The sequence below is a fragment of the Halobellus sp. Atlit-38R genome (assembly GCF_003665925.1).
Lineage (GTDB): Archaea > Halobacteriota > Halobacteria > Halobacteriales > Haloferacaceae > Haloquadratum > Haloquadratum inordinatus.
Window position 1 is genome coordinate 1 of record NZ_QXIJ01000001.1, and the last position, 111,836, is coordinate 111,836.

The following is a 111,836-nucleotide window of genomic DNA, read 5'->3' on the forward strand; positions in this document are numbered from 1 at the left end:
CGACAACTCGATCAAGAACTAGGGAACTGTCTGTTCGACACACTCGACGACCTTCGTGATGCTGCGCTCTCTGCACTCAACCGAATTAAAGTTCCAGATGTCTTTACGTACTTATGTCCGTGAGTATGACCCGCGGCGCGCAGACCGGTCTGCCGCCCTCAGTCCTCGCCGCTGCTGTCTGACCCGAACGGGCTGTAGGGGTTGGTGTACTCGTTGCGGATGATCTCCTCTTCGACGATCTCGAAGCCGAGCGAGCTGAGCTCTCGGCCGATCCGGCTCAAGTCGTCGCTGTCACGGCCGACGGCAGTGATGTGAACGTTCTCCTCGCCGGTCATAATCTCTCTGACGGAGATCACGCCCTCGACGTCGAGCGCTTGCTCGGCCAACCGCTCGCGTTCGGGGATCGGGGCCGTACAGAAGATGATCGTGTAGAGCTGATAGCCCATCTGCTCGTAGTCGACGTCGACGTGCGTCCCCCGGATGATCCCCTCCGATTCGAGCTTTCCGATCCGGTTTCTGACCGTGCTCGCGGAGACGCCCTTCGCCTCGGCGATGTCGCTGCTGGATGTGTGTCTGGCGTCTTTCTGGAGCGCATAGACGATGTAGCGGTCGAGATCGTCAAGATCGACTGCGGCCATACTCTGTGTGCAAATCGAATCATAGATAGGTGTTGTGCTTGTGGCGACAGCGTCAGTGGGGGAGCTATAGGGATTATCGTAACTGTTCGGAGGTTCTCGCTGTCCCGTCCGGCGAGAAATCTATGGAGACCCCCGAGAATTCCTATCAGAACACCCAGCGTTCGAGCATCTGAGCGATCCGCCCGCGGCGCTGTGCGTCCTCCGGGTGGACGACGAGCACGGGACGGTTCGCCGTCGCGAGATACGACGCGATCCCGTCGTTACCGCGTTCCGCGGCGCTCACGACGAGGAGGTCCGGAGCGGTCGGCTCCGACTCCGGGTGCGTCGCCGTCCCGCCGTCGGTGAACGGGGCGTGGCTCGAAACCGGGGCCGAACACAGCTCGGCTACGTCGCCGTGATAGTCTCGGAGCGTTCGCTTCGCGACGACGGACTCGTCCTCGCGATTCACGTACCTGAACGCGATCGATCCAGCGGCCGACGTGGCGATCGCGTCCGCGATGGCGACTTTCGCCGGATCGTACGGGCCTTCGTCGGAGAGGACGCCGACGACGTCCACGTCGTCGAGCCCTCCGGGCTCGGCGTGCAAGAGCGCGACGTCACAGGGTGCGTGCCGCCGAACCCAGTCGACGTCGGAGCCGAACAGTCGTCCGCGGAGCCCTGCGGGCGTCGCCGTCTCCTCGGTGAGGAGGAGGTCGACCGACTCGTGGGCGGCGTAGTTGACGGCGGCGTGACGCACGTCGTGACAGACGATCGTCCCGCTTTTCACGGGGACGTCGAACTCGCAGTCGAGTTCGCTCGTCTGCTCGTCGAAGCGCACGTCTGCGGGGGTCTCCGTCTCGGAGGCGTACGTCAGCGGGACCTGATCCGGGACCTGTTCGAATCGCACGACAGCGACCTCTCCATCGTGGGTTCGAGCGATGTCGGACGCGATGCGAACGAACGAACGTTCTTCGTCCTTCGAGACCGCGTGATCGAGGGCGACGAGCACCCGGTAGCCGCTGTCCCACCCGTCGAGCGCCTGCTGCGTCCGATCGACGGCGCTGCGGCCGACCTGCCGGCGAACGGCGTCGACGGCGACGCCTTCGCGATCGACGCGGCGGCGACCGTAGAGGAGGAACCAGGCGACGCCGACGGCGATCAGCGCGACCGCGCCGACGAACGGGACCAGTCCCATCTGCGTCAACAACACGAGACCGCTGAGGACGCCGACGACCTGGAGCCACGGATACAGCGGTGCGGTGAACGCCGGGTCGTACTCGGCGTTGCCCTCTCGGAACGCGACGAGCGCGACGTTGATCAGGACGAAGATGAGGATCTGGAAGGCGCTCGCGAGCTTTGCGATCTCTAAGAGGGGGACGAACGCGATCAGCACCAGCAGTACGACGCCGGTGAGCGTGATCGAGTTCGAGGGCGTCCCGAAGCGCCCGCTCACGGACGCCATCGAGTCGGGGACGAGATCGTCACGCGCCATCGCGAAGGGGTACCGCGACGAGGAGAGGATCCCGGCGTTCGCCGTGCTCACGAGAGCGAGGATCGCGGCGAGAACCACAGCGACGACACCGGGGGTTCCAAGCGTCGCCCCGGCGGCGACGGCCATCGGGGTCGCGCTCTCGGCGATCCGCGTCGGCTCCGTGACGCCGACCATCACCGCGACGATCAGCACGTAGAGGACCGTCGTGAACGCGAGCGACCCGAGGATTCCGAGCGGGATGTTGCGGTCGGGATCGGCGACCTCCTCGGCGACGCTCGCGACCTTCGTGACGCCTGCGTAGGATACGAACACCAGCCCGGTGGCCGCCAGTAGACCGCCCGCGCCGCCGCCGAAGAACGGCGCGTAGTTTGGCTGTCGGACCGACGGGGTGCCCCCGACGACGAACCACACGAGTGCGGCGAGCATCACGACCACGATGGCGACCTGCAGTCGGCCGGTCTGTTTCGCCCCGAAGACGTTCACCACGACGAGAAGCGCCGCCAGTGCGAGCGCGACCTGTGTCGTGACGCCCGGCGACACGTCGAACAGCAACAGGAGGTAGGGAACGCCGCCGACGAGCGCGAGCGCACCTTTGAACGACAGCGCGAACCACGTCCCGATGCCCGCGACAGTGCCCAAAAGTGGCCCCATCCCGCGTTCGATGAACAGGTAGGTACCGCCCGCCTCCGGCATCGCCGTCGCCATCTCGGCTTTCGCGAGGGCAGCCGGGACCACGAGCACGCCCGCGACGAGGTACGCGAGGATGACGGCCGGGCCCGCAATCTCGACCGCGAGGGCCGGGAGGATGAAGATGCCGCTGCCGACCATCGCGCCGATGCTGATGGCGAGCACCGCCGGGAGCCCGAGGTCGCGTTCGAGCGTCTTCGGCACGTCACCTCACCATCCGGTCGGTCGATCGATCGGAACTCTCGGAGACGGCGCCCCGCGTCGGACTGTCCTCGATCGGATCGGCGTTTTCCTCTGGGGTCGTGAGCGCCGAAATCCGGACGTCGAGCGCGGCCGCAGTGGTCTCGGCGACGCAGACGGTATCGACGTCCAGTTCGTCGAACGCCTCGCGGTTTCGCGGGTCGTTGACGAGAACGACGAGATCGATATCGGCGTCGCGCAGTCGGACCCGCTGAGCCAACAGGAGGTTCATCCCGTCGTTGTCGCCTGTGAGGACCACGACATCCGCGTTGCGAGCCGTTTCGACGGCCGTCGAGTCGGTGTCCGTCACTGGTGCGTGGGTCGCGGTCACTCCGTTCGACCCCGCGGACTCGACGGCTGTTTCGCTTCCGTCGACGAACCCGACGTCGCCCGTTGCTGGATGGTCTGTGAGGTCCTCTGCGAGACGACGACCGATCTGGCCGCCACCGAGGACGAGTATGTGTGTATCTGTCATCGTGAAGTGTCACGGGACGGCTTCGTGGCAGTCACGCGAGTGAATCTAGAGGACAGAACGTGATAAATTCTTCCTTAGATTGCTGAATTGTCCTAGAAGTATGGCATTATTAAACAAACAGTCCGGGCATCGGTGTGAGTGGGAGTTCTACCGCTCTCTGTTCTTGGAATCACGAGACGCAGTCTGCGCCCGCGGCAACTCGGCGCTGGCACAGACGAGGCGAAAGACGAGTGAGGTGTAGAGAGTTTCCAGAGACCTGACGAGTGTCGGTCTACAGCAATCCGACGAGCGTCGCCGCCAGCACGACGACGACGAGGAGCACGCTCGTGGCGATGCTCGCTCTGAGGCTTCCCTCCTTCAACGAACTCCCCTCCCGGCCGACGACCGCGGTCGCCGGTCCGCGAATCGCACCGTAGGGGTCGGACGCGGCGTCGAGCGCCGCGTTGGCAGTCGAGACGACAGCGCGGTCGACGGTAGCGAACAGGTCGGTGACGCCGCGGACGAGGCCGCGCATCCCGTAGAACGTGGCCGGTTCGATGACGGCGTCGACGTCGATGCCGCTTCCGATCTTCGAGAGTGGTTTCTTGAGCACGGCGAAGCCGACGACACCGAGGAACGCCAGCAGGAAGCCCTCACCGAGGTGGCTCAGCGTGAAGGGGTGAGCGTCGGCGGTGCTGCCGGGCAGCAGCGCGAACAGCGCGTCCGGGTAGAGCCCGAGCACCACACAGAGCGCCGCGACGCCGAGCATCGCGATCCGCTGGCCGGTGACCGAGCGACGGACGTTCCACGTCCCGCTGTGCTCTTTCAGGAACGCGTAGTAGCCGAACTTGATGAACGACATAAACGTCCCGACGCCGGCGAGAAGCAGGATGTAGAAGATGCCGTCGAGGTGCTCTTTGTGCGCGGCCGCGGTGATCATCCCCTTGCTGACGAACCCGTTGAAGCCGGGGAAGCCGCTGATCGAGAGCGCCGCGGCCGTGAACGCGATCGCGGTCACCGGCAGCGCTCGACCGAGCCCGCCGAGGTACTTCAGGCTCTGCTCGTCGGTCCGCGCGATCACGACGCCCGCGGTCATGAAGAGCAGTGCCTTGTAGAGGATGTGGTTGAACACGTGTGCGAACGCGCCGGCCGTCGCCAGCGCCGTACCGACGCCGACGCCGGCGACCATATAGCCGACCTGCGACTGGATGTGGTACGACAGGAGGCGGCGCATATCGTTCTGCAGGAGCGCGTAGACGACGCCGACAAGCGCCATCGCCGCGCCCATATACGCGATCGCGAGGTTTCCGTCCGGGAAGGCGCGCGCGAGGCCGTAGACGCCCGTCTTGGTCGTATACACCGAGAGGAAGACGCTCGCGGCGACGTGCGGCCGCGGGTAGGTGTCGGGCAGCCACGTGTGCAGGCCGACGAACCCGACGTTGACGCCGATCCCGATGGCGGCGAGCACGGCTGGGATCCCCGCAGTGATGCCATCGGAGGCGCTGAAGAGGAACGATCCGACGTTCGTGTAGTGCCAGATGACCGCGGCCATCAGCAGACTCCCGCCGAGGCCGTGATAGACGGCGTAGCGGAAGCCCGCGCGGACGGCCGCGCCGCCGTAGTCCCACACGAGGAGGGTGCTCGTGACGGCCATCAGTTCCCAGAAGAACACCATCGTCAGCCAGTCGCCGGCGAAGACGGCCCCGACGCTCGTCCCGACGTAGCCGAGGGCGAACGCGGTCTGTCGGTTTTCCGCTTCCGAGGAGTACGAGTACAGCACGGCGGCCGCGCCGATCAGCCCGAAGATGACGCCCATCAGTCGGGAGAAGGCGTCGACGTTGATGAGGACCGCATCGAAGCCGAGGAAGGTGGTCTGCAGGTAGACGCCCGCCGGGACCAGGAGCGACCAGACGGCGACCCCGCCGGTCGCGATCACGCCCAGCGCGTGGCCGAGGCGGCGCGAGAGGAACGGCGCGACGACCGCGACCGCCAGGATGGCGAACGCCGGTGGCACCACGGTCGGCACGTCGGCCGTCGGCAGCGTCGGCACCTCGGACGCCAGCACCGTCGCCGAGAGGTCGGCGGCGAGCGGCGACACAGTCGCGCTCATCAGAACACCACCCCCGTAGCCTCGGCGACGACACGCTGAACGAGCGCGAGGAAGATCATCCCGCGGGGCACGAGGCCGAGCGCGACGGCCCCGGCCGCGGCGACGGTGATCGGTCCGAGCATAAACCACGTGCTCTCGTCGCCGAACCCACGGCGCTCCCAGCCGGCAGCCGGCGGGCCACCGTGGTGCTCGTGGTGGTCGTCGGCATCCGCTTCAGCCAGCGACGTCTCCTCGTGAGAGTCGGCATCGTGGGAGTCGGGTCCGTCGTCTGTCGCCTCGCCGCCGAGGTGGTCGCTGGGGTGGCGGTCGACGGCATACTCGCCGTCCTCTTCGACGCGGGCGTCGACCTCGATTCGGCCCTCCGACTCGGAGGGCTCGACGTCGGGGTCGACCTCGGAGTCGACCGGTTCGGCGGCGTTGATCGGGACTTCCTCCGAGCCGGCGGTCTCGGGTTCGGAACCGCTCACGTCGCGCTCGGCGCCCTCGCTCCGATCACCGCTCTCACTCCGCTCGCCGCCGTCCGTGCGGACGCGAGCCCCGCCGATCGGGAACTCGACGAGCGGTTTCGAGTCGGCGTCTTCGGGTGTCTGGAAGAACGCCTGGTAGACGATCGGCCAGAAGTAGCCGACGTTCAGGAGCCCCGAGACGAGGAGGACGCCCGCGAAGACCGCGTTGCCGGCGTCGAGACTTCCGATCAGGAGGTACCACTTGCTCACGAAGCCGGCGACGAGCGGGAGGCCGGCCATCCCGACGCTCGCGACGGCGAAGGCGGCCATCGTGACGGGCATCCGCTTACCGATCCCCGCCATCTCGCTGATGTCGTCGGTGTGCGTCTCGACGTGGATCGAACCCGCACAGAAGAACAGGGTGAGCTTCATAAACGCGTGCGCCGGGATGTGCAGCAGCCCGCCGACGAGCGCCGCCGGCGAGAGCAGTCCCAATCCGAGCACGATGTACGAGAGCTGACTGATCGTCGAGTACGCCAGCCGGCGCTTCAGGTTGTCCTGTCTGAGCGCGATGATACTCGCGACGACGATGGTGACCGCAGCGACGGCCGCCAGCGGCAGTCCGACGCCGAGATTCCCGGCGGTTTCGGGCCCGAACACGTCGAGCACGACGCGCGCGATCCCGAAGACGCCGCTCTTGACGACCGCAACCGCGTGTAGGAGGCCGGAGACGGGCGTCGGCGCGACCATCGCGTCCGGGAGCCACGAGTGAACCGGAATCAGTGCAGCTTTCACGCCGAACCCACCCGCGAGCAGCGCGAACGCCGCGCGTGCGACGACCGGATCGGTGCTCGCCAGGTCGGCGATGCCGCCGGGCGTGAACGCGACGGTGCCGGTCGTCCAGAAGACCAGTACCGTCCCGGCCAGGACCGCGACGCCGCCGCCGAAGGTGTACGTGAGGTACTTCCGGCCGGCCTTCCGGGCCGTGTCGCTCTCGTCGTGGGCGACGAGCGGGTACGTCGCGACGGTCAGCAGTTCGTAGAAGACGTACAGCGCGACGAGGTTCGACGCGAACGCGACCCCCAGCGCCGCCCCGACGCTGCCCGCGAACGCCGCGAAGTACCGCGTCTGGGAGTGCTCGTCGAGGCCGCGCATATACCCGATGCTGTAGAAACTGGTGACGAGCCACAGCGCGCTCGCGAGCAGCGCGAAGATCATCCCGAGCGGGTCCGCGCTGAGCGTGAGGTCGATGCCGGGCACGAACGTCCCCAGCCGGGAGACGTGCGTCGTGCCGGCCAGCGTCGCGGGCACGAGGCTCGCGACGAGTCCGAACGTCCCGAGCGCCGTGAGGATGGTAAAGCCCTCGCGGACGTTCGGTCGGCGGTGCGATGCGACGATCGTGAGAATGCCGATGGCGGGCAGCAGTACCGCTGCCAACGGCCTGAGAGAGTCGATCTCGGTCATTGGAAGTACACCTCCAGCACGGGCTCGAAGACGGCAATCAGATCAGACGCGAACAGTCCGAGGACGACCGCGCCGACCGCGGCGGCGACGACCACGGTGCGGGCTTCGATGGTGATGCCCGAAGCCCCAGTCGCCTTCGCGTCGTCAGTGGACTCCGAACTCGACTCGCCGCCGTCGGGCGTCAGCGCGGCGTCGGTATCGGCCGTTGCGGCGGCGTCGGGGCCACTCACGGTGTCGGCCGTCGCCGCCGGTGCGTCCTGGAAGTACATCCGTTCGACGACGCGGGCGAAGTACGCGAGCGTCAGGAGCGTGCTCACGACCGCGACGGCGGCGACGCCCCAGCGGCCCCCCTCGACCGCTCCGAGGACGATGTGCCACTTGCCGGCGAAGCCGACTGCCGGCGGGACGCCGACGAGCGCGAACGCGAGGATTGCGAAGGCGGCGCTCACGACCGGCGCGCGGTCGGCGACACCGGCGAGGTCGTCGACGGTGCGGCCGCCCGCGACGCCCGCGAGCGCGCCGACGCCGACGAAGAGGCCCGCCTTCATAATCGCGTGGCCGACCAGGTGGACGAGACCGCCGGTCACGGCCGTCGCGTTCGCGACCGAGAAGCCGGCGATTACCAGGCCGAACTGCGCCACAGAGGAGTACGCGAGCATCCGCTTGAGGTCCGACTGCAACACGGCGAGCACCGAGCCGACGACGACGCTGACGGACGCGAGGAGCACCAGCGCGTCGAGTGCGAACGGCACCGCCGCGTCGAACGCGGGCGTGAACACCGCATAGACGAGGCGGAACAGCGCGTACGCCGCCGCCGTCGAGACGAGCGCGGAGATGTACGCAGTGACGCCGTCGGGCGATTCGGCGTAGGCTCCCGGCTGCCACGTGTGCAGCGGATAGAGCGCGGACTTCACTGCGAGGCCGACGACGAGGAGCGCGAAGCCGGTCAAGACCAGCGGCGAGTCGTAGCCGACTGCCTGCAGTTGCGTCGACAGGTCGGCCATATTCAGCGTCCCCGTCGCGATGTAGAGGTAGCCGACGCCGAGGAGATACAGCGAGGCGCCGATGGTCCCGACGAGGAGATACTTCAGGCTCGCGAGCGCCGCGGCGGGCGAGCGGCCGGTCGCGACCAGCGCGTAGGTCGCCAGCCCGGTGATCTCGATGAAGACGTACAGATTGAACACGTCGCCCGTGACGAACACGCCGGAGACGCCCGCGGTGAGCAACAGCAGCTCGCTGTAGAAGCTGTTCGAGTCCGGGCCGGCCCGCCGCGCGTAGAGGACGACGGCGACGGTCACGACGGACACCAGGACGACGAGCGTTGCCGAGATGCCGTCGGCGACGAGTTCGATGCCGAACGGCGGCGTGTAGCCGCCGACGGCGTAGGTGAATCGGCCCGTAGCGAACACCTTCGCCGCGACGGTCACGGAGAGTCCGAGGTGGGCGAGCGCGGCGAGCGCGGCCGCGACCCAGCCCGCGCCGTCCCACAGCCGCCCGAGCGCGACCGGCACGAGCGCGAGTACGATCGGGACCACTACGAGAAGCGCGATAGCGTCAGTCATTCAGTCTGCACCTCCCGGATGGCTTCCTCGTCGAGCGTCCCGTACGCGTCGTAGATGCGCACGATGAGCGCGAGCGCCACCGCGGTCAGGCTGACCCCGACGACGATGGCGGTGAGGATGAGCACGTGCGGCAGCGGGCTGGCGTACGTCCCTACTGCGTCTCCGTGGACTACCGGCGGCGCAGCGCCGTCGACGTATCCGCTCGTGACGAAGAACAGGAAGATGCCGACCTGGAAGATGTTCAGGCCGATGACTTTCTTCACCAGGTTCGGACTCGCGGTGACGCCGTACAGTCCGATGGCGACGAGCGCGACGAACACGAGGTAGTTGTAGTGGGTCGCGAGCAGGTCGATCACGCTCGCTCACCTCCTGCGGCGTCGCCGTCTCCATTGCTATTGCCGTTCCCTCCACCGCTTCCGACAGACTGGAAGTCCCCCTGTGAGAGGCTGAAGAAGAGGCTCACGAGGACGCCGGAGACGACTGCTCCGATCCCGAGTTCGACGAGTTCGATGCCGTATTTCACGCCGTCGGTCCCGAAGCCGTAGGCGGGGTATTCGAGGAACGCACCGCCCGAGAACAGCGCGCCTAGTCCGATGAGCGCGAACGTGCCGCCGCCGGAGGCGATCGCGATCTGTGCGAGCGGCCCTTCCAGCCACGCCCGCGTCGGTTCGATGCCGAAGGCGAACGCAAGTAGCAGGACCGCCGAGGCGACGATGACGCCGCCCTGGAAGCCGCCGCCTGCGGACTCCGCCCCGTGGAACATTACGAACACCCCGAACGTGAAGACGAACGGGACGACCACGCGGACGGTCGTCATAATGATGGTACTCTCGACGTAGGTTCGGTTCGGATCTGATTGGCTCATACGTACGCCTCCTGTCGAAGGACGAGAAGCACCGCGAGGCCGGCGGCGATGACCACTGTCGCCTCGCCGAGGGTGTCGAACCCACGGTAGGCGGCCAGCACGGCGGTCACGACGTTCTCGACGCCGGTCTCGGGGTAGGCGTTCTGCAGGTAGTACTCCGTGATCCGCGACGTCGCGACCGGCGCCTCGCTGGATCCGACCGCCGGAAGCGATCGGATCGTCGTCAGCAGCGCACCGACCAGGACCGCGACGATCGCGACGGACCGCCAGGCGATCCGCTCGAAGAGTCGCTCTCCGCCCGGGCGGACGGTCTTCGCGATCGTCACGAGGAACAATACCGTGGTGATGCCGGCACCGACGGCCGCTTCGGTCAGCGCGACGTCCGGGGCGGCCAGCAGGATCCACGAGACGGCGATGCCAAAGCTGAACGCCGTGAACGCGATGATCGCGTTGAGGACGTCCCGCAGAAGGATCGCGGCGATCGCAGCCAGCACGGCGAACGTGAGGATGACCGCGAGCGAGGTCGAAACGGGCGTCACTCCTCACCCTCCGTTGTCCACGGGGCGATGCCCTGATCGTAGGCTGCCCGCGTGATCGCGTGGGCGGCCGTGGGGTTGGTCACGAACAGGAACAGCCCGAGCAAGGCCGTCTTTGCGACGGCCAGGTCCGCGCCGAAGACCAGCGCGGCGCCGCTCAGCGTCAGGATGATCCCGAGCGTGTCACTCTTCGAGGTCGCGTGCGCGCGAGTGTAGAGATCCGGGAGGCGGACGATGCCGACCACCGCGACGAATCCGAAGAACGTCCCCGCAGCGACCAGCAGGATGATCAGGATCTCAGTGATGGACATTCAGATCACCCCGCCGCGTTCGACGGTGAACTTCGAGATGGCGATGCTCATCAGGAAGTTCAACATCCCGTAGACGAGGGCGATGTCGAGGAATCCCGGCCGATCGAGCGCCGCCGCCAGCAGCGCGAGCACGACGACCGCGTTCGTTCCGATCCCGTTGACCGCGATGACGCGGTCCTGCATCGTCGGTCCCGCGACGATCCGGTAGACCAACACGATAGCGAACAGGACGAACGCGCCCGCCGCGGTCAGAAGCACCGTATCGACGAGTCCGGAGACCGCCATTATTCGGCCCCCTCCGTCGATTCCGCGATCGGTTCGCCGTCGGGGCCGAGAAGCGAGATGCTCTCGCGCTCCGTCGGGGTCGGGATCCGCGCGCCCGAGCGACCGTAGTAGACGAATCGGACCGCCCGCTCTAAGCTCCCGGCGGCGAGGTCGTCGCGGGCGTCACCGGTCAGCGTGTGGATGTCGAGCCCGTCGCGGCCGACGTCGACCGTCAGCGTCCCCGGTGTGAGCGTGATGCTGTTCGCGAGCGTCGTCACCGGAAGACCGCCCCAGACTGCGGCGCGGAACCGCCGCATCTCGGGGTCGATCGGGAGGTCCGGGTGGAGGATGATGTACGCGATCGCGATGTTGGCTTTCGTGATCTCCCAGACGAGATACGGAACGAAGAGCCCCAACCGCAGGATGCGAAGCGTGGTTCGGCGCGGCGAGGGCGACGTGACGAACATAACGTTCGAGAACGCGATCGTCGCGAGCAACGCCGTGAGCCCGCCCGTCACCAGATTGAACGTGGTGAGGTGGCCGCCGATGACGAGATAGAAGGCGTACGTCGCACCGAACGTTGCGAGACCCTTCGAGACGGTCGCTCGTGAGACGAGGCGCGTTCGAGTCGTCTGCCGCTCGACCGGGGCTTCTTCGACGGAGAGGTCCGACCGCGAGAGTTCCACCTCGAACGGCCGAAGCATCGGCGCGCTCCCTCCGGGCTGGAACTCCGGATCGACGACGACCCGGTCGAGCCCGGTTCGGTGTGCATACTCGACGAGGATCGCCGCGAAGTCGCCGGGGCTGAAGAGATAGCGATCCGCCCCGACGATGGCCGTCTCGATCTCCACCGGCGGTTCGTCCTCTTCGTCGTAGTCGAGATCCTCTTCGGCCCAGACCGCTACCCGTTCGAGGAGGTCAGCGGCCGCCTCCGTGTCGTCGAGCGAGTCGCCGTCGACGGTGCGCCACCGTGCAGGATACACGAAGTGAACGGTGGCTTGCTCGTCGCCCTCCGTGGCACCCGAGCGCGCCTCTCGGAGGGCGTAGGCGACCGTGTTCCGGAACGTGGAGGATTCTCCGACTGGAACGAGGATGCGGGAGCTGCCGGCACTCATCAGCCACCACCCGCCTCGATCGACGCCGGCCGTTTCCCGTCGGTCACTCGGCTCATACGTTACTCTACCGTTTACTAAGGGGGTCAAATACGTCTTCCGCTCTGGCACGACTCCGTTCACGATCCGACAATTAGTATTTAAAATAGGTTGCCTAACCGTCCAGATCGAACTGCATACCCGACCGCACCACGCGACTGGCAACCGTGCTACTACCAGGCAGATTATTGTTATATACTTAGAAATACTCTCTCTTGATATGAATATACGTACACTATTCGAGGACGACGCGGCAGTCTCTCCAGTTATCGGCGTCATCCTGATGGTCGCGATTACGGTGATCCTCGCAGCCGTCATCGGCTCGTTCGTGTTGAACCTCGGCCAGGGAATCCAACAGACGGCCCCGCAGGCCAGTTTCGGGTTCGACTACGCGAACGACTCCGTCGACGTCACCCACGAGAGCGGTGACACGGTCGTCGCCGCCCAAGTGAACGTGACGTCCGCAGCAGCGATCGACTACAGTGGGTCGACACTCTTTGCGGGCACAGTCAGCGCGGGTGACACGGCCACGTACAACCTCTCCGGTACCGAGTGGAACGGCGAAACCGTCCGCGTCGTCTGGGCGTCCGAAGACGGATCGACGTCCGCGACGTTGAGCCAATCCACTGCTCCCGCGATCTGACGGGGCGAACGTCTGTTCTCAGCTCGGAGTGGTGCTCGCTGACGCACCCCGTGTGTCGCTCTGCGCTAGAGCGACCGAACCGCCAGTTTTTATTTTCGACCCGGAGTACCCACGACATGGACCAACTGCGGCAGTCGCTCCTCGAAGCGCCGATTATCGAGAAAGGCGAGTACGAGTACTTCGTCCATCCCATCAGCGACGGCGTTCCGATGCTCCGTCCGGAACTGCTCCGCGAGATCGTCATCAAGATCATCCGGAAGGCCGAGATCGACGACGTCGACAAGATCGTCACGCCGGCCGCAATGGGTATTCACATCTCCACTGCGGTGTCGTTGATGACGGACATCCCGCTCGTCGTCATCCGTAAGCGACAGTACGGTCTCGACGGCGAGGAACCGCTGAGCCAACAGACCGGCTACTCCGAGAACGAGATGTACATCAACGACGTCGATCCGGGCGACCGCGTTCTGGTCCTCGACGACGTGCTCTCGACCGGCGGGACGATGCGCGCGGTGCTCGACGCGCTCGAACACATCGGCGCGGACGTCGTCGACACCGTCGCCGTGATCAAGAAGGCCGGCCCGAACGAACTCGACGACAGCGGCCACCACGTCAAGACGCTGATAAACGTTCGCGTCGAGGACGGCGAAGTCGTCATCGTCGACGAGCACGGCGACGACTGACGTTCCCGTCGAACCGGGACGACCCCGACCGCACAAACGGGTCATACAAGCGACAGAACGAACGTTTTCGGCCGATCTATCGATGGGTATTTGACCGGATGGGCGCACGTAGCTTCTATGCCATCCGGTAGCGGTTCAGACGGCCGCGGACCGGCCCCGATCGCCGGTCGGTCCCGCCGTTCCTTTCTCCAACTTCTCGGTCTCGGTGGGGCGACGGCGGTTGCAGGCTGTAGTGCGCCGGATCGAAACGGGACGCCGACGGGGGACGCAGAGGCTGTCGAGTACGTCGAGGGAACGCCTACGGGGACGCAGACGCTGAACTTCCTGAGCGTCGACGACACGCCGTCCGCGAACCGGATCCAACTGGCGCTCGACGGCGCGTACGCCATCACGCCCGAACAAGATATCTTCCCGCTCTGGGCAGACATCACCTCCGACGAGGGGCGGGTCTACACGGTCGAACTTCGCGACAATCTCCGGTGGGGGGCTGGCTACGGCCGGATGACGGCCGAAGACTGGGTGTATATGATCACGGAGGTCTACCAGGCCGACTCGAACTGGGCCGGATACCCGAACCCCGGCGACTGGCGACAACAGGGCGAGCCGATCCCCGTCGAGAAGACCGGTCCCCGCTCCTTCGAGATCAGGCTTCAGTCCGTCGACCCCGCGTTCCCGCTCCGGCCGATTATGTGGGGCGCGTTCTGTATGCCGAAAGAGATCATCGCCCGGTACCGCCCCGACGAGGACCAGGACGGGCTCACACAGGACGAGGAGGTCCAGACGCTCGCGTACGCCGGAAACCTCGGCCCCTACAGCTTCGAGCGGTGGAACCGCGAATCGGAGTTCGTCGCCACCCGCAACGAGGAGTACTACCTCCGCGAGGTCGACGACGTCCCCGACGAGTGGCAGCACGCGCCGTACTTCGACGCTTACACCTACGAGGTCGTCCCCGAGGAGAGCACGCGCCTCTCCGCGCTCCGGTCGGGCGAACTCACCGCCACCGACATCCCCGAGACGCGCGTCGAACAGTTCGAGGGGCGAGACGACGTCGACGTCAAGGTCTTCCCGCAGGCGTATATGACGTCGCTCATCTACAATCAGCGCGCCAACGGGTCGTTCTACGAGGCGCTGCGGAAACCGGGCGTCAGACGCGCGCTCGCGCACGCCGTCGACAAGCGGACACTCGTCGACGACGTTCTCCGCGGCTACGCGACGGTCGCCCACACGTTCCAACCGACGTTCTCGCGGTGGTACTCCGACGAGCAGGTGACCGAATACGGCGTCGGTGACACATACAGCCACGACCGAGCGCGGGAACTCCTCCGGGAGCACCTCGGAACCACCCCGTATCGCTACGACGGCGACCGCGTCGTCGACGCCGCGGGCGAGCAACTCACGCTCGATCTCGTCTTCGCGCAGGGGTCCCAGACGGTCGAGACGACGGCGCAGTACGTCGCCCAGGAGTACGACGCCATCGGTATCGACGTCGACGTCACCGGCAAGCAGTACGGAACGCTGGTCGAACACCACCTCTACAACGGTTGGCAGGGCGACGGCGACCCGCCGTGGGACGCCGGCCCGTACAACGGCGGTCCGCGTGACCAATCGCTGAGCCAGGAGCCGTGGGACCTCATCCTCGGAATCACGTTCAACACCTATCCGCGGACGCCCTCCTCGATTCAGGGGTTCACGCTCGAACGGGGCGGCATCAACTTCTACGGCTACTACCCCGAGACGGACTTCGCCTCGCTGTTCGAGACCGCGACGAGCACCGTCGACGAGGCAGCGCGGCGTGGCACCCTCGCCGAGATCTTCGGCGCGCTCTCGGCCGAACAACCGTTCAACTTCCTCAATATGGGCGTGGAGGTCGTCGGCTACGACAGCGCCGTGCGCGGTCCCGAGGAGGTATTCGGCTACAGTTGGGACCAGAGCACCTGGCGACCCGGAACGCAGTGAACCGACGCCCGACCGCCGCACCGACCCGTGGTGGCCCTCGTTCGGACGACAATATTAACTGCGGTCGACAGAACTGACCGGCAACGGCGGCCGGCGGAATCGGAGCACGGCCTGGGAGCGACACACCACGATGGGACTGAAATGGTACACGGCGCGTCGGGTCGCGTGGGCGGGCGTCGTCGCCGTCGTCATGCTGACGGTCACGTTCGTCCTACTCGAGTACGCGCCCGACGCACAGTTAGCACGCGTCCAGTTCCAGGCGGCTGCCAGCGGCCGGAGCGCCGAGGCCGCCGCGGAGGCGTACGCCCGTCGCCGCGGGCTGCAGGGACCGCTCTGGGAGCGCTATCTCGAATACCTCGGGAACCTCGCCTCGGGCGATTGGGGCTGGTCTGAATCGCGGTCCCAGCCCGTCGTGACGGCGATTCTGACGGCGCTCCCCTACTCGTTGCTGTATACGATCCCCGCCGTGCTCCTCTCGACGGTGCTCGGCATCGGGATCGGGCTCTATTCGGCGTTCAATCAGTACACCAAGACCGACTACGCGGCGACGTTCGTGGCGTTCTTCGGCGTCAGCATCCCCAACTTCTGGTTCGGCATCGTGCTGCTGTTGGTCTTCGCCGTCCACCTCGGCTGGGTCCCGGTCCTCTTCGATTCCGAACTGGCCCGGACGCGACCTCTCTCGCTCGCGAACGCGCGCCAACTCGTCCTGCCGGTGTTCGTGCTCGCGACGAGCGCGATCGCGAGTACGATGCGGTACGCGCGCGCTGAGGCGCTCGAGTACGTCCGCGCGGCGTTCGTGAAAACGGCCCGGGCGAAAGGCGCGTCCGACTGGCGGATCATCACGCGACACGTCCTTCGCCCGGCGCTCGTGCCGCTGTCGACGATTCTCGTCGGCGACTTGCTCGGCGTGATCCTGTCGGCCTCCTACCTCGTCGAGGTCGTCTTCGGCATCCCCGGCCTGGGCCGACTCAGCCTCGACGCGATCCGCCGGCAGGACACGGCGCTGGTCCTGGGAACGACGCTCGTTCCGGTGTTCGTTGCAGTCGTCGGGAATCTACTGCAGGATCTCGCATACGGCTGGCTGGACCCGCGTATCGACTACGGTGATCGCTGATGCCGGGAGACGAACGGACTGGACCGGACGTCGGCGACGCGACGGACCCGGGACCGGATCGACCTCGCGAGCGCTTCGAGGACGTCGACTGGGACGCGATCGACGCAGACGGACGCCGCTCCTCGCCGACACAACTTCTCGCTCTCGTTGCCGGCGGCCTCTACGCCCTCGCGCTGGCGTACGACGTCCTGTTCGCTGTCGGCGACCCGACGGTCGAGGTGGTCGTCGCCGACTCGACGTTCCTCTGGGACGCGACCGGCGTGGACTGGCTGTTCGTCGCGACGCTTCTCGTCTTGGGCCTCGCTGCCGTGCCGCTCGCACGGAACCGACGTCTGACCGCGTACTACTGGCAGCGCTTCCGGCGCCACCGTCTCGCGGCGCTCAGTCTGGTGTACCTCGTCGTGATCTTTCTGCTCGGAACGGCCGGCACGCTGTTCATCGACCCCCCGACGCTGCACGTCGCGGCCGGCTACCAGCCGCCGGTCTTCCTGAGCGTCGACGCGTCGATCCCGACCCAGTGTCTCGGCCCCGTCGTCGACGGCCGGTGTCGAGGGACGTGGCGCTATCCGCTGGGAACGACTGGCAGCGGGAAGGGGCTCTTGGCGCTCGCGATCTTCGGGATGCGCGTCAGTCTCCAGGTCGGACTGATCGCGACGCTCATCTCGGTCACCGTCGCGACCGCCGTCGGGGCGACGGCCGCCTACGCCGGCGGCTGGGTCGACGAAGTGCTGATGCGCTACGTCGACGTCCAGCAGACGTTTCCGACGTTCTTCCTCTTTCTGTTCTTGGCGTACCTCTACGGCGGCAGCCTGTTCGTGCTGATCGTCATCTTCGGGCTGACCGGCTGGGGCGGCATCGCCCGCATCGTCCGCAGCGAGGCGCTCCAGCGCCGCGAGGAGACGTACGTCCAAGCGGCCCAAAGCGCCGGTGCGTCCGGTATATCCGTCGTCTGGCGCCACATCGTCCCGAACGTCTCGAACTCGATCGTCACCGCCGCGACGCTGAACGTTCCGGTGCTCATCCTCTCGGAGGCGGCGCTCTCGTTCATCGGCCTCGGCGACGTGATGCTGCCCTCGTGGGGGCAGACGATCGCGGCGGGCCGCGGTGATCTCGCGACCGCGTGGTGGATCTCGACGGTCCCCGGGCTGTTCCTCTTCGCGACGATCCTCGCGTTCAACTTCCTCGGCGACGCGCTCAGGGACGCGCTCGATCCGCGGCAGGAGGTCGGCCGATGAGCGACGAGTCCCTCCTCCGCGTCGACGACCTGACGGTCGAGTTCCGCACTGACCAGGGTTCCGTCCGGGCGGTCGACGGCGTCTCCTTCGACGTCGCGCGCGGCGAGACCGTCTGTCTCGTCGGCGAGTCCGGCAGCGGCAAGACCGTCGTCGGCGAGTCGATCACGCGGTTGCTCCGCGAACCGCCGGGCGAGATCCGCGGGGGTGCCGTCCACCTCGACGGGCAGGACCTCCTCTCGCTCTCGGAGGCACAACTCGGCGCGGTCCGCGGCGACCGGATCGCGCACGTGTTCCAGAATCCCCAGGACTCGCTCAACCCCGTCTACACGGTCGGCTGGCAGCTGATCGAGGCGGTGCAGTTGCACGCGGACGTCTCGAAGCGTGAGGCCCGAGCACGTGCGATCGACCTCCTCGACCGCGTCGGGATCCCGGACCCCGCCAGTCGCGTCGACGACTACCCACACGAACTGTCTGGCGGGATGAAACAGCGGGTCGCGATCGCGATGGCGCTCGCGGGCGATCCGGACCTGTTGATCGCCGACGAGCCGACGACGGCGCTCGACGTCACGATCCAATCGCGGGTCCTCGGGCTCCTCGAGGAGATTCAATCGGAGTTCGAGACGGGAATCCTGCTCGTGACTCACGATCTCGGCGTCGTCGCCGACGTCGCAGATCGGGTCGTGGTGCTGTACCGGGGGCGAGTGATGGAACGCGGCGACGTCTACGCAATCTTCGATCGCCCCGCCCATCCGTACACGCGCTCGCTGTTGGATTCGATCCCCGGACGCGGCGCCTCCCGAGCATCAGCCGCGACGGCGACCGATTCGGCCCTGGAGCCAGCCAACGCAGGCGCAAACGGCTCGACCCTGACCGACTCGAACTCGGCCGAACGATCCGCTGGCTGCTGTTTCCGCGACCGCTGCCCCTACGCCGTGGAGGCCTGCCGGCGAGGGGACCATCCACCGCTGTACGGCGTCTCCGGAAGCGAGGACGCCGCCACACCGGCGGAGACAGCAACGGCGGGCGACGACGCCGATCGCGAACACGCCGTCTCGTGCGTCCACTTCGCACCCGAGGGCGATCCGACGGTCGTTTACGGAACGGCTGTCGACTCCGACGCGACGGCGGATGGGCGCTCTTCTCGCGACGGGAGTGAACCACAGTGACCGTCGACCCCCCACTGCTGGACGTTTCCGGACTGAAGAAACACTACCCGATCACCGACGGGCTCTGGAACCGTGAGGTCGGGCGCGTGCGGGCGGTCGACGGGATCGATCTCACCGTCGAGCGCGGCGAGACGCTCGGCCTCGTCGGTGAGTCCGGGTGCGGCAAGTCGACGGCGGCGCGCGCACTGCTTCGGATCGAGGACCCGACCGGCGGGACGGTGCGCTTCGACGGCGACGACGTCACGGCGTACGACCGCGAGCGACTCCGGCGGTTCCGCCGCCGCGCGCAACTGATCTTCCAGGACCCGACGTCGAGTTTCGACCCGCGGCTGTCGATCGGTCAGTCGGTCGGCGAACCACTCGCCGTGCACGGGATGGCCGACCGCGAGCGCCGGCGGCGACTGGTCGAAGACACGTTGGAACGCGTCGGCCTCGACGCGGGCGACGCCGACCGCTACCCGCACGAACTGTCGGGTGGCGAAAAACAGCGGGCCGCACTGGCGCGCGCGCTGATCGTCGATCCGGACCTCCTCGTCGCCGACGAACCCGTCTCGGCGCTCGATATGCCCGTCCAGGCGGCCGTCCTCTCGCTTCTGGCGACGCTCCAATCGGAACTCGACCTCGGCGTCTTGCTCATCAGTCACGACCTCGCCGTCGTGCGCGAGTTCTGCGACCGCGTCGCGGTGATGTATCTGGGCGAAATCGTCGAATCCGGCCCCGTCGACGTCGTGTTCGGCGACCCACAGCACCCTTACACGCGGGCGCTTCTCGCGTCGGTTCCTGTCCCCGATCCGACCGTCGAGCGTCCCGACGTCGAACTGACCGGGGCGGTCCCGAGCGCGGCGGACCCCCCCGCGGGCTGTCGGTTCCACACGCGCTGCCCGGCGGTCATTCAACCGGACGCGTACGACCTCGACCAGGATGCGTGGCGGGGAGTCCTGCGCCTCCGGACGCGACTGGGCGAGGACGAGCCCGGTGTGGACGTCCAGGCGATCCGCGAACTCGTGGCGGTCGAACGCGGCGGCTCCCTCGCCCCCAGCGACGTCGACGACGAGAGCGTCTGTACGGCGCTGCGACGCGAGTTCGAGATTCCAGAGCGGCTGTCCGATCCGGCGGCCGAGGCGGTTCTCGACCGTGCGCTCTCCCGAGTCGTCGCCGGCGAGCACGCAGCGGCGGCGACGCTGCTGTCGGACGCCTTCGAGACGCCCTGTGAGGCCGACCCGCCGTCGTTGCGGTCTGTCTCCGCCGAGCACACGGCGGCCTGTCACCTCCTCGATCGGGACGACGCGGCGGCTGACGTTGTCAGGACTGACGACCGGACCGACCGCTGAGAGGGGGTCGTGCTTCGCCGTGCTCGACGACTGCGCCCGACGAGCGCGCCTAGTCGATCACGAACTGCGGTTCGGCGATGCGTTCGGAGCGGCACTCCGGGCACCGCGAGGGATCGTTCAGCGGGTCGTCGAAGCTGTCGAAGCCACACGCACGGCACTCGGGCGGCGCGACGAGGAACTGCTCGTCGACGTCGGATCCCTCGATCGAGCGCGCGACGTGGTCGAGGTGGTGATACACCGTCGAGCGAGGGACGCCGACCGCCGTCGAGAGGTCTGCCGCGCCGTGGGGTTCCGCTCGCAGCGCGTCTGCGATCCGCTGTCGGGCCGTGGCCTCGTCGTCCGACTCGGACATACCCCCTCTAGGTTCCCGCTCCCGTATATACTGTCGCCTGCGCTGTGCGATCCCGTGATATCGGACGTTACACTGGGCGTATGTGTACATTTATCAGGGAAAATCCGGAGACACGACGGGGCTCGACCGGATCCCTCGGGGAAACAAACTTGAGACTCCGGGCGGAGAGTCAACGTATGAAGGCAGTTGTCCTCGCCGGCGGGTACGCGACGCGTATGTGGCCGATCACCAAAGACCGCCCCAAGATGTTTCTCCCGGTCGGTGACGGGACCGTCATCGACGTCATCTTCGAGGACCTCGAAGCCGACGAGCGGATCGACGAGGTGTTCGTGAGCACCAACGAGCGATTCGCCGACTCCTTCGAGTCCTTCCTCGCAGACGCGCCCTACGAGAAACCCACCCTCTCGATCGAAGAGACGGTCGAGGAAGACGAGAAGTTCGGCGTCGTCGGCGCGCTCGCACAACTCATCGATCGCGAGGGCGTCGACGACGACCTCGTGGTCATCGCCGGCGACAATCTGCTCTCGTTCGACGTGGGCGAGTTCGTCGACTTCTTCGAGTCGAAGGCGACTCCGTGTCTCGCCGCCTACGACGTCGGCTCGAAAGAGCGCGCGCGGTCCTACGGACTCGTCCAGTTGGACGGCGACCGCGTCGTCGACTTCCAGGAGAAACCGGACGACCCCCAGAGCACGCTCGTCTCGATCGCCTGCTATGCGTTCCCCGCCGAGACGCTCCCCGACTTCGACACGTACCTCTCGAACGGCAACAACCCCGACGAGCCCGGCTGGTTCATCGAGTGGCTCCAGCGGCGCGGGACCGTCCACGCGTTCACGTTCGACGGCGCGTGGTTCGACATCGGCACGCCCGAGAGCTACCTCGACGCCGTCTCGTGGTATCTCGGCGGCGACACGTTCGTCCACGAGTCGGCGACGGTCGAAAACTCCGTGCTCGACGAGGACGTGCACGTGATGGCCGGCGCGTCGGTGTCGGACTCACATCTGGAACGAACTGTCGTCTTCAGCGACGCGACGATTCACAACGCGGACATCCGCGACACTATCGTCGACGAGCACACCTACATCGAGAATCTCGATCTCTCGAACGCCCTGATCGGGGCGCACTCCCACCTCGAATAGCGCGCCGCGATCCTCCCGCTACTCCGTCGCCTCGCCGAGCCGCGCGTCCGTCACGCGAATGTGTCCACGAGTCCCCTCCCAGACGGTCTCGTACTCCAGTTCGATCGGGCGGTCCATATGCGGTCCGTCGGTCACGAACGTCTCGAACTCCCCGCCTTCGCCGAGGACGTGGACGCCGTACTCGTCGTTGAGTTCGACTAGTTCTGTGAGCGCGTCGGCGTCGAGTGTCCGCCCCAGCCACGACTCGTCGAGGCCGCGGGCGGCGACCTGAATGATCCGGATCTCGAACCCGGCGGCGAGCATCTCTCTCCCGAGTTCCAGCGGGTCACGCTGCCAGAGGGGCGCGAAGAGATCGATCTCCAGACGGTCGCACATCTCTTGGATCCGGGAGGTCTGGAACTCACTCTCGACGGCGCCGGCGATGACGCCGGCCAGGCCGCCGTCGAGGTCCGACTGCAACTCGACGAGCGCGGCTTCGAGTGGCTCGATCTCGCGGTCGCCTTGCGCACCCACGTCGTCGACGTCGCCGGCGTCGAGGTCGTCCGGTTCGACGTCGACCAGCGGGATGCCGATGCTCTCGGCGGCGAGCCCGGCCAGCCGCGTCTCGGGGACGTGATACATATACGAGTCCTCGCCGGGGTGGACCGTCAGGAGATGTGAGACGTTCAGTCCCTCCTCCAGCGCGCGGTAGAGCGCCCACGAGGAGTCTTTGCCGCCGGAGAAGAGGCTGACCCAACTGCCGGAGTCCGTCATCGCCGGCTGTAGGCGAGCGGTGTACAAACGACCACCGGTTCGATCGTCTCCGCGCGTCTCTCGGCCATCGTCTCCGCGCGTCTCTCAGCGATCACCCCTTTCGGTCACGTCGCGGATTTGGTGGCCGTCGTCGTTGCTGCCGTCGTTGCTGTCGCCAGTGCTGTTGCCGTGTTCGGCTTCCAGCGCACTCGCGATTCGCTCGGTCGCGTCGACCAGCCGAAGGACGGCGACGACGAGGAGCCAGGCGACGTAGATTCCGGCGGCGATCCCCGCGAGGACGAACCACAGAAGGATCTGTCCGGCGACGACGATACTGTACGCGAACGTCACGACGGCGACGACCGCGAGCGCGACCTTCACCCGTCTCGACGGCCGTGGAGGGTACTCGGAGGGCACGCTTTCGACGTGCGGGCCGTGACTACTAAGCGTACTGCTCTCGGAGGCGTGGTCTGTCGACAGTGACACCGCCTGCTCTGTCCACACCGGACGGAACGGAGGGTGACTCCGGCCGCTGGCTACTCAGCGCTCTGTCCCCTCGAGGCTGTGGTCCATCTCCGGGACTTCGGATTCGAGCCACTCGCGGAACCACTTGACGCGCTTGAGTCGCTTGTGCGCGATGCTCTCGGCGGCGTCGGAGTTGACCCGGTCCGTGGCGTCGCGGCCGCGTTCGAGGACCCGCTCGACCATCTCGGCGGCGTCCATGTGCGTCCGCGCCTCGTAGCCCATCCGGAGCAGCATCAGCGCCGTGCCGTTCGCGCCGACTTTGTCGAGGATGTCGGCCTCGATGAGGCTCTGCGTTTCGAGTGAGACGTCCGCGAGCGGTCCCTGATAGGAGTGGTCGGCGACGACCTGACACACCTGCTCGACGAACGACTGCGGGAAGTCGCCGTGGGTGTTCAGGTACTCGCGAGCGACGCGTGCCCCCTCCTCGGCGTGGACTTCCTGGTCGGCTTCGAGCTTCGAGATGTCGTGAAAGAGTGCGGCGACTCGGACGACGTCCGTGTCTGCGCCCTCGCGCTCGGCGATCTGCGTCGCCAGATCGACGACGTTCAGAATGTGGTTGAAGCGATACTCGGCGCTGTGCCAGGGGTACCACCGCATTCGGCCGCCGTCGTCTTCGCCTTCGACGCTCGCAGCGAGATAGTCGCGGACGAACCGCTTCATCTCCTCGAACTCCTCGTCTGCGACCGTCGACTCCTTGATTTCAACGCCCACGGAACCACCTCTCCTTTGAATCGGTGGGCGGTCCCACGGTGTCTGTATTCGCGTTTGGGTTCATTACCCGATAAAATGGTTCTTCGGTTCTTAGGCGTTACGACGGCTTGACCCCGTCCCGTCGCCGATATGCCCGCCGACCGTCTGCGACGGCGGCGATACGGACCGTTCGGTCATTCGAGCCGTGTCACGAACACCAGGACGGTCGTCAGGGCAGCCAGCGCGACCAGCACGTCGAAATCCAGCAACCGTTCCCGGAGTGGTCTCTCGCCCGGGTCGTCGACGAGGGTGTCGATCACGGTCTCGAAGAACGCTCCCGTCGAATCGGTGATCGAGCGCCCGTCTCCCTCGGACTGCGGTTCGGGAGTCGCTGTCGACTCGGTGGTTGGTGCTGCCGCATTGCTCCGGGAGGACCCCCCGGATTCGTCGCTTCCGACGCCCCCGCCTCCGCCTGCGCCGCCCGCCTGACCGACGGTCGTCGCGGCCGTGGTCGCCACCGCCGTCGTCGGCACGAACGCGCGGATCTCGCCGCTGACGCCGAGTTCGTTCGAATCGCTGATGACGCCGGCCGCTGAGGTCGCCTCGAAGGTGTCGCCGACGCCCTGCGCGTCGAAGTCGAACGTGGCGGTCCACGCGCCGCTCGATTCGACGACCGCCTGGGCCGTCTTGTGGAACGACGGCCGCGTCCCGTTCGTCGACCGGAGTCGGAGTTCGATCTCGGTTCCCGGCGCGACGGTCGTGGTCCCGCCGATCGATTGGTTCGTCGCGGCTGCGACGACGAGGGGATCGTCGTCCGTCGCGATGGTCGCCTCGACGAGCGAGTAGTTGCTATTGACTGTCCGACTGCCGTCGTCGACGTCACTGAACGTGCCGTTCTCGTGAACCGCGAACGACGCCGTGAGCGCGTCCCCTGCTGCGGGTACACTGGCCTCCGCTCCGTCCGAGCGCGTGCCGACAACCTCACCGTCGCTCGCTGTCGCCGCCGGTGCATCGATTTCGTACAGCATTGTGTAGGTATCGTTGCTCGGGTCGGCGACGACGTGCGCGTTGCTCGCGTTCAGTTCGAGTCGGTAGGCCTCGCGATTTGGCGGTGGGTTCTGTTGTGTGACGTTCAGCGCGTACAGCGCCGCCTCTTTCGTGCCATCGAGCGCGAAGAACGTCTCGGTCGCTGTTCCGTCGTGCTGTGCAAACTGGCCGGCGAGCCCCGGTGCCTCGATTCGGTGCACGACGAGGTCGCCCACGGCGACGTCCGCCCGCTGCGTGAGCTGCCCTGTCTCGACGGCCGCCGAGAGGTCTTCGTGCGTCGAAAGCGCTGCATCCGCAGGCGCGACCCAGGTGGTGAGTCGCTCTGGAGCGGGGGCGTCGAGTACGAGCGTCGCGGCGTGTTCCGCGGGAGCGCCCGCGTCTGTGCCCGTTCGGACCGTGATCCCGTATTCGCCGGGAGCCAGCGGCTCGCTCAACGTGGTCCGGTCGTCGACGTCGGCCGCGATCACCTCGTCTGCCGTCCTGCTGGTGTTTCCGCTGGACGCGGCGACGCCGAACACGTCGCCGCCGTCGTCCGGCAGACTCGTCGCACCGGCGACAGCGGCTGTATTGAACCGCAGCCGGACGGTGCCGTTGCCGTCGCCATCGGACACGGTTACGTTCGCCCGAAAGCCCGAGTCGACGCTTCCGAGCGTCACCGTCGCGGTCTCGGCGTAGGTCAGATTCACTCCCACTTCGACGACGTCGCCGGCGTGCTCGTCGACGACGGCCGACCGGAACCTCGCGGTGCTCAGGCTGTCGTCGACGACAGCTATGCGGTCGGAGCGGACTGTCGCGTCGGTGCCGATGTCGGTCACGTTGACGGTATAATTGCCCGGCCCGGCCGCGTCGAACACCGACGCCGGGAAGTCGAACGCCGTCTCGCCGTTCCCGCCGAGGGTGATATTCGTACGTTCGACGATCGCACCGTCCGCCTCGCGGAGGTCGACCTGAACGGTGCGCCCGCCCGCGTTCGCGAAGATGGTCCCTTCGACTGCCGCGGCGGTCGTGAGGGTCCGATCGTCGACCGCGACTGCGAGACCCAGATCCCGGATCGTGACTCCCGTCGTTCGATCGGTGCTGCCGTCGTCGAGCGTCGTTTCGATGGTGTACGCCTCGGTCCAGTTTCGCGCGTCGGTGCCGATCACGAACGCCTGGCTTCCCGACCCGGTGCGACCCGCGAAGACGAACTCCCCGTCGTCGTCGACGACCTCGAACGCCTGATCGAGGTCGGCCGAGCCATCGGTCGCGACGAACGCCATCGTCGATCCGGCGTAGACGTTTGCCTCGCCGCCGCCCTCTGGAACGGTCGCGGACGCTACCGTCACGTCGACTGTCCCGGGTGTGATGGTCTCGCTGTCGATCGAGTCGTTCACCGCGTCGATTCTGAGGCCCACTTCCGAACGCGGATCGAGCGTCGTCGCGGAACTGATGAGCAGTTGCCCGTCCGTAGATCCGTCGGCGTCTAGGGTGTAGCGATCTGTTACGTCCGCTCCGTCGACGAGGACGGTGACGTTGTCTGCGAGCGTCAACGCGCCCGCTTCACCACCCGCTTTCGAGACGTCTTCGCTGAACGGGACTTCGATGACGCTCTCTGTGTGCGTTAGCGACGCTCCCGAGAGGCTGTCGATGGAGAATGCGGTGACTGACCCAAGAGTGAGGGGCTCTGGATCGTTGTCGATTCTCGCGGTGTTCTGCCGAATTCCACCACTACTTTCATCGACATATGTCGACTTTATCTCATCACCTTCGGATACGTGAAGCGTCCCGATACTGTCTACAGTGCTCAGTTCAGTACTTCCGCTAAACTTTGCATCTGTTTGGTGCACTAGCTGGACAGTTTCGCCTCTAGTGTACTCGATACCGTCGCGGGACTCCGGAGAGTTGTCAAAGGTGATCGTAACCGTCCCATTACTATTTCGACTAACAGACGAGATCTCGTTCCCTCCACGACTGCTGTCTTGATAGGTGATATCCTGTTTGGATATCATATTGTCGTCATTTTGGTCTGAAACACTCCATTTTGTGGTATATTTTTTCTCTGTACTAGGATGCTCACCAAACACGGATGATTGCGACTCAGTATCCGACTCGATATTGACGACGTAGTCCGTAGTCGTCGACAAATCGCTATCTTCGACGGTGACGGTGACGACGTCGCCGTCGGTGTACGTGGACGAATCAAACGAGATGTTCCCTTGATCCGCGGCAACGACGCCGGAGAACGCCCCCATCCCGCTGAGAAGACTGAGTACAAGAATCGTTACGAGAGAAACGGCTCGAAAGCGGCTCGTGTAGCCTGTCATACGTGAAGTAGTGGGCCGTCGACGACGCGCGAGCGACTGACGCAGACGCTGACGCGAGTGCAGATGAAACGACGCACAAACTGAACCACCAGAAACGGAAGTCGGTGTCCGCCTCGTTCTGCCGGATGCCTCGAACTCCGTCGTCAGTCACGACTCGGAAGCGAGTCGGGCGGCGACGCGAGAGTCCGTGACCGTGCATCCGTCTGTCGATTAGACGCCCGAGTAGGAGGACTAGCATATATTATAAGTAACCTTCCTTTCTCGTCCGGTCTCCCTTAATTCAACATCGCGGAAATATTCGATCAGAGAACGCGTCCCGGACAAGCAAGCCGAGAATCCGCGTGATACTACCGGAACAGTTTCTGCAGGTAGCGATAGACGGGGAAGACGTATTCGGAGAGGCGGCCGACGACGCCGGTCGAACTGGCGTAGACGACTACCGGGAGGTCGGCTTCGGGGGCGCGCTCGATGACGCGGTCCGGGGTGCTCCCGAAGACCCACCGGCGGAGTTCGCGCGTGCGAGTCGCGCCGATGAACAGGACGCCGCCGCTCGCCGCCGCCGACTCGACGAGGCCGTCGGCAATGAGATCAGCTTCGATCTCGTGAACCTCGACGTCGATCCCTTCCGAGAGGTGATCGAGTGTGTCCTCGATCGCTTCGTGTGTCCCGTGTTCGCCCGTCGGTGCGACGCGAATGACGTGGACCGCCGCGCCCTGCGTTCCGAGGTCGTCGATCAGGGGGAGAAGGGCGTGGTGGTGCGGTCCGCCGCCGGCACCGACGTTGACCACGTCCAGACTCGGGTGTTCGGGGAGTTTGTGGACGTAGAGGATGTCACACGGCGATTTGAACTGCACCGACGACGCGATGTCCGGGTGGTCCTCGGGGTACCCCATCAGGATCAGATCCGCGCCGTCGTCCCGAGCAGTCTGGAGGATGTCGAAGGCGACCTCCCGGCAGATGTGTCCCTCGACGGTGTAGTCGACCCCGGTCTCGACGCCTTCGAGCTGGGCTTCGAGAGCGTCGGCGCGGTCGCCGGCGGTGTCTTCGAGCGCCTCGAAGGGAGTCTGTTCGGGTAGCTGGGTGATCGTCACGACCTGGACGAGCGGATCGCCGTTGCCCGTCCGCGCTTCGGCTATTTGGCTCGCAAACCGCACGTAGGCGGGTGCGCGACTCGGCCGAGCGACCGGGACCAGGATACGGAACCGTTCTTCGGTCTCCGCTTCGGCCTCCTCTCCGCCGGCCGCTGCGGCCGACTCACCCGCTACGGTCGGGGGGCGTTCGCCCGCGCGGGCGGCGTGCCCGCCCGGTTCGACGGATGCAACGTGCGGGCGGGCTTCGGTCACGCGCGCGAAGAGTTCCTCGCGTTCGGGCGCGCCGCCCCAGAAGTAGTACGACGCTACGAGCGCGATCACGACGACGATGCCGCTGAGGATCCCCGAGAAAGGCAGATTTCCGATGAGTGCGACGTTGGCCAGGACGCCGAGGATGGGAACGAGCGGCACGAGCGGGACGCTGAAGGGACGGTCGAGGTCCGGATAGCGGCGCCGTGAGTAGACGAGCGCGACGTTCACGACTGAGAGCGGTACGAGCAGATTGAACGTCGCAAAGCCGGTGAGCGCCGAGAGGTGGAAGTGGAGTTCGCGGCCGACGAACTCGACCGACGGCAGGATGCCGCTGAAGGCCAGAATCAACGCGACGATCGTCGCTGTCGCCGTCGCGACGCTCCAGAACGGCGTCCCGTACTCGGGATGGATGCGCTGGAACGGCCGCGGGGCCTGTCCACGCTCGCCCATCAGCGATCCGATCCCCGAGGCGGCCAGTATCGAGGCGTTCGACGCCGACACCATCGAGAAGATCGCGCCCGCGACGATGAGTACCCGACCGATCGGACCGAGGAACGCGGCCGCGACCCGACCCATCGCGGTCTCGCCGAGTTCGGCGACCACTTCCGCGGGGATCGGCGAGTTCACCATCGCGACGATGACGAAGGTGTAGAGCACGACGACGGTCAGGATCGACGTCGCGATAGCCTTGGGGACCGTCTTCCGTGGCTCGATGATCTCGCCCGCGCTCGCGGCGATGGCTGAGAACCCGAAGAACGTAATGAACGCCAGGGCCGCCACGGAGACGATGCCGACGGGTTCGGCCTGGAAGTTCCCGGCGAACCGCCCGGTAGCTTCGACCGGCCCGGCGAAAGCGAACGCGCCGCCGATGAACGCGAAGAGCACGGCGACTTTCGCGGAGGTGACGATGACCTGGAACGTCCCGCTCTCTTCAGTCCCGCGAGCGTTGAGTGCGCCGAGGAGAATCGTCGTGACGAGCGGCATCGTCCCGTGCGGAATCGGCCAGGCTTCGGGGAAGACGAACCGCTGCCACCACTCGCCCATCGTCGCGAGGTAGAACGCGGTCGTCCCCGTGTAGCCGAGAAACAGCGAGACGCCGACGAAGTACGTGAGGAAGTCGCTGTCGAACGTCTGTGAACTGAACAGGTAGCCGCCGCCGTTCTCGGAGTAGATCGAGGCGAACTCGGAGTACGAGGCCGCGGTGATCCCGGCGACGACTGCAGCGATGATGAACGCGATGACCGCGCTACTGCCGATTCGGGCGACGGCGACGCCGGACAGCGAGAAGATCCCCGCCGCGATCATCGTCCCGAGGCCCATCGCGTACGCGACGGTGAAGCCGAGTGACCGAGTGTGCTCTACCATCCTCTGCTCCCGGAGTGCTCGTCTACTGACCCGTGCGTGTGCAAACGAGCCATCTCCTCAGTCTCTCCGTTTTGTCCAAGTGAATCGTAATCGACGGATACGCGCTCCGTCGAGAGCGCTGCGCACGCCACGGCTGCAGTACGGCGGAGGTCGGACGGTGACACTCCCGGTATCTGCGCCCGCTCACACAGCTGCGACCGCTCGTGAGACCCGTCGTTCCGACCGTTGTGAGCGGACGGGGGGCACGTTCTATCGGGGTCGTCGTAACCGTTCATAGACCCTCGCCGGAGGATGCGGCGAGAGATCTGCGCGGACTTACGAGAACCCCGACAACGTCCGCCGCGCTACTCGTCTCGTACGGATCCATACCGAACGATTGCGGCCGCATCACGTATTAAAGTCACCGAAAATCACCGTTTTTGTAAAATATCGTCCCCAGACCAAGACATTTTGTCACTTTCCGAGGCGACCCCGGCGTCAGTTATCGAGCCGACAGGCGAATATAAATACAGTCTACGAAACCGACGAAGTCGACGCGGCGACGACCTGTCGACACTACAGGACAGGTCGCCGAGGGGAGCAGCCGCGCCTTCGGTCACCCCAACACCCGTTTGAGCTAAACCGAGTTTTATCTGCGACTGTCGTCGATACAGACGTATCAGAGATGGTCCCCACACCCGACGTACACCCGATCAGAAGGCGTCCCTCCACTCTCGTCGGCTGGCACGAGAGACACTTACGAATCCGTCGCAGTGACGGGGGTGTCACCGATGCCTAGTTTCCCGACTCGACTCTCCGCGGGGATGGAGCGGGCGCGGGAGTATCCGCGACTGGCGCTCGTCCCGGTACTGCTCGCCCTCCTGAACACGGACAAGATCGTCGCTATCGCCACGTTCGACGGCGGACACATCGGACTCAAATTCGGGCTCCCGCTGTCGGTCGTCACCGTCTGGCAGTTCGTGAGCGTCCCGAACTCGGGCGTCACCGCGAACACCGGGCTTCCGATCGAGATGCTCCCGCTGGCGGTCGTGACGGTCCCGGTATTGCTCGTCGTGCAGGCCGCAGCGACGGCGGGGTACTTCGGGAGCATCCGAAACGCACTCGATCGCGACGCCTACGACTTCAGCCGAAACGTTCGTGCATACTTTGTCCCCTTTCTCGTGCTGACTGCCGTGCCGTTCCTCGCGGTGCTCCCACTCGCAGTCGGCGTCTTCGGCGTCGGCGCGTTGACTGGGAGCCTCAGTGGTGCGGTGCTGCTGATCGTCATCCCGGTGTTGCTCGTCTTTCTGATCGCTGCGTACCTCTTTTATGCGACGCCGTATCTCCTCGTTCTACGCGACGTCGGCGTCGTCGATGCCGCCCGCGCGTCGTACGCGCTCGCCGTCGACGGCGGCCCCTACGTTTCCTATGCGGTCGGCTTCGCGCTCTTCGTCCTCGTGGTCTCGCCCTTCGCGACCGCGTTCGTGGTGAACGTGCCGCTCCTCGGAGTCCTGATCGGTATCCCGGCCGGCGCAGTGATCGGACTCGGCGCGAACTTCGCGACGATGCGTTTCGTCGCGGACCTCGATCCGGAGTCGGCGGTCAATCGGTCGTGGGATCCGGACTCGTCCGAGTCGCCTGGGTGACGCTGTCAAACCACGCCCATCGATCATTACGGATAGACAGACAATAATAGGAGCATCTCGCTACCACGGAATACGATGGACGAGTGGCGAGGGCGAGAAGAACGCGCGACGAACGTTCTGTACCAGCAGGCGGTTCGAGTCCCACTGCCGGACCTCGACGCCGAACGCGTCCTCCATAAGAATATGACGCGCATCGCCGATGCGGGCATCCACAAGAGCGACCTGCTCGCGGACCCGGACGTCCCGCTCACCGAAGCCTACGAGTACGAACTCGACGAGATGCGACAGAGCTTCCAGCACCGCCTCCAGCAGGTCGCCGGCGCGGGCTATCACGACGTCGCGGACGCGTACATCCGCGGCGAGCGCGACGACTGGATCGGGGCGCTCGCGACCTACTACCGGGAGTGCTACTACCGGCTGCAGGAGCGCTACACCCACGGCGACCAGTTCTTCTTTCTCCTCGTACTCCGCTATCCCGACTGCTTCACGGTCAATCTCGGCTTCGCCGACGGCGACGTCTCCGACGACGCCGTCCGTTACGAATCAGTTACGCACACGGATATCGACGAGGAGTATCGCGAACGATACTACGCGGAGTGCCAGTACGCGCAGCGTGAAGCCGCAGAATACATCCGCGAGCGGGTCCCCTGCATTCGGGAGTCGTTCCCGGACCCGGACACCACGCCGTTCGAGGAGCGCAACTACGGCGGCTTCGTGCACATTACGGGACGGAGCGGCGTCGTGTTCTCGGAATTACTCGACGGTGTCTGTCCGGACCCCGGCCGCTTCGACAGTCCGGTAACCACACCCGGTCTCGTTCCAGAGGGTCCAGAAGCAAAACGAACCAAACGCGAGTATCTCGCCGACGCTGACTTCGTCGCCTGAGCGGTTCTTGCGTTCGCCTGTTTGGATCCGTTTTAGACCCGCGTCCGGGCAATCGCATACTGTCGGCGCACTCGTGGGTGGTTCTTCCCGGGCAGGTCGTCGTCCGATACGTGGTGGGAGTATTATTTTAAGCGAACCCTACAATGGGCGTTAGTGTGCAGCTAAAACAGCTTCTTGAAGATGACGGCGCAGTGTCCCCAGTCATCGGGGTGATTCTGATGGTCGCGATCACGGTGATTCTCGCGGCCGTCATCGGCTCGTTCGTGCTCAACCTCGGCCAGGGCGTTCAGCAGACAGCGCCCCAGGCCAGTTTCGAGTTCGACTACAACACGACTGCCGGCACCAGTAACGTCACAATCACGCACCAGTCGGGTGATTCGATCACGGCGACGCAACTCGACACGGCGGGAGCAACGTGGCACAACGAATCGTTGGGGTGGAACAGTTCCTACACTACCGTTAACGCCGGTGACTCGCTAACGAAGAACGCTTCCGACGGGTTCAGTGGGCAGACGATCCGCGTCGTTTGGTCCTCACAGAACGGCGAGACCTCCGCGACGCTGAGTCAGTCCAAGGCACCTGGCGGCGCATAACGCCACGCGACTCGCTGCGGACTGCGTGAACGCCTCCCGTTTCCGTGAGGGCGTCCGTGCACGCTGTCCGGGAAACGAACACGCATCCTCTTTCTGGTGTGACGGGTGCCGAGACAGTGAGATCGATCGGTGACTGGACTGTCCCGCCCACAACCGCCGAGCGCGGTATCTCACTCGTCCCGGATGAGCAACTCGCTGTCTTTTCACTTCCGCATCCGAACCCGCAGCGTCCGGCGGACGAGCGGTAGTGCCGCTGTGTTCGCGTCCGCCTGCCCGCCAACTGTCCCATCGCGCTCCCAGCGTTCGATGCACCTGACCGATCCAGCGGATATGCTGTGCCCAGCCAGCGCGAACGTCCCGTGAGAAAGACTTGTCACTCGACGCGAAAAATGACCGTTGATGGACGACGTCAACACCTACCAGTCTCGTCTCGGGGTTTCGGAACTGTCGGTAGCGGGCTTCGGTCTCACCCTGTCTGGATTCATCGGCATTATGGGAATCATCACCGCCGAAGTCCTCTATCCGAACTATTCGACGAGACAGGACATCAGCGATTTGGGCTCGACCCGCCCGCCGAATCCGATAATCCACGAACCGTCGGCGACGATTTTCAACACGACGATGCTCGTGACAGGCGTGTTGGTCGTTCTGTCGGCGTACCTCCTCTACCGTGTTCTGGACCGCCGCGGGTTCCCGCTCGCGCTCGCCGTGTTCGGATTCGGCGCGTTCGGCGTGGGTGTCTTCCCGGGAAACGTGACGCCGTGGCACGGTCTCTTCGCTCTTCTCACGTTCTTCGCGGGAGGTATCGCAGTCGTCCTCTCCACTCGGGTCGTCTCCAGACCGTTCTCTCTGCTCTGTGGCCTCTTCGGTGGAATCTCTCTTCTCGTCCTCGGAAGCGTCTTCTTCTACGGATTGGTCGTCCGCGGCCCGAGTCCGCTCGCGTTTCTCGGCGCCGGCGGAATCGAACGGTGGGTCGTCTACCCGCTCATCATCTGGTTGCCCGCGTTCGGCGGCTACCTGCTGGCCGTTGCTAACGATTCGACGAGTGAGGCGGCTATCTATAGTCGCAGTTCCAACTGATTGGGACCCGATCGCCCGACGGCGTCTGATCGGGTGCGTGACGACGTGCAAATGCTACTATCGCGGGCGTCTGGTGACGCCTCGAATGCGATCGGTCTATCGTCGCGTTTGCAGCTGATACTGTCGGACCGAAGTTCATAAATTGTGTTAGCACCCACGGGGTGCCGATCATTTTCACATCGTTCTGTCCGACAGTCTGAGCCCACGCGACACCTGAGGCCACGGATATTCACGAGCGTGCGACCGCGTGCGTGATACGTTCCGACGATCGGTTCACTGGAACCAAGACGAGCTTTCCTCTAGTAGCGTTTGCACGTCGTCACCCACTCGGTCGCACGCCGTCGTGCGATCGGCTGCGTAATCTGCTGCAAACGCTACTCTCGTCGGTCCTCGCCACGGCCGGTCACGGTGTTACCTCACCTCACCCGCACTCTCTCGCCGTCTTCGATACCGGCACGCCACCGCGTCGTGTCGCCTCCTGACGAATCAGCGGTCGCGATATACTATCGGTACCTATCATCAATATGTTCAAGTGATGTTGGTCTCCATACAGGTGTACGCAGATAGCTGTGGGATGCTCGATGTCCCGGGGGGTGCGGCGACGCGGACGCTGTTGGCTGCGGAAGCCACCGACACTCTCTGAATCCTATTCTTCCGTTTCCGGCGTTTTAGCGGCCATATAAACACTATATACTGATAGTGTATGCTAGCGGTACTTTCAAGTAGTGTTGTCCAATACACACGAAACGAGTGGTGCACACCTGTGTGGAGGCCACTCGACCGGACCTGAATGTAGTAGAACGGAACATGGGAACGATGACAACATCGGATAACGGCGCCCGCGAGGACACCACGCACACGTCTATCGAAATTAGCCGCGACGTGTGGCGGCAAGTCCGCAGCGACGCCGTTGCAGACGGGAAGAACGTCTCTGAAAAACTTGAGGAGGTGCTCGAGGATTATTACGACCTCGATTGACGCGCCGGGCGCGAGCCCGCCGGAGCACGCGATGATTCAGCAGTCGTATCGCTCGACAACTAACCGCGACTATACTTACGACACCAATTAATGACACGCGACTTACGCAACAAAGCGCGCGCGGTGTTCCTGGCGACGCTGATGGTCGTCTCCGTCTTCGGCGGGACGATGGCGTTCGCAGGGAGTGCTGCCGCGACGGCTTCTGGCGTTGACTTCGACGGCCAGGATACAGCCGTTGTGACGAATAGCGATGATATCACCATCTCTGGTGATGTCACTGCTAATGACCAAGATGTAACGATTTACTACGATGCAAATGACGACGGAAATAAAAACGCTGGAGAAACCCTGACGACGGTTTCAGCCGCGAGCATTGATGGTGGCACGTTCACCACAACCGTCGCTGCCCCTGATGAAGGGGACTTAACGAACCCTAGCGCGACTAACGTCTGGGTTGTTCAGGGCTCCACTATCAGCAACACGAATTCGTATTCGTCTAATGCTGATGAGAAGGTGGGAGTTCTCACCGTCGACGACACTCCCGTGTCGTTCAACGAGAACAACCTCCCTGCAGGAAACCCGCCGATTTACACCACTTCCACTCCCGAGATCCGTCAGAATGTCACTGACGCCATCTCCGGTGTGGACGATGAGACTGTTCAGGTGACGCTCCGACAGAACGGAGACAAGTACTACTCCTACGAGATCGGTGCGCAGACCACCAACGACGGTGTGCGCTATGAGGACAACAACATCACGATCCGTCCGGGTGTCGGTGACGTCCCCGAACTCGAAGACGGCGACTACACGGCATCCCTCTCGGTGACGGACAAGGCCGGCAACACTCGACAGTCGACCAAGCTCACGTTCTCTGTCGACACCGGTCCGGCGACGTTCAACCTCAATAGTCCGGACTCAGTCGTTGACGTCAACGACCCGATCGTTGAGGTCGAGGTTTCGGACAGCAACGTCGATCTCGCCAACCTCACGATCACGAACGAGTCGGGCTACTCCGAGACGTTCGATCAAGGGGACAACGTGTACGGCGTTGACCACACAGACACATTCACCGTTGACACTGGCTCTGACACGTCCGCTGTGCTCCCGAACGGGACCATCACGGTTGAAGTGAACGCGACGGACACAGCCGGCAACTACGCTGAAGACTCCTACACGTTCGAGGTTGAGAACATCAAGCCGAACGTCACGAATGTCCAGCTCTCGTCGAGCGACATCAACACGCAAAATGATGCTGGCTCCGAGACGGTGACTGCGACGTTCGATGAACCTGTTCAGCCCGAAACGGTCGAGGCAGAAGTCAGCATCGACGGGACCACGAACCGCCTGACCAACGTCGTTGACTCCAACGATGCAAACACAGAGGTCAGCCTCGAGTTCGATGTCAGCACATACACGACGACGAACGAGTCTGCTGTCGTCACGGTTGACAGCGCCAACGACGTCGCTGGCAACCCGCTGAACAACACGGCCAACGCGTCGTTCGAGATCGACACTGACACGCCGGGTGTCAACTTCAACACGATGGGCGATGGCGACGTTATCAGCGGCTACGCGAACATCACTGGTAACGTCACTGCGGTCTCCAACGATGACGTTGACGACGTCCAGTCGGTCAACTACTACCTGCTCCCCGGAGACAGTACCTACGACGAGGCTGACGACCGGAGCGATCTGGTCTCTGTCTCAGATCCGAAGAACATCAACACGAGTGCATACCCTGACGGTGTGCACACACTCGTTGTCTACGTGACCGACAACGCGAGCAACGAGGGGTACAACAGCAAGGCACTCACGATCGACAACAACGAACCGTCGCTCTCCTACGATCAGGATGCGACCCTGACTGGAGAGGTTGACATCTCGACGTTCCTCACTGTGAATAACGTGGGTACCGAGGATGTCAACTACCTCTACAAGTACTCCGGATCTGACGGCGACTTTAACGATGGAGAAACGTTCCAGGATGCGACCACGTTCGACGTCAACACCCTGGGCGAGGGCAAGTACATCCTCCGTGCCGTCGCTAATGATCCTGGCTTCGAAGGCGCTGACGCTTCGGACGACCTGGATACGGTCGAACTCGAAGGCAAGAAGCTCAGCCTCGCAGACCCGAACCCGGGCGTTGTCAACGGTGAAGACGATGGGTTCGACATCAGCGCTGATGGCGATACCCTGACGATCAACGTCACGACTGACATCGCACTCGACCGCCTGAACGTCAGCGTCGCGACGAGCGACAACTTCCGAACGCAGAGTTCGGACGTTCTCGAACTCGACGACGGCGACTTCACGCAGGTCGACTCCGAGAACGGCTACAAGTACGTCGCAACGAGCGACGACGTGGACGACCTGAGCGCGATCGTGCGCGACGGTGCATTCACGGCAACGTTCAAGAACGCGAGCGCTGGCGACCAGCGACTCGACGAAACCGACGTTGGCGGTGCAGGAACGGCTATGACGGCCGTCGACACGGCGAACGCAACTGTCACGGACGCTGACGTCGTGAGCGCTGACAAAGATCAGCTCAACGTCCGCGTTCGCTTCAGCGAACCGGTTAGCTCGATTGGCTCTGTCAGCGACTTCAACGGCTACACCGTCAGCAAAATGAACGCTGGCGATGACGCCACCGACGGCGTCGTCAACTACACGGTCGAGGGAATGGCCCAGACCGGCGGCGACGCTGAACTGACGTTCTCCGACGTCACCGAACAGCAGGGCGCGCCGCACACGACCGACTCCACGAGCGCGGACGTGACGTTCTCGCTCGAACTCTCGGAAGGCGTGAACGTCGTCTCCGTCCCGGCTGAGACGGGCGAGGTTCCGATCGATTCGCTCGACCTTGCCGGTGTCAACTCCATCTGGGAGTACAACGACGGCGAGTGGACGAAGCACGTCGTCGAACCGGACAACGGTGACCTCACCTCCCTCAAGGGCGGTCTGGGGTACATCGTTAACGCGAGCGAAGACACCGAGATCGACTACGAAGTCGAGAACACGCCTGTTACTGGCGTCGAACGCAACAACGAACCGATCGAGGCTGGCTGGAACCTCGTCGGTCACTACCAGGAAGGTAGTCAGAACGTCGACCAGGCCTTCATCGGTCTGACAGGCGTCTGGGGCGTCGAAGACTACGCAGGCAACCAGCCGACGAGCCTCTCCCTCGAACAGGGTTACTGGCTCCACACGAACACTGCGGGCTCGCACGTCCCGATCGCGTACGACGGTCCGCAGAGCGAACAGCCGAACGTCTACAACGTTGTCATCGACGACAACGATGAAAACGACGACGTCGTCCAAGCCGGTGAAAAGATCTCGGTGACGGCCGAAGTCGAAGACAGCTCGAACATCCAGTCCGTTACTGTGACTGGCGGTGCGGAGTTCGGTGCAAAGGACAGTGTTGAGCTGCAGAACACGGGTGGAACTACGTACTCGGCGACGCTGGATCCGACTGAGTACGCATTCACTGGCCAATCTGCCAGCCTGCTCATTACAGCCGTTGACACTGATGGTAACGCAGGCTACGGGTCTGATACTGTTACCGTTAACAACGACAACCAGATTGACAACACGAATATCGTCAGTCCGACATCCAAGACGCCTATGACGGTTGGGACGTCTGAGACGCTGACGGTTACCTACGACGCCGAGGACACGAACTTCAAGGACGCGACGGTCCGCCTCCTTGCTGATAACGGTGACCGTCTTGCTTCGACGACAGTCGAGGCTGGCGGTACTGACCTGACCGCTGACTTCGACCTGAGCAGCAGTGCTCTTGACATCGGCGCTGGCACGTACGACGTCCAGCTCGTCGTCAACGACACGAACACGAACAGTAACTCTGTCACTGAAGCCGACTCGGTGGATGTTGACGCCGGAATTGACAACACGAATATCGTCAGTCCGACGTCCAAAACGCCTATGACGGTTGGGGCGTCTGAGACGCTGACGGTTACCTACGACGCCGAGGACACGAACTTCAAGGACGCGACGGTCCGCCTCCTTGCTGATAACGGTGACCGTCTTGCTTCGACGACAGTCGAGGCTGGCGGTACTGACCTGACCGCTGACTTCGACCTGAGCAGCAGTGCTCTTGACATCGGCGCTGGCACGTACGACGTCCAGCTCGTCGTCAACGACACCAAATCGAACAGTAACACTGTCACTGAAGCCGACTCGGTGGATGTTGATGGTTCAGTTGACGTCACTGACGTCCAACTGTCGAATACCGAAAACGACCTGACGGTCACTGTGAAGTCTGATGAAGATCTCTCCGCAATCTCTGCGGATGTTGCTGGCCAGACTCTCACACTCAGTAGTGACTTCTCAGAAGACGCCACGAACCCGTACACGTACACGGCAACTGTTGCTGGGGTCGCTGACGGAGACTACTCGGTCGACGTAACCCAAGCAACTGACCAGTACAGCAACTCTGTCGACGTTGATGAGTCTGCAGACGCTGGTGACGACGAGTCCGTGACTGTGAACCAGATTGACACTGCAGCTATCGACAGCCCGACGTCGGCATCGACGTCCTCTGGGACTCCTGGTGACTCTGTGTCTGTCACGTATGACGCACAAGACAGTCAGGCCATTACGGTCAACGTCAAACTCGTCAATGACCAAGGCACCGCAGTCGTCACTAACTCTGGTGTTACCGCAGGAACTGACCAGACTACTAGCTTAGACACAACTGACATCGAAACGGGGACCTACGATGTGGTCCTTGAAATCACCGAAGATAGTAGCGACAACTCTGAAACGGTCACGCAGAGTGACGCGGTCACTCTCAGCTAAGAACAGCTAGCCAACTAACCAACTTCCAACCGCTTTTTATAACAAAACAAGACACTCACAAGACACACTAAATGACACAGAACACTCAGATTACGCGGCTGGTGGTCGCCCTCATCGCCCTTTCGGCGGTCTTGGGAGCAGCGGCCCCGGCCGCGGTTGCACAATCGGCACCCCCCTCAGCGCCCCATAACTACTATGGGACCGTGACGGGAGCCGATGGGAACGCCATCTCCGGCGCGACCGTGACGATCACGCAGGCAGCCACCGACTACGAGGTCACTACGACGACCGACTCCAACGGGGAGTACTCCGTCGACGTCAACACCTCTCAGGTCGACACCTCCGGCCAGGTCACCATCTCCGTCCAGGACACATCCAAGTCCCGCGACGTGAACACGGCCCAAGCCACGGAAGTCAACTTCCAGCTTGACCAGCAGGCCGAGACACCCACCGAGACGCCCACCGAAGCCCCTAGTGGTGGGGGCGGCAGTGGTGGCGGCGGTGGTGGCGGTGGTGGCGGCGGTGGCGGCGGTGGTGCCGTCGCTCCGCCGGAAGACACCGCCGAACCGGGTGACGGAACGCCCGAACCGGTTTCGGAGACGGCCGATCTCGATCAGGACGGCGCCGCGCAGGTCCAGCTTTCGGGCGGCACGGGCGCAACGAGCGTCTCCGTGTCCGTGCCGGGCGCGACCGGCCAGGCGACCGTCGAAGAACTGCCCGACCCGCCGGCTGACGTACCTGCCCCCGAAGGCGACTACGTGAGCGGGGTCGACATCTCCGCGCCGGATCCGGCTGAAGGCGAGTCCGCGACGGTCTCGATCAGCATCTCGCAATCGCGCCTGGACGAGTTGGGCGTGAGCACCGAGGAGCTGGTCATCCAGCACTACCGCGACGGTGCCTGGGAGACGCTCGAAACGAGCGCCGAGACCCAAGACGGCGAAGTCGTCCTGAGCGCAGAGACGACGGGCTTCTCGCCGTTCGCGGTCACGACGCAGGAGCAAGCGCAGGTGACGACGACGGCTGACGTGACCACGCAGCCGGACGAGACGACGGAACCAGCGACCCAGGCGACGACGACGTCGCCGCCGGGTGACGACGGCGGGCCTGGCCCGCTGCTCATCGCTGGCGTCGTGATCGTCATCCTGGCGATCGTCGCCGGCGCGTACTTCGCGTTCCAGAACGAATAGCGCGCCTCCCACACCTCGCACCACCCCACGGTTTCATTTTCTTTGCCGCTCCGAGGACACGACCCGCTGAGTCACATCTCCGATCGTCACTCACCACCCACGGAGCATCTCGTCGAGGACGTACAATCCAAAGGGCACAGTCCCACAGACGACCGCAAAGAGCGCGAGTTCGAACTGCGCCTCACCGAATTTGTCGATGTAGAGGTGCAGATGCCCACCAAACACGAACGCCTGCAGGACAACCATTCCGAGCAACAGCGTGGCGAACCCACCCAAGAGGACGGTATACCACGCGATAAAGCGTCGAAAGCGAGTGTGTCGATCCATCAAAAAAAGCTCCGTGTGTTGTGAGGGCATTGTTCAGATTAGCTGATTGAAGCAGACGGCGAATGCTTGGAGCCACGCTTCTGCAGTGTTCGGATCAGCGTGTCTGAAGTGATTTACAAACGCCTCAGTTCGGCGTTTCAGCTCTTTAAACACGCGTTCGATGGCATTCCGATTCCCGTGGGTGACGTGTTGGAATCGGAGCGAGTGACGATGGCAGGCCGCCTGCAGCCAGGGCGCGCCATCGACCAGGAAGATCGCGTCGGAAACGAGATGTTTCTCGCGGAGTTCCGTGAGGAACATCTCGGTCAGCGCTTGGGTCCTGGTCGGGAATAGTCGCACGTGTAGCAGGCGGTTCGTGTCAGGATCGACTGCCGCAAACAGCCAGTAGCGCTGGTCATTCACTCGAATTACGGTCTCATCAACCGCGACGTAATTCGGACTGTGACCCCCTGTTGGCTGTAGATCGGCCTTCTGAATCCAGTTATGAACGGTAGAGCGACACCGATCGACACCCAGGCCAGCGAGAACAAAGACGGTATCCGACAGCGAGAATCCCGCCAAGTGCAGTTGGATACCCAGCTTCATCGCGGGCTCGGGTGTCGCCTCTCGCTCCACAAACTCTAACTCCGGTAAGTCGCTACAACCGATGAGGCGGTCCAGTTCTTGCATAGGCACCAACGAACTACGACCGCCTCACTCTTCGATCTTATCTGAACAGTGCCTGTCGCCCCGAAGGAATTTGGTGTTTCGGATCTTGAAGTCCTCCGCATCAAGCGCTGACAAGTCCGTGATCCGGGGATGGTCACCCTCGTATGCCACACGTACAGACGCGCCGTGAGTTCGTATAGTGGTTTGGGTGAGTTGCGGCTCGCAAAGGTCGGCAGCGCGTCACTGTTGTCTCTAGTCGATAGCGGCCGTGATTGCTCCACCCATAATTCCTTGGACGCTGTCGCACTTAGGCCGCAGGATCCTCGTTCTCGTCGGGGTCGAGTCGAATGCGATTCACACTACTAAGCCCGTCGTATGCTTGGTCACTAGAGATAATCGCGCCACCAGAGAGTGCCGCGTGGAATGCATCGAACGTATTCAGGCCGTCCTCGATGTTCTCTGAAGCTTGATACACAACATTCGGATCGCCGTCGTACGCGGCCAGTTCGAGTATCGCCGTCACAGCCCGTTCCCGATCGAACGAGAACCGCTCCTCGACGAGGAACAGTTCGATGAACGTCGTCAGCGTGACCTCAAGCTCGCCCTCGTATTCGTCTAGAAGTAACTCGGCACGATCAGCCAACCAGTCGTCTTCTTTCAGTAACGCCAACCAGAAGTCGAGATCAGCGTACATTCTCTCCAGCCTGTTCGCGTGCCTCCTCACGTGCTGCCTCTTCGAGCTCCTCAAGTGTCGCCTCGCGGAGCTCGTCCGAAGCCGCCGCTTGCAGTTCCTCGAGTGGATCGTCGGGAATTGGAACCAGTTTGATACCGCTATCCAACTCGACGAGGCGGAACTTCTCGCCGTAGCGGTCGCGTACCTCCTTCGGAATCGTCACACGACCACGTTGGTCTGTTCGCACTTCGCTACTCATATTCGAACCAATGCCGTGGGAACGTTTAACCGTTGTTCCCATTTTTGTCTCCAAGGTGGGTCCGCTGATAGACCGGACACATCGAGCACTACAGACGGACGGGGAACCGACACAGAGGTTCGGACACGTCAGTGGCAGTGACTTTACGAGACACGGGCCCCGAGTGGGCGGTATGAGTACCCCAGCCCCTGCTGATGAGACAATGCGCGGCGCGATCGCGAGGAATCCGGTCGTGCAGACGCTCGCGCTGATGGTACTCGTGTCGGCTATGGCGTGGATCGGGATGGTCGTGGGCTATACTCGACTGTTCGTTCTTGCCACCCCTCTCAGCGAACGTCCGTGGGGGCTCGTGACCAGCGTGTATGCGCACCTCGGCCCGGGGCACCTCCTCGCGAACGCCGTGATCATCGCGATCGCCGGCGGGATCGCTGCACTTTCGACGTCGACACTCCGCTTTCATCTGTTCTTTCTCACGACTGGCGTGCTCGCCGGCGTGGTGCAAGTACTGGTGTTTCACCTGCAGGGTACCGCAATCGCTGTGTTGGGTGCCAGTGGTGCCGCGTTCGCGTTGGTCGGCTACGTGCTGACGTCGAATGTCGTGTCACAGCTCGTCGCTGGGTGGCTCGGTGTCTCGTTCCGGATTGCGGTCGTCGTCTTCGCAATCGCGGCTGCGTGGCTCACTATCGAGTGGAGTGCGCCCGGCAGCGCACTCTTGGCGCATTTCACGGGCGCAGCGCTCGGCCTCATCGCGGGCCACTTCCGGGTGCTACACACGTCGTGATCAGGCGCTCTGTTTGTTCGAGCGGCGAATCCGGTCGAGCTCCCGTTCGACCTCGTCGAGCCGGCTGTCCAACTCAGCAAGATTGTCGCGTTGTGCCTCCTCGATCGCCCGCCGGATCTCATCGCGATCGAGGCCGTCGACACGGACTTCGTAGCGCGGGCGATTCGTGATCGAGATCTCATTTGTTATTGAGGTGCGTGGTTGTCGTTGCTGTTGCCCGGCAGTTAGCTCTGAAGCGGCGTAGTCGACGGCACCGAGGCCACCGCCAACAGCACCACCAACCGCAGTGCCTGCGATGGCACCGCCAGGGACTGAGACGGGGGCAAGAGGCCCGCCCAGGAACCCTGCAGCAGTGCCCGTCACGGCCCCTGCCGCTGCCCCTCTGGTCACGCCCTTCCCGATGTTCCCCAAGAGTGTCTTCTCTGACTCGGTCGAGTTGGGGGGTGTCGTCGGAGGCTGTCGCTGCCGTGGCGTGTCGACTGTCACCGGAATTGACTCTGGTGCGTCAACGGGGATCGGCTCGACGCTCTCCACCTCGAGCGGTGCCCAGTCCGGCTGGGCGACACGAAGCGGCACCCACTGTGGTTTCGTGAGCGACACCGAGCCGCTGACGTCTCCCGACGTGGCGTTCGAGAGCGCATCGCCGATGACGGTCCCGATCGCGGGCCCCAGCGCACCGCCGATCGTGTCGGCGACCGCACCGGCGGCCTCACCGGCGAAGTCGCCCGTGTCTGCGCGGCCGGCGAGATCTTCCTCGACGAAGACGTCCACGGTCGCCCCCTCGCCGCCGGCGACGCTCGGCGGTTCCTGGACGCGGAGCGACTGGGCGTCGACGAAGACTGACCGATCGAAGTCGATGTGGAATGGCCCCTGGCGCTCGCAGCCCTGGCACTCGTGGGGTTCCTGGTAGCCGTCGTCCTGTGGGATGTAGGTCATCGTCCCGCAGCGCTGGCACTCGAAGGCCGCGTCGACGATCTTCGGGTACGTGTCGGTCGCCATCGCGATCTCGCCGCGGATCGCGACGTACTCGCCCGGAGCATCTGAGGGTGAGTAGCCGCCGGGGTAGTACTCGCGGTCCTCTGGGAGGTTCGTGAGCCGGACCTCCGCGGGCGGGGCGTCATCGCGCGTGAGCGAGACGTCCGCCGGGAGGTCGACGTTGTGCAGCGCCGCGTCCGCGTACTCGTGCATCTGCTCCGGGGTGTCGAGCCATCCCTCGGCGAGTTCGGCCTCGAACTGGACGAGGTTGCTGTAGTCGATGCGGAGTGCGCGCTGCTCGCTTGGGTACCGCTGGGCGAGTCGCCCCAGCTCGTCGCGATAGTACTTCCGGTAGAACCGGATGAACTGTTCTGTCATCTCGTCCATCGCCTGTGCGCCGTGTGCGTCGTGAGTGTCGTGCATCGGATCGGGTGCTCGATCACAGCGACGGCTGGGTCCGTGCAACTGAGACAGCCGCGGTACTTCGTGGCTTCGAGCCCGATGTCCCCGTGATCGTCACCACGGAGCGGCCGCTCGGGGTTCATCAGGCGCGCACCCCCTGGGTTCGGGTTGGAGATACCAGGATCCGAACCGGCAGACAGCGACGGCTCTGTTTCGGAGATTATGCCAGAAGTTTGAGTAGTCCCGGGCGGATTCGAACCGCCGTCATGGGCTCCAAAGGCCCATATGATTGGCCACTACACCACGGGACTGCATCTCCTACTCACGTCGCAGTCTTTGAAAAGGCATCGGGTTCCGACGGCGCTCGCCGACCCTCGATCCCGCCCGGTGGTCGGCTGCCTTATCGACGTTCGCGTCTGCTCCCCGGGTCGCCATCCGGATCGAGACCGGTCTGTCGCAGTTCCACGGAGTAGCCCCCGCACTCCGGACAGACGTGATACTGTACGTCGTACGTCGCCCCACAGCCCAAACACGCGTACGGTGCTGTTCGGTCGGTTGCCTCCGACGTCTCGCGGGGCCCCAATCCCGCGAGTTTCAGGAGGCGATCGAGCGCCGTTGTCCCATCCATATCCAACGCCTCAGTCGGGAACATCTTGAAGCTACGGGCTTCGTCCTGCTTAATAAGCCGGAAGGAAAACGGCGTCAGTCCGCGCGTTGCTCTTCGGCTTCGACGTTGGCCTCGGAGGCCACTTCGAGGTGACAACAGGCGTCCGTTTCGGGGTCGAAGCAGTCGGGGCACTCGGCGTTTCGATCGATGATCGTGTCGAGGCGCTCGGCGACGAGGTCGTCGATGACCGGTTCGAGTTCGCGTGCCTCGGCGCGGAACTCCTCGACGGAGAGGACGTTCGCGAGGAACCGCTCGATGATGCAGTACGTCTGGAGTGCATCGCGGGCGCGGACGATCCCGTCGTCGGTGAGCGTGACGCCCTTGTACTTCTCGTGTTCGGCGAGCCCTCGGGATTCGAGTTTCCCGATCATCTCGTTCGCGCTGGCGGGGCTGACGTCGAGGCGATCCGCGAGCGCGCCGGTCGACGCCGGGCCGTTCTCCATCTGCTGGAGGAGGTAGATCGCCTTGACGTACTGGTCGGCCGTGTTCATACCGTCCCTCCGTGACGCATCGTATCTCGTCTCATTGCCGTTTGTTCATAATTTTCGTGACTTCTTCGACGCCGTCTGCTTCCTCCTCGCGGATCTCGATGAGCACGTCTATGAGCCGGTCCCGGTCGATCCCGAAGGTCGCCTCCGAAGCCCGGAGCGCGCCGACGAGGTCGTCGTAGAACTTGTACGCCGTCTCCTCGTTGCACAGTTGATCGTAGAGGATGTCGTCGAAGTCCTCGGGCTCGGTCTTGCCGTACTGGGCTTCGACGAGCGCTTCGATCTCGTCGAACGGGATGCTCTCGGCGTCGAGTTCCTCGACGAGCGCTTCCAGTCGCTCGCGATGCTCGGCGGATTCCGCGGCGGCGTGTTCCAAGAGCGATTCGATCTCGGCGTCGAGCTCTGATCCCTCGTCGAGCGACTGATAGTGGTGATACGACCGGGCCTCGACGACCTCTTCGAGGACGATCCCGATCTGGAGCAACCGCGCGAGCTGGTGATCGGAGCTGACGCGATGGCCGACGCTCACGGCTGCACCTCCCGATTTGCGGGCGATACGTGGCTCATACTCGTTGGGTGGGTAGTGACGAACTTAAGCAGTTCCCCTTCGCGGGGTGCGACCCCGACGCCCCCGAGACGCCGCCACGCCCCGTTCGGAAACCGTTTTGCCGCCGCGGTGGCGAGTAGCGGTATGCTCTACGACGCGGCCGAGGAGCCGGCGACGCTGACGCCCGAGGCGTTGCGCGAAGCCTACGAAGCACAGCTCAGAGCCGTCGTGACAGACGTCGGCGTCGAAACTGCCGCCGCCGACTCGGGTGTCGACGCCGACACCGTCGAGGCGCTCGCCGACGGTACCGTGCCCGATCTGAGCGTCGCAGACGCCGCCGCAATCCTCGCACTCGACGAGGCCCGCCCCGACGCCGAGGCGATCGTCCTCGAACTCCGCGATCACCTCCTGATGGCGATGACGACCGGCGTCGTCGACGTCGACACGATCGCCGCAAACGTCGATCTCGGGCTCTCGGGCCAGGAGGTCCAACAGGCGCTCGAAGGCCGGACGACGATGACGCTCGAACAGCTCGCGGCGATCCAGCAGTTCCTCGCCGAACGGAACGAGCGCTGATGGCCCGGACCGTCATCGTCGGCTGTGGGTACGTCGGCCTCGAACTCGGCCGGCAACTCGACGCGGCCGGCCACGAGGTGACCGGCGTCCGCCGCTCCGACGCCGGACTCGACGCGGTCGCCGAAGCGGGTCTCGACGCCGTCCGCGCCGACGCGACCGACGCCGACTCGCTCGCTGACCTCCCCGACGCCGACTGGGTCGTCTTCGCGGCCAGTTCCGGCGGTCGCGGTGCGGATGCCGCCCGGGACGTCTACGTGGAGGGATTACGGAACGTCATCGCGGCGTACGCCGATCGCTCCTCGCCGCCGGATCGGCTCGTCTACACCTCGTCGACGGGCGTCTACGGCGACCACGGCGGCGACTTCGTCGACGAGGAGACGCCGATCGAGCCGACGAACGAGAAGACGCGCGTCCTCGCGGCGGCCGAGCGCGTCGCCCGTGAGGAGACGGCTGCGGCCGGCATCGACGGCACCGTCGCGCGCTTTGCGGGGCTGTACGGTCCCGACCGGTACCGACTCGATCGCTATCTAGAGGGCCCCGTGACGGAGGGCTATCTGAATATGGTGCACCGCGACGACGCCGCGGGCTCGGTCGCGTTCCTCCTCGAATCCGACCTGGCACGCGGCGACGTCGTCCTCGTCGTGGACGACGAACCGGTCGACAAGTGGGCGTTCGCCGATTGGCTGGCTACCGAGTGCGACGAACCTGCCCCACCGAAGCGGACGATCGAGGAGCGACTGGACGACCCGGACCTCTCGGCGGCCGCGCGCCGGCGGATCCAGACCAGCAAGCGCTGCTCGAACGCGCGCCTGCGCGAACTCGGCTACGACTTCGCGTATCCGACCTATCGGGAGGGTTACAGCGCAGCGATCGAGGCGTATCTGTCCGGAACGGACGCTTCGGAGGTCTGAACTGCACGTTCGGGGGCGGATCACCCAACCACTCTAGCGCTCGTTTCGTGACACGCCGTGGAGCTGTTCGATTGTGATTCCCCTCAGACTCCAGTCTGTGAGCGCGTCACCCGGCTGAACGAAGGAATCTTCTTAGGGATGCACTCTGACGCAAAGAGTATGTGGTCCCCGCTCGCGGGCGTCGCCTCGAACGCCGGTTCGGAGTTCGTCGGTCGCGCGAGGGAGCTCTTCGTGGCCTACCCTGCTGTCGTCCTCGCTGTCGTCGTCGGTCTCCTCGCGCTTCTCGTCGGCTTCTACGCGATCAAGCGGTTCGAACGGCCGATGGGGACGCGCTTTCTCGAACAGGTCTCCGGACTCGACGAGGTCGCGGTGCTGCTGCATCCGAATCCCGACCCCGACGCGATGGCGACGGGCATCGGCGTCGCGAGCCTCGCCGAACAGGTCGGCACGGACGCGACGGTTCAGTACGCCGGGCAGGTCCGCCACCAGGAGAACCGCGCCTTCCAGACGGTACTGGAGATCGACATCGACCGGATCACCCACGTCAGCGACGTCGCGGCCGAACACGTGGTCCTCGTCGATCACAACCGCCCGCGAGGCTTCGCCGGGGCCGATAGCGTCCTCCCATTCGCCGTCGTCGACCACCACCCCGGCGAGGGGACCGGCGGCGAGTTCACCGACGTGCGGACGGACTACGGGGCCGCCTCCAGCATCGTCGCCGAGTACTTCGAGGACGTCGGCGCCAAGCCGGTCCCGCCGGCCAAGCACGCGAGCGAAGTCGACGCGGCCTACACCGTCCCGTCGACCGTCGCGACCGGCCTCCTCTATGGGATCTTGACCGATACCAAGCGGCTGACTGCCGGCTGTTCGGCCGCGGACTTCGCCGCTGCGGGGTTCCTGTACGCTGGGGTCGACGAGGACCAACTCGACCGGATCGCAAACCCCGAAGTCTCGACGGAAGTCCTGGAACTGAAAGCCCGCGCGATCGCCGGCCGCGACGTCCGCGGGCCGTTCGCCATCAGCGACGTCGGTCGCATCTCTAATCCCGACGCCATTCCCCAGGCGGCCGACGAACTGGTCCAACTCGAAGGCGTCACCGCCGTCGTCGTCCTCGGCGAACGGGACGGGACGATCCACATCTCCGGGCGCTCACGCGACGATCGCGTCCATATGGGTCAGACGCTCGACTCGGCGGTATCGGGTCTAAAGAGCGCCTCGGCGGGCGGGCACGCGCGGATGGGCGGCGGACAACTCGTCTTACACAGCGGCCAGATCCAGACCGAGACCGGCGAGACGATGCCCCGCGACGCGCTCTGCGATCGCCTGTTCGAGTCGATGTCCGGCGACATCTGACGCCGTGGGGACAGCGGCTGGCGATTGGCGGCTGGAAGGTGGTGGCTGGCGATTGGCGGCCGGCAGGCGGTGGCTGGCGACTTCCGACGCCCGCCTCTCGACTCCCGACTTCCGACGCCCGTTTACCCGCGCGTCCCTTTGCCCGGACTATGGCGACGAGTCAGGGGACCTGGGGATACCGCGATCGGTTCGGCGACGCCTTCGCCCGAACGTACTTCCGTCGGTTCGGGCCGGGTGTCGCATCGAGCATCGGCCTCGGGACGTATCTCGGGGCTCCGACCGACGAGTACGACGAGCGCTACCGCGAATCGATCACCGACGCGCTCTCGGCCGGCATCAACCACGTCGACACCGCGATCAACTACCGCCACCAGCGGAGCGAGCGCGTCGTCGGCGAGGCGCTCGACGCCGCCGACGCCGGCCGCGAGGAAGTCGTCGTCGCGACCAAGGGCGGCTTCGTCCCGTTCGATGGCTCCCGTCCCGACGATCCGGGCGCGTACGTCCGCGAGGAGTTCGTCCGCCCCGGCCACGTCGCTGTCGACGATCTCGCACGCGGCAGCCACGCGATCGCCCCCGACTTCCTGGAGGAACTACTGGACCGCTCGCTCGCGAATCTCGGCGTCGACACGGTCGATTGCTACTACGTCCACAGCCCCGAAACGCAACTGGCGGTCAGGAACCGCGAGGCGGTCTACGACCAACTCGAAGCGGCTTTCGAGCGCCTCGAACGTCGCCGCGAGGCGGGCGACATCGGCGCCTACGGCGTCGCGACCTGGGAGGCGTTCCGCGTCCCGCGCGACCACGACGCGTATCTCTCGTTGCCCGAGGTCGTTGCCCGCGCCGCGAGAGCGGCCGAGACGGTGGGCGCCGCAGAGCCCGGACTGAAAGCGATTCAGCTCCCGTTCAGCGTCACGATGGCCGACGCGTTCACCGTCGCGGCGCACCGACACCCCGAAGAAGAACGGGACGTCAGCGCGCTCGAATACGCCCAGGCAGCCGGCCTCGACGTCGTCGCGAGCGCGACTCTCGCACAGGGTGATCTCGCGTCGTCGATCCCGGCAGCCGTCGACGCGGAGTTACACGGAGAGACCGCCGCGCAGCGGGCGATCAACTTCGCCCGAAGCGCCCCCGGCGTCACCACCGCGCTCGTCGGCACGAGCTCGCCGGCGCACGTCCCCGAAAACGTCGCTGCCGGCACGTTCGAGCCGCTCGGCGCGCGAGCGTTCGACGCCGTCTTCGAGTGACGGCGTACCCCTCACCTGTCTGCGGCCGTTCCCTCCGATTCACCTCCCGCCCGCTGTCTACCGGAGTTCCTTCCACTCCGTTTCGCAGTCGGGACACCGCCGCACGGTGTAGACCTCGTCGGGATCGTTTTCGGTCTTCAGCGTCTCGCCGCACTCCGCGCAGTTCAGACGCCCGTAGGTGTCTTTCTCCAACTCCCCGTCTCGAAGCCCCTTCCGCGTCGTCTTCATAGTCACCTCGAACGTGGAGGGCGCGCGGTAAAAAGATCAGTATAGCGCCCTCCGCTCGTCTCCGGCGCCGGACCGCAACAGTTGACACCCCTTACGGGCAAGAGTCGGTCGTGTCTCGGAGCCGACTGTTCGGTACGCTCTGTTCGATGTTCTTCCTGGTGAACCTCGCGAGGGTCGTCTTCGCACCGCTGCTGCAGGAGTTCATCGCGGTGTTTCAGATCGGCGAGGGCACGGCCGGGCTCATCGCGACGCTCGCGTGGCTCGGCAGCGCGCTCCCGCGGATCCCGACCGGCTGGGTGCTCACGCGCGTCCCCCGTCACCGCGTGATCCTCGTGACCGGCGCGGTGCTCACGACGGCCGCGGCGTTCACCGCGAGCGCGAACTCGGTGCTTTTCGTCGGCATCGGCGCGCTCCTGATGGGCCTCTCCTCGGGCGTCTATCTGGTCGCCGCGAACCCGCTCGTCAGCGAACTCTACCCCGAACGCGTCGGCTGGGCGCTCGGCGTCCACGGGATGATGAGCCAACTCGCCGCCGTCGCGGCCGCGCCGCTCGTAACGCTGATTCTGACGTTCTTCTTCGACTGGCAGCTCGTGTTCGTCTGCGTCGCGGCCGCGGCGGCGCTCGTCACGATTGCGCTGTATTTCGCCGCGCGGTCGACAGAGCTCCCCGACGCGGGCACCGACGACAGAGACCTCCTCGGCGCGATCCGCTCGGAGTGGCGCGTCGTGCTCTTGGGCGTCGTGGTCGTCGGCGCGACCGGCTTCGTCTGGCAGGGACTGTTCAACTTCTACGAGCTGTATATGGAGACGAAAGGGCTCGCCGACGCGACCGCGAAGAACCTCCTCACGGTGATCTTCGCCGCTGGCGTCCCCGCCTTCTTTATCTCCGGGCGGCTCACTGACCGGCTCCCGCGCGTCCCGTACATTCTCGTGATCATCGGGTCGTTCACCGTCTCCGTGCTCGTGCTGACAGTCACGACGGGACTCGTTCCGATCCTCGTCCTCACGGCGGTGATCGGCTACGTGATCCACAGCCTCTTTCCGGCGATCGACACCTATCTGCTGGACACGCTACCGGACGAGACGCGAGCGAGCGCGTACGCGTGGTACTCCGGTGGGATGATGGTCGTCCAAGCGACGGGGTCGTCGGCCGTCGGGACGCTCCGTGAAGTGGGACTCGCCTACGACGCCATCTTCACGCAACTCGCGCTCGGACTCGCCGTCGTCGTCGTCGGGCTGGTCGCCTTCCAGCAGGCGGGGCGGCTCCCGCAGTGACGCCCACGGCGCGCGGGCGAGAGGCATCCGGAACCCCCGCGCTTTTGCTCGTTCCGCCCTGAGAATGCTTCGATGGAGTACGTGCAAGCGCGGGTGACGACGCTCCACGGTCTCGCCGATCCGCTCCCGACCGCGCCGACAGGGCGCGCGGCGGTCGTCGTGCCGATGACGGAGCGCGACTGTCAGGGCGCGGCCGCAGACCGGGTGCTACAGACGCTCGAACGGCTGGATCCCGCTCGGGTCGTCGTTCCGCTCCGCGCCGCCCCCGAGCGCGTCGCGTCGGTCCACGAGTGGCTCTCGACGTACGACCTATGGCTGGAACTGCTGTGGTGCGACGGCCCACGCCTCGCGGAGCTGCTCGCCGATGCCGGTCTCGCCGGCGGTCGCGGAAAGGGCCGCGACGTGTGGCTGGCGCTCGGCCGCGCAGCCGAATCGGAGTTCGTCGTCGTCCACGACGCCGACACGACGACCTACGACGAGTCGTTCGTCCGTCGACTGCTGTTCCCGCTGGCGAACGGCCACGACTTCTCGAAGGGCTACTACGCGCGCGTCGAAGACCGGCGCCTCTACGGCCGGCTCTTTCGGCTCTTCTACGTCCCGCTCGTCCGCGCGCTCGTCGATGCCCACCCCGACCCCTATCTCCAGTATCTCGATTCCTTCCGCTACGCACTCGCGGGCGAGTTCGCTGCGACGGCCGAGACGGCCCGCCGGATCCGGACGCCCCGGAAGTGGGGGCTCGAAGTCGGAACCCTCGGCGACGCGTTCGACGTCGCCGGGTTCGAGGGGACAGCACAGGTCGACCTCGGCACGTACGAGCACGACCACCGCGCGGTCGACGGCTCGGCCGGGCTCTCGGAGATGAGCCGATCGGTCGGCGAGACGCTCCTGCGGGGCGTCCTCGAACACGGCATCGACGTCGACTTCGAGACGCTCTCAGAGCGCTATCGGACGACGGCAGAGACGCTCGTCGAGCAGTACGCGATGGATGCGGCGTTCAACGACTTCCACTTCGACCGGGACCACGAGCGGCGGCAGGTGACACGCTACGCGGCGGCGGTCACCGAACCGACGGGAAGCGACGATCGCCTCCCGGCGTGGGAGGACGCGCCGATCACTGCGGATGCGGTGTTCGACGCGGCCACGTCCGACCTCGAAGACGCGATTGGACCGGGAACGACGAGCGCGCCACCGATCGACGCGGGAGGCGGCGAGTGACGGACGATTTCCGGGCGAGTGACTTACAGCGAGACGAACTCGCCGGCGTCGTCGACCTCTTCGGTGCGCTCGCTCCCGGCGAACTCGAGGAAGCCCTCGCAGAACTGGCGTTCAAACGGCAGGCGAGCGTCGACGCCGACGTCGTTGCCGAGGCCGTCGACGACGCGATCGCGGCGTTCGCGCTCGTCCGCTACGAGAACGACGGGGAGACGCTGCTCGCGCCCGGCCCGGCCGCCTTTCCGTCGCTCCCCGAGCACGCCGAAGACCTGCCGCACATCCTCGAGGTGCCCACGCGCGAGGTGGACCGCGAGACCGCCGACGCGGCCGTCGCCGAACGCCTCAGAACGGCGGCCGCGCGAGCCGTCGCGGAGGAGGATGACGCCGAAATGCGTCGGCTCCTCGACGTTACGTACGACGTCGACGTGTGGTCCGATACTGTCGCAGTCGACGACATCCGCGCGCGACTCGACGACGCGCTCGACGGCGACTCCTAATTCTCTCACATAAAGAGCCGGCCGACAGTATAAGCCCCCTCGGCTCGTACCCCACTCCGAGTATGGATCTCTCGCGGGTGTCGGCGTATACACCGGAGCCGGTCGGCGGCGCGGGCCAACAGGCGGCGGTCCTCGCCCCGGTGCTGGTACGAGACGGGGAAACGCACGTCCTGTTCACGAAGCGCGCGGACCACCTCGGGGAGCACCCCGGACAGATGAGTTTCCCCGGCGGCTCACGCGAACCCGAAGACGGCACGCTCCAGACGACAGCGCTCCGCGAGGCCGACGAGGAGATCGGACTGCGGTCCAAGGAGACGGCCGTCTTCGGCCGTCTCGACGACATCCTGACCGTGACTGACTACTCCGTACGGCCGTTCGTCGCCGCAGTCCCCAACCGCGCGTACGATCCTGACGAACGCGAAGTCGCCGAAGTCGTCCCGCTCGCCGTCTCTGACCTCGTCGACCTCGACAATTACGAGTCTGAACGGCGCGAGTTCTCCGGCTACGGTTGCCGCCGCATTCACTACTTCCACGTCGGCGACTACACGGTCTGGGGGGCGACCGGGCTGATGCTCGCGCAGTTGCTCGAACTGACGACCGACTGGACCGTCCCCGAGGAACCGGACCGCGTCGTCGACTCAGACGCGGAGCTTCCGGTGTAGGACGCGAGACGCGAGAGAAAGGGCCGCTCGGCGCTCAGGCGTCGTCGCCGCGCTTCGGGAGTCTGATTCGGAGCGTGCCCGCGTCGGTGACGGTCGCCGAAGCGTTTTCGGCGTCGACAGCGGCCCCGTCGGGAAGCCGTGCCGCCCCGTCTAAGGCGAGCCCACGTCCGGGGAAGCGCATCTCGAAGCCCTCGTAGAAGTCACGGAAGCGGTCGATGCGGACCTGCACCTCGCCGTTCTCGAAGCGCACCTGCACGTCTTTCTCGCGGACGCCCGGCGCGTCGAAGACGACGAGGTAGGCGTCGTCGCTCTCTAAGAGGTCGTACGGCAGCGGCTTTCGTTCCTGCACGCGCGCGACGCTGCGGCCGACGCGTTCCAGTGCGTTCTCGGCGACCGATTCGCCGATCTCGCGCAACCGCTCGGGATCGCCGAGGTCGCTGAGCTTTCTGAAGCCGCTCATAGCTCGATCGCCTCCAGGGGCTCGCTCCCGCGGCAGTACGGACAGACGAAGTCGGCGACGCCGACGTCGTCGGGCATATCGTACGTGTAATGAAGCTCGAACATATCCATCTCGCACTCGTCGTCGGTGCACCGTACTTCGAGCGTAGTTGGCATATCCACGGCTTGGCTCGCCACGATGATAAACGCGCGGGCTCGCCCCGCTCTGCCGGACGGGAGCGGGACGCTGCGGGACGGCGACCCGAGACGTTCGCCGTCGCTGCAGGGCGCGAGGAGAGGAGAATACGAACCGCTCGTCGGGCAGTGATCGGCGTCGGTTACGCTTCGAGACCGAGGCCGCCGGCCTCGACGGCCTCGTCGACGTCGGCGTCGTCGTGGATGATCGCGCTGACGGTCCGGGTGATCGCTTCGGGGTCGTCGTGCTGGAAGATCGAACGCCCCATCGAGACCCCCGACGCACCGGCGTCCATCGCGCCGCGGACCATCTCTGCGGTCTCGCGGTCGGTGCCGCGGCTGCCGCCGGCGATGACGACGGGGAGCCGCGTCGCCTCACAGACGCGCTCGAAGGAGTCAGCGTCGCCGGAGTAGGCGGTCTTCACGACGTCGGCACCGAGTTCCTCGGCGATGCGGACGGCGTGTGCGAGGCTCTCGGCGTCGTGTTCGTCCACGCCCGGCCCGCGCGCGTAGCTCATCGCGAGGACCGGAATGCCGAGCCTGTGGGCGGTTTCGGTCAGATCGCCGAGTTCGGTCAGCTGATCGGGCTCGTGATCGCTGCCGATGTTGATGTGGAAGGAGACCGCGTCCGCACCCGCGCGGAGCGCTTCTTCGACCGAGCCCGTCCGCCGTTTGTCCTCTTCGTCGGGACCGATGACCGTCGAGCCGTTGAGGTGAACGATGTAGCCTTTCCCGTTCTTGTTTCCGTGGACGCGCGGTGCGACGCCTTTCTGCGTGAGGACGGCGTCTGCGCCGCCGCGCGTGATCGAGTCGACTGTCGATTCGAGACCTACGAGGCCCTTTACAGGGCCGAGTGTGATGCCGTGGTCCATCGGGACGACGAGGTATCGCCCCCCTGTCGAGATGCGATCGAGTCGGGCTGTGAGTCCTGCGTTCATCGTGTGAGAAACTGTGGCAACCGTCGGTTATTTGCCTTCCGCTTGGGGCACGCGTTGTTCGTATCCGCGCAGGGCGCCGTCCTTCAGTTCGCGGGCCTTCTCTTCCAGCCGCGCGGCGACGGCGTCCGCAGATTCCCCGGTCTCGTGACCCTCGGCGACGATGTCGACGAGCGCGCTCCCGACGATGATTCCGTCCGCCCCGGCGGCGACGATCCGCTCGGCGTGATCGCCGGTTTTGATCCCGAACCCGACGGCCTTCGGCACGTCGTAGTCGGCGAGGCGTTCGAGACTCTCCTCGGTCTGTCCGGAGACGTCGTCCTGCGCGCCGGTGACGCCCAAGCGCGCCTGCACGTAGACGTAGCCGGAGACCTGCGACATAATCCGGTCCAGGCGCTCGCCGCGCGTCGTGGGAGCGACGATGAAGACGAGGTCGAGTCCGAACTCGTCGCACGCGTCTCGCAGGGGGTCGGCCTCCTCCGCAGGGAGGTCGGGGACGACGAACCCCGAGAGTCCGAGTTCCGCGGCGCGCTCGACGAACGGCCGCGGTCCGGGCTCGTCGCCGTACTGGTAGATGAGGTTGTAGTAGGTCATACAGACCAACGGAACGTCCACGTCGAGGTCGTCGACGAACTGGAAGAACCGATCCGGGGTCATCCCCCCTTCGAGCGCCCGCACGACGGCGTTCTGGATCGTCGATCCCTCGGCGACCGGTTCCGAAAAGGGGAGGCCGAGTTCGATGACGTCCGCGCCGCCGCGTTCGAGCGCCTCGACGTATTTCAGCGAGGACTCGTAGTCGGGGTCGCCAGCGGCGAGATACGGGACGAACGCTGGACCGTCGGCGAACGCGGCGTCGAGGTCGTCGGCCATCTCAGATCCCCCCCGAGAACTCCGCCAGCGACGGCGCGGCCTCGATGTCTCGCTTTTCGGTCTCCTCGATGACGGTTTCGAGGTCCTTGTCGCCGCGGCCGGAGACGTTCACCAGCACCGTCTCCCCGAGGTCCTCGTGATTTTCCTCCAGGTAGCCGAACGCGTGGGCCGTCTCCAGCGCGGGGATCACGCCTTCGAGCTGTGAGAGCCGGTGGAACGCTTCCAGCGCGCAGTCGTCGTCGACGTTGACCGCGTTCACGCGCTCCTCGTCGACGAGCTGTGCGAGTTCGGGGCCGACGCCAGCGTAGTCGAGGCCGGAGGAGACGCTGTGGCTCTCCATAATCTGGCCGTCGCTGTCCTGGAGGAGCTTGGTCCGCGCCCCGTGAAGGACGCCCTCCTCGCCCGTCGACAGCGACGCGGAGTTCGGCGCGACTCCCGCTTCCTCGTCGACTTCGAGCGTCGAGCCGCCGGCCTCGACGGCGTACAGCCCGACGTCTTCGTCGTCGACGAAGTGCGCGAACGTCCCCATCGTGTTCGACCCGCCGCCGGCGCACGCGAGCACCGAGTCCGGGAGTCCGCCCGTCTGTTCGCGAAGCTGGCGGCGCGCCTCCTCGGAGATGACCGCCTGGAAGTCCCGAACCATCGCCGGGAAGGGGTGCGGGCCGACGACCGACCCGATGACGTAGTGGGTGTCCTCGACGTTCGTCGCCCAGTCGCGCATCGTCTCGGAGATGGCCTCCTTCAGCGTGCCGCGGCCGGTCGTGACCGGATTGACCGCCGAGCCGTTGAGCCGCATCCGGAAGACGTTCGGGCGCTGGCGGTTGATGTCGCGCTCGCCCATATAGATCTCACAGGGCATATCTAAGTGGGCTGCCGCCATCGCCGTCGCGGTGCCGTGCTGTCCCGCGCCGGTCTCGGCGACGATCCGCTCTTTGCCCATATACTTCGCCAGGAGGACCTGGCCGAGCGCGTTGTTGAGTTTGTGCGCGCCGCCGTGGAGCAGATCCTCGCGCTTTAAGTAGACCTCGCGGCCGTAGCGCTCCGAGAGGCGCTCGGCGTGCTGGGTCGGCGTCGGTCGCCCGCCGAAGTCTCGCAGCCGCGCGCGGAACTCGTCCATAAAGCCGTCCTCGTTCTCCAGTACGTAGCGCTCGTAGGCGTCTGTCAGCTCCTCGATCGCCGGCATCAGTGCCTCCGGTACGTACTGTCCACCGTACTTGCCGAACTTGCCGTCCGCGTATTGCTGTGTCATCGTGTGTCGGTATCCGTGGCCGCGTCTGTCGTTTCCGTGTCTGTCACTGTTGTCGCGGCTGTGCTCGCCGTGTCCGGCGTTGCCGCATCTCTGTTCGTGCGCTCGGCGTCGACCGTGGTTAGTCGCTCGGTGTTCGCCTCGACGTCGCCGTCCATAATGGCCGTCCCGATCAAGAGCGCGTCCGCCCCTGCGGCGCGCATCCGCCGGACGTCGTCGACGCTCGCGACGCCGCTCTCGGCGAGGAGTGTCACGTCCTCGGGAACGTGGGGGGCGAGACGCTCGAACGTCCCCAGGTCGACTTCCAACTGCCCCAGGTCACGGTTGTTGATGCCGATGATCTCCGCGCCGACGTCGAGCGCGCGGTCGAGTTCCGCGCGCGTGTGAACCTCTACGAGCGGCTGGAACCCCCGCTCCTCGGCCGCCTCGTACAGCGTCGCGAGCGAGTCAGTGTCGTCCTCGTCGAGGAAGCGCGCGATGAGTAAGACCAGATCCGATTCGACGACGTCGAGTTGCTCCTCGCGGACGACGAAGTCCTTGCGAAGCACCGGCACGTCGACGGCCTCGCGGACGCGCCGGAGGTTCTCCGTCGACCCGCCGAAGTGTTCGGGCTCAGTCAGCACCGACAGCGCCGTCGCGCCGCCAGCAACCATCTCGCGCGCGAGCGCGACCGGGTCGTCGGTTCGTTCACCGTCGGTCGTCGGGCTGGTCGGCTTGACCTCGGCGACGACGGGGACGCGTCCGGCCGCCTCCGTCGCCGCGACCGCCTCGGGGAACGACCGCGAGCCGACGTCGAGTGTCCCCTCACCGCCGGACCGCTCGCGGGCCGCCGCGAGGATCGATCGCACCTCGGGGGCAAGTTTGTCCTCACTAGCGTTCATCTATGTCCATTAACGGACGCTTTTGCACATAAGGCTTGCGCGTCGCGGCCGGGTCCATCCCCGGTGGTCACTGGGCGGACGCGGCCCCTGTATCGCGAACGTTCAAGAACGACGACGCGCAACTCGCGAGTATGGACGTCGGCGTCTTCACCCGCGAGTCCGACCGGCTGGGCCGGGCGATCGAGATCGGGATCGCCAGCGGCCGCGTGATCAGCGTCTCGTTCCCGGCGTCGCCGCCGTCGGACGCAGCCTCCGATCACCCGCTGTTGGATCGCGCCTTCGCGTACCTCGACGGCGCGTCCGACCACTTCGACGACGTCGAGGTCGCACTCACGGTCCCAACCGAACAGCGGCGCGTCTTGGAAGCGACGCGCAACGTCCCCTACGGCGAGACGGTGTCACTGGACCGCGTGATGCGGATGGCCGACCTCGACCCTGACGAAGCCGAGGACGTGGAGACTGCGCGCACGGCGCTCGCGGAGAATCCGGTGCCGCTTTTCGTCCCGGACCATCGCGTCCGCGACGCCCCCAGCGGCGCCCCCGCGTCGGTGGCAGAACGCTTGCGGGAGATCGAGTCGGCCTGAGGATACCTGCAGAACGTCGAAGCGGGTTCGGAACGATCAGATGTCCCGCGTCCACTCGACGCCGAGCCCTTCGTGCACGACGAACTCCAGCGCGTTCACGAGGTAGTGTGCGACCACGACGACGAGGAGACTTCCAGTCACGACGAACACCGCCGCGAGGACGAAGCCCAGCGTCCCGGTCACGAGCACACCGAGGCGACCCTGTGCGCCGTGTCCAAGCGCGAATGCACCCGAGGAAACGACGGCCAGCACCCACGGCGAGACGTCGTAGCCGGCCGCGACGACGCCGACGAGTGCTCCCCGAAAGAGCAGTTCCTCGAAGCCCGCGATGATTGGCAATACGACGAGCAGCAGGACCGCCCAGCCGACGAGCGTGTCCGGCGCGAGCGCGCTCCGCAGTCGTTCGCCCTCGCCGAGTCCGAACTGCGCGCCGACGGCCGCGCCGGCCTCGTTCGCGGCGTAGAGCGCGAGACCGAGGCCGACACCGATCGCGAGGGCGCGCACGCTGACGGTCTCTGCAGCGACGCCGAACGCCCACGCGGGGATCTCGGCGTACCACGCACCTGCGAGCAAGAGTACGCCAAAGAGGCCCTGCGAGACGGCGACGTTCGCGAGCAGCGACGCGGTCGAGAGTTCCTGTGCGGACCCGCCCTGATTCAGACCCGCATCTGTCACCCGGTACTCGACGCCGGACTTCGGCAGCACGATCGTCTCCTCGTCGTGGCGCGCCTTCGCAGCCTCGTCGGTCGCGTCGACGCGCTGAAACGCTCCGACTTCGGTGGGCTCGCCGTGCTCTGTCTCCGAGCCGTGAGCGGCGGCGTTCGCGCCGGTCTCACTATCGGCGTCGGTCGATCGCGGCCTCGCGGCTCGCCTCTGCTGATCGACGTCGCCGTCGCTCTGCGTGTGATCTCGTTCGGAAAGCACGCCGCGTGACGCGTGCGAAAGTAAGAGGAGCCCCGCGGTGACGACGAACGCGAATCCGGCGAACGTCGCCCACTGGGGCATAGACGTTACTGCGGGCTCGGGCTCGAGGGTCCGGAGACGTTCTCGCCCTGCGAGAGCGCCGAGCCGGTGATGCTCTTGAGGCGGTCGACGAGCGAGTCCTTCTCGGGCTCGCCTTCGAGCGCGATGTCGAGCACTTCGCTGATGTGGGAGACGGGGATGATCTCGACCATCTCCTCGTACTCCTCTTCGATCATCACGTCTTGCATGTTCGCGGCCGGGATGATGACCCGGTCACAGCCGGACTTGGCGGCGGCCTCGATCTTGTGGGTGACCCCGCCGACCGGAAGCACGTCGCCGCGGACCGACAGCGAGCCGGTCATCGCGAGCGACTGATCGACGCCCATATCTTCGAGCGCGGAGATGACCGCGGTCGCGACCGTGATGGACGCGGAGTCGCCGTCGACGCCCTGCTGGCCGGTCTGGACGAACTGGATGTGGATGTCCTTCTCGGAGATGTTCTCGTCGGAGAACTTCTTGATGATCGCCGAGACGTTCGAGACGGCCTCTTGGGCCATCTCCTTCAGCTGGCCGGTCGCGATGACCTCACCGGGACCCTGCGACGGCGTGACTTCGGCCATCACGGGGAGCATAATGCCCGAGTCTTCGCCCATCACGGCGAGCCCGTTGACGCGGCCGACCTCGTAGCCTTCCGAGACCTGCAGTTCGTAGTCCTTCCGGCGCTCGATGTAGTCGTCTGCGAGCTGCTGTTCGATCGAGCGGCTGCGGCCCTTCGCCTGCAGCACGTGATCGCGCGTGACGACGTCGGCGTCCTCCGAGCGGGCGATGTCGCCGGCGACCCGGACGAGCCCGCCCAGGTTACGCAGTTTGAGCGTCAGGTGGCCCTTGCGGCCGGCACGCCGCCGCGCTTCGAGGATGATCTCCTCGATCGCCTCGGCGGAGTACTCCGGCAGGCGGCCGTCTTTGCTGACTTCCTGGGCCACGAAGCGGGCGTACTTCCGGCGCATCTCGGGGGTGTCCTCGATGGTGTCGTCCATGTACACCTCGTACCCGTAGCCCTTGATCCGCGAGCGCAGGGCGGGGTGCATATTCTCCATCGCGTCGAGGTTCCCCGCGGCGATCATGATGAAGTCCGTCGGGACGGGTTCGGTCTGGACCATCGCGCCCGAGGACCGCTCGGACTGGCCGGTGATCGAGAACTCGCCCTCCTGAATCGCCGTCATCAGGTGCTGCTGGCTGCGGATGTCGAGCGTGTTGATCTCGTCGATGAACAGCACGCCCTTGTTCGCCTTGTGGATCGCGCCGGGTTCGACGCGGTCGTGGCTCGGCGTCTCCATCCCACCGGACTGGAACGGGTCGTGGCGGACGTCGCCGAGCAGTGCACCGGCGTGGGCACCGGTCGCGTCCTCGAAGGGCGCGGTCGTCGTGTCGGCGTTGTTCACGATGAGGTTCGGCACCATCGCGTCGCCACCGCGCGAGCCGTAGCGGAACGCGAGGTAGATGACACCGGCTGCGAGGATGCCGAGCAGGATCTGCCCGGCGATGATGAACGAGTAGCCGATGACGATCGCGATGATGATCCACATGAGGAACGAGCGCATCTGGTTGCGCTTTCTCGCTTCCTCTTTGTGGGCCTCGACGATCTGCTCGCCTTTCCCGGCGGGAACGGTCCGAACCTTGGGATTGTTCCCGTCGTCGGGGTTGTGATAGACGAGGACGTCCTGCAGTTCTTCGGGCGGCAGCAGCTCCGACATCGCCTTCGCGAGCATCGACTTGCCCGTCCCGGGCGAGCCGATCATCATCACGTGCCGCCGTTGCTTTGCGGCCTTCATCACCACGTCTCGGGCGTGTTCCTGCCCGATGACCTGGTCGACGAGCCGGTCTGGAACGTCGATCTCCTCTGTGGAGTCGATCCGCAGTCCACCGAGGAGGTCGTCTTCGTCGACGTCCTCTGCGACCTCGGCGTCGACTTCGACGTCGCTTCCGAGGTCCTCGATGGTACCCTCGACGTTTCCATCGGAGTGACCGTTCCGGTCTCCGGGACGGTCGCCTCGCTCGTCGGGTCCGACGGCTCCGTCGGACGGTTCGTCGGCGACCCCGTCGGGGAACCGCTCACTGCCGTCAGACGGCGGTGAGTCGGGCGCCTCGTCGGTGACGCCGCCCCCCTCTTCGGGGGCGTTCTCGTCGGCTTCCGTGTCGTTACTCATAGAATACTTCGCTACCTATACGGTAGGCCGGGCGACTGATATACTTTCTCCTCGAATGTGTCAGGGCTGCACCCGCGATATCGACTGTTTCAGGCCGCTTGTGTGCTGTATTACCGCTCTGCCGCGTCTCGGGGTATTTATAAATGATGGCAGCCACAGTTGTGGTATGCGGGGGTTCTATATCGGCCGGTTCCAGCCCTACCACAACGGGCACCACCGGATGGTCGAGGAGATCGCACGTGAAGTCGACGAACTCGTCCTCGGGATCGGATCGGCTGGCGACTCTCACAGCCCGCGGAATCCGTTCACGGCCGGCGAGCGGGTGATGATGGTGACGAAGTCCGTCTCGGACCTCGATATCACCACCTACGCGGTCCCGATCGAGGACCTCGATCGGAACTCCGTCTGGGTGAGCCACGTCCAGAGTATGTCGCCCGCGTTCGACGTCGCCTACTCCAACAACCCGCTCGTCATCCAACTGTTCTCGGAGGCCGGCGTCGAGGTCCGCCAGTCGCCGATGTTCAATCGGGACGTCCTCGAAGGCGCGGAACTCCGCTCGCGAATGATCCACGGCGAGGACTGGCAGAGTCTGGTACCGGACCCCGTCGTCGACGTCGTCGACGAGATCAACGGCATAGAGCGCATCCAGCGCGTCAGCGACACCGACGCTAACGGCGACAGCAGTACGGACCCCGAGTGAGAGAGGAATGCTCACGCTCGCCTCCGATTTCGGCTCCCCGTACCCGGCCGCGATGAAAGGCGTCGTCCTCCAGCACACCGACGCCCGCCTCGTCGACGTCGCCCACGATCTCCCCCGCCAGGACGTCCGCGCCGCCGCGTTCTGGTGTCGCGAGACGCTCCCGTACTTCCCGCCCGCGGTTCACCTCGTCGTCGTCGACCCCGGCGTCGGCACCGACCGCGACGCGCTCGTCGTCCGCGCGGGTGAGCACGCGCTCGTCGGCCCCGACAACGGCGTGTTGCTGCCGGCGGCGCGTCGCCTCGTTGCGAACGCCGACGAGACCGTCCCCGTCGAGTGTTTCGTCTACGACTACGCGAATCCGGCCTCGTCGACGTTCCACGGTCGGGACGTGTTCGCCCCTGCCGCAGCCGAAGTCCACGAAGTCGGCGTCGGCGCCGTCGAATCGATCGACGCGGTGACACACGCGGAGACGTTCGCGGCCGCTGACGCACCCGAAACAGTCGTCGACTGCCGGTTCCCGGAACCGACGCTGGACGCCAGTGCAAACGAGGCGCGCGGCGAGGTCCTCGTCGTCGACGACTTCGGCAACGCGATCACGAACGTCCCCGGCTCCTTCCTCGACGGTCGTGAGGGCGAGGGCATCGACGTGAACGGCACCGCGGCGACCGTCGCGACTGCGTTTGCGGACGTTCCCGAGGGCGCACACCTGGTGACCGTCGGGAGCCACGGCTACGTCGAGTGCGACGTGAATCGGGGTCGTGGGGACGAGGCGTTCGATCTCGCCCCCGGTGACGACGTCGTGCTCTCGGAGTGAGACGCGCTTCTGTGAGGAAAGAGCGATTACTGGGGATGGGGCGCGCTTACTTCGCGGCGATGACGTCGTCGATGCGGATGATCATCGTCGCCGCCTCAGTGGCGGCGGTGACAGCTTCGCGCTTCACGGCCGCGGGGTCGAAAATGCCCGCCTCGATCGGGTCGCCAACGTCGCCAGTTCGCCCCGTCGAGAGAATCCCCGCGACGCCGTCGCGGTCGAACGTCGATCGGAGTTCGACGACGGCGTCGATCGGGTCCATTCCGGCGTTCGTCGCGAGCGTGCGCGGGAGCGCCTCGACGGCGTCGGCGAAGGCCTCGACCGCGAGCTGTTTCCGTCCCTGCACCCCGCTCGCAGCCGAGCGGATGTGATCTGCGACCGCGACTTCGGTCGCGCCGGCGCCGGGGACGACGCCGCCCGCATCGATCGCGGCGACGGTGACGCCGACGGCGTCAGAAATCGCCCGTTCGAGTTCGTCGACGACGTGTTCGGTCCCGCCGCGGAGCAGGAGCGTCACCGTTTTGGCGGCGTCGCCGCCCTCGACGAAGGTGAGTTCGTCGTCGCCGAACGTCCGGGTCGCAATCCGGTCTGCGTGGCCGAAGTCGGCGGGATCGAGATCGCGCACGTCGCCGAGTTGCTTCGCGCCGGTCGCCCGAGCGATAGCGCGCGCATCCGCGGACTTCACGCTCTTGAACGCGAGGATGCCCTGCCGCGCGAGGTGGTCGACGACGCGGTCGGCGATCGACTTCGTGCAGAAGACGACGTCGACGCCGGCGTCCGCCAGTGCCGTCGCGTACCCGCGGAGTTCCGCGTCTTCGGCCTCGATCGCGGCTTCGAGTTGGTCGACCGAGGAGATGCTGTATTCGGTGCCGGCTTCGCCCTCGCGGACGTCGAGTTTCGTCGTCAGGACGGCGACCGTCGCGTCCTCGACGGATCGGGGCATTCCGTCGTGAGCGCGCGACTTGTCGACGACGACGCCCTCGACCAGTTCGGTCGCCGACGACGACGCGCCCGTCCGGGTGAGGATGCGCACGTCGTCGTCGTCGAAGGGTTCGCTTCCGTCGTGGACCGCGCGGACGGCGTCGACGACGTGGCGCGCGAGCACGTCGGCGGTGACGTCGCCGGTGCCTTTGCCGGTCATTGACGACTCCGCGACGGCCGCCAGCACGTCGTCGTCGAGTGTCACGTCGAGCACCTGGTTCTCGATTGCCTCCCGGGCGAGTCGGGCGGCCTCGTTGTAGCCCTCGATGATGACCGTCGGGTGGAGGTCGTCGTCGAGGAGGTGCTCCGCGTGCGAGAGGAGTTCGCCCGTCAGCACCGACGCGGTAGTGGTGCCGTCGCCGACGCTCTCCTCTTGGGTCTGTGCGACCTCGACGATCATCTGTGCGGCCGGGTGCTCGATGTCCATCTCCTCGAGGATCGTCGCGCCGTCGTTGGTGACGACGACGTTGCCCTCCGAATCGACGAGCATCTTGTCCATCCCGCGCGGGCCGAGCGTCGTGCGAACGGCGCTCGCGACGGCCTTTCCCGCTCGGATGTTCGAGTCCTGTGCGTCACCCCCGCGGGTGCGCTCGCTGCTTCCGGAGAGAACGTACAGTGGCTGCATACGTGTCGACATAGTTATGGAACCTCGACAGAAAAGACGTTAGCAGTTCTATATGTACATTTCGAATTTTAGGGTCTGAATGCCGTTAAGACGCTTCTAAGCGTGATTGTGTGTTTCTCGCTACGGAGTGTCAGCAGGCAAGCGACGGGTTGTGACACTTGAGCTATGGTTCTCGGGTGCCAGGACACGACGGGAGCCGCCCGCACGCAGCGGACGCATTCGCCAAGGTATATTTGCGTCGCCGCGACAGTGTCCGACGATGCTCGAGTTGAACCACGGGTTTCGGGTCGTCGACCTCCACGCGCGGTTGGATCCCACCGACGAGGCAGAGGTCGCGAGCCGCGGCCGCGAGACGACGCCCGAATCGCTCGAACGCGAACTCCACCAGGCGGGCGTCGTCAAGGCGGTCGTTTCGCCGGGGAGCCGCCCCGCCGACGAGGGGTACCTCCGGGCGAACAACGCGGTCGCGCGGCTGAGCGTCGAGCGACCGTTCCTGGCGTTCGCCCGCATCGACGGCCCGCGCGACCCGAGTTCCCGTGCGTCGGCTCGGCTCCGTAACCTCACCGCCTCGCGGGGGTCACACCACGCCAGTCCCGAGGACATCGAGCAGTACGCCTACGACGACCGGTTTCACGGCTTCACGCTCGCCCCCGACCGGGACGGACTCCCCGACGAGGCGACGCTGGATCAACTGGAGGACGTCGGCCTCCCGGTCGTCGTCGACGGCGGCCGCGAGTTTCCGCCCGCGGCGGTCGCCGAGACGCTCTTGGATCGCGAGTTTCCGGTCGTTCTCGCCGGCTTCGGCGGCTACCCGCTCGACCGCGAACTGATGCTCGAGGCCATCGAACTCCTCGATCAGTACGATCAGCTCTACTTGGATACGCGACACGTCCACTTCCGGAGCGTTCTCGAACGCGCGCTGCTGGAACACCCCGACCGCGTGCTGTTCGGGAGCGGCGCACCCGAGACGCACCCGAACGTCGGCGTGATGGAGATTCTGACGCTCGACGTCTCCGAGGACGCGATGCGCCGCGCGTTCTCGACGAACCCCTCGCGGGTCGTCCCCGGACTCGCGCCCGGCGAAGACTGATAGGGATTGTCGTAACTGTCCGGAGATTCTCGCCGTATCGTCTGGCAAGAAATCTATGAGGACGTACGATAATCCCTGTGACGTCCCGGTTCACTCCTGCAGTCAGCGCCAGTCGTACCTCGCGACCGCCCGGTCGGCGCGCTTCGAGCAGCCGTGCGGATTCCGGGTCGGGCTCTGATCTCTCGCGCGAGCGACGAGGCCGTCCGACCAGCCGGTCGCGACGCCGGCGACCACGTCGCGTCCGGTGCCGACCCACCCCGTCGGTGTGGCATCGCCTGCGACGACGTCGCGGGCGGCCGCAATCGCGTCCGAGCCCGCGTGCGAGACGATCCGACGGAGGACGGTCGGGCGGAGGCCGTAATTTTTCACCAGCCGGTACGTCAGCGCCCGATACTTCCACCTGTGGTCGCGTTCGTCGACCCCGCCATCGGCCTCGTACTCCGTGCGGACGGACATCTCTGACTCCCAGGCGACGTCGTAGCCGAGGCTGGCGAGGCGATGTGCGGCGTCGCGTGCACCCCCGGTTTCGAGGTACTCGTCGAAGCCGTCGAGGCGGTCGAGCACCGTGGCGCGGAAGGCGACGTTGCCGCCGTTGAAGTACGTCACGTCGCGCCCGCGGATCTGCCGGGTCTCCGGCGCGGTCGTCGTCATCCCGGCCGGCAGCGTCTCGTGGATGGGACCCGTCACGACTGCCGCGTTCTGTAGCCCTGCTTCGATGGCGGTCGTCCAGCCCTCTTCGATGGCGAGGTCGTGTCGGAGAAACGCGACGACGTCGCCCGACGCGGCTCGAATCCCCGCGTTGCGAGAGACGTTCAGCGTCCGATCGGAGACTTCCACGAGCACGTCGACGTCGTCTCGGTCACGGATCATCCCCGTCGTCCCGTCGGCCGAGGGGCCGTTGACCACCACCACCTCGGCGTCGGGGGCGTGCGCGGCCAGGACGTCGAGCGTGGCCGCGAGATGGTCCCGTTCGTTCAGGGTCGGGACCACTACCGAGAGCTCCATACCCGTCGGTTGCGACACGAGAACTTAAATGTCGCACCTCGGGCCGACCGCGACGCGGACTCGCCGGGCGATCCGGCGGAGCGGTCGGAGTACGAGACGAGGCTCGTGGAACCGCTCGCGCTATCCGTGCTTGGCGGTGTCGACGGTCGCAGTCCAGTAGGAGACCGACGCCAGCGCGTCGCCGACCGACGTCTCGCCGATCGAGGTGTCGAGGTCGCGGAACTCCTGGGCGATGCCGTTCGGAATCTTGCGGTAGAAGCCGTACGGCAGCAGGAAGTCGTGTGCGGCGTCGACCATCGACAGGCCGGCGCCGTCGAGCAGCCGTTCGACCTGATCCGAGGAGTAGAGATGCGAGCCCATCGGGAGCAGCCAGTTGTAGACGACGCGGGTGCTCTGCTCGTTGAAGGTGTCGAAGAAGACGATGTCCTTCGAGACGCGAGCCATCTCGGCCATAAACTTCGCCGGCGTCTCCGCGAGGTGGAAAAACCGCATCGCGAAGACGGCGTCGAAGTGGTTGTCGGGGAAGGGCAGCCGGGCGGCGTCGCCGCGGAGGAACTCGATGTGGTCGGCGACGCCGGCCTGCCGAGCCTTCTCGCGGCCCTGGGCCAACATCGCGTTGGAGATGTCGAGTCCGACGATGTTCGCCCCGCGTTCGGCCAGCATCACGGTGAACCGCCCCGTCCCGCAGGCGATTTCGAGGACGTCTTTGTCCTCGACAGGTCCGATCGCTTCGACGACGGCCCGTTTCTCGCGGCTGTCGATGAGTCTCCCGCCCCGTGAGAACCGCTTCGAGTCGTACTCCTGGGCGACGTCGTCAGCCTGGTACCACTCCTTTCCTTTCACGCTATCTGCCAGTCCACGCTCGCGGACTAAAACCGTACTGGATGCGCGTCGCGTCCGCCATCGCTTGAACGGATCGACGATCCGTCCGCTCGCCCCGTATTCGGATGAGAATTCCACACCCTTGTATGTGTTTAAGGTCTACGGATTATATTGTCTCACTTGTAGACAACATTTACCAGGAATACGTTGCTCTGTGTGCCTATGAGCACCAGTACCGCAGAAATAGACGGCGACGACCTCCTCTCGGAGGCGGAGTACCGCGACCGGCTCCGGGAGCTGCCGCCGAGCGCGAAACTCGTCGCCAAGGTTCTCGAAGGCGACGCGCCGCTCTCGCAGGGACAACTCGCCGAAGAATCGCTCCTTCCGGACCGGACCGTCCGCTACGCGCTCAACCGTCTGGAAGACGCCGACCTCGTCGGCTCCCGATACAGCTTCAAAGACGCCCGAAAGCAGGTCTACTACCTCAACACCTGACGGCTTTCGGCGACCCGTCCTCCGTCGCTTCCCGTTTTCTTCTACACGCCGCTCACTCACTACGGGAGCCGTGACGGTAGCGTTTTCTTCCGACGGCCAGTACCTCGGGTCGTGACTTCGGCCCGCCAACGCGACGCCCCCGTTCGCCGCATCTCCGTCCCGGTCGACGGCCGCGTGCCGACTGGCTCGACGAACGCGTACCTCGTCGGCGACGATTCCGCACTGCTCGTCGATCCGCCCGCCCGGACTGACGACCTCGACGTCGCGGTCGGCGACGCCACCGTCGACCACATCGCCGTCACGCACGCACACCCCGACCACGTCGGGGGTATCGAATCGTACGCCGCCGAGACGGGCGCGACCGTCTGGTGTCGTCGCGGCCGCGAGGACCGCTTCACGCGAGCCGCAGGGATCCGGCCCGACCGGACGTTCGTAGAGGGGAGCGAACTGCCAGTCGGCGACGGCGTCTCCGTGATCGACGTGCCGGGGCACGCGCCCGACCACGTCGCCTTCGAGACTGCGAGCGGGACGCTCTGTGGCGACATCGCCGTCGCCGAGGGGAGCGTCGCCGTCGCCGCGCCCGAGGGAGACGTCCGCGCGTACCTCGTCGCACTCCGGCGGCTCTACGCCCGGAATCCATCGCAGTTGTACCCCGGACACGGCCCCGCCATTGCGGACACGCGGGCCACCTGTGAACGCTTGCTTCGGCACCGGCTCGACCGCGAACAGCGGGTCCTCGATGCCGTCCGATCGGGAGCCGCGAGCGTCGATGCGGTGCTCGACGCCGCCTACGACGCTGACCTCACGGGCGTCCGCGACCTCGCACGGGCGACCGTCGTCGCCCACCTCGATAAACTGGACGTGGAGAACTCTGTCGTGTTCGACCGAACGGCCGAGACCGTCGAAGCGCGCTGACGGGTCGACGTCGGAGCGGTTGTTGCTGACCGAGAAGATTTTGTCCGCGCCGCTGTGAGAGAAGCCGTGAGCGACGCGCCGACGCTGGAGACCGAACTCGCCCGCGCTCGCGACCTGTCGGTGTCGGAACTGGCGGACGCGATCGAGTCTATCGGCTTCGAGTGCACGCGCTGTGGCGCGTGCTGTACGGGCCACGAGAGCGCAGATTCCGAGACCAGAGAGCCCCACACCGCGACGGTGTTCCCCGACGAGGTGCGGGCGCTGCAAGCGGCCGAGAGCGGGGCCGGTGACGAGCAGAGCGACGGCGATTCGGAGGACGGGTCGGATGCCGACGACGGTTCGGATGGCGACGCCGCAGAATCCGACGACTGGCGCGACGTCGCCCGCCCGATGCCGTACGGGATCACCGAGGGCGAGGACGGCCCCCACGGCGAGACGTTCGAGTGGGCGATCCAGACGGACGCCTGCGGCGACTGCGTGTTCTACGAAGAGAACGACGACGGAGGTGAGAAAGCCGGCCTCGGAGCCTGTCGTGTCCACGAGGACCGCCCGCTCATCTGTCAGACCTACCCGTTCAGCGTCGCGCTCGGCGGGACGAGCCAGCCGATGGGCGAGGCCGTCGACGAGGCTGGGATGGTCCGCGCCCACGAGTGCGAAGGGCTGGGTCGTGACATCTCCCGCGCGGACGCGGAGGAGTTGGCGGCGGCGCTCAAAGAGCGCGCGGTCCGCGAACTGGAGGAGGCGATCGGCGTCCGCGACAACTACGCCGCCGTCGACGCCGAGGGCGTCGTCGTGTACGACTCCGAGGGACCGAAGCGCGCGGACGGGTCCCCGATTCGCGACGCGGAGTAACCGTACGCGGCGTCCGGTAGGAGGGTTCTTGAGCGCTCCCTCCATAGCTGGCTCCGATGACCGCCGAACTCTTCGAGCAGATCGAACGCGCGAGCGAGGGCGACGAGGTGGCGATCACCCTGGACACGGACACAGTCACCGTCGGCAGCGTGGAGTTCGCGTCGCCGATCGCGACCCGCGTGGCCGCAGTGACCGAGGAGACCATCGACGCGCGGCAGAAAGACGTCGACATCGACGGGATCGTCGACCGACGGGTTCTGCGTCTCGTCCCGTGCTCACACGACAATCGACACGAGGCGTACATCGTCGAGACGCAGAGCCCCGTCGTCGGCGACGACCGGGTGCTCCCGCTCCGGATGCAGCGCCGAAGCGGGTGTGGCCCGGCGGACGACCTCGATTCGCTGTCCCCGGTGGCCGACATCGAATCTATCGAGGTCCGCCCGTAGACGAAAGTTCTTCCACGATCCCCGCCGAGCGACCGCTATGCGAATCAGCGTCATCGGCGGCAGCACGATCGACGACGACACGGCCGAAGTGGCGACGAACCTGGGCCGACACATCGCACAGCGGGGTCACACCGTCGTCTGCGGTGGTCTCGGCGGCGTGATGGAGGCCGTCTGCCGCGGCGCCGCCGAGGCCGACGGGCACACGATCGGGATCCTCCCGACAGACGACCGCGCCGATGCCAACTCGTTCGTCGACGAGGTGATCGCGACGGGCCTCGGACACGCGCGCAACGCACTCGTCGTGATGAACGGCGACGCCGTCGTCGCGGTCGACGGTAGCGGGGGGACGCTCTCGGAACTCGGCTACGCTGCGGTCTACGAGCGGCCGACGGCCGGCATCGGCACGCACGACGCAGCTCACGTCGAAGCGGTCGAGACCGCCGAACGAGCGGTTGCGTACGTCGAAAACGCGGTCGCTGCTAGTGGCGACTCCGTCGGCGACGACGAGTAACAGGAACGGCACGCTCGCGGTGCGATTGCCGGAAGCAAAACACGCCATAGCGGCAGAACACGACGCGGGAGCGGGACGCGCCGCGGAGACCACACGCGCCGGTCGGTACCGTCGAGCAGCTTACCAGGTACCGTGGAAGGTGTCGAACGAGAGCGAATCGAGCGGCTCGTCGCCGACGGCGATCCGGTACTCCTGGGGCGTCAGCATCGGCTTGTGGAACCGCGGCCCGTCGTCGGTCGTGATGCGGGGACAACCCGTGTTGACGAACGCGTCCATATCGAAGTTCCTGAGCCTGTCCGGCGTCACTTCGTCCATCGTGATGAGGTAGGCGTCGTCGTTGTCCTCGATGATGGACTCTGCGATCTCCATCCGGCCCTGGCCGATCTTCGTACAGAAGATCACGCCCCACTTCTCGGCGTCCATCGCCCGGTGGACCGCGCCGTACCGCTGTTTCATAAACTTCTCCGTGTCCGCGACGGTGACGACGTTGTTGACGGGATCTGCGATGAGTACCTTCTTTTCGGGGTGCTCCATCGCGAGGCCGAGCGGGTGGAACTTCCCGCCGCCGACGTAGAGCACCTGATCGGCGTCGATGTCGGCCGAGGCGTAGTTGCAGCCGAGGACCTGCCCCTCGTAGGTCAGGCGGTCGTCGCCGCGGCGGGTGTGGACGTCGTAGCCGCGCTCTTCGAGCCACTCGACCATCTCCTCGAAGCGATTCATGTGCTGCGCCGTCGTCACGAGGCCGACCTCCTCCTCGGGCAACTCGTCGACGGCCTCTTCGAGGATCGGGAACGGATCGACGTTCGAGAACAGCGGCACGTAGATGATGTTGTCCGATTCCTTCATCGGCGAGTGGCCGAAGTGCACGAACACGTCGGTCCGCCGCATCAGGTAGGTGTCGAGGTCACACGCGCCGTAGCAGGGCTGTCCCGACAGCATAAACGTCACGTCGTCGTCGCACAGCTCTCGGAGGTCGTCGGCGACGGCCGGCCCGCGGCGCTTCAGCCCCTCGGGGAACTGCAGGCCGACTTTCGTCGCGTCACGTTCTTCGATGGCTTCGACGATGCGGTCGAGTTCGTAGTCCCACTCCCGGTCGTGCTTCAGCGACATCCCGGTGTTTCGGAGATCACCCTCCGTGGCGCCGTCCTGACTCATTGCAACGCCGTAGCCGGTCGACGCTGATAACGTCGGCGGTTCCGAGAACCGGGCGAACGACCGTGAGAGTGCGGCTCAGTGGGTGGCCAGCGTCTCCGAGATTCTCTGGGTCCGGCACCTTGAAACGCATCGCGTCCGAACGTACGTCGATGAGCGTCCAGACAGACCGACTCGAAGAACTCGGCAGCGACCTCGGCGAAGCCATCGCGGCGACGCCAGAGTACGAGGCGTTCGAGGAAACGAAAGCGGCCGTCGAGAACGACGACGACGTCCAAGCGCAGATCGCGACGTTCCAGGAGCTCCGCGAGCAGTATATGCAGGCCCGTCAGACTGGAGACGCGAGCGAAGCGGCACTCCAGAAGGTCCAGTCCGCCCAGCAGGAGCTTCACTCGATGCCGAAGATGGCCGCCTATCTGGAAGCCCAAGAGGAACTCCAAGAGCGCTTGCAGTCGATCAACGAGGCGATCTCCGACCCATTGGCGATCGACTTCGGTGGCGAGGCCGGCGGCTGCTGTCACGACTAACTCGGCGAGTCGGCTGTTTTCGATCCGTCTTCATCTGGGTCCGAGCGTTCAAGTACCGAGACGGGACCAGCGACGGTATGCTCGCCATCGCCGGAGGGAAGGGAGGCAGCGGCAAGACGACGACCACGTTGGGACTGGCGCGAGCGGTCGACGGGCCGACGCTCGCTGTGGATGCCGACTGCGACCTGCCGAACCTTCACGCGCTCGCGGGCGTCCCGCGAGACCCTTCGCCCGGGGGCTTCGGCCATCCGGATCCGGCGTCGCCCAGTTCTGAAACACGGATCCTCCCTGCTCCGCAAGACGCACCCGACGGCGTCGGCGGACGGCTACGACGGCTCGTCGACAGCGACGACGATGCCTCCGTCCTCGTCGACTGTCCGGCCGGTGCCGGCCCGGATGCGACCGTCCCGCTGCGCGTCGCCGACGCCGTCCTCCTCGTCGCGACGCCCTGCGTCGCCGCGCTCCGTGACGCGGCGAAGACGGCTGCGATGGCGCGCGCGGTCGGCACGCCGGTCGTCGGTGGCGTCCTTACGCGGGCACGGCTTGCGCCGCCCGGCGTCGACGACTTGCTCGGCTGTCCGGTTCTCACAACGGTCCCGCCTGCGGCCGACCCGCTCGCTGCGCCCCCCGTCAGACGAGCGTACGACGACCTCGCACAGGCAGTCCGCGACCGACCAAAAAGCTAAGCCGCCCGCCCGCGAACGCCCCGTCGTGGCAGGGAGACTCTCGACTGGCGTCAGCGTCCTCGATCGCCAGCTCGACGGCGGGATCCCGCCGGGGAGCATCGTGCTTCTCGCCGCGGACCCCGCCAGCCAGTCGGAGCTGTTTCTCTACGAACTGACGGCAGTACGGGCGACGCTGTATCTCACGACGATCCGCTCGGATCAGGCGATCCGCGACGCGATCGACCGTGCGCCCGGACACGTCGGCGACCCGACAGTCAGAGACGTCGGCGGTAATGCGCCGCTGGACACGGCGAACCGATTCGTTCGCGACCTCCCCGAGGGCGCGAACCTCGTCATCGACGTCGTCGACGCGTTAGAGGAGACCGAGCCGGCGCGGTACCGCCAGTTCCTGAACGAACTCCAGACGCATATGGTCAACACCGGCGGGCTGGCGATCGTCCACGGGATGAAACAGGAGACCGAACCGCGGAACCGGAGCTACACGAAGCATATGGCCGACGTCGTGTTCGACCTCCGGACGAAGATCGACGGCTCCGAGATCGAGAACCGACTCGCCGTTCCGAAGTTCCGCGGCGGACACCCGCCCGAGGAGACGATCAAACTCCGCTTGGGCGAGCGCGTCACCGTCGACACGAGCCGCGACATCGCATAGTCCGCCGTCGCTGGCCGGTATTTTTGACTGCTCGTTCTCACCGATCGACGCGAGCGTGGGGCCCCTCAGACGACGACGCCGAAGTAGACGAACGCGCCGAGCGTGACTGCGACCGTCAGGAGCGACCAGTTCCGCGCGGTGTCGAGACCGCCGAGCTGCAGCCGCTTCGTGAACAGCGAGAGAAAGTACGGACCGAGCGGAAGCAGCCGCCAGACGAACGCGATCTCGCGGCCGAGGCCGTACCTGAGCCCGAGCGTCAGTCCGATCGTACACGCCGCGGCGACGACCGCGACCCGCAGATCGTCGGTAGCGAGTCCGGCGTTCGAGAGGTCAGTGCTCGTAGATTCGTCTGGCATTGGTGTGCATCACGTAGCGGGGGTCGTATGGGGTCGACCACCCGATCGATCTTCGAGCCGCGAAACCGGCTTTCGGGTGCGTTACTCTTCGAGGTCGGCGTCGAGTTCGTCGGCGAGTTCGTCGGCGTCGACGTCGACGTCCTCGATAGCTTCCTCGATGTCTTCGGGGGCCGCGCCGCCTGCGCCGCCCATCATTCCGCCGAGACCGCCCATCATTCCGCCCATCCCGTCGATGGTCTCCTGGACGATGACCCGGTCGAGATCGAGTCGGTCCATCACGTCCTGTGCGATCTGCTGCTTCGAGAAGAGCCACTGCTGGTTCATCGTCATCTGCGGCGTGGCTTCGATGTACAGCGTCTCCTTCTCGACTTCGACGGTCTCCGTCTCGGGCTCGGCGTCTTCGTCGTCCTCGTCGGACTCGACGACCTGCTCTTCTTCGACGGTGTCGGTCTCGATCCAGACCTCGGGGGCCTCCTGGAGGTACATCTCCAGCATACTGGCGGCCTGTTCCTCGCGGTCGTCGACGACGTCGAGGATCTCGTAGTCGTATTCGAGGTCCTCGCCCGCGAGCGGGTGGTTGAAGTCGACGCGAGCGCGGCCACTGACGATCGTCACGATCTGGCCCTGATCGCCGTCGATCTGGACCTGTGCGCCGGGATAGCGGCTCTCCTCGTCGATTTTGTTGGCGCTGACCGTGCGGACCTCGTCGTCGTCGTACTCGCCGAAGGCCTCGGCGGCGGCGATGTCGACGGTACCGGTGTCACCGACCTCCGCGCCGATGAGCGCCTCGTCGACGCTTTCGAAGACGTGTCCGGCGCCGACGACGATCACGCGCGGCTCGAACTCGTACTCGTCGGTGTCGATTTCGGCTTCTTCGGCCGTTTCCTGGTCGGTCGTGTCGACGACGCGACCGTCGTCTGTCGTCCGGAGCGTGTAGGCGAGACGGACGAAGTCGCCGTCCTGGATAGCGTCCTCGGCGACGTCGTCCTCGGCGTCTGCCTGCGATTCGGCGGCGTCCGCCTGCTGTTCGTCACTCATACGCTGATCATCTCCCGTGCGACCCTTAAGAATCACGTTTCGACTCGGGGAGAGAACACCGACGCAGCGGCCGTTTGCCGGGATGCTCGTGGGCCGCTACGCAGATGCTGGCGTCAGCGACGGCGACGAGGCCGCTCGGACGCTCCGCTCGCAAATCGACAGTCTCGAGACACTGCGCTGGACGCTACGCCGTGACCAAACAGGATGCCTCGCCGGGAACAAACAATGTAGAGAGGGAGGTGAGTGCGGCGCACTCACACGTCGTGCTGTGGGATCCCGACCACACGGCTCAGAACGAATCCGAGAGTGAGGCCGTAGATCCAGTGTCCGAGGAGCGAGAAGACGAGGAACGCCGACGACGTCAAGAGCCCCACGTCGGGCCAGAAGGCCGGTACGAATCCGAACCAGAACGCCGTCGCGAACGTCGCGCCGCGGAGGTAACGCGGCGACTCCGGCGGGAGGAACGCGCCGACGACGAGGAACGTCAGCGGGAGCGCGACCGTGCCGCCGAAGGCGAACAGCACGATGCCGAGGTAGATCGTCGGTTCGAGTCCGAAAAACGAAGCTAGTCCAGCAAATTGCGTCACTGGTGCGGTTCGGAATAGCCCTAGAAGCTCCGGAATACCGACGAGAACGGGGAGCATCGCCACCGTTCCTAACAGTCCCCCTGCCATCGCACCGAGGACGACGCGAGCGGTGATCGGAATCCCGAACGATTCGATACCGTCTACATCCTCGTCTATCGCGTCAACGGGAGGCTCTGCGGTTTCACTGCTCATAGTATGATCCCGTCCAAACGTAGGGGTTCTATAATGATAAATAACTATGTTTACTGTCGGTCCCCCGGTACTACGTACGGTCGATTCCGACCGTTTTTCTCCGGAGAGACCGACCGACTGGTATGTTCGAGGTCGAGGTCAAACTGCGCGCCGCACACGACGCCATCCGTCCGGCGCTCGTCGAGGCGGACGCAGTGTTCGTCGAGCGAGTCACGCAGGTCGACACCTACTACGACGCACCGCATCGCGACTTCGCCGAGACGGACGAGGCGCTCCGTCTCCGCCGCGAGACGCGGGAGTCTGACGTCGAGGGCGAACTGGACAGACGCTCGGACGACGACCCCGCGCAGGCGGACCAGGGTGCAGCGACGACCAAACTGACGTACAAGGGTCCGCTCGTCGACGCCGACTCGAAGACCCGCGAGGAGCACGAGACCGGCGTCGACGACGGCGACACCGCCGAAGCGATCTTCGACGGTCTCGGGTTCGAGCCAGCAGCAGTCGTCGAAAAGCACCGGACCTTCTACGAACTCGACGGCTACACCGTCACGCTCGATCAGGTCGCCGGCCTCGGCGAGTTCGTCGAAGTCGAAGCCGAAGCGGAAGCGAGCGACGACGTCGCGAACGTCCGAGAGGGCGCCTTCGACGTCCTTCGGACGTTAGGTCTCGACCCGACGGATCAGATCAGGACCTCGTATCTCGGTATGCTACTCGAATCCGACGCCGAGTAAATATCTGGTAGTAATATTATTCCAGCGGATCTTTTCCGCAAGTTATAGAACCGCCCGGGAAGTAGCCACGGGTAATGACCGAACGGAACATCGCTATCGAGGCTGCAGACCGAACTGCAGTCGAGGACCAGGAGGTCGAAATCGTCGAGCGGAAGGGTATCGGCCACCCGGATTCGATCTGCGACGGCATTGCAGAGAGCGTCTCCCGTGCGCTCTCGCAACTCTATCTGGACCGTGTTGGCAAAGTCCTCCACTACAACACCGACGAGACTCAACTCGTCGCCGGCGAGTCCGCCCCCCAGTACGGCGGCGGCGAGATCGTCGAACCCATCTACGTTCTCATCGTCGGCCGCGCGACCAAGACGTACGGCGGCCAGCGGCTCCCCGTCGACGCAGCGGCGATCGCCGCGGCCCGCGACTACCTGAACGAGAACATCCCCGAACTGGAAGTCGGCACCGACGTCGTCATCGACACGCGGCTCGGCGAAGGCTCCGGCGATCTCCAGGACGTCTTCGGTGAGGACGGCGCGGAAGTCCCGATGTCGAACGACACCTCCTTCGGCGTCGGCCACGCGCCGCTCACCGAAACCGAGGAGATCGTCCTGACCGTCGAGCGGGAGCTCAACGGCGCGTACGCCGACGAACATCCCGAACTCGGCCCCGACGTGAAGGTGATGGGAAAGCGCGAGGGCGATCACATCGACATCACCGTCGCCGCGGCGATGGTCGACGCCTACGTCGAGGATCTCGACGACTACGACGACGCCGTCGAGCGCGTCCGGGAGTTCGTCGGCGGGGTCGCTCGCGGGCTGACCGACCGCGAGGTCCACGTCGACGTCAACACCGCCGACGACTACGCCGAGGGATCGATCTACCTCACCGTCACCGGAACCAGCGCCGAAATGGGCGACGACGGCTCGGTCGGCCGTGGCAACCGCGCCAACGGACTCATCACGCCCAACCGACCGATGAGTATGGAGGCGACCTCCGGGAAGAACCCCGTCAACCACATCGGGAAGATCTACAACCTCCTCTCGACGGACATCGCCGAGACCGTCGTCGACGACGTCCACGGCATCCGCGACCTCCAGGTCCGACTCCTCTCACAGATCGGTCGCCCGATCGACCAGCCCCACGTCGCCGACGCGAAGATCGTCACCGAGGAAGGCGTCGAACTCGACGAGATCGAACCGGAGATCCGTGACCTCATCGACGACCGACTGGCGAACGTCACCGACGTCACCCGGCGCGTGATCGACGGTGAGCTGTCGACGTTCTGAGGACTCCCACCGTACCAACCCACGACGCGTTTCGACGTTCTGAAACCCGCTGACGCAAAATATAGTGTGTGAGCGGAACGAACTCCCCGGACGCGACCGACCCGACGAACGTCGTGCTAGTCGGTCACGGCGACTTCGGCGCGAAGAGCAGCGCGGTCCGCGCGAAGATGGCCGAGCGGGTCGCCGCCGACCTCGCGGCCGCGTTCGCCGCAGCGGAAATTGACGCGACGGTCGAACGTCCGTGGTCGCGCGTCGTCGTCCGCACAGACCAGCCGACGGCAGCCGCGCGGGTCGCTGCGACGCTGCCCGGCGTCGCGTTCGCCCGCCCTGCCGTCGCCATCACTCCCCGACTCGACCTGATCCGCGACGCTACCCGACGGCTCGCTGCGGCCAGTTCGCAGACGGCCGCGGAGTCGTACGCGGTCGACGGCGACCGGATCGGGCCAGCAGACGCCCACGACTTCTCGACCCGTGATATCAAGGTCGAAGCCGGACGCATCGTCGGCGAGGAAACGGGTAGTCCCGTCGACCTCGACAATCCGGACCGGACCTACCGGATCGAGGCGCGGAAGACCGAGGCGTTCGTCTCGGCGCGACGGTTCGACGGCCCCGGCGGCCTCCCGGTCGGCACGCAGGGTCGCGCCGTCGTCCTCGTCAGCGGCGGCCTCGACTCGCCGGTGGCGATGTGGCGGCTCCTCCGTCGCGGCGTCGTCGCGATTCCCGTCTACGTCGACCTCGGCGACTACGGCGGCTCCGACCACCGCGCGCGGGCCCTCGAAGTGACCGAGACGCTCGCCGCACGCGCCCCGCGTGCCGACATCCGTCCGCGGATCGTCGACGGCGGCCCGTTCGTCGAGCGCGTCGTCGAGACCACCGACAACACTCGGATGCTGTCGCTCCGGCGCGCGATGCTCGTCGCGGCGGAAGCAGTCGCCGAACGCGACGACGCACACAGCATCGCGACGGGCGAGGCGCTGGGGCAGAAATCCAGTCAGACCGGAGCGAATCTCGCCGCGACGGACGCGGCGGTTTCGATCCCAGTCCACAGACCGCTTCTCACCGTCGACAAGCCGGACATCGTGGCCGAAGCGCAGGATCTCGGGACGTACACGGACGCGACGCTCCCGGTCGGCTGTGACCGGATCGCTCCCTCTCATCCGGAGACGAACGCGACGCTCTCGGACGTCGTCGCCGCCGAACCCGATGGGCTTCTCGACATCGCACGCGAGGCGGGGCGGAACGCGGAGATCGTCTCCCTGTGAACGTCCGTCACCCGAAATTGTGTGAACGTATACCTGTTTGTGCGTGAAAGTTACGCACAGTAAGATTTCCGTGTGAAAGACCGGGTTAAAATGCATTTACATACTTCCAGACCGTACGTACGGTCGATGTCAAAGACGTGCCGTCCCTCCCCGTCGTCCGGCGATCCCGAGTGGACCGTGCGGCAGGTGGTCCCGCGTAGCGAGTGGGACACCACCACCGAAGCGTGCCCGACCTGCGGTGAGCCAGTCGAACTCTGCGGTCCGCACTATCAGGTCGAACTCGACCGCGAACGGACGGCCACCGCTGGCTCGAAACTGACGCGCGAGCGTCGACTGCTCTCGTTCTGTGACGAGTCGTGTGCGACCTCGTGGCTCGACGACGTCGAGAGTCGGTGAGGATCGGCGTCGCTCGCGCTGTAAACACGTCGCACGACTGCACTCCTCCGCGCCACTGCTGACGGCACGTCCCCCACGTCCTCCCGACGCTCTTTTCGGCTGTTCGCTTTCATAGGGATTATCGTAACTGTTCGGAGATTCTCGCCGGACGGTCCGGCGAGAAATCTATGCGGACGTACGATAGTCCCTATCACCTCGCCCTGTGACGCCTCGCACCGGAACCGATTTATGACCACATTCGAAACCGCCGGACCGTACGCCGCGCCGTCGCGCGGCCCCGATCCAATGATTCACACGTCGTCGCACTCCGTCTTCGCACCGGCCCGCAAGCGATCCGGCGGTCGCCGCCCACGACAGCCGTGACGCGGGTCTGCTTCGTCGGCTCGCCGAACGTCGACGTCCAGTACGAACTGCTCTCCCGGGAGACGGCCCGCGAGGCGCTCTCGACGTACGAGCGCTACGCCCCCTTCGAGAACTCGCTGGCCGTCGATACGGTGAGCCTCGGCGCCGCGGTGTCGCTGTGCAACGACCTGAACTGGTATCTCGTCCGGTTCGTCGACCTCGCGATCGTCCGTGAGCCGAGCGTTTCGAGCGACGAGTGGCTGAGTCGGTCGCTCGCGGCGGCGGTCCGCGACGGCGACGTCCGGCCCGAAGACACCGGCGAGCGGGTGGCCATCTACGGCGTTGAGGACGGGCGTCTCGTCGAACCGATGTACGTCACCCGCCGACCGGACGGCACCCTCCCGTCCTACGACCTCCGGCCAGTCTCGGAGACGGTCGTCGTCCGCGTGACCGACGACGAGTTCGAGGACGGGTGACGTACCAGGGCCACCGCAAATGGGTGTTTCGCGGACCGGGCGTCTGACGCTCGTCTGCCGGCTTCCGCCGTTTCGAGGGCTCCGAGCGAGGCTCGCTGCGAACAATTAAGACGAACGCTCCCGATCAGCGGCATATGGACGAGACACCCGAGAAGATCACGACGCTCGTCGGCCGCGAGGTGTACTCGAACGAAGGCGTCTTCGTCGGCGAAGTCGCGGACGTCCGAATCGACCTCACCGAGCGGCAGGCCGTCACCGGACTCGCGCTCACTCAACTGAACGACGAACTATTCGCCGGCGTCGTCGGCGGACAGAAAGGCGTCATCCTCCCGTATCGATGGGTCCGCGCCGTCGGCGACGTCATCCTCATCAACGACGTGACGCTCCACGACGTCATCGAGCAGATGTCGAAGCCGAACGGCGAAGAGGAAGACTCGGCGCTGGCGTAATCGGTCGACTGCTTTCGAGCCTTCTCGAACCGGACGTTCTACCGCAGCAGGCATTCTGTCGGATCGAGACGTCGTCCTGAGCCGGGTACTGAACCGACCCCGGTTTCGCGTCTTCGGCTCCGACCAACAGTCATTTGCGGGCCGAGGGTGTACGCGCAGGTATGTCGGACGAATCAGACGATCACGCCGCTGAGAACGACGCAGACGAATCGCCGGACGCCGACGCTGACTCCGAGGAGAAATCCTTCCGCGAGCGCGTCGAGGAGATTCGCGAGCGACGAGCCGAGGAGCGAGAGGAAGGCGACCGCCCCGAGCCCGAAGAGATGATGGGCGGCGGCGGTCCCGGTGGCGCCGGTGGCAACCCCTTCGCACAAATGATGAGCGGGATGATGGGCGGTGGCGGTCCCGGCGGGATGGGCGGCGGCCCCGGTGGAATGGGCGGCGGCCCCGGCGGGATGGGCGGCCGCGAGGAAGAGTCCGCTGGCAACGAGGAACTCGTCCGCGAGGTCCGTCAGCTCCGCGACGAAGTCCGCGATGCGACCCGACAGCTCCAGCGGATCGCACAGGCCGTCGAAGACCTCGACGACTGAAGGCCTCTGCTGTGGTCGGTGGCTGCGACGCCCGTTACGTCCGTTTTTTCTCGATGACGCGCTCGTAGAGCGACGCCAGTTTATCGACCGCGTGCTCGACGCTCAGTTCCTCGCGCTGTGCGAGACAGGACTCCGCGAGCGTCGCGCGCTCGTCGAGCACGCGCCGGATCGTGTCGCGACAGCCGTCGACGTCATCGTGTGCGTAGTGATAACCCGTGACGCCGTCTTCGACGGTGTTCGAGAGTGCCCCGGCGTCGACAGCGACGACGGGCGTCCCGCAGGCGTTCGCCTCCAGCGCGACGAGCCCCTGGGTCTCCACGGGGCTCGGGAAGACGAACGCGTCGAGCGCGGAGTAGAACGCGGGGAGTTCCTCGCGCGGGAGAAAGCCAAGAAAGCGCGCATCGAGACCGAGGTCGTCGGCCAGCGCCTCCAGATCGTCGCGTGCCGGCCCGTCGCCGCCGAGAACGACCGTCGCGTCCACGCCCTCGGCGGCTCGCAGAAACTCCGAGAGGTTCTTCTCGTAGCCGTGACGGCCGGTGTAGCCGACGAGCGGGCCGGACGGGAGGTCGTAGCGCGTGCGGAACGGCTCGGGGTCGGTCGGCGAGAAGAACTCGACGTCGACGCCGTTCGAGAGCACGACCGCCGGCGTGTCGACCGAGACGTTCCCGACCGCGCGCTCTTTGGCGTCTTCACTGGGGCAGACAATCGCGTCCGAGCGGGAGAGGAACCAGCGCTCGTAGCGCTCGGCGATGCGTTCGATACCGCGCTCGACGCGCGGCCGAGACGTGAGATAGTCCGCGTACTCTGCGGTCGGCGTGTGGTACGAGGTGACGAGCGGGAGGTCCTCGCGGCGAGCGAGTCGGACGCCGCCGAGACCGACCGCGAAGGGTGTATGTGCGTGTACGACGTCGACGTCCGCGGCGGCCGTGGGGATCCGTGGCGTCCCCAACCGGAAGCCCTCGTACATCGGAAACGGGAGGCTCCCGACCGGGTATTCGCCGTCGTCGGGGTCGTACTCGTCGCTTCCGGGGTAGACGACGTTCATCGTCCCGCCGCGGTCCCGCCAGCGGTCGCGCCACGTCTGGATCGTGTAGGAGACGCCGTTCACCGTCGGGAGATAGGTGTCGGTGAAGGCGGCGACCGAAACGGGATGCATCGGCGGCGATTCACGGACGCGGGCTTAATCAGTTGCGAATCGGACACGGGCGGGACCCGTCACTCGTCGTCGAGGTCGATCGATCGCCCCGCGCGTTTCGCGTCGCGGACCTCGCGATACGTCGCGGCGAGCCGGTCGCCGACGCGGTCGAGGCTGTGTTCCATCGCCGTCTCGCGGGCGTTCTCACCGAGTCGTCGCCGGAGCTGTTCGTCCTCGGCGAGTCGCTCGACGGCCTCGCGGAACTCGGCTTCGGTCTCGCATTTGATGCAGTCGTGCCCGTCGGTGTAGAACTCCTCGAAGACCGGGATGTCCCGGAGCACGACCGCCTTCCCGCAGGCCATCGCTTCAAGGACGGCGATGCCCTGGTTCTCGTTCTTCGTCGGGAACAGATAGACGTCGCCGGCGCCGTAGGCGCCGCGGATGTCGTCGATCCAGCCGGTGAACGTGACGTTTTCGGGTGGATTCGTCGTCCATTGCCGGACAGCTTTCGAGGCGTGCGGTCCGGTGTCGTACGGACCGAACCACGCGAAGTCGTACGGCGTCGACTCGGCGACGCGACAGAACGTCGTCAGTCCTTTCCGCTCGAAGACGTTGCCGACGAGGAAGACGACCGTCCCTCCGAGGTCGTAGCGGTCGCGGTACTCCTCGCGGAGGGTCTCGAAGCCCTCCAGCGCGTCGACGTCGACGCCGTTCGTCATCGGGCGGATCGGGGCGTCGACGGGGTACGATTCGAGGACGCGCTTCGTGTACTGGGAGGGACAGAGGACCAGATCCGCCTGCGAGTAGAACCACTTCAGATACCGGCCGAGCGCGGGGGCGATCGTCGTCGATCCCCGAAACGACTCGGCGAAGTCCTCGCGCGTCACGTGCGTGTGGAGGATAAGCGGGACGTCGTTCCGGTTGGCGTATCGCGCGACGGCGAGCGATCCGGGACCGACGAGGTTGCAGTGGGCGACGTCGAAGTCCTCGAAGAAGCCGCTGCCGGTCGCGAGCGATCGGACCCCCGAGAGGGGGTCGCCGCCGCGCCACGGCGAGGTCACGACCTCGACGTCGGTGCGTTCGAGTGCGGCGCGCTGTTGATCAGCGGCGGTCCCGATGCCGCTTCGTGCCAGCCGAGATTCGAGTTCGAGGTAGTTGAGCGCGCGGAGAGCCACGTCGCGTGGCCGTTTGCGGTGGGTCCATTTATACTGTCGGCTGTGGAGCCGTGGTGTCACAGCGATTGTCACGGGAGCCGCGTATCGACGACGACCAGCGAAAGCGAGGGCTACGTCTCGCTTAGCGTCGCTGGGACGCCGCCGGCGGGACTAAGAGGACGTTGTTGTTGCCGCGAGCGACGACGGCCTCCGAGACGCTCCCGAGCAGGAGGCGACGGAGGCGACTCTGCCCCCGCGTCCCCAGCAGCGTCGTCGTCGCGCCGACGCGCTCTTCTTCGGCGAGGATCTCCTCGACGGGGTCGCCGTTGCGGATGTTGGTCCCGGCCTCGATACCCATCTCGCGTTCGACTTCGGCGGCGAGCTCGTCGAGCCGTTCTTGGGCGTCGCTGATCTCCGTGTCGCCGTGCTGCACGTGGAGCAGATCGACCTCCTGCGTCGCCCCCGTCAGGTTCGGGAGGTACTCGAAGGCCCTCTGGGCGTTCTCCGAGAAGTCCGTCGTAAAGAGGACGTGCTCGAAGAGGTGTTCTTTCACGACCGCCTTGTCGGACTCCGGCGGGGCGATGCGTTCGACCAGCAGCGGGCGGACGGACGTCCGGGCGACGTTTCGCGTCGTGCTCCCGACGAGGCGGTTTTCGAGCGGACTCTCACCACGCGACCCGATGACGACCATATCCGCGTTGAGTCGCTCGGCGAAGCCGTTGATGCGTCGGTATGGGGTTCCGCGCGCCACGTGCGTCTCGACGTCGAAGCCCGCGGACTCGAATACGTCGTGCTGTGCCTGCAGCGCCTGTCGGGCGTCCGAGGCCGCACCCATCCCCGGCAGCCCGCTCGTGACGTTGTCGGGAACGACGGTCACGAGGTGTACCTCCGTGACGCCGATGTTGTCCAGGCAGTCCAGGCACGTCCGTGAGCGGATCGCTGCCTCGTTCGCGTCCGAGAGGTCTGTCGCAAATACAATGCGCATACGTGTCGTTCGCGCTCCACTAACTAATATTGTGCGGTGACTACAAGAGTATGAGACGGCCCTCAACTGTCCGGGTCCACGCGGCTGACTCGGAACGTCTTTTTCCGCTCGTCACGACGCGTCGGTAATGGGTATCCCGGCTGAACGGATCGAACGGTTGCACGACCTCGCTCGGGAGGCGACGGCCGGGGGAGACGTCGAACTGGCACGCGAGTACGTCCGTCTCGCGCGCCGCATCGCCGAGCGGAACCGCTCGGGCCTCCCGCGCCGATTCCGTCGGTTCACCTGCGACGAGTGTGACGCGTATCTCCGACCCGGGTCGACCGCGCGCGTTCGGCTTCAGTCGGGACACGTCGTCGTCCGGTGTCTCTTATGCGGCGCGACGAGGCGGTATCCGTACGGTGACGAGTAGTAGGGCGTATCGTAACTGTTCGGAGAGTCTCGCCGTACCCTCCGGCGAGAGATCTATGCGGACGTACGATCACCCGTATAAGGGCCTCTCCGCTTCGACGGCCCGTCCCGCGTGAGTGCCGATAGTAGCGTTTGCACGTCTTCACTCACTCGTTTATTACGCTGTCGTGCGATCGGGTGCGCAATCAGTTGCAACTGCTACTATAGTATGGACTGTTTGTGAGTCTTAAGTTTCAAACCGGGTGCGGCCGTAGCGAGTCGGTATGGACGAACAGGAGTTGCGAAAGCAGGCACACGACCTCGACGTCACGGTCTGGGTCGGAAAGGGCGGTCTCGACCCCGTCGTCGAGGAAGTATCCGACCAACTCGCAGACCGGGACCTCATCAAAGTGAAGTTCCTCCGAGCCGCTCAGGGCGGCACGACGGTCGAGGAGTTAGCCGCGGAGTTGGCCGAGCGCACCGATGCCACGGTAATCGAAACACGAGGTAACACGGGAGTTCTCTACCGATGATCGGCGGGGCGACGCTCCAGTCGGGCGTCGACCTGAGCGACTCTATCGGTCGCTTCCTCGCTGGATTCGGACTGCCGGACACGGTCGCTGGCCTGCTCGGACAGGCGCTGGCGTTCCTCGGCGTGTTCGCCGTCGTCTATCTCGTCGGGCGCAGCGTCGTACTCCCGCTCGCGAACCGGATGATGGACTCGCGCGGTCTCGAAACACACGCCCAGAAGCCGCTGCGACGACTCCTCGTCGTCGTCGTCGGGTTCGTCGGCATCACCGCGGCGTTCGGGGCGGCGGGCTATCCCAACTTCCTGCAGTCGCTCGCGACGATCGCCGCGGCGGCGACGCTGGCGATCGGGTTCGCGATGCAGGACGTCCTGAAGAACTTCGTCGCCGGCATCTTCATATACACCGACAAGCCGTTCAAGATCGGCGACTGGATCGAATGGGACGGCAACTCCGGTATCGTCGAGGACATCAGCTTCCGCGTCTCGCGCGTCCGGACGTTCGACAACGAACTCCTGACGGTGCCGAACTCGGCGCTGACCGACGGCGTCATCAAGAACCCCGTCGCGAAAAACAAACTCCGCCTCCAGGTCCCATTCGGAATCGGCTACGACGACGACGTCGAGCGAGCGACCGAGATCATCGTCGAAGAAGCCGACGCTCGCGACGACATTCTCGACGATCCCGCGCCGACGGTGCGGCTGACGGAACTCGGCGACTCCTCGGTGACGCTTACCTCTCGAATCTGGATCGACGACCCGAGTCGGGCCGACTTCGTCAAGACTCGCGCGGAGTACGTCCAGACCGTGAAACGGCGCTTCGACGAGGAGGGCATCAACATCCCGTACCCGAACCGGACGCTCGGTGGCGAACTCACCGTCGCCGGCCTCGAAGAAGTCACACCCGCAGACGACTGAGCGCGTCGTCGGTCGTCTGTACTCTCTCGCTATTCGGTCGCCTTACAGCTCGATCCGCTCGACGAGCTGATCGTCGGCTTTCGTGTTGACCGCGACGATGCGGATGTGCGATTCGAGGCCCGAGTCCCTGAGTTTCGCTTTCAGGAGGTTGTCGACCTGATAGACGCCGGCAGCGTTGACCATCTCGATCTCGACGAGGACGGCCTTGCCGTCGCCGGGACGGAGCGAGACGCTCTCGATCGCCTGGCTGGAGAGGGTGTTGATCCCCCGGCCGCCCTTCTCGTAGGGGATGCGCGACCGGCCGCGCTCCATATCCAGCGCGTCGGCGACGCGAATAACGCCCGCTTCGGTCGTCAGCGGATCTTCTTCGGTGTGGTGGCACAGAATCGCGTGCAGGACTTCGGCCTTCATCCGGACTACGTCGGTCGTGTCGTAGAACTCGAACTGCGGGAGGATGCGGTCGAGGACGTCGGAGGCGAGCGGAATCGAATAGTACGCGTGCTCGTCGCGGTGGACGACGTGGCCGATGTCGTGCAGCGTCGCCGCTAGCGCGACGATCACCGGTTCGTCGGCCTCCTCGAGGCCCTGATCGGTCGCGCCGTTGAACGCCACGTCGCCGCCCTTCAGGAGGTCATAGAGGTTGAGCGCGCGGTTGCGGACGATCTCGATGTGTTTGGGGCCGTGGTCGTTGTATCCTTTGCGCGTGACCGCGTTGACGTTCTGGGCTTGCAGATACGTCGTAATCTCGGGATCGTCGAGAACCTGCGGGAGAACAGCGTTGAGCCGCTCGTCCGGGAAATTGTGGTCTGCGTCCGGGTCGTATTCGTGACCGACGCTCTCGGTAGACTCAGCCATACGTCTGCATATTCTCCGGGGAGCGCAAAGTAGCCTGCGGGTAGGCCGATCGGGAACGTGTCAGATTCGGGTGTCGCGGCCGACTCAGAATGATTACCCTCGTCTCTTACCGCTGGACACCGCCACCGGGGGTAGGGCTCGGCGGTAAGCCGCGAGCGTAGATACTATCAGGCGCTCGCTTCTTCGGCGGCGGCGGCGACCTCGTCGTAGTCGGGTTCGGCGCCGGGGTCGTCGCTCACCCAGGCGTAGGTGACCGAGCCGTCTTCGTCGACGACGAAGACCGCGCGCTTTGCGACGTTGTAGACGCCGAGATCCGCGAAGTCCATCGAGACGTCGTAGGCGTCGATGATCTCGCGGTTCGTGTCGCTGAGGAGCGCGAAGTTCAGTTCGTTCTGCCGGCGGAACTCGTTGAGCGTGAACGGCGTGTCGATGCTGATGCCGTAGACGGCGGCGCCGACGTCCTCGAAGTTGGCCATCTGGTCGCGGAACGTACACATCTCGGTCGTACAGGTGCTCGTGAACGACGCGGGGAAGAACGCGAGTACGAGCGGCCCCTCCGAGAGTTCTTCTGAGAGGGTGAACGAACCGATGTCGCCGTCTGCGAGCGGTGCGGTGAAGTCAGGGGCAGTATCGCCGACTGAAACCATACCGGGAGTGCGCAGGCATCCCGGTTCAATGTTGCTGTCGCTACCTGTGATTTCCTGTTCCTACCTGAATTTAGGGGGGTGGCCGAGCAAAAAGCCTATAATTACGACTGGGTTAGGTGCTGGTAGCAATGTCCGTAAGTGTTACCCCACTGTTCCCGGGGCTCCCGGGTGGGCCGGAAGTGCTCGTCGTCCTGCTCATACTGGTGCTGCTGTTCGGCGCGAACAAGATCCCCAAACTCGCCCGCTCCACGGGGCAGGCGATGGGCGAGTTCAAGCGCGGCCGTGAAGAGATCGAAGATGAACTGAGTCAGATGGACGACGAAGAGGCGGACGAGGCCGAGACCACGAAGTCGACGGACACGTCCACCGAAGCGAACTGAGGCGCTGCCCCCACCCGGCGTTTTTCTCGGAACCGTATCTGTTTAAGCGACGGCTACGCTATCCTGCGGTAGGACGTGTGGCCCAGTGGACCAAGGCGAGGGGTTCCTAACCCCTAGAGCGCGGGTTCGAATCCCGTCACGTCCGCTCACGTCGCTCACTTCCGTGACGACCGTCCGCTCGCTGCCGCTCGCGGGAGTCCCGTCCGCTTTTTACCGGGGATACGTTGCTACGACGAAGTGGCGGGTCGCGTTCGCCCGCGACTCAGAGATCGACCCGATCGCCGATCTCGGCAATCTCCAGCGATTCGGGGTACGCGTAGCTCCGCGCGTGGTGGTGGAGCACCTTCGGATCGGCGGTCAGCCCCTTCCACATATCCCAGTGGCTCGGGAGGAACCGATCGAACTGGAGGGCGGAGGCTGCCTCGACGGCCTCGTTCTCCGTCGAGTACCACCGCGTGCGCTTCGGCTCGCCGGTCTGTTTGTCGTCGATATTCCCGATCGCGCCGAACGCGAGCACGCCCAGGTCGATGTCGTAGCGCTCGCCGACGTCGTCGAAGTCGTCGTGCGGCTTGGTGTCGCCGCCGTGGAAGAACGTCCCCGAGTCGTGCTCGAACACGTAGGAGACCGGATGCGTCGAATCGGGGTCGTGAGAGATTTCGACGTGCACGGTGAACTCGCCCACCTCGACGGTGTCGCCCTCGGTGACCTCGGTGAATTGCTCTTCTGTGAGGTCGTACTCGTCGAGCCACGCCTCGTCGTCGAAGGCGACCGCGAGCGAGTCGTCCGGCGCGTAGAACGATGCCCCGGTGGTTTCGAGGATCGGCGCCTGGCTCGGGCCGTGCGTGTGGTCGGTGTGTTCGTGCGTAGCGAAGACGGCGTCCATCTCGGCGACGTCCTCGGGCGCGAACGGCACCGGAATCATCCGGACGGTCCGCGGCGGGTCGCCCGTGCCGAGATACGGGTCGATCGCGACGGTCGTTCCCTCCGAGCCCTTCAGAATGAAGCCGTTGCAGCCGAGATACCAGATCGCGACGGTTTCCGGGTCGGCCGATTCGACGGCGCGCGGGAGCCAATCGTCCCAGTCGCTGTGAATCATACCCGACGGTGGGGCTGGCCGCGGGCTAATTCTGTCGGTTGTCGCTACGCACGGACAGTTCCCCTTGGAGACGAGCAGACGGTCCGCGTCACGCGTCAGCACTGGCGCCCGATGCCGGAAATAAACAGAAAATACAATAATATAGCAGATAAGAATACGATTATAAATATAATGGGTGAATATATTCGAGACAAATCAAAATATGGGCGACAGAAAATACTTATACGTTACTTCCGACTTTTGGTATGCTATGTCAGATCGTGACAGGAAAACCGCCCACTTTTCACAGATGGATGCGACGATGCGGCGCCTCGGATCGTGGGATCCACGCCCCGCGTCTGACCGGTCCTGACCGCCCTCCAGTCGTGGCCTCCGTGCGCCGTCACGCACTCGATGGCACGACCGCGTGCAAGCGGGCGCGTGACGGTTTGCAAACGCTACTGTCGGTTCTCACTCCGTGTCGAGGTTCCCGAACGCCTCGTCGACGAGTTCACCCGTATCGGCGATGATGTCGGCCATCTCCTCGCTATCGGGTGCCATCCCGACCAGGCGAGCGATGCGCATAATACTCACGTGATAGACGGTCTGGACGCCCGGTTCTTCCTGCCAGACCACGACGTTGCACGGGAACAGCCCACCCATCCGGTTGTCGCTGGCGTCGAGCGCGCGGTTCGCCATCGACGGGTTGCAGGCCCCGAGAACGTGATACGGGTCGCGTCCGGCGTCGATCTTCTCGTTGAGCAACTCCGAGGCCGAGAATTCGGTCGCGATCCCGAAGCCGGCGTCGGTGAACGCCTCCCGAACGTGTTCGATCGCGTCTTCGTGTTCCATCTGCAGCGTCGCGCGCTCTTCGCCGATATCTGACGCAGCGATCGCTTCCGGATCTATCGGTAGAGTCATCGGGTTGTCATACGACGGGACGTGAGGAAAATCTATGCCCTTTCACAGCTTTCTCGGGCCCTCGCGCGGCAGTCTCCCCGCATCTCACAACGGGATTGGCAACCACCGCAAGGCCGCCAGTACGTCCTGCGGCGGAAACACGGGGTCGTGCAGTGCGAGCCAATCGAGCAGCGTCAGGCCGAGGCCGTGGGCGACGATCGACGGCAACAGCGACTGGCTGTGGTAATCGACGGCGCCGAAGAGAACGTCTGTCGGCCCCGACAGCAGGAGTTCGATCGGCGGCTTGCCGACGTGATGAAAGGCGTAGACGACGGGACTTATGAAGACGCTCTTGAACCCGAAATCGTCGCTGACGCCGACACAGAGCAACCCGCGGTAGTAGGTCTCGGCGGCGACGACGACGAGCAGTTGCTGGATTGTGTGCGGGAGGAACTGCCCGAGCGCGGTCGTCGTCTGCCACATCGGGTAGTACGCGCGGATGCTCGGCAGCGACGCGCCGACGAGGTAGAAGGGAAGCACGAACGCCGCCAGAACGAGCGTGTCGCGGAGCGCCCGCCGGTCGACCCTGTATCCGAGGTTCCGCCCGTGCGTGATCGCGAGACCGATGGGCACGAAGAGGAACACGACGGCGTCGCGGACGACGCGTGCGGTGAGATCCGACGGCGGGACCGTCCACGAACTCCAGAGTATCGAGAGGACGAGACCGACGAACAGCGACCGCTGGAGCCAACTCGACTCGAAGGCGGCGTTACGAATGCGTGCGTGAACGGACACCGTCGTGGCCGATACTCACTCGGTCTGCACGGGCCCATCGCCGATGACGTCGTGGACCCGGTCGACGAACGTCTGTCGGGAGTCGAAGTACGTCTCGTCGACTGCTTTGAGGACGTCGGCGAGCGTCTGGGGGCCGGACGGCGTCCGAACGACGCTGTCGCCCTCCTGTTCGACGATCCGGCTCATCTCGTGGGGCCAGGTGAGTCGCGCGGCGACGCGCGCCAGCGGCTGGCCCTCGACGGGTGTTTCCTCGCCTAATTCGACGACGGGGCCCTCGGATTCCTCCTCGTCTGCCATACCCGGCGGTTAGCGAGCCCGTACAATAATCTCTTCGACACGCCCGAAGGCCCGTGAACGCGACGCTCGCGGGTCTCTCTGTCCGTCGCCTACTGCTCTATCGCTCGTCGTCCTCTCCCCGGTCGCTCGCCACCGTCCACCCTGACGGCCCCTCTCCGTCGCGCCTGTGTTCCCCGTTCGGAAGGCGGGTTCTGGTCTCCGTTCGAGTGTCCGTCGTACGTCCGTCTGACGCATCGTTTTGTGTGGTGACTTCGAACTAGGCCTATGCCCAGTCTCTCGGAGGTTTACAGGGGAAAAGAAACGGGGGCGAGCCTCCGGCGACTGCTCTTCGGGCTGGTGCTGTTTCTCGCCGGGGCGCTCTTCGTCGTCTTCGGCATCGTCGTCGCCACGACGGACGTTCTCTACGGAACCGAACCGGCCGCGCTGACGGCCAAGCGCCAACTCGGGGGCGTGCTCGCCGGCGTCGGCGTCCCTGCGGTCTTCCTCGGCATCTTCGCGGTGCTCCCCTCCGCGCGGCTCACGAAGGCCGCAGCGGTCGTCGGAGCCGGCATCGCCGTGATCGGCGTCGCGCTCTTCACCTACGCGTACCCCTGCCGCTGGTCGGGATCGCTCTGCGGCGCGGGCAAGCCCGACTTGACGCTGATGACCGTCGGCGTCTACTTCCTCGGCGCGATGATCACCTTCTGGTGTCTGTTCGCCGGTGTCGCGAACTTCAAGACGCGCAACGACCCCGGCGGGACGGCCACCGTGAACGTGACGCGCAAGAGCGAAACGAAGTACGTCCCGGTCGAGCGCTCGCGCGGCGGCCTCGGCGGTATCGGCTTCTTTGGCGGCACACCCGACGGCGAAGTCGAAACGCAGACCGCAGGCAGGTCCAGCAACGGCGGTTCCAGCGCCCCCGGCAGTACGCCCGGACCGGCGTCTGACGGCGGCACCGACGCCGAGTCGATCTCCTCGCCGATGGACGCCGCACCGGGCGGGACGCAGAGCGCCGGTGCAGCAGCGAGTCCGACCTCGAAGTCACGACAGCAGACCGAGCGCGCACAGACGCCGCGAAGCCAGCGCTCCGAGCGCACCGAGCGCGCACAGACGCCGCGAAGCCAGCGCTCCGAGCGCACCGAGCGCGGCTCCGAATCCGACGCCGCAGACACCTACTGCGGCAACTGCGCACACTTCGAGTACGTCCGTACCGACTCGGGGATTCAGCCGTACTGCGGCGCGCACGAGGAACTGATGGACGATATGGACCCCTGTGAAGAGTGGACGTCGCGGTCGGACCGCTCGCGCTGACTGTCGCTCCTATAGCTCTTCGAGCGTCGCTGTCACGTCGTCCCAGTGGCTGCCCTTCCAGAACACCTGTCCGCAGGAGCGACAGCGCCAGCAGTCGGTTTCAGCCGGGTCGGGTGCGTACGCCGGAAGCGACTCGGCCGCGTCGACGGGACGGAGTCCGCCGTTGCACGCGCTACAGCGGGTCGGCGGATCGTCGAGCGTGAGGGCGTAGCCGGCGTCGCGGACCTCTCTGAGTTGGTCTTTCACCTCGCGCGTGGACAGGAGCACGGCGTCGGTCGCGCGGGTCGCGAGTTCGACGTCGCGCGTCACGAGCGTCCGATCCGACGCCTCGACTTGCGCCAGGATCTCGTCGTCACTGGGGTCGTTTCCGGGCTCTCGCCCCCACTCGCCGCCCTCGTCGAGGATGTACGCGGCGTCGTAGCCACACATCCGCAGGTACGTGGTCAGTTTGCCGAGCATCGCGTCGAGGAGCAACCGGTCCGTGGAGTCGTTCTCGGTCATCGGTCGAGTCAGTGTAAGAAGGCGCGAAGCTCGTCGACGTCTCGGGTGTTCAACACGTCGTCTGCTTCACACCACCCGCGTCGAGCCGTGTGGACGCCGTATCTGATGTACGCGAGCGCGCCGGGCGCGTGCCCGTCGGTGTCGACGGCGATCGTCGCCCCGGCGCCGATCGCGACTCGGACGAGTTCGCCGTGGAGATCCAACCGGGCGGGGTCGGCGTTGATTTCGAGCGCGGTTCCGGCGTCTGCGGCCGCCTCGGCGATCCGGGCGACGTCGAGATCCAGCCCTTCGCGCTCGTTGATGAGGCGGCCGGTCGGGTGACCCAGGATGTCGACGCTCGGGTGTTCGACGGCTCGGGCGAGCCGGTCGGTCGCCGTCTCGCGGTCCTGGCCGAGCGCGGCGTGCGGTGACGCGACGACGACATCGAGGTCCGCGAGGAGGTCGTCGGCGGTGGAGAGGCCGCCGTCGGCGTCGATGTTCGTCTCGATGCCGTGCAGCAGGGTCAACTCCGAACCGGTCTTCTCGCGCGCATCTTCGATCGCGTCCATCTGTTCTCGGATTTCGTCGTCGGAGAGTCCGACGCCGCCGACCATTCCCGGTCCGCTCGCGTGGTCGGTCACAGCGTAGTAGTCGTAGCCGCGCTCGGCGGCCGCCTGCGCCATCTCTGCGACCGACGCGCGCCCGTCGGACCAGTCGGTGTGCGTGTGAAGATCGCCGCGGACGTCGCCCTCCGCGACGAGGTCGGGGAGGGTACCCTCGCGCGCGGCGTCGATCTCGCCGGTCCCCTCGCGGATCTCCGGCGGGATGAGCGGTAGATCGAGCGCCACGTACATCGATTCCTCCGTCTCGCCGGCGATCCGTTCGCCGACGCGCTGGCCCGCGTCGGGGTCGTCAACGTCGGCGACGTCGAAGACGCCGTACTCGTTCATCTTCAGCCCCCGATCGATCGCGAGGTTCCGGAGTTCGACGTTGTGATCCTTGCTTCCGGTGAAATACTGGAGCGCGGAGCCGAACTCGTCGGGAATCACGACGCGGAGATCGACCCGGATGTCGTCGACGCGGAGGCCCGCTTTGTGTTCGCCCGCCTCGATCACGTCCGACGCGGCCGGTAACTCGACGAACGCGTCGATCACGGCCTCGCTCTCGGTTGCGGCGACGAGGACGTCGACGTCGCCGATCGTGTCCCGCCAGCGGCGGATCGACCCCGCGACTTCAGCCTGCTCGACCTCGTCGACCCCGCGGAGGTACGCGAGTACGTCGTCCGCGAGCGGACGCGCGTCGCCGAGGCGCTCTCGTTTCTGTGCCTCGCGAGCGAACGCGACGTTCTCGCGGATGTTCGCCTCGGTCTTCGCGCCGAAGCCTTTCACTTCCTGGATGCGCCCCTCCTCGGCGGCGTCCGCGAGTTCGTCGAGCGTGGTGATGCCCAGCGCGTCGTAGAGCGTCCCGACCGTCTTGGGACCGACGCCCTCGACTCGCGTGAGCGCCTCGATATCGACGGGCAGTTTCCCTTTGAGATCGGCTAACTCCTCGATCTCGCCGGTCTCGATGTACTCGACGACTTTCGCGGCGATGGCGTCGCCGACGCCGTCGATCCGCTCGACCGCCGATTTCCCTTCGTCCGCCAGGTCCTCGATCGGCTCGTGGTACTCGCGGATATTCTCCGCGGCGCGACGGTAGGCGTTCGGCTTGTACTCCACGTCGTCGGCTTCGAGGAGGTCCGCGAATATCTCGAGTTGGTGGGCGACCTCCGCGTTGCGGCTCACAGTCGGCCCCTGCGCGTGCTACTGGTGTCTTCGTGCCCGAGCGCTTGCTTCAGGAAGCCCATCCAGCGCTTCTGGTCTGCGGCCTCTTGCACCTTCGACTCCTGTTCGAGGTCGACCGGCCGAAGCTGTTCGAGCGCGTTCAGCGCGCGGTCGATGCCGATGATGCTCTCGGCGAGCCGTTCGCCCCTCTCGTAGGTGATCTCGCCCGCCTCGATCTCTTGGAGTCGCTGGAGTCGCTCGCGACGGAGGTTCTTCTTCGCCTGCTCGACGCGGTCGCGCTCGCCGGCCGGAATCGTATCGCGACGCTTGATCTCGAAGACGAACTCCCGGAGGTCGATCTCCTCGCCCTGTACGTCGATCTGATCCGGGATGTCGACGCCGACGGTCGCGGCCTCGCGGTTGACGCGCTCCAACAGCTGTTTTCGTTCGAACTCCTTCACGGCTCTCGCCTTGCAGTTACGCGGCCGTCCACTTCGCTCCTTCGCCGTCAGAGACGCCGGCAGTCGTTCGTATGGAGACGAAACTTCTTATGACTCACCAGGAAATACTGAGGATATGGGATTGTTCGACCGACTGCGCGGGACGGATCACCCGCGCGTCGCCTTCATCGGTATCGACGGCGTTCCTTTCAGCCTCCTCGCCGACAACCCAGATCGGTTTCCGCACTTCGCCGCGCTCGCCGAGGAGGGGAGCGCCGGCCCCATCGAGAGCATCGTCCCGCCGGAGTCCTCGGCCTGCTGGCCGTCGCTCACGACCGGCGTCAATCCGGGTGAGACCGGCGTCTACGGCTTCCAGGACCGCGAAAACGGCTCCTACGACACCTACGTCCCGATGGGCCGCGACGTACAGGCGACGCGCCTGTGGGACCGCGTCACCGACGCCGGCCGCCAGGCGAGCGTGATGAACGTCCCGGTGACGTTCCCGCCGCAGCGGAACGTCCAGCGGATGGTCTCGGGCTTTCTCTCGCCGGGTGTCGACAAGGCCGCCCACCCCGACGAGTTCCGCGACGAACTCGACGAGATGGGCTATCGGATCGACGTCAACGCCAAACTCGGCCACAACGAGGACAAGACAGAGTTCGTCGAGAACGCGCACAAGACCCTCGATCGCCGGTACGAGGCGTTCACGAACGTCCTCGATCGCGACGACTGGGACCTCTTCTTCGGGGTCTTTATGACGACCGATCGAGTGAATCACTTCCTCTTCAAGGACTACGAACACGACGGCGAGAACGAAGCGGCGTTCCTGGAGTTCTACGAGAAGGTCGACGAGTACGTCGGCAAGATCCGCGAATCGCTGCCGGACGACGTCACGCTCGTCGTCGCCTCCGACCACGGCTTCACGTCCCTCGATTACGAGGTCCACTGCAACGCGTGGCTCGAAGAGGAGGGCTGGCTCTCGTATGCGGACGACGACCACGAGGAACTCGGCGACATCGCCGACGACACGCGCGCGTACTCGCTCATCCCCGGGCGGTTCTACATCAACCTCGAAGACCGCGAACCGCGCGGCAGCGTCCCGCAGGACGAGTACGAGGCGGTCCGCGCGGAACTCAAAGCCGAACTGGAAGCGCTCGAAGGTCCGAACGGTCGCAAGGTCGCAGCGCGGGTCGTCGAGAAGGAGGACGCCTTCCGCGGCGACCACGACGACATCGCGCCGGACCTCGTCGTCGTTCCGAACCACGGCTTCGACCTCAAATCTGGCTTCAAGGGCCACGAAGACGTGTTCGGTACCGGCCCGCGGAACGGGATGCACAGCTTCGACAACGCGTCGCTGTTCGTCGACGACTCCGACGTCGAGATCGAGGACGCCGACCTCTACGACATCGCGCCGACGATCCTCGACCTGCTGGAAGTCGAGTACGCCCGCACCGAGTTCGACGGCGCGAGCCTACTCCAGCAGTAGCGAGCGGCTTCTCACCTCTTTCGACACCGGCCGCACAGCGCTTCAACAGCGCCCCGGTCCGCGTCACCGGAAACGGCGCTGTGTCGCCTACAGCAGATCGTCGAGGTCGTCGTTCGCCCACATGTCCGCGGCGTCCTCGGCCTCCGCTGCGGCGGCCTCGTCGTCCTCCTCTCGGGCGTCTTTGGCGCGCTGCATAAACGCTTCCAGCCGTTCGGAGCGTTCGACGCCGCCGAGGAGGACCAAGGTCGCGAGACGACCGCTCGACAGCGGGAAGTCGCCGCCGCGGACCTGGAGACTGCCGGTCTCCTCTTCGACCCACCGCCGGGCCCGCTCGACGCCCTTCCGCGGAATGGCGTCCTGCTCGCCCGCGACGATCAGGAGCGCGGCGTCGGCGTCCGTCGCGTCAGGCAGACTCGATCCGGTGAGGAGGGCGCGCCGGGTGGTGCTCATCACGGCGTTGATGTTCTCCTCGGCGTCGGGGGCTGCCTCGGCGGAGGCGTAGCCGAGGGCGGCGATGCCGCCGCTGCGGAGCGTGTTGATGATCTCCGAGGAGTCGACGACGCTCTCGGCGACGCCCTCGACGGCCTCGCCCGATGCGAGGAGGAGGCCGACTCGCTGTGCGATCTCCTCGTTGATCGCGTCGAAGCCTTCGGTGATGCTCTCACCGGCCGACCGGAACGCGTCGTTGTCCACGAGGAGGAGGGCGTCGGCCTCGCGGGCGAGCGTCTTCAGCGATCGGCCGGCGTTCACCTGGTACATCGAGCCCTCGTCGCGGCCGGGGAGGATCCCGAGTCCGTAGACGGGAACGTCGTAGATACGCTTGAGCTCCTTCGTGAGGACGGGCGCGCCGCCGCTGCCGGTGCCGCCGCCGAGCCCGGCCACGACGAAGATCGACTCGACGCCGGCCGTGATGCGGCCGTCGAGCGCCGAGAGCACCTCGCGGTTGTCCGATTGCATCACTTCGGCCCCGAGTTCGTTGTCGCCGCCGACCCCGTGGCCCTTGACGCGGTCCTGGCCGATCAAAACTGTCTCGAAGGGGAGACCCTGCAGATCTGTCTTGGCGGTGTTGACCGCGACTGCGCTACGGATGGAGCCGAATCCCATCCGTTCGTCGTATGCGACCAGTTCGCGGGTGAGTTTCCCGCCGGCCTGGCCGACGCCGATCAGGACGGACTTCATATCTCGTGTATCTCTGAGGTGGCCCTTCAACGTTCGCCCCGGGTTCCTGGGTCGCGTGCGCGTCAAACTGTCTGCGGCCGACCGTTTATGAACGATGACGCGGCCACGGGCGGTATGTCGAGTGAACAGACTGGCCACGACGCGCTCACTGCTCGTCTCGGGTCCGTCGACGACGCCATCGCCGCTTCCGAATCGGCCGCGACCGACGACGAGAAACTGCTACCCCCAGCGACGGACAGCGACTTCGACCGGGGTTCGGCGACGACGCACGCCGATTCCGCGTCCCGCGACGACACGGACGACGTCGAGGAGCGCGTGGCGAGTCTCGACGAGCGGTTGACCGCGCTGGAGGCCGACCTCGACGCAGTCCGAGGGCTGCTCGACGGCGTCGAAGCCATCGACGAGGCGGTCGAGCGCCGGGCGTCCATCGCACTCGCGAAAGTCGAAGCACTCGAACGGCAGGTCGAGCGGGAGGACGGAGCGCTCGTCCGCGAGCGGTTCGCGGAGTCAGGGGAGACAGGCGACGGAGATACGCCCGCGGAATCGAAACGCGACGAGACACGCCACGTGGTGGGGAAATCGACCACAGCCGAGACGCGAACCCCGAACGACGCGGTCGACGACGCAGACGCGAGACCGTCCACGCCGCAGTCCCGACAGTTCACTCGCGGCGGCGATCGCGCGCGCGACGGGCAGACAGTCCGCGACGCGGTCAGCCGTTCAGAGGGCGCATCGACGGAGACGGCATCGGACGCGGATCCGTCTCTCGCGTCGCGACTCCGCGACGCCTTCCGGTGATTCGCCTCGTCGTCGCGGCGGCACTCACGGTCGCGACGTTCGCGGCCGTCGTTCCCGCGGTCGACGACGCCCGAGCGACGCGGACCGACGCGACCATCGAACGTGCCGTCGACCGGATCGACCGCGCCGGGCGTAGCCTCGCAACGACGGAAGACGCGACGCCGACGCGCGAGCGAGCCGCGACGCGACGCATCACGGTCCGACTCCCGCGCGCGTCGCTGACAGCAGCCCAGCCGGCGTTCGTCGCGATCGGCGGTCGGCCGGGGGGCCCGGGAAATCGCTCGGCGGTCACGTTCGCCCTGGCGGAGTCGCCGACGCGACTCCGGGGACTCTCGCTGCCGGTTCCCGTCCGAACGCCCGCCGGCCCCGTCGTCCTGCGCGAACCCGGTCGCCGAAGCGTCTCGCTCGCGCTCGTGGGCGCGGTCGAGCGCCCCACGCTCGTCGTCACGCGGCGTCCGCCCGGAGCATCTGTGGCGGCGACCTGAGCTGCCGGCCGATCCTTTATATACCGTGACGCGGCCACCCGCCGTATGTCGCTCAACCTCGGTTCCGTCCTCGGCGACGAGTCGTCTCTCAGTCGCCTCACGTCGTCGCTTCCCGATGTCGCTGCTCTCGGACTCAGTTCGGACCCAGACCAACCGAACCCCGTTAACGAGGCGTCGGGACCGGTGGCCAGTGGGGTCGATCCGGGCGAGACGGGCGAGGGCTGTCGGTGCCAGCCGTCTATCGAACGACCGACTGGCACGGGTGTCGCCGGTCGCCGGGAACTCGTCGTCGACGCCTCCGCGTGCCCCGGCAAGGGGATTCTCGAATCACGTCCGGGGTGTCGCGCAACCGTCGTCGCGGCACTTACCGACCACGACGTAGACGCCGTCAGGACGCGATCCGATGGACGCGAACGGACGTACACCGACGAATCCGTGGGGCTGCTCCTCGCCGCAGGCCGGTTCGTCGAGCGCGTTCGCTTCCACGACGAGTCGCTGGCCGATCGGGCCCGTCGAGACCCGCTCGCGGCCGCTCGGCGGGCGACCGGACGCGCGGGTGCCGTCGCACGAATCGCCGCCGAATCAGGGCTCGCAGAGGGGGCTGCGCGCGCGGATGCTCGCCTTGGTGCGGACGACTCCGACTCTGTCGGTGACGGGGACGACTACGCTGGCGTCCTCCGCGCGTTCGTCGGGCCGACGATCGCTCGTGCGCGTGTAGCTCGCCAGCCGCCGTCTGACGCCTCTCCCCGAGAGACGTACGAACTGCCGACCGGTGCGGATGTCCGGGTGTACGACACTGCCGACCGAGCACAATACCACCTCGATCCGGTCGCACACGGACTCGCCGCCGCCGCCACGTCGACCCTCGCGGCCGCCTACGGCGTGCTCGCGAACGGGTCCGTTAGCGGCGGGCCACGTGCCGCGGGCCGAGCTGTTCGACGCGTCGCCAACCCTGCCGACCCGGTCGAAACGCTCTCGACGGCGCTTGACCGGTACACCCGCGGACTCGGCGTATTCGAGCACCTCTTCGCCGACGAGCGAGTCTCGGACGTCGTCGTCTCGGCCCCGGTGACTGACTCGCCCGTCAGAGTCGTCCTCGACGGCGAGCGCGTCCCCACGAACCTCCGGCTGACGCCCGGCGGCGCGGCGTCACTCGCCTCACGCTTCCGTCGCGAGAGTGGCCGCGCGTTCTCCCGTAGCTCGCCGACGCTCGACGCGTCTGTCGTCGCGGAGACGGGTCGGCGAATCCGGGTGGCTGGCGTGACGGCGCCCGCGAGCGACGGCGTCGGATTCGCCTTTCGCGCGCGGGACGACGAAGCCTGGACGTTGGCGCGTCTCGTCGCCGTCCAGTCTCTCTCACCGGCGGCCGCGGCGTTTCTCTCGCTCGCGATCGAGCGCGGGGCGGCGACGATCGTCGCCGGGACGCGCGGTGCCGGCAAGACGACGCTGCTCGGGGCGCTTCTCTGGGAACTTCCGCACACGACACGGCTCGTGAGCATCGAAGACACGCCGGAACTCCCGGTCGAAGTGCTCCGTGCGCACGGCCGGGACGTGCAGGCGCTCCACACCGACGGCCACGCAGGTGGGTCGGGCGAAGGCGCCGGGATGGGAAGTTCGTTCTCTCCGACGCACGCGCTTCGCGCGGCGCTTCGGCTCGGCGACGGGGCGCTGGCGGTCGGCGAAGTCCGCGGTGAGGAAGCCGGTGCGCTCTACGAGGCGATGCGAGTCGGCGCGCACGGGCACGCAGTGCTCGGAACGATCCACGGCGACTCCGCGGCTGCCGTCCGCGAGCGCGTGGTCTCCGATCTCGGCGTCCCACCGTCCTCGTTCGGTGCGACGGACCTCGTCGTCACCTGCGCTCACGACGGCGACGCGCGCTACGTCGACGCCATCGAGGAAGTCCGCGCTGTCGACGGAGACGCCACGTTCGTCTCGCTCTTCGAGCGACAATCGGGGACGCTCCGCCGAACTGGCCCGCTCGATAGAGGGGACAGCGCGTTGTTCGAGCGGCTCTGCCACGGGGACGAGTCCTACGGCGACCTGCTCTCGCTGCTCGACCGGCGCGCGAGTCGCTTCGGACGACTCGCCACCGCGGGGTTGACAGCCCCCGACGATCTACGCCTGTCCCAGTGCGGAGGCCGCTGATGTCGGCGACTGACGACCGCGTCGTTCGTGCGGCACGCCGACTCGCGCGTTGGTATCCAAGCGACGTCGAGCCGACAGCAGAGCTTCACCGGTCGCTGGCGTTCCTCGAGAGCGACCTTCGAGCCCAGACGGTCGTCCGAGCCGGGTACGTGCTTGCCCCTTTTGCTGCGATTCTCGTGTTGTGTGGGGTCGTACTCGCCGTCCCGTCACTCCCGTTCGTGGCCGCGGCCTCGGCGGCCGCGGGCCTCGGTCTCGGCATTACTCACCTCGTCCACCGGCTTCCCGTGGCGGCCGCGACACTCCGTCGGTCGCGGGCTCTCGGCGACGCACCCGGACTCGTCGCCCGCGCAGCCCTTCGGCTTCGGCTCGAAGCAGCGCCCGAACGCGCCGCCACGTTCGCGGCCCAGACCGGTGAAGGGCCCCTCGCTCGGAGCCTCGCTGCACACATCGATCGGACGCGCGCCGGCCCGGCTGCGGGACTCGGCGGCTTCGCCGCGGAGTGGCACTCGTGGTTCCCTGCACTCGAACGGTCGACGTCGCTGCTCTTGACTGCCGCCGACGCCCCCGCGGAGGAACGTGACCACGCGCTCGACCGCGCACTGGAGACGGTGCTCGACGGGGCGCGAACCGAGATGGCGACATTCGCAGGCGACATTCGCGGTCCGGCCAGCGGAATCTACGCCTTCGGCGTGCTCCTGCCGCTCGCACTCGTCGGCGTGTTGCCGGCCGCCCGTGCTGGCGGAGTGTCAGTGCCAGCGGTGGCGTTCGTCGGCCTCTACGATGTCGTCCTCCCGGCAGGGCTAGTGTTTGCCGGAGCCTGGCTCCTGCTTCGGCGTCCGATCGCGCTCGCCCCGCCGTGCGTGACGACTGCGCATCCGGACGTGCCGTCCGGGCGGTGGCGCGGGGTCGCCGCGGCATCGGGAGGACTCGTCCTCGGGGCCGCTGTTGGCTCGCTCGTCGCGTCGTGGGCGACACCAGTCGGCGCCGCGGGGCTCTCTCTCGGGGGCGCTCTCACCGCGTACTACCGCCCGATGGCGGCGGTCCGTCGCGACGTCACCGCGGTCGAATCGGGGCTCGCGGACGCGACTGCTGTCATCGGACGCCGGGTCGGATCCGGTGAATCGGTCGAGACGGCGATCGAGTCGGCTGCCGACGCGACGACGGGACGGACGAGCGAGGTATTCGACGCTGCGGCGGGCGTCCAACGTCGTCTGCGCGTCGGCGTCCACCGAGCGTTCCTCGGGGAACACGGCGCACTCGAACACGTTCCGAGCCCGCGGGCCCGCGCGACGGCATCGCTCTTAGCCGTCGCAGCCAGAGAGGGCCGACCGGCCGGTCCGACGCTCGTCACGCTGGCCGACCATCTGACCGAACTCCGGCGCGTCGAGGCCGACGCACGCCGCGAACTCGCAGCGATCACGGGGACACTCGGACACACCGCGGCGCTGTTCGGGCCGCTCGTCGGCGGCGCGACCGTGGCGATGGCGACGCAGATGGCCGCATCCGGCGTCGGCGCGAGCCGGCAGACAGCACCCGCTTCGCAACCGGACGGTGCGACGCTCGTGGGGTCGGCGACGCCGGGAGCGACGACGCTCGACCCTGCGCTGCTCGGCGCAGCGGTCGGCCTGTACGTCCTCGCGCTCGCGGCCATTCTCACTGTCGTGGCGACGGGACTGGACCGCGGTCTCGATCGGACGCTCGTGGGGTACCGTGTCGGGCTGGCGCTGCTGTCGGCGACGGTGGCGTATCTCGCGGCGTTTCTCGGGGCGTCGATGCTGTTCTGACCGGAGCACAATTTTGGGACGCCGACCAGCACTGCTCCGCGGCGGCGAGCCTTTATATACGGAGACGGCACCAGCCGCCCTATGTTCGACCTCACACTCGACGCGTGGTACGCGTGGATCGGCCTGTCGCTCACGGGCGTCGCGCTCGTCGGTGCCGCTGCCGGGCTCCCGACTGCCCCGCCACCGGACGCAGGTGCCGTCGCGGCGACGATCGACCGCGTCGCGGCCGCAGAGTACGCAGCGACCGGCGAGCACCCGCTCGACGCCGAAGAGATCCGGCTCGGGACGCGCCGCGTCGGACTCCGCTCGGACGCGGGGACGGCTCACGCGACGGTGGCGTTCGGCCCCGTTACTCCTGTCCCCGCCGGTGACTCGCCGCTTCGGGAGGTGCTGCACGGGACGCCGCCCGACCGGGCGTTCCGCTCGCCGGAGTCGTTCCGACGGGCAGTCGTCAGCGCCAGAGCCGACGCGACGGAGGCGCCGTGGCGTGCTGTGGACCGAACGCTGATCGTTCGCCGGACGACCTGGGACGACGTCGACGTGGTGCTCGTCGATGCGTAACGAGGCGAGGGCGGCCGAGCGGGGCCAGACGTCACCGATCGTGGCGCTGGTCGCCCTCTTCGCGGTCTGTGCTGGCCTGTCGCTGTACGCCACCACACTCGGTGCCGTGACGCCGTCAGAGACGACGAACGAACTCGCAGAGCCGACGCTCGACCGCGTCTACGGCGAGATTCACGGTGGCGGCGTCGTCTCTCCCGTGAGTCTCGTTCGGGCAGACAGGGTCGCACCAGAGGGCTACCGCGTCGCGGTCGTGCTCACGACATCGGACGCCCGCTGGACGAACGGCCGTCAGCCGCCGCGGGACGCCGGTATCGACGCCGACAGTGCCGCCCGGCCGGTGAGCGTTGCGATGGGGGACGGCGATGTCGAGTGGGGTCAGCTACGGGTTTGGGTGTGGCGATGAACGCCGCTCTCGACGCAGTGGTTTGTCTGCTCCTCGTCTCCGCGGCCGTCTTCGGTCTGGTGAGTGTCGAGCAGTCGCCACCTCAGAACCCCGGACAGGCCGACGCCGTCGCCGACGCGCTCGCGACGACGACGGCACAGGTGCCCTACTCGCTCGCCCCCGGCGTTCGTGCCCTCGACGACGCTGATCCACGGTCTGGGAATGCGGCCGAAACGCCTCTCGACTCGCCCGAACTCGACCGGACTGCGCACGGGAGCCTCGCCGGATTGCTCGCTCGCGCCGCGACGGGAACTGCGGGCGTCACCCTGGACTCGGCGGACTCAGATCCCGAGGCAGTCCCACTAACGCGGACCCGAGCGGACTTCCGCCGGGCCGTGCAGGAAGCCGTCCGCGCCCGTACCGGCGCGACCGCTCGGATCGACGCGGTGTGGCGGCCGTATCCCGACGCGCCGGTCGGCGGTGCTGTCGGCGTCGGTCCTCGGCCGCCCACCGCTGGCGTCCACACCGCGACGCTCGTCGTCCCGACTGGGGTCGCACCGATCGCTGCGTCCGAATCAGCCGATTTCGAGGCGCTCGGCCGCGCGGTCGCCGATCGAACCGTTCGGGTACTCCTCCCGCCCGGTCCCGCGCACGTCACGCTCCGCGGTGACGACCCGGCCGCCGGGTTGGTTCGATACCGGTACGCTCGCATCGAAGCGGAAACGAATACGTCGCTGTCTGTCCCGCTCGCGACCGAAGACACCGACGCCGCAAACGCCCGCGTCGCTGACGCGCTCGCGCCGCAGGTGACTGCAGACTTACGGAACCGATACGACACGCCGGCTGCGGCAGCGGAGTCGGTGTCTGCGTCTTCGGTCCGGATCGTCGTTCGTACCTGGAACCCCTCGGCGGAGGCTCGCTGATGCGGCTCGCAGACGACGACCGCGCGCGGGTCCCGTTCGCCCTCGTCGGCGTGCTGCTCCTCGTTGCCAGTTCGACGTTCGCGGCCTCGCTCGCGACGCCGGGTCCCGAACCGGTCGACCGCTCGGCTGACGTCGTCGCCGATCGCGTCGACGCCGAGGTGACTGCGGCACTCCGCGGCGCCGTTCGGGATGCGGCGCGGGCGGCTGCTCGCGACCCCGTGACCATCGCAGCCGACACCGAGGCCGGACGCGCGCTCGCGGGTCCGCGGACGTTCCGTCGCTACCTCCGACTCCGCGTGTTCCTCGCCGCTCGTGATGCCGTTTCGGCCGTCGAACACCGCCGAGGACAGAGCGCCGCGCGGGCATCGCTCGGGACGTCGGTCGAGACCGTGCCAGAGGCGCTCGGTCACGTCTCACTCGCGAGCGCCGACGACGGCACGGAACTGCGAGTGACGGTCCACGACGTCGTGCTGACGGTCGAACGGGACGGACGCGTCGCCGAGACTAGCCAAAGCGACCGGACGATCACCGTCGGCGTCCCCGTCCTGGCGCTGCACGACCGAACCGAGACGTTCCAGGCACGCCTGGACGCAGACCCACTCGACGCACCGGGCCTCGCTCGCCGGACGACGATCGGCGTCACCGCGATGGCGCAGGCCCGTGGCCTCGGTCAGTACGGCGGGCTGCCGATCTCGAACGTCGTGGCGAACCGCCACGTCGCGCTCTCGACGAACGCCGGTCTCCTCGACGCCCAGCGGGCGGCGTTCGGTAGAGCTGACCCGGACGCTGCCGCTGGGGTTCGCGCGGCGACGCTGCAGACCGGCGCGACCGACCTCCTCGGCCCGAGAACGGATCCGCGCGTCGTGTCCGCGGTGACCGGGCAGCTCCCAGACCCGAACGACGCCGAGCGCGCGGATTCCGACGGGAGATCTGGGGCGTTGCCCGCGACCCGGTCGATTTCGGTGGGCGTAAACGGCACGGCTGACGAGGCGTTTCTGGCACTGCTCCGCGGGACGCGCGGAGCCGACGCCCTCGACGCCGTCCTGCGGGACGGCTACCGGGCGAGAGTGTCCGTCGACACCGAGGCGTGGACGGTTCGAGACGGCCGCCGACCCGCCCCACGCGCACCGGGACCTAACTGGACGCTCGTCTACTCCGACGTCTCGACTGACGTCGCCATCACCGGACGTGGGCAGTCGCGGTCTGTGTCTCCAACGGGGATCGGAACGCGGCGGCTCTACACGGCAACCCGGCGCGTCGTAGAGCACCGGCGAGTGGATCGGACCTGGGTCAAAGTGAATGCGACACCACAAACGACGTCCGCGTCGTGGCGGGACGTCTCCCGTGTCCGGGTGACCGCGACCGGCCGGCTCGCTGGTGGGAGAGCGCCCGCCCGTCCCGTCCGACCGCTCTTCGAATCCGGCGGGGCGCTCGGTGGACCGAATCTCCGAGCGGGACGCACAGCCAGCCGTGAACTCGTGTCGGACCTCGGCGGCCCCGACGCGATCGCTCGCCGTGCAGTCACTGGTGGCCGGACGAGTGCCTCGACCGCGATGGTCGGCGACCGGCCCGCGGATCTCACCGAGTGGGTGTACGCGGACGTCGCGCGACTCCGCGATCGTGTGCGGCACCTCTCTGTCGAGGTCGACGCCAGTGCTGCGGCCACGGGGCGAGCCAACGGTGCGGCGCGCCTCGCGTCGCTCGTCCGCGACCGACGTGCCGCACTCCTCGACGCGTCTGACACCTACGACGGCGTCGCGGACCGAACGCGCGTCGCCGCTCGTGCGGCGTATCTCGACCAGGTACTCGCTGCGCTCGACGCCCGCGCTGACAGGACCCGGAAGCAAAACACCGGCATCGGTCGCGCGCTCGACGTGAAAGGAATCGCGGCCTCACGCGCGAACGACCTCGCCGACCTCACGCCCGAGCCGCCATCGCCGCGTCGGGAGGTCGGGACGGCCGCAGGCGCACGCGGAGAGGTCGTCTTCGTCCCTGACGGCGACCCGGCGTATCTCGCGCCCGAGCCGGTCGAAGGGGGTCTCGTCGACGGTATCGACGACGACGAACAGTACGTCGGCCTCGCCGTCCGAAATCTGAACGTGTTCGCCGTCCCGTACGGCGAAGCGGCGGATCTCGTCACACGAACGCTCTTCGGGAACGCCGGACGCGTCTCGCTACACACCGCGGGGCAGGCGCTCGTCACCGCCGACCAGACGCTCGAAACGAACGCTGATCCGACGCTCCGAACGCGTACCGACGCACTGCGGTCGAACGTCGCCCGCTCGATGGGCCACGTTCGACAGCGCACGAAGCGAACGCTCGCTCGCGAGACGACACTCTCGCCGACGGCGCGGACTGCTGTCGTCGGCCGCGCGTTCGCGCGCTGGGCCGGTCCGGGCGAACGTGCGATCGCGGCCACCGACGGGTCCCTCGCTCGCGCGGTTGCGACAGCGGCCGTCGCTGAAACGGCAGGCCCTGGTTCGAGCGAGGTAGCGGAAGATCGGGTCCGTACGGCGCTCCGCGTCGATCTGCGTCGGGCAGCGACGTCGAAACGGGTCCGCGTTCCCCAGTCGGCGGTCGACGAGACGGTCTCGACGACGCGCGACGTCGCGCGAGAGATGGCGACTCGAACCGCCGAGAACGCGACTCAGCAGGGGATCGCGCGCGCAACTAACGGGACGCTCGGCGAGATCCCCGCCGGACTCCCGATCCTGCCGACGCTCAACCCGTGGGTCGCCACGACGAACCTCTGGATCGTGGAATCTCGCGGTGCTTACGGTCGGTTCGCCGTCGAAGCAGCCGCCGGGTCAACGACGTACGTCCGCGACGGGACGACCGTGTCGCTCGACGTCGACGGCGATGGGGTCGACGAACGACTCGGACGGAACGAACGCGTCGACTTCCGCGTCCGAACGGTCGCCGTCGTGGCCGTGCCGCCCGGAAAGTTCGGCGTCGGCGACACCGACGGCAACGTCGACGAGCGATCAGCCGCGTGGAGCGGGCCGGTTCCGGGGCCCCGCTGTACGACGCGCTCGGGGCAGTGTCTGAGAGAATGAGACCGCGCGGAAACGGGAGAAAGAGCCGTAACTAAAAGCGTCGGTTACTTGAGCCGTGCGGCGATTAGCGCTTCGAGATCGTCGCGGAACTCCTCGACTTCGATCTCTTCGAGGACGGGGACGAAGAAGCCCTCGACGAGCATATTCCGCGCGCGCTGGGGCGGGATGGCTCGCGAAATCATATAGAACAGGTCTTCCTGGTCGACCTGTCCGACAGTCGCCGAGTGCGACGCCTCGGTGTCGTGATTCTGAATGATCAGCTTCGGCGACGCGTCGGCCTCGCTCTCGTCGGAGAGCATCAGCGTGTTCTCGCGCTGGTAGGAGTTCGTGTCCCACGCGTCGCGGCCGACGTCTTGGACGCCCTCGTACACCGAGCGCGCCTCGTCGTCGAGGACGCCTCGGGTGACGAGATCAGCCGTCGTGTGTTCGGCGTGGTGCCAGACGCGGGCATTGACGTCGAAGTGCTGGTCGTCGTGGCCGAAGAACGCGCCGACGATCTTCGTCTCGGCGGCGTCGCCGTTGAGTTCGCTCTCGACGTCGCTGCGGGTCAGCCGCGATCCGAGGTTGCCCTCGATCCAGTTGACCGTCGCGTACGTGCCGACGTCCGCGCGCTTGAGCGAGTAGCTGTAGGTGTCTTCGTTCAGATTCTGCAGCGACCCGTACTGGACGTAGGAGTTCTCGCCGGCGTCGATCTCGACGAGGTTCGAGAAGTACCGCGAGCCCTCTACGTCTGCACCCGACTCGATGCTCTCGAGGATCGTGACCGACGCGGACTCCTCGGTGATTACGAGCGTGTGGCTGAACAGCGATCGGGAGTTCATCTCCGCGCGGATCGTCACGTCCTCGGCATCGACGCCCTCGGGGACGTAGACGACCGTGCCGGTCGTGAACAGCGCGGCCGACAGCGCGGTCAGGTAGTTCTCCTGCGGGTCGATCGTCGATCCGAACGCGGACTCGACGACGTCGGGATGCGCGTCGAGCGCTTCGGTGAACGTGAGCACCTCGACGCCTTCGTCGGCGGTGCGCTCGGTCTCGTCGACCTGTTCGAGCGGGTCGACGAGCGACTCGAAGTCGAGCGCTTCGAGGTTCGTCCAGCGGCGGCCGGGCGTCTGGATGACGTCCGGCAGATCGAGCGTTTCGAGCGCGTCGAGCGCGTCGAGTCGCGCTTCGAGTAGCCACTCGGGTTCCTCGCGCTGCTCTGAGATCTCTCGGACCGTCTCCGCAGAGAGGTTCGCGGGAAGTTGTGCGCCGCTCATACTACCCGAGGCTCCCCTCCATTTCGAGTTCGACGAGGCGGTTGAGTTCGACCGCGTACTCGATCGGCAGTTCTTCGGTGATCGGCTCGATGAATCCCGAGACGATCATCTGCTTTGCGTCGTCGTCGTCGAGACCGCGCGACTGGAGGTAGAAGACGTCCTCGTCGCCGATCTTGCCGACCGTCGCCTCGTGGGCGACGTCGACTTTCGACTCGTTGATCTCCATATACGGCATCGTGTCCGACGTCGACTCGTTGTCGAACATCAGCGCGTCACACTCGACGGAGGTCGAGGAATCGGACGCACCGTCGGCGATGTGGACGAGACCGCGGTAGTTCGTCCGGCCGCCGTCCTTCGAGATCGACTTGGACTCGATCGTCGACTTCGTGTTCGGCGCGTTGTGGTAGACCTTCGCGCCGGTGTCGATGTTTTGGCCTTCGCCCGCGAAGGCGATGGTGATGTGGTTGTCGGAGGCGCCCGGACCCTTCAGCACGGTCGAGGGGTACAGCATCGTCGCCTTCGAGCCCATCGAGCCGGAGATCCACTCCATTCGGCCGCCGGCTTCGACGATCGCGCGCTTGGTGTTGAGGTTGTAGGTGTTCTTCGACCAGTTCTGCACCGTGGAGTACTGGACGTGAGCGTCCTCGCCGACGAACACTTCGACGCCGCCGGAGTGCAGATTGAACGCCGAGTACTTCGGGGCCGAACAGCCCTCGATGTAGTGGACTTCCGCGCCGTCCTCGGCGACGATGAGCG

Annotated in this window: 115 protein-coding genes, 2 tRNA genes and 1 pseudogene (1 of these 118 running past the window's edge); 59 read left to right on the plus strand and 59 right to left on the minus strand. The window is 66.0% G+C overall.

Translation table 11 applies throughout. The annotated features are described in order from the left end of the window. Positions 1-123, plus strand: a pseudogene (locus D3D02_RS00005) (IS630 family transposase); the annotation flags it as partial. Positions 124-158: 35 nt separating this feature from the next. Here D3D02_RS00005 and D3D02_RS00010 read toward each other — a convergent pair. The 12 genes from D3D02_RS00010 to D3D02_RS00065 all read right to left on the minus strand — a co-directional run bounded on the left by D3D02_RS00010 (position 159) and on the right by D3D02_RS00065 (position 12,163). Continuing rightward, positions 159-638 (minus strand): Lrp/AsnC family transcriptional regulator, encoded by a 480-nt coding sequence (locus D3D02_RS00010; protein ID WP_121567896.1) that lies wholly within the window; start codon positions 636-638, stop codon positions 159-161. A gap of 145 nt (positions 639-783) precedes the next feature. Beyond that, positions 784-3,000 (minus strand): amino acid permease, encoded by a 2,217-nt coding sequence (locus tag D3D02_RS00015; RefSeq protein ID WP_121567898.1) that lies wholly within the window; start codon positions 2,998-3,000, stop codon positions 784-786. Position 3,001: 1 nt separating this feature from the next. Next, the gene (locus D3D02_RS00020; RefSeq protein WP_121567900.1) at positions 3,002-3,511 is read right to left on the minus strand and encodes an NAD-binding protein; all 510 of its coding nucleotides are present in this window, start codon (positions 3,509-3,511) and stop codon (positions 3,002-3,004) included. A 271-nt stretch (positions 3,512-3,782) separates the two neighbouring features. Beyond that, entirely contained in the window at positions 3,783-5,600 is a 1,818-nt protein-coding gene (locus tag D3D02_RS00025) for a Na(+)/H(+) antiporter subunit D (RefSeq protein WP_121567902.1), read from the minus strand. Further along, a complete protein-coding gene (locus D3D02_RS00030) occupies positions 5,600-7,510 on the minus strand; it encodes a proton-conducting transporter membrane subunit (protein ID WP_121567904.1) in 1,911 nt (636 codons plus the stop codon). Before D3D02_RS00030 ends, D3D02_RS00025 begins: the two co-directional genes overlap by 1 nt. After that, the gene (locus D3D02_RS00035; protein WP_121567906.1) at positions 7,507-9,072 is read right to left on the minus strand and encodes a proton-conducting transporter membrane subunit; all 1,566 of its coding nucleotides are present in this window, start codon (positions 9,070-9,072) and stop codon (positions 7,507-7,509) included. The genes D3D02_RS00030 and D3D02_RS00035 overlap by 4 nt, the downstream gene beginning before the upstream one ends. Then, a complete protein-coding gene (locus tag D3D02_RS00040; RefSeq protein WP_121567908.1) occupies positions 9,069-9,428 on the minus strand; it encodes a cation:proton antiporter subunit C in 360 nt (119 codons plus the stop codon). Before D3D02_RS00040 ends, D3D02_RS00035 begins: the two co-directional genes overlap by 4 nt. Next, positions 9,425-9,937 carry an MnhB domain-containing protein gene (locus tag D3D02_RS00045; RefSeq protein WP_121567910.1) on the minus strand — a complete coding sequence of 171 codons (513 nt, stop codon included), beginning with the start codon at positions 9,935-9,937 and terminating at the stop codon, positions 9,425-9,427. Before D3D02_RS00045 ends, D3D02_RS00040 begins: the two co-directional genes overlap by 4 nt. Beyond that, the gene (locus tag D3D02_RS00050; protein ID WP_121567912.1) at positions 9,934-10,476 is read right to left on the minus strand and encodes a DUF4040 domain-containing protein; all 543 of its coding nucleotides are present in this window, start codon (positions 10,474-10,476) and stop codon (positions 9,934-9,936) included. Before D3D02_RS00050 ends, D3D02_RS00045 begins: the two co-directional genes overlap by 4 nt. Then, on the minus strand, positions 10,473-10,784 hold the full coding sequence (mnhG, locus tag D3D02_RS00055; RefSeq protein ID WP_121567914.1) for a monovalent cation/H(+) antiporter subunit G: 312 nt from the start codon (positions 10,782-10,784) through the stop codon (positions 10,473-10,475). The genes D3D02_RS00050 and mnhG overlap by 4 nt, the downstream gene beginning before the upstream one ends. Then, positions 10,785-11,069 carry a cation:proton antiporter gene (locus D3D02_RS00060; RefSeq protein ID WP_121567916.1) on the minus strand — a complete coding sequence of 95 codons (285 nt, stop codon included), beginning with the start codon at positions 11,067-11,069 and terminating at the stop codon, positions 10,785-10,787. Beyond that, positions 11,069-12,163, minus strand: a complete 1,095-nt coding sequence (locus D3D02_RS00065) for a monovalent cation/H+ antiporter subunit E (protein ID WP_121567918.1) — start codon at positions 12,161-12,163, stop codon at positions 11,069-11,071. The genes D3D02_RS00060 and D3D02_RS00065 overlap by 1 nt, the downstream gene beginning before the upstream one ends. Before the next feature lie 256 nt (positions 12,164-12,419). On the opposite strand from D3D02_RS00065, the gene D3D02_RS00070 reads away from it, so the two are divergent. The 7 genes from D3D02_RS00070 to D3D02_RS00100 all read left to right on the plus strand — a co-directional run bounded on the left by D3D02_RS00070 (position 12,420) and on the right by D3D02_RS00100 (position 20,327). Next, positions 12,420-12,842: a type IV pilin gene (locus D3D02_RS00070; protein WP_121567920.1), complete on the plus strand. Its 423-nt coding sequence runs from the start codon at positions 12,420-12,422 to the stop codon at positions 12,840-12,842. Positions 12,843-12,958: 116 nt separating this feature from the next. Further along, positions 12,959-13,525 carry a hypoxanthine/guanine phosphoribosyltransferase gene (gene hpt / locus D3D02_RS00075; RefSeq protein ID WP_121567922.1) on the plus strand — a complete coding sequence of 189 codons (567 nt, stop codon included), beginning with the start codon at positions 12,959-12,961 and terminating at the stop codon, positions 13,523-13,525. Positions 13,526-13,642: 117 nt separating this feature from the next. Beyond that, positions 13,643-15,481: an ABC transporter substrate-binding protein gene (locus D3D02_RS00080; protein WP_121567924.1), complete on the plus strand. Its 1,839-nt coding sequence runs from the start codon at positions 13,643-13,645 to the stop codon at positions 15,479-15,481. Positions 15,482-15,611: 130 nt separating this feature from the next. Further along, positions 15,612-16,595 (plus strand): ABC transporter permease, encoded by a 984-nt coding sequence (locus D3D02_RS00085; RefSeq protein WP_121567926.1) that lies wholly within the window; start codon positions 15,612-15,614, stop codon positions 16,593-16,595. Beyond that, positions 16,595-17,830, plus strand: coding sequence for an ABC transporter permease (locus tag D3D02_RS00090; RefSeq protein WP_121567928.1), 1,236 nt, complete (start codon positions 16,595-16,597; stop codon positions 17,828-17,830). The genes D3D02_RS00085 and D3D02_RS00090 overlap by 1 nt, the downstream gene beginning before the upstream one ends. Beyond that, positions 17,827-18,996 (plus strand): ABC transporter ATP-binding protein, encoded by a 1,170-nt coding sequence (locus D3D02_RS00095; RefSeq protein WP_121567930.1) that lies wholly within the window; start codon positions 17,827-17,829, stop codon positions 18,994-18,996. Before D3D02_RS00090 ends, D3D02_RS00095 begins: the two co-directional genes overlap by 4 nt. Further along, a complete protein-coding gene (locus tag D3D02_RS00100) occupies positions 18,993-20,327 on the plus strand; it encodes an ABC transporter ATP-binding protein (RefSeq protein WP_121567932.1) in 1,335 nt (444 codons plus the stop codon). Before D3D02_RS00095 ends, D3D02_RS00100 begins: the two co-directional genes overlap by 4 nt. A 49-nt stretch (positions 20,328-20,376) precedes the next feature. Here the strand turns inward: D3D02_RS00100 and D3D02_RS00105 are convergent, their stop codons facing one another. Continuing rightward, a complete protein-coding gene (locus D3D02_RS00105) occupies positions 20,377-20,679 on the minus strand; it encodes a transcriptional regulator (RefSeq protein WP_121567934.1) in 303 nt (100 codons plus the stop codon). A 176-nt stretch (positions 20,680-20,855) separates the two neighbouring features. Here D3D02_RS00105 and D3D02_RS00110 point away from each other — a divergent pair, with 176 nt between their 5' ends. Beyond that, entirely contained in the window at positions 20,856-21,815 is a 960-nt protein-coding gene (locus tag D3D02_RS00110) for a sugar phosphate nucleotidyltransferase (protein WP_121567936.1), read from the plus strand. An 18-nt stretch (positions 21,816-21,833) separates the two neighbouring features. On the opposite strand, the gene D3D02_RS00115 is transcribed toward D3D02_RS00110, so the two are convergent. The 5 genes from D3D02_RS00115 to D3D02_RS00135 form a co-directional block, all read right to left on the minus strand. Then, the gene (locus tag D3D02_RS00115; protein WP_121567939.1) at positions 21,834-22,568 is read right to left on the minus strand and encodes a diphthine--ammonia ligase; all 735 of its coding nucleotides are present in this window, start codon (positions 22,566-22,568) and stop codon (positions 21,834-21,836) included. A gap of 84 nt (positions 22,569-22,652) precedes the next feature. Further along, complete coding sequence (locus D3D02_RS00120) at positions 22,653-23,033, minus strand: hypothetical protein (RefSeq protein ID WP_147435559.1); 381 nt, start codon at positions 23,031-23,033, stop codon at positions 22,653-22,655. Positions 23,034-23,087: 54 nt separating this feature from the next. Further along, a complete protein-coding gene (locus D3D02_RS00125; RefSeq protein ID WP_121567942.1) occupies positions 23,088-23,783 on the minus strand; it encodes an HD domain-containing protein in 696 nt (231 codons plus the stop codon). A gap of 173 nt (positions 23,784-23,956) precedes the next feature. Continuing rightward, entirely contained in the window at positions 23,957-26,338 is a 2,382-nt protein-coding gene (locus D3D02_RS00130) for a BGTF surface domain-containing protein (RefSeq protein WP_147435560.1), read from the minus strand. Positions 26,339-27,459: 1,121 nt separating this feature from the next. Then, positions 27,460-29,820, minus strand: coding sequence for an amino acid permease (locus tag D3D02_RS00135; protein ID WP_121567946.1), 2,361 nt, complete (start codon positions 29,818-29,820; stop codon positions 27,460-27,462). Between the two features lie 770 nt (positions 29,821-30,590). Between D3D02_RS00135 and D3D02_RS00140 the strand changes: the two genes are divergently transcribed. The 7 genes from D3D02_RS00140 to D3D02_RS00165 all read left to right on the plus strand — a co-directional run bounded on the left by D3D02_RS00140 (position 30,591) and on the right by D3D02_RS00165 (position 40,983). Next, positions 30,591-31,445 carry a hypothetical protein gene (locus tag D3D02_RS00140; RefSeq protein ID WP_121567948.1) on the plus strand — a complete coding sequence of 285 codons (855 nt, stop codon included), beginning with the start codon at positions 30,591-30,593 and terminating at the stop codon, positions 31,443-31,445. A 75-nt stretch (positions 31,446-31,520) separates the two neighbouring features. Beyond that, on the plus strand, positions 31,521-32,330 hold the full coding sequence (locus tag D3D02_RS00145) for a hypothetical protein (protein ID WP_121567950.1): 810 nt from the start codon (positions 31,521-31,523) through the stop codon (positions 32,328-32,330). A gap of 155 nt (positions 32,331-32,485) precedes the next feature. Further along, entirely contained in the window at positions 32,486-32,923 is a 438-nt protein-coding gene (locus D3D02_RS00150; protein ID WP_121568413.1) for a type IV pilin, read from the plus strand. A 399-nt stretch (positions 32,924-33,322) separates the two neighbouring features. Continuing rightward, the gene (locus tag D3D02_RS00155) at positions 33,323-34,003 is read left to right on the plus strand and encodes a DUF998 domain-containing protein (RefSeq protein WP_121567952.1); all 681 of its coding nucleotides are present in this window, start codon (positions 33,323-33,325) and stop codon (positions 34,001-34,003) included. Positions 34,004-34,819: 816 nt separating this feature from the next. Further along, complete coding sequence (locus tag D3D02_RS20780; RefSeq protein ID WP_199722976.1) at positions 34,820-34,981, plus strand: hypothetical protein; 162 nt, start codon at positions 34,820-34,822, stop codon at positions 34,979-34,981. A 90-nt stretch (positions 34,982-35,071) separates the two neighbouring features. Beyond that, positions 35,072-39,796, plus strand: coding sequence for a surface glycoprotein (locus tag D3D02_RS00160; RefSeq protein ID WP_121567954.1), 4,725 nt, complete (start codon positions 35,072-35,074; stop codon positions 39,794-39,796). 71 nt (positions 39,797-39,867) lie between these two features. Then, positions 39,868-40,983, plus strand: a complete 1,116-nt coding sequence (locus D3D02_RS00165) for a PGF-pre-PGF domain-containing protein (RefSeq protein WP_121567956.1) — start codon at positions 39,868-39,870, stop codon at positions 40,981-40,983. Positions 40,984-41,073: 90 nt separating this feature from the next. Here D3D02_RS00165 and D3D02_RS00170 read toward each other — a convergent pair whose 3' ends face one another. The 5 genes from D3D02_RS00170 to D3D02_RS00185 form a co-directional block, all read right to left on the minus strand. Then, a complete protein-coding gene (locus D3D02_RS00170; protein WP_121567958.1) occupies positions 41,074-41,310 on the minus strand; it encodes a hypothetical protein in 237 nt (78 codons plus the stop codon). Between the two features lie 33 nt (positions 41,311-41,343). Continuing rightward, on the minus strand, positions 41,344-41,979 hold the full coding sequence (locus D3D02_RS00175; RefSeq protein ID WP_121567960.1) for an IS6 family transposase: 636 nt from the start codon (positions 41,977-41,979) through the stop codon (positions 41,344-41,346). A 24-nt stretch (positions 41,980-42,003) separates the two neighbouring features. Next, positions 42,004-42,129 (minus strand): hypothetical protein, encoded by a 126-nt coding sequence (locus tag D3D02_RS21435; protein WP_255410137.1) that lies wholly within the window; start codon positions 42,127-42,129, stop codon positions 42,004-42,006. Between the two features lie 136 nt (positions 42,130-42,265). After that, the gene (locus D3D02_RS00180) at positions 42,266-42,652 is read right to left on the minus strand and encodes a type II toxin-antitoxin system VapC family toxin (RefSeq protein WP_121567962.1); all 387 of its coding nucleotides are present in this window, start codon (positions 42,650-42,652) and stop codon (positions 42,266-42,268) included. Further along, complete coding sequence (locus D3D02_RS00185; protein WP_121567964.1) at positions 42,642-42,890, minus strand: AbrB/MazE/SpoVT family DNA-binding domain-containing protein; 249 nt, start codon at positions 42,888-42,890, stop codon at positions 42,642-42,644. The genes D3D02_RS00180 and D3D02_RS00185 overlap by 11 nt, the downstream gene beginning before the upstream one ends. A 172-nt stretch (positions 42,891-43,062) precedes the next feature. Between D3D02_RS00185 and D3D02_RS00190 the strand changes: the two genes are divergently transcribed. Then, a complete protein-coding gene (locus D3D02_RS00190; protein WP_199722977.1) occupies positions 43,063-43,671 on the plus strand; it encodes a rhomboid family intramembrane serine protease in 609 nt (202 codons plus the stop codon). On the opposite strand, the gene D3D02_RS00195 is transcribed toward D3D02_RS00190, so the two are convergent. The 5 genes from D3D02_RS00195 to D3D02_RS00215 form a co-directional block, all read right to left on the minus strand. Next, a complete protein-coding gene (locus D3D02_RS00195) occupies positions 43,672-45,069 on the minus strand; it encodes a minichromosome maintenance protein MCM (protein ID WP_121567968.1) in 1,398 nt (465 codons plus the stop codon). 217 nt (positions 45,070-45,286) lie between these two features. Beyond that, positions 45,287-45,359: transfer RNA gene (locus D3D02_RS00200), tRNA-Gln, on the minus strand. An 89-nt stretch (positions 45,360-45,448) separates the two neighbouring features. Beyond that, positions 45,449-45,676, minus strand: coding sequence for a hypothetical protein (locus tag D3D02_RS00205; RefSeq protein ID WP_199722978.1), 228 nt, complete (start codon positions 45,674-45,676; stop codon positions 45,449-45,451). Positions 45,677-45,750: 74 nt separating this feature from the next. Then, complete coding sequence (locus D3D02_RS00210; RefSeq protein WP_121567970.1) at positions 45,751-46,206, minus strand: metal-dependent transcriptional regulator; 456 nt, start codon at positions 46,204-46,206, stop codon at positions 45,751-45,753. Positions 46,207-46,237: 31 nt separating this feature from the next. Next, complete coding sequence (locus tag D3D02_RS00215; RefSeq protein WP_121567972.1) at positions 46,238-46,732, minus strand: ferritin-like domain-containing protein; 495 nt, start codon at positions 46,730-46,732, stop codon at positions 46,238-46,240. Between the two features lie 162 nt (positions 46,733-46,894). Here D3D02_RS00215 and D3D02_RS00220 point away from each other — a divergent pair, with 162 nt between their 5' ends. The 4 genes from D3D02_RS00220 to D3D02_RS00235 all read left to right on the plus strand — a co-directional run bounded on the left by D3D02_RS00220 (position 46,895) and on the right by D3D02_RS00235 (position 50,834). Then, positions 46,895-47,326 carry a DUF5791 family protein gene (locus tag D3D02_RS00220; RefSeq protein ID WP_121567974.1) on the plus strand — a complete coding sequence of 144 codons (432 nt, stop codon included), beginning with the start codon at positions 46,895-46,897 and terminating at the stop codon, positions 47,324-47,326. Continuing rightward, entirely contained in the window at positions 47,326-48,237 is a 912-nt protein-coding gene (locus D3D02_RS00225) for an SDR family oxidoreductase (protein ID WP_121567976.1), read from the plus strand. The genes D3D02_RS00220 and D3D02_RS00225 overlap by 1 nt, the downstream gene beginning before the upstream one ends. 159 nt (positions 48,238-48,396) lie before the next feature. Continuing rightward, a complete protein-coding gene (locus tag D3D02_RS00230) occupies positions 48,397-49,590 on the plus strand; it encodes a bifunctional oligoribonuclease/PAP phosphatase NrnA (protein WP_121568415.1) in 1,194 nt (397 codons plus the stop codon). 149 nt (positions 49,591-49,739) lie between these two features. Continuing rightward, complete coding sequence (locus tag D3D02_RS00235; protein ID WP_121567978.1) at positions 49,740-50,834, plus strand: aldo/keto reductase; 1,095 nt, start codon at positions 49,740-49,742, stop codon at positions 50,832-50,834. A 57-nt stretch (positions 50,835-50,891) separates the two neighbouring features. Here the strand turns inward: D3D02_RS00235 and D3D02_RS20785 are convergent, their stop codons facing one another. Further along, positions 50,892-51,062, minus strand: a complete 171-nt coding sequence (locus D3D02_RS20785) for an HVO_0758 family zinc finger protein (RefSeq protein WP_199722979.1) — start codon at positions 51,060-51,062, stop codon at positions 50,892-50,894. Positions 51,063-51,208: 146 nt separating this feature from the next. Between D3D02_RS20785 and D3D02_RS00240 the strand changes: the two genes are divergently transcribed. The 4 genes from D3D02_RS00240 (at position 51,209) to D3D02_RS00255 (ending at position 54,707) form a co-directional block, all read left to right on the plus strand. Then, positions 51,209-52,336 carry an MFS transporter gene (locus tag D3D02_RS00240; RefSeq protein ID WP_121568416.1) on the plus strand — a complete coding sequence of 376 codons (1,128 nt, stop codon included), beginning with the start codon at positions 51,209-51,211 and terminating at the stop codon, positions 52,334-52,336. A 72-nt stretch (positions 52,337-52,408) separates the two neighbouring features. Continuing rightward, positions 52,409-53,551, plus strand: a complete 1,143-nt coding sequence (locus D3D02_RS00245) for a glycosyl transferase family 2 (protein WP_121567980.1) — start codon at positions 52,409-52,411, stop codon at positions 53,549-53,551. Then, complete coding sequence (locus D3D02_RS00250; RefSeq protein WP_121567982.1) at positions 53,548-54,045, plus strand: hypothetical protein; 498 nt, start codon at positions 53,548-53,550, stop codon at positions 54,043-54,045. Before D3D02_RS00245 ends, D3D02_RS00250 begins: the two co-directional genes overlap by 4 nt. A gap of 62 nt (positions 54,046-54,107) precedes the next feature. Next, positions 54,108-54,707 carry a CoA pyrophosphatase gene (locus D3D02_RS00255; RefSeq protein WP_121567984.1) on the plus strand — a complete coding sequence of 200 codons (600 nt, stop codon included), beginning with the start codon at positions 54,108-54,110 and terminating at the stop codon, positions 54,705-54,707. A gap of 34 nt (positions 54,708-54,741) precedes the next feature. On the opposite strand, the gene D3D02_RS00260 is transcribed toward D3D02_RS00255, so the two are convergent. The 6 genes from D3D02_RS00260 to trpC form a co-directional block, all read right to left on the minus strand. After that, positions 54,742-55,167 (minus strand): Hsp20/alpha crystallin family protein, encoded by a 426-nt coding sequence (locus D3D02_RS00260; protein WP_121567986.1) that lies wholly within the window; start codon positions 55,165-55,167, stop codon positions 54,742-54,744. After that, positions 55,164-55,322 (minus strand): hypothetical protein, encoded by a 159-nt coding sequence (locus tag D3D02_RS20790; RefSeq protein ID WP_199722980.1) that lies wholly within the window; start codon positions 55,320-55,322, stop codon positions 55,164-55,166. Before D3D02_RS20790 ends, D3D02_RS00260 begins: the two co-directional genes overlap by 4 nt. 161 nt (positions 55,323-55,483) lie before the next feature. Then, positions 55,484-56,278 (minus strand): 2-amino-3,7-dideoxy-D-threo-hept-6-ulosonate synthase, encoded by a 795-nt coding sequence (locus D3D02_RS00265; protein WP_121567988.1) that lies wholly within the window; start codon positions 56,276-56,278, stop codon positions 55,484-55,486. Between the two features lie 27 nt (positions 56,279-56,305). After that, entirely contained in the window at positions 56,306-57,145 is an 840-nt protein-coding gene (gene trpA, locus D3D02_RS00270; RefSeq protein WP_121567990.1) for a tryptophan synthase subunit alpha, read from the minus strand. A gap of 1 nt (position 57,146) precedes the next feature. Next, complete coding sequence (gene trpB / locus D3D02_RS00275; RefSeq protein WP_121567992.1) at positions 57,147-58,394, minus strand: tryptophan synthase subunit beta; 1,248 nt, start codon at positions 58,392-58,394, stop codon at positions 57,147-57,149. Next, a complete protein-coding gene (gene trpC, locus D3D02_RS00280; RefSeq protein WP_121567994.1) occupies positions 58,391-59,272 on the minus strand; it encodes an indole-3-glycerol phosphate synthase in 882 nt (293 codons plus the stop codon). Before trpC ends, trpB begins: the two co-directional genes overlap by 4 nt. A 131-nt stretch (positions 59,273-59,403) precedes the next feature. Between trpC and D3D02_RS00285 the strand changes: the two genes are divergently transcribed. Beyond that, positions 59,404-59,856: an MGMT family protein gene (locus D3D02_RS00285; RefSeq protein ID WP_121568417.1), complete on the plus strand. Its 453-nt coding sequence runs from the start codon at positions 59,404-59,406 to the stop codon at positions 59,854-59,856. A 36-nt stretch (positions 59,857-59,892) separates the two neighbouring features. Here D3D02_RS00285 and D3D02_RS00290 read toward each other — a convergent pair whose 3' ends face one another. Both D3D02_RS00290 and lonB read right to left on the minus strand, forming a co-directional pair. Beyond that, positions 59,893-60,861, minus strand: a complete 969-nt coding sequence (locus D3D02_RS00290) for a CPBP family intramembrane glutamic endopeptidase (protein ID WP_121567996.1) — start codon at positions 60,859-60,861, stop codon at positions 59,893-59,895. Positions 60,862-60,866: 5 nt separating this feature from the next. Next, complete coding sequence (gene lonB, locus D3D02_RS00295) at positions 60,867-63,026, minus strand: ATP-dependent protease LonB (protein WP_121567998.1); 2,160 nt, start codon at positions 63,024-63,026, stop codon at positions 60,867-60,869. Between the two features lie 166 nt (positions 63,027-63,192). Between lonB and D3D02_RS00300 the strand changes: the two genes are divergently transcribed. Then, positions 63,193-63,726 carry a nicotinamide-nucleotide adenylyltransferase gene (locus D3D02_RS00300; RefSeq protein WP_121567999.1) on the plus strand — a complete coding sequence of 178 codons (534 nt, stop codon included), beginning with the start codon at positions 63,193-63,195 and terminating at the stop codon, positions 63,724-63,726. A 7-nt stretch (positions 63,727-63,733) separates the two neighbouring features. Beyond that, positions 63,734-64,540 (plus strand): S-adenosyl-l-methionine hydroxide adenosyltransferase family protein, encoded by an 807-nt coding sequence (locus D3D02_RS00305; RefSeq protein WP_121568000.1) that lies wholly within the window; start codon positions 63,734-63,736, stop codon positions 64,538-64,540. Positions 64,541-64,586: 46 nt separating this feature from the next. Here the strand turns inward: D3D02_RS00305 and thsA are convergent, their stop codons facing one another. Next, positions 64,587-66,155, minus strand: a complete 1,569-nt coding sequence (gene thsA, locus D3D02_RS00310; protein ID WP_121568001.1) for a thermosome subunit alpha — start codon at positions 66,153-66,155, stop codon at positions 64,587-64,589. Positions 66,156-66,402: 247 nt separating this feature from the next. On the opposite strand from thsA, the gene D3D02_RS00315 reads away from it, so the two are divergent. Next, complete coding sequence (locus D3D02_RS00315; protein WP_121568002.1) at positions 66,403-67,233, plus strand: amidohydrolase family protein; 831 nt, start codon at positions 66,403-66,405, stop codon at positions 67,231-67,233. Positions 67,234-67,335: 102 nt separating this feature from the next. On the opposite strand, the gene D3D02_RS00320 is transcribed toward D3D02_RS00315, so the two are convergent. Together D3D02_RS00320 and D3D02_RS00325 are read right to left on the minus strand one after the other, a co-directional pair. Continuing rightward, positions 67,336-68,238 carry a glycosyltransferase family 2 protein gene (locus D3D02_RS00320; protein ID WP_121568003.1) on the minus strand — a complete coding sequence of 301 codons (903 nt, stop codon included), beginning with the start codon at positions 68,236-68,238 and terminating at the stop codon, positions 67,336-67,338. 120 nt (positions 68,239-68,358) lie between these two features. Further along, a complete protein-coding gene (locus D3D02_RS00325; protein WP_121568418.1) occupies positions 68,359-69,081 on the minus strand; it encodes a class I SAM-dependent methyltransferase in 723 nt (240 codons plus the stop codon). Between the two features lie 201 nt (positions 69,082-69,282). Here D3D02_RS00325 and D3D02_RS00330 point away from each other — a divergent pair, with 201 nt between their 5' ends. From D3D02_RS00330 to D3D02_RS00350, 5 genes are all read left to right on the plus strand, one after another. Continuing rightward, positions 69,283-69,555 (plus strand): helix-turn-helix domain-containing protein, encoded by a 273-nt coding sequence (locus D3D02_RS00330; RefSeq protein ID WP_121568004.1) that lies wholly within the window; start codon positions 69,283-69,285, stop codon positions 69,553-69,555. Between the two features lie 111 nt (positions 69,556-69,666). Next, a complete protein-coding gene (locus D3D02_RS00335) occupies positions 69,667-70,470 on the plus strand; it encodes an MBL fold metallo-hydrolase (protein WP_121568005.1) in 804 nt (267 codons plus the stop codon). A gap of 66 nt (positions 70,471-70,536) precedes the next feature. Next, positions 70,537-71,322 (plus strand): YkgJ family cysteine cluster protein, encoded by a 786-nt coding sequence (locus D3D02_RS00340; protein ID WP_121568006.1) that lies wholly within the window; start codon positions 70,537-70,539, stop codon positions 71,320-71,322. A 56-nt stretch (positions 71,323-71,378) separates the two neighbouring features. Further along, positions 71,379-71,768: a hypothetical protein gene (locus D3D02_RS00345; protein WP_121568007.1), complete on the plus strand. Its 390-nt coding sequence runs from the start codon at positions 71,379-71,381 to the stop codon at positions 71,766-71,768. 37 nt (positions 71,769-71,805) lie between these two features. Then, complete coding sequence (locus tag D3D02_RS00350; RefSeq protein WP_121568008.1) at positions 71,806-72,279, plus strand: TIGR00725 family protein; 474 nt, start codon at positions 71,806-71,808, stop codon at positions 72,277-72,279. 120 nt (positions 72,280-72,399) lie between these two features. Here the strand turns inward: D3D02_RS00350 and dph2 are convergent, their stop codons facing one another. Then, on the minus strand, positions 72,400-73,434 hold the full coding sequence (gene dph2, locus D3D02_RS00355) for a diphthamide biosynthesis enzyme Dph2 (protein ID WP_121568009.1): 1,035 nt from the start codon (positions 73,432-73,434) through the stop codon (positions 72,400-72,402). 149 nt (positions 73,435-73,583) lie between these two features. Between dph2 and D3D02_RS00360 the strand changes: the two genes are divergently transcribed. The 3 genes from D3D02_RS00360 (at position 73,584) to D3D02_RS00370 (ending at position 75,296) form a co-directional block, all read left to right on the plus strand. Beyond that, positions 73,584-73,958, plus strand: coding sequence for a YlbF family regulator (locus D3D02_RS00360; protein WP_121568010.1), 375 nt, complete (start codon positions 73,584-73,586; stop codon positions 73,956-73,958). A 77-nt stretch (positions 73,959-74,035) separates the two neighbouring features. Continuing rightward, positions 74,036-74,644 (plus strand): CDP-4-keto-6-deoxy-D-glucose-3-dehydrase, encoded by a 609-nt coding sequence (locus tag D3D02_RS00365; RefSeq protein WP_121568011.1) that lies wholly within the window; start codon positions 74,036-74,038, stop codon positions 74,642-74,644. A 25-nt stretch (positions 74,645-74,669) separates the two neighbouring features. Then, entirely contained in the window at positions 74,670-75,296 is a 627-nt protein-coding gene (locus D3D02_RS00370; protein WP_121568012.1) for a transcriptional regulator, read from the plus strand. A gap of 65 nt (positions 75,297-75,361) precedes the next feature. Here D3D02_RS00370 and D3D02_RS00375 read toward each other — a convergent pair whose 3' ends face one another. The 3 genes from D3D02_RS00375 to D3D02_RS00385 form a co-directional block, all read right to left on the minus strand. Further along, positions 75,362-75,652 carry a hypothetical protein gene (locus D3D02_RS00375; protein ID WP_121568013.1) on the minus strand — a complete coding sequence of 97 codons (291 nt, stop codon included), beginning with the start codon at positions 75,650-75,652 and terminating at the stop codon, positions 75,362-75,364. Positions 75,653-75,733: 81 nt separating this feature from the next. Next, positions 75,734-76,690, minus strand: coding sequence for a peptidylprolyl isomerase (locus D3D02_RS00380; protein WP_121568014.1), 957 nt, complete (start codon positions 76,688-76,690; stop codon positions 75,734-75,736). Positions 76,691-76,944: 254 nt separating this feature from the next. Then, a complete protein-coding gene (locus D3D02_RS00385) occupies positions 76,945-77,469 on the minus strand; it encodes a DUF6789 family protein (RefSeq protein WP_121568015.1) in 525 nt (174 codons plus the stop codon). Between the two features lie 122 nt (positions 77,470-77,591). Between D3D02_RS00385 and cyaB the strand changes: the two genes are divergently transcribed. From cyaB to D3D02_RS00420, 7 genes are all read left to right on the plus strand, one after another. Beyond that, positions 77,592-78,200: a class IV adenylate cyclase gene (cyaB, locus tag D3D02_RS00390; RefSeq protein ID WP_121568016.1), complete on the plus strand. Its 609-nt coding sequence runs from the start codon at positions 77,592-77,594 to the stop codon at positions 78,198-78,200. Between the two features lie 74 nt (positions 78,201-78,274). Next, positions 78,275-79,480, plus strand: a complete 1,206-nt coding sequence (locus tag D3D02_RS00395) for a methionine adenosyltransferase (RefSeq protein ID WP_121568017.1) — start codon at positions 78,275-78,277, stop codon at positions 79,478-79,480. 68 nt (positions 79,481-79,548) lie between these two features. Then, the gene (locus D3D02_RS00400) at positions 79,549-80,742 is read left to right on the plus strand and encodes a tRNA sulfurtransferase (RefSeq protein ID WP_233560550.1); all 1,194 of its coding nucleotides are present in this window, start codon (positions 79,549-79,551) and stop codon (positions 80,740-80,742) included. Between the two features lie 126 nt (positions 80,743-80,868). Further along, positions 80,869-81,138, plus strand: a complete 270-nt coding sequence (locus D3D02_RS00405) for a hypothetical protein (RefSeq protein ID WP_121568018.1) — start codon at positions 80,869-80,871, stop codon at positions 81,136-81,138. Between the two features lie 359 nt (positions 81,139-81,497). Beyond that, complete coding sequence (locus D3D02_RS00410; protein ID WP_121568019.1) at positions 81,498-81,956, plus strand: DUF5804 family protein; 459 nt, start codon at positions 81,498-81,500, stop codon at positions 81,954-81,956. 134 nt (positions 81,957-82,090) lie between these two features. Further along, complete coding sequence (locus tag D3D02_RS00415) at positions 82,091-82,405, plus strand: PRC-barrel domain-containing protein (RefSeq protein ID WP_121568020.1); 315 nt, start codon at positions 82,091-82,093, stop codon at positions 82,403-82,405. A gap of 161 nt (positions 82,406-82,566) precedes the next feature. Further along, the gene (locus D3D02_RS00420) at positions 82,567-82,995 is read left to right on the plus strand and encodes a hypothetical protein (RefSeq protein WP_121568021.1); all 429 of its coding nucleotides are present in this window, start codon (positions 82,567-82,569) and stop codon (positions 82,993-82,995) included. A gap of 34 nt (positions 82,996-83,029) precedes the next feature. Here D3D02_RS00420 and D3D02_RS00425 read toward each other — a convergent pair whose 3' ends face one another. The 3 genes from D3D02_RS00425 to D3D02_RS00435 form a co-directional block, all read right to left on the minus strand. Further along, the gene (locus tag D3D02_RS00425) at positions 83,030-84,151 is read right to left on the minus strand and encodes a glycosyltransferase (RefSeq protein WP_121568022.1); all 1,122 of its coding nucleotides are present in this window, start codon (positions 84,149-84,151) and stop codon (positions 83,030-83,032) included. Between the two features lie 59 nt (positions 84,152-84,210). Next, on the minus strand, positions 84,211-85,305 hold the full coding sequence (locus D3D02_RS00430) for a glycosyltransferase family 4 protein (protein WP_121568023.1): 1,095 nt from the start codon (positions 85,303-85,305) through the stop codon (positions 84,211-84,213). A gap of 121 nt (positions 85,306-85,426) precedes the next feature. Continuing rightward, positions 85,427-86,269 (minus strand): universal stress protein, encoded by an 843-nt coding sequence (locus D3D02_RS00435; protein ID WP_121568024.1) that lies wholly within the window; start codon positions 86,267-86,269, stop codon positions 85,427-85,429. Between the two features lie 127 nt (positions 86,270-86,396). Here D3D02_RS00435 and D3D02_RS00440 point away from each other — a divergent pair, with 127 nt between their 5' ends. The 3 genes from D3D02_RS00440 to D3D02_RS00450 all read left to right on the plus strand — a co-directional run bounded on the left by D3D02_RS00440 (position 86,397) and on the right by D3D02_RS00450 (position 88,103). Continuing rightward, positions 86,397-86,681, plus strand: coding sequence for a ribonuclease P protein component 4 (locus D3D02_RS00440; RefSeq protein WP_121568025.1), 285 nt, complete (start codon positions 86,397-86,399; stop codon positions 86,679-86,681). 262 nt (positions 86,682-86,943) lie between these two features. Continuing rightward, a complete protein-coding gene (locus tag D3D02_RS00445; protein ID WP_115821811.1) occupies positions 86,944-87,192 on the plus strand; it encodes a YhbY family RNA-binding protein in 249 nt (82 codons plus the stop codon). After that, positions 87,189-88,103 (plus strand): mechanosensitive ion channel family protein, encoded by a 915-nt coding sequence (locus D3D02_RS00450; protein ID WP_121568026.1) that lies wholly within the window; start codon positions 87,189-87,191, stop codon positions 88,101-88,103. Before D3D02_RS00445 ends, D3D02_RS00450 begins: the two co-directional genes overlap by 4 nt. A 42-nt stretch (positions 88,104-88,145) precedes the next feature. On the opposite strand, the gene D3D02_RS00455 is transcribed toward D3D02_RS00450, so the two are convergent. Further along, positions 88,146-88,958: an HD domain-containing protein gene (locus tag D3D02_RS00455; RefSeq protein ID WP_121568027.1), complete on the minus strand. Its 813-nt coding sequence runs from the start codon at positions 88,956-88,958 to the stop codon at positions 88,146-88,148. 167 nt (positions 88,959-89,125) lie between these two features. Next, positions 89,126-89,605 carry a redoxin domain-containing protein gene (locus D3D02_RS00460; RefSeq protein WP_121568028.1) on the minus strand — a complete coding sequence of 160 codons (480 nt, stop codon included), beginning with the start codon at positions 89,603-89,605 and terminating at the stop codon, positions 89,126-89,128. Positions 89,606-89,733: 128 nt separating this feature from the next. Between D3D02_RS00460 and D3D02_RS00465 the strand changes: the two genes are divergently transcribed. Both D3D02_RS00465 and D3D02_RS00470 read left to right on the plus strand, forming a co-directional pair. Continuing rightward, the gene (locus D3D02_RS00465) at positions 89,734-89,985 is read left to right on the plus strand and encodes a twin-arginine translocase TatA/TatE family subunit (protein WP_121568029.1); all 252 of its coding nucleotides are present in this window, start codon (positions 89,734-89,736) and stop codon (positions 89,983-89,985) included. Between the two features lie 71 nt (positions 89,986-90,056). Beyond that, a tRNA-Arg gene (locus D3D02_RS00470) sits at positions 90,057-90,130 on the plus strand. 117 nt (positions 90,131-90,247) lie between these two features. Here D3D02_RS00470 and D3D02_RS00475 read toward each other — a convergent pair. From D3D02_RS00475 to D3D02_RS00490, 4 genes are all read right to left on the minus strand, one after another. Continuing rightward, positions 90,248-91,081: an MBL fold metallo-hydrolase gene (locus tag D3D02_RS00475; RefSeq protein WP_121568030.1), complete on the minus strand. Its 834-nt coding sequence runs from the start codon at positions 91,079-91,081 to the stop codon at positions 90,248-90,250. 450 nt (positions 91,082-91,531) lie between these two features. After that, positions 91,532-91,981 carry a DUF302 domain-containing protein gene (locus tag D3D02_RS00480; protein WP_121568031.1) on the minus strand — a complete coding sequence of 150 codons (450 nt, stop codon included), beginning with the start codon at positions 91,979-91,981 and terminating at the stop codon, positions 91,532-91,534. An 84-nt stretch (positions 91,982-92,065) separates the two neighbouring features. Beyond that, positions 92,066-92,755: a type II CAAX prenyl endopeptidase Rce1 family protein gene (locus D3D02_RS00485; protein ID WP_394337698.1), complete on the minus strand. Its 690-nt coding sequence runs from the start codon at positions 92,753-92,755 to the stop codon at positions 92,066-92,068. Positions 92,756-92,770: 15 nt separating this feature from the next. Then, complete coding sequence (locus tag D3D02_RS00490; protein WP_121568032.1) at positions 92,771-93,052, minus strand: DUF5789 family protein; 282 nt, start codon at positions 93,050-93,052, stop codon at positions 92,771-92,773. Between the two features lie 264 nt (positions 93,053-93,316). On the opposite strand from D3D02_RS00490, the gene D3D02_RS00495 reads away from it, so the two are divergent. Then, positions 93,317-94,342 carry a ribonuclease BN gene (locus D3D02_RS00495; protein ID WP_121568033.1) on the plus strand — a complete coding sequence of 342 codons (1,026 nt, stop codon included), beginning with the start codon at positions 93,317-93,319 and terminating at the stop codon, positions 94,340-94,342. Between the two features lie 9 nt (positions 94,343-94,351). Here D3D02_RS00495 and D3D02_RS00500 read toward each other — a convergent pair whose 3' ends face one another. From D3D02_RS00500 to D3D02_RS00510, 3 genes are read right to left on the minus strand one after another with little or no spacing between them, the layout of a single operon-like run. Next, on the minus strand, positions 94,352-94,843 hold the full coding sequence (locus D3D02_RS00500) for a Mut7-C RNAse domain-containing protein (protein WP_121568034.1): 492 nt from the start codon (positions 94,841-94,843) through the stop codon (positions 94,352-94,354). An 8-nt stretch (positions 94,844-94,851) separates the two neighbouring features. Further along, a complete protein-coding gene (gene polX, locus D3D02_RS00505; protein WP_121568035.1) occupies positions 94,852-96,606 on the minus strand; it encodes a DNA polymerase/3'-5' exonuclease PolX in 1,755 nt (584 codons plus the stop codon). Beyond that, a complete protein-coding gene (locus D3D02_RS00510) occupies positions 96,603-97,046 on the minus strand; it encodes a DUF5788 family protein (RefSeq protein ID WP_121568036.1) in 444 nt (147 codons plus the stop codon). Before D3D02_RS00510 ends, polX begins: the two co-directional genes overlap by 4 nt. A gap of 115 nt (positions 97,047-97,161) precedes the next feature. On the opposite strand from D3D02_RS00510, the gene D3D02_RS00515 reads away from it, so the two are divergent. Next, the gene (locus D3D02_RS00515; RefSeq protein ID WP_121568037.1) at positions 97,162-98,511 is read left to right on the plus strand and encodes an alkaline phosphatase family protein; all 1,350 of its coding nucleotides are present in this window, start codon (positions 97,162-97,164) and stop codon (positions 98,509-98,511) included. 87 nt (positions 98,512-98,598) lie between these two features. Here D3D02_RS00515 and D3D02_RS00520 read toward each other — a convergent pair whose 3' ends face one another. Continuing rightward, positions 98,599-99,690, minus strand: a complete 1,092-nt coding sequence (locus D3D02_RS00520; protein ID WP_121568038.1) for a tubulin/FtsZ family protein — start codon at positions 99,688-99,690, stop codon at positions 98,599-98,601. Positions 99,691-99,804: 114 nt separating this feature from the next. Between D3D02_RS00520 and D3D02_RS00525 the strand changes: the two genes are divergently transcribed. The 8 genes from D3D02_RS00525 (at position 99,805) to D3D02_RS00560 (ending at position 109,824) form a co-directional block, all read left to right on the plus strand. Continuing rightward, entirely contained in the window at positions 99,805-100,488 is a 684-nt protein-coding gene (locus D3D02_RS00525) for a hypothetical protein (protein WP_147435561.1), read from the plus strand. After that, positions 100,485-100,973, plus strand: a complete 489-nt coding sequence (locus D3D02_RS00530) for a hypothetical protein (RefSeq protein WP_199722981.1) — start codon at positions 100,485-100,487, stop codon at positions 100,971-100,973. The genes D3D02_RS00525 and D3D02_RS00530 overlap by 4 nt, the downstream gene beginning before the upstream one ends. A 45-nt stretch (positions 100,974-101,018) precedes the next feature. Beyond that, the gene (locus D3D02_RS00535; protein WP_121568040.1) at positions 101,019-103,118 is read left to right on the plus strand and encodes an ATPase, T2SS/T4P/T4SS family; all 2,100 of its coding nucleotides are present in this window, start codon (positions 101,019-101,021) and stop codon (positions 103,116-103,118) included. Continuing rightward, a complete protein-coding gene (locus D3D02_RS00540) occupies positions 103,118-104,902 on the plus strand; it encodes a type II secretion system protein (RefSeq protein WP_121568041.1) in 1,785 nt (594 codons plus the stop codon). The genes D3D02_RS00535 and D3D02_RS00540 overlap by 1 nt, the downstream gene beginning before the upstream one ends. A gap of 81 nt (positions 104,903-104,983) precedes the next feature. Next, complete coding sequence (locus D3D02_RS00545; protein WP_121568042.1) at positions 104,984-105,463, plus strand: hypothetical protein; 480 nt, start codon at positions 104,984-104,986, stop codon at positions 105,461-105,463. Continuing rightward, positions 105,456-105,866: a hypothetical protein gene (locus D3D02_RS00550; protein WP_121568043.1), complete on the plus strand. Its 411-nt coding sequence runs from the start codon at positions 105,456-105,458 to the stop codon at positions 105,864-105,866. Before D3D02_RS00545 ends, D3D02_RS00550 begins: the two co-directional genes overlap by 8 nt. Continuing rightward, positions 105,863-106,768, plus strand: a complete 906-nt coding sequence (locus D3D02_RS00555) for a hypothetical protein (RefSeq protein ID WP_233560551.1) — start codon at positions 105,863-105,865, stop codon at positions 106,766-106,768. The genes D3D02_RS00550 and D3D02_RS00555 overlap by 4 nt, the downstream gene beginning before the upstream one ends. Then, a complete protein-coding gene (locus D3D02_RS00560) occupies positions 106,768-109,824 on the plus strand; it encodes a hypothetical protein (RefSeq protein WP_121568045.1) in 3,057 nt (1,018 codons plus the stop codon). Before D3D02_RS00555 ends, D3D02_RS00560 begins: the two co-directional genes overlap by 1 nt. A gap of 44 nt (positions 109,825-109,868) precedes the next feature. Here D3D02_RS00560 and sufD read toward each other — a convergent pair whose 3' ends face one another. Then, positions 109,869-111,080 carry a Fe-S cluster assembly protein SufD gene (sufD, locus tag D3D02_RS00565; RefSeq protein ID WP_121568046.1) on the minus strand — a complete coding sequence of 404 codons (1,212 nt, stop codon included), beginning with the start codon at positions 111,078-111,080 and terminating at the stop codon, positions 109,869-109,871. Position 111,081: 1 nt separating this feature from the next. Then, positions 111,082-111,836 carry the 3' portion of a Fe-S cluster assembly protein SufB gene (sufB, locus tag D3D02_RS00570; RefSeq protein ID WP_121568047.1) on the minus strand. It continues 676 nt past the right edge of the window, so the window shows 755 of its 1,431 coding nt (coding positions 677-1,431); the start codon falls outside the window, past its right edge; it ends in the stop codon at positions 111,082-111,084.

Excerpts from the sequence above, each read along its gene's own strand:
- D3D02_RS00555 (WP_233560551.1), top strand. The coding sequence starts at position 105,863 with ATGAACGCCGCTCTCGACGCAGTGGTTTGTCTGCTCCTCGTCTCCGCG.
- D3D02_RS00515 (WP_121568037.1), top strand. The coding sequence starts at position 97,162 with ATGGGATTGTTCGACCGACTGCGCGGGACGGATCACCCGCGCGTCGCC.
- D3D02_RS00020 (WP_121567900.1), bottom strand. The coding sequence starts at position 3,511 with ATGACAGATACACACATACTCGTCCTCGGTGGCGGCCAGATCGGTCGT.
- D3D02_RS00225 (WP_121567976.1), top strand. The coding sequence starts at position 47,326 with ATGGCCCGGACCGTCATCGTCGGCTGTGGGTACGTCGGCCTCGAACTC.
- D3D02_RS00095 (WP_121567930.1), top strand. The coding sequence starts at position 17,827 with ATGAGCGACGAGTCCCTCCTCCGCGTCGACGACCTGACGGTCGAGTTC.
- trpC (WP_121567994.1), bottom strand. The coding sequence starts at position 59,272 with ATGAACGCTAGTGAGGACAAACTTGCCCCCGAGGTGCGATCGATCCTC.
- sufD (WP_121568046.1), bottom strand. The coding sequence starts at position 111,080 with ATGAGCGGCGCACAACTTCCCGCGAACCTCTCTGCGGAGACGGTCCGA.
- D3D02_RS00085 (WP_121567926.1), top strand. The coding sequence starts at position 15,612 with ATGGGACTGAAATGGTACACGGCGCGTCGGGTCGCGTGGGCGGGCGTC.
- D3D02_RS00385 (WP_121568015.1), bottom strand. The coding sequence starts at position 77,469 with ATGAGCAGTGAAACCGCAGAGCCTCCCGTTGACGCGATAGACGAGGAT.
- D3D02_RS00080 (WP_121567924.1), top strand. The coding sequence starts at position 13,643 with ATGCCATCCGGTAGCGGTTCAGACGGCCGCGGACCGGCCCCGATCGCC.
- D3D02_RS00535 (WP_121568040.1), top strand. The coding sequence starts at position 101,019 with ATGTCGCTCAACCTCGGTTCCGTCCTCGGCGACGAGTCGTCTCTCAGT.
- D3D02_RS00035 (WP_121567906.1), bottom strand. The coding sequence starts at position 9,072 with ATGACTGACGCTATCGCGCTTCTCGTAGTGGTCCCGATCGTACTCGCG.
- D3D02_RS00045 (WP_121567910.1), bottom strand. The coding sequence starts at position 9,937 with ATGAGCCAATCAGATCCGAACCGAACCTACGTCGAGAGTACCATCATT.
- D3D02_RS00425 (WP_121568022.1), bottom strand. The coding sequence starts at position 84,151 with ATGCATCCCGTTTCGGTCGCCGCCTTCACCGACACCTATCTCCCGACG.
- D3D02_RS00520 (WP_121568038.1), bottom strand. The coding sequence starts at position 99,690 with ATGAAGTCCGTCCTGATCGGCGTCGGCCAGGCCGGCGGGAAACTCACC.
- D3D02_RS00070 (WP_121567920.1), top strand. The coding sequence starts at position 12,420 with ATGAATATACGTACACTATTCGAGGACGACGCGGCAGTCTCTCCAGTT.
- D3D02_RS00210 (WP_121567970.1), bottom strand. The coding sequence starts at position 46,206 with ATGAACACGGCCGACCAGTACGTCAAGGCGATCTACCTCCTCCAGCAG.
- hpt (WP_121567922.1), top strand. The coding sequence starts at position 12,959 with ATGGACCAACTGCGGCAGTCGCTCCTCGAAGCGCCGATTATCGAGAAA.
- D3D02_RS00375 (WP_121568013.1), bottom strand. The coding sequence starts at position 75,652 with ATGCCAGACGAATCTACGAGCACTGACCTCTCGAACGCCGGACTCGCT.
- D3D02_RS00345 (WP_121568007.1), top strand. The coding sequence starts at position 71,379 with ATGACCGCCGAACTCTTCGAGCAGATCGAACGCGCGAGCGAGGGCGAC.
- D3D02_RS00545 (WP_121568042.1), top strand. The coding sequence starts at position 104,984 with ATGTTCGACCTCACACTCGACGCGTGGTACGCGTGGATCGGCCTGTCG.
- dph2 (WP_121568009.1), bottom strand. The coding sequence starts at position 73,434 with ATGAGTCAGGACGGCGCCACGGAGGGTGATCTCCGAAACACCGGGATG.
- D3D02_RS00350 (WP_121568008.1), top strand. The coding sequence starts at position 71,806 with ATGCGAATCAGCGTCATCGGCGGCAGCACGATCGACGACGACACGGCC.
- D3D02_RS00315 (WP_121568002.1), top strand. The coding sequence starts at position 66,403 with ATGCTCGAGTTGAACCACGGGTTTCGGGTCGTCGACCTCCACGCGCGG.
- D3D02_RS00445 (WP_115821811.1), top strand. The coding sequence starts at position 86,944 with ATGGACGAACAGGAGTTGCGAAAGCAGGCACACGACCTCGACGTCACG.
- D3D02_RS20785 (WP_199722979.1), bottom strand. The coding sequence starts at position 51,062 with ATGAAGACGACGCGGAAGGGGCTTCGAGACGGGGAGTTGGAGAAAGAC.
- D3D02_RS00255 (WP_121567984.1), top strand. The coding sequence starts at position 54,108 with ATGGATCTCTCGCGGGTGTCGGCGTATACACCGGAGCCGGTCGGCGGC.
- D3D02_RS00135 (WP_121567946.1), bottom strand. The coding sequence starts at position 29,820 with ATGGTAGAGCACACTCGGTCACTCGGCTTCACCGTCGCGTACGCGATG.
- D3D02_RS00190 (WP_199722977.1), top strand. The coding sequence starts at position 43,063 with ATGAGTACCCCAGCCCCTGCTGATGAGACAATGCGCGGCGCGATCGCG.
- D3D02_RS00365 (WP_121568011.1), top strand. The coding sequence starts at position 74,036 with ATGCTCGCCATCGCCGGAGGGAAGGGAGGCAGCGGCAAGACGACGACC.
- D3D02_RS00540 (WP_121568041.1), top strand. The coding sequence starts at position 103,118 with ATGTCGGCGACTGACGACCGCGTCGTTCGTGCGGCACGCCGACTCGCG.
- D3D02_RS00300 (WP_121567999.1), top strand. The coding sequence starts at position 63,193 with ATGCGGGGGTTCTATATCGGCCGGTTCCAGCCCTACCACAACGGGCAC.
- trpB (WP_121567992.1), bottom strand. The coding sequence starts at position 58,394 with ATGACACAGCAATACGCGGACGGCAAGTTCGGCAAGTACGGTGGACAG.
- D3D02_RS00450 (WP_121568026.1), top strand. The coding sequence starts at position 87,189 with ATGATCGGCGGGGCGACGCTCCAGTCGGGCGTCGACCTGAGCGACTCT.
- D3D02_RS00195 (WP_121567968.1), bottom strand. The coding sequence starts at position 45,069 with ATGCACGACACTCACGACGCACACGGCGCACAGGCGATGGACGAGATG.
- D3D02_RS00475 (WP_121568030.1), bottom strand. The coding sequence starts at position 91,081 with ATGATTCACAGCGACTGGGACGATTGGCTCCCGCGCGCCGTCGAATCG.
- D3D02_RS00140 (WP_121567948.1), top strand. The coding sequence starts at position 30,591 with ATGCCTAGTTTCCCGACTCGACTCTCCGCGGGGATGGAGCGGGCGCGG.
- D3D02_RS00060 (WP_121567916.1), bottom strand. The coding sequence starts at position 11,069 with ATGGCGGTCTCCGGACTCGTCGATACGGTGCTTCTGACCGCGGCGGGC.
- D3D02_RS00180 (WP_121567962.1), bottom strand. The coding sequence starts at position 42,652 with ATGTACGCTGATCTCGACTTCTGGTTGGCGTTACTGAAAGAAGACGAC.
- D3D02_RS00405 (WP_121568018.1), top strand. The coding sequence starts at position 80,869 with ATGTCAAAGACGTGCCGTCCCTCCCCGTCGTCCGGCGATCCCGAGTGG.
- lonB (WP_121567998.1), bottom strand. The coding sequence starts at position 63,026 with ATGAGTAACGACACGGAAGCCGACGAGAACGCCCCCGAAGAGGGGGGC.
- thsA (WP_121568001.1), bottom strand. The coding sequence starts at position 66,155 with ATGTCGACACGTATGCAGCCACTGTACGTTCTCTCCGGAAGCAGCGAG.
- D3D02_RS00435 (WP_121568024.1), bottom strand. The coding sequence starts at position 86,269 with ATGCGCATTGTATTTGCGACAGACCTCTCGGACGCGAACGAGGCAGCG.
- D3D02_RS00065 (WP_121567918.1), bottom strand. The coding sequence starts at position 12,163 with ATGAGTGCCGGCAGCTCCCGCATCCTCGTTCCAGTCGGAGAATCCTCC.
- D3D02_RS00245 (WP_121567980.1), top strand. The coding sequence starts at position 52,409 with ATGGAGTACGTGCAAGCGCGGGTGACGACGCTCCACGGTCTCGCCGAT.
- D3D02_RS00010 (WP_121567896.1), bottom strand. The coding sequence starts at position 638 with ATGGCCGCAGTCGATCTTGACGATCTCGACCGCTACATCGTCTATGCG.
- D3D02_RS00030 (WP_121567904.1), bottom strand. The coding sequence starts at position 7,510 with ATGACCGAGATCGACTCTCTCAGGCCGTTGGCAGCGGTACTGCTGCCC.
- D3D02_RS00550 (WP_121568043.1), top strand. The coding sequence starts at position 105,456 with ATGCGTAACGAGGCGAGGGCGGCCGAGCGGGGCCAGACGTCACCGATC.
- D3D02_RS00160 (WP_121567954.1), top strand. The coding sequence starts at position 35,072 with ATGACACGCGACTTACGCAACAAAGCGCGCGCGGTGTTCCTGGCGACG.
- cyaB (WP_121568016.1), top strand. The coding sequence starts at position 77,592 with ATGTTCGAGGTCGAGGTCAAACTGCGCGCCGCACACGACGCCATCCGT.
- D3D02_RS00240 (WP_121568416.1), top strand. The coding sequence starts at position 51,209 with ATGTTCTTCCTGGTGAACCTCGCGAGGGTCGTCTTCGCACCGCTGCTG.
- D3D02_RS00525 (WP_147435561.1), top strand. The coding sequence starts at position 99,805 with ATGTCGAGTGAACAGACTGGCCACGACGCGCTCACTGCTCGTCTCGGG.
- D3D02_RS00330 (WP_121568004.1), top strand. The coding sequence starts at position 69,283 with ATGAGCACCAGTACCGCAGAAATAGACGGCGACGACCTCCTCTCGGAG.
- D3D02_RS00260 (WP_121567986.1), bottom strand. The coding sequence starts at position 55,167 with ATGAGCGGCTTCAGAAAGCTCAGCGACCTCGGCGATCCCGAGCGGTTG.
- D3D02_RS00495 (WP_121568033.1), top strand. The coding sequence starts at position 93,317 with ATGCCCAGTCTCTCGGAGGTTTACAGGGGAAAAGAAACGGGGGCGAGC.
- D3D02_RS00105 (WP_121567934.1), bottom strand. The coding sequence starts at position 20,679 with ATGTCCGAGTCGGACGACGAGGCCACGGCCCGACAGCGGATCGCAGAC.
- D3D02_RS00460 (WP_121568028.1), bottom strand. The coding sequence starts at position 89,605 with ATGGTTTCAGTCGGCGATACTGCCCCTGACTTCACCGCACCGCTCGCA.
- D3D02_RS00145 (WP_121567950.1), top strand. The coding sequence starts at position 31,521 with ATGGACGAGTGGCGAGGGCGAGAAGAACGCGCGACGAACGTTCTGTAC.
- D3D02_RS00185 (WP_121567964.1), bottom strand. The coding sequence starts at position 42,890 with ATGAGTAGCGAAGTGCGAACAGACCAACGTGGTCGTGTGACGATTCCG.
- D3D02_RS00220 (WP_121567974.1), top strand. The coding sequence starts at position 46,895 with ATGCTCTACGACGCGGCCGAGGAGCCGGCGACGCTGACGCCCGAGGCG.
- mnhG (WP_121567914.1), bottom strand. The coding sequence starts at position 10,784 with ATGTCCATCACTGAGATCCTGATCATCCTGCTGGTCGCTGCGGGGACG.
- D3D02_RS00455 (WP_121568027.1), bottom strand. The coding sequence starts at position 88,958 with ATGGCTGAGTCTACCGAGAGCGTCGGTCACGAATACGACCCGGACGCA.
- D3D02_RS00115 (WP_121567939.1), bottom strand. The coding sequence starts at position 22,568 with ATGACGGACTCCGGCAGTTGGGTCAGCCTCTTCTCCGGCGGCAAAGAC.
- D3D02_RS00480 (WP_121568031.1), bottom strand. The coding sequence starts at position 91,981 with ATGACTCTACCGATAGATCCGGAAGCGATCGCTGCGTCAGATATCGGC.
- D3D02_RS00110 (WP_121567936.1), top strand. The coding sequence starts at position 20,856 with ATGAAGGCAGTTGTCCTCGCCGGCGGGTACGCGACGCGTATGTGGCCG.
- D3D02_RS00320 (WP_121568003.1), bottom strand. The coding sequence starts at position 68,238 with ATGGAGCTCTCGGTAGTGGTCCCGACCCTGAACGAACGGGACCATCTC.
- D3D02_RS00420 (WP_121568021.1), top strand. The coding sequence starts at position 82,567 with ATGTCGGACGAATCAGACGATCACGCCGCTGAGAACGACGCAGACGAA.
- D3D02_RS00490 (WP_121568032.1), bottom strand. The coding sequence starts at position 93,052 with ATGGCAGACGAGGAGGAATCCGAGGGCCCCGTCGTCGAATTAGGCGAG.
- D3D02_RS00165 (WP_121567956.1), top strand. The coding sequence starts at position 39,868 with ATGACACAGAACACTCAGATTACGCGGCTGGTGGTCGCCCTCATCGCC.
- D3D02_RS00380 (WP_121568014.1), bottom strand. The coding sequence starts at position 76,690 with ATGAGTGACGAACAGCAGGCGGACGCCGCCGAATCGCAGGCAGACGCC.
- D3D02_RS00360 (WP_121568010.1), top strand. The coding sequence starts at position 73,584 with ATGAGCGTCCAGACAGACCGACTCGAAGAACTCGGCAGCGACCTCGGC.
- D3D02_RS00170 (WP_121567958.1), bottom strand. The coding sequence starts at position 41,310 with ATGGATCGACACACTCGCTTTCGACGCTTTATCGCGTGGTATACCGTC.
- D3D02_RS00290 (WP_121567996.1), bottom strand. The coding sequence starts at position 60,861 with ATGCCCCAGTGGGCGACGTTCGCCGGATTCGCGTTCGTCGTCACCGCG.
- D3D02_RS00500 (WP_121568034.1), bottom strand. The coding sequence starts at position 94,843 with ATGACCGAGAACGACTCCACGGACCGGTTGCTCCTCGACGCGATGCTC.
- D3D02_RS00415 (WP_121568020.1), top strand. The coding sequence starts at position 82,091 with ATGGACGAGACACCCGAGAAGATCACGACGCTCGTCGGCCGCGAGGTG.
- D3D02_RS00440 (WP_121568025.1), top strand. The coding sequence starts at position 86,397 with ATGGGTATCCCGGCTGAACGGATCGAACGGTTGCACGACCTCGCTCGG.
- D3D02_RS00395 (WP_121568017.1), top strand. The coding sequence starts at position 78,275 with ATGACCGAACGGAACATCGCTATCGAGGCTGCAGACCGAACTGCAGTC.
- trpA (WP_121567990.1), bottom strand. The coding sequence starts at position 57,145 with ATGGCCGACGACCTCGACGCCGCGTTCGCCGACGGTCCAGCGTTCGTC.
- D3D02_RS00230 (WP_121568415.1), top strand. The coding sequence starts at position 48,397 with ATGTGGTCCCCGCTCGCGGGCGTCGCCTCGAACGCCGGTTCGGAGTTC.
- D3D02_RS00090 (WP_121567928.1), top strand. The coding sequence starts at position 16,595 with ATGCCGGGAGACGAACGGACTGGACCGGACGTCGGCGACGCGACGGAC.
- D3D02_RS00265 (WP_121567988.1), bottom strand. The coding sequence starts at position 56,278 with ATGAACGCAGGACTCACAGCCCGACTCGATCGCATCTCGACAGGGGGG.
- D3D02_RS00560 (WP_121568045.1), top strand. The coding sequence starts at position 106,768 with ATGCGGCTCGCAGACGACGACCGCGCGCGGGTCCCGTTCGCCCTCGTC.
- D3D02_RS20790 (WP_199722980.1), bottom strand. The coding sequence starts at position 55,322 with ATGCCAACTACGCTCGAAGTACGGTGCACCGACGACGAGTGCGAGATG.
- D3D02_RS20780 (WP_199722976.1), top strand. The coding sequence starts at position 34,820 with ATGACAACATCGGATAACGGCGCCCGCGAGGACACCACGCACACGTCT.
- D3D02_RS00235 (WP_121567978.1), top strand. The coding sequence starts at position 49,740 with ATGGCGACGAGTCAGGGGACCTGGGGATACCGCGATCGGTTCGGCGAC.
- D3D02_RS00465 (WP_121568029.1), top strand. The coding sequence starts at position 89,734 with ATGTCCGTAAGTGTTACCCCACTGTTCCCGGGGCTCCCGGGTGGGCCG.
- D3D02_RS00205 (WP_199722978.1), bottom strand. The coding sequence starts at position 45,676 with ATGGATGGGACAACGGCGCTCGATCGCCTCCTGAAACTCGCGGGATTG.
- D3D02_RS00155 (WP_121567952.1), top strand. The coding sequence starts at position 33,323 with ATGGACGACGTCAACACCTACCAGTCTCGTCTCGGGGTTTCGGAACTG.
- D3D02_RS00285 (WP_121568417.1), top strand. The coding sequence starts at position 59,404 with ATGGACGTCGGCGTCTTCACCCGCGAGTCCGACCGGCTGGGCCGGGCG.
- D3D02_RS00305 (WP_121568000.1), top strand. The coding sequence starts at position 63,734 with ATGCTCACGCTCGCCTCCGATTTCGGCTCCCCGTACCCGGCCGCGATG.
- D3D02_RS00025 (WP_121567902.1), bottom strand. The coding sequence starts at position 5,600 with ATGAGCGCGACTGTGTCGCCGCTCGCCGCCGACCTCTCGGCGACGGTG.
- D3D02_RS00175 (WP_121567960.1), bottom strand. The coding sequence starts at position 41,979 with ATGCAAGAACTGGACCGCCTCATCGGTTGTAGCGACTTACCGGAGTTA.